The sequence below is a fragment of the Pseudomonas kielensis genome, assembly GCF_030505375.1.
GTDB classification, from domain to species: Bacteria; Pseudomonadota; Gammaproteobacteria; order Pseudomonadales; family Pseudomonadaceae; genus Aquipseudomonas; species Aquipseudomonas kielensis.
Genome location: NZ_CP130043.1, coordinates 4265233 through 4380575, shown reverse-complemented (window position 1 = coordinate 4380575; position 115343 = coordinate 4265233). Strand labels below are relative to the sequence as shown.

The following is a 115343-nucleotide window of genomic DNA, read 5'->3' as shown; positions in this document are numbered from 1 at the left end:
ATCCTCGACTGCATTCGCACCCTCAAGGCACAGGGTCTGCGCAGCATTGAGGTACGCAAGGAAGCCGAAAGCGCCTATACCGAAATGATCCACCAGCAAATGCAGCGCACCGTGTGGAAATCCGGTGGCTGCCACAGCTGGTATCAAAGCAAGAGCGGTCACGTGATCGCCATGTTTCCGGGATTCAGTTTCAGCTACCACCAACTGACGCGCCGGCTGAAACCGGGCGACCACATCCTGTCCTGACATGTACTGGGGAGAACGCGATGGTGATTGTGCTGATCCTTGCCGTGCTGCTGGCCTACTGGACCTGGCGAACCTGGCCGCGCATCGGCCACCTGTTGTACGACGCCAGCACCGCGTTGGAGGCGCGCCTGTATCGCCTGGAAAAAGTCACCATGCCGATAGCGGAAATGGGCATGGTCACCTACCAGGGCGGGCCGGACACACCGGACAGGACCCTGCTGATGCTCCACGGCTACAGCGCCGACAAGGCCATCTGGTTGCGCTTCGCCCGGCATTTTGTCGACGACTGCCGGGTGATCATTCCCGACCAGGCCGGCCACGGTGAAACCGGGTTCAAGGCCGGAGGCGGCTACGACATCCCGACCCAGGCCGAACGAATGATCCAGTTGCTGGACGCCTGTGGCATCGGCAAGGTCCACGTGATCGGCAACTCCATGGGCGGCTACATCGCCGCTTGGCTGGCGGCCGCCCACCCGGGTCGAATCGCCTCACTGACCCTGATTGACCCTGCGGGCCTGAGTTCACCCGAGCCCAGCGACATGGAGCGGCTGCTGGCCGCCGGCACCAATCCGTTCCTGATCCATTCGCAAGACGACTTCAAGCGGCTCTATCGGATGACCATGGCTTCCCCGCCCTGGGTTCCGGGCGTGGTGCTGGCGGCGATTGCCGAACGTTACGAGGACCGGCGCGACGAGCTGGCGGAGATCTTCGAGGACTTTCACGCCAGCCAGCCGATCGGCTCCCGGCTGGCGCAGATCCACGCCCCGACGCTGTTGCTGTGGGGGCGCGAAGACCGCTTGCTGCATGTCAGCAGCGCCCAAGTCTGGGCCAAGGGCATCGCCGGTGCCCGCCTGGAAATCTGGGACGGTATCGGCCATATGCCGATGGTCGAGCGCCCCGCGCAGACGGCAGCCTTGTATCGGCAGTTTCTTGAGCGCCCGCGGCGTTAGCCCGACGCCTGGCGACAGTCGAAAAACTACTGATCCGCAAAGGCAACAGCCAGAGAAGCCATAACGACCTGTGCAGCAGTCGTTTGCAGAATGAAGTTCGGAAGAAACTTCGTTTGCAAGCCCCGCCAGCGCCGAACAGAATCGGCCTACTTCACTGTCACTGCGCCGGGATTCCTATTCATGAGCAACCAGAACGTCGTCAGCCCTGACCTGATCCGCCAACGCTTCTCACGGGCGATGTCGGACATGTACCGCGAAGAAGTGCCGTTGTACGGCGCCTTGATGGCGCTGGTAGCCCAGACCAACGCCCAGGTACTGGAGCAGGATCCGGCCATCGCCCGGCAACTGAGTGCCACGGGCGAAATCGACCGCCTGGACCTGGAACGCCACGGCGCAATCCGCGTGGGCAGCGCCAGCGAACTGGCCACCCTGTGCCGGCTGTTTGCGGTGATGGGCATGGAGCCGGTGGGTTACTACGACCTCACCCCGGCCGGGGTGCCGGTACATTCCACGGCGTTTCGCGCCGTGCATGAAAGCGCGCTGCAGATCAGCCCGTTTCGTGTATTCACCTCGCTGCTGCGCCTGGAACTGATCGCCGACCCCGAGCTGCGCGCCTTTGCCGAATCGGTGCTGGCCCGGCGCTCGATCTTCACCGCCCAGGCCCTGCAACTGATCGACCTGGCCGAACAGCAAGGCGGTCTCGACGAAGCCCAGGCCCAGGCGTTTGTCGAACAGGCACTGGAGACCTTCCGCTGGCACCACCACGCCACGGTCACCGCCGCGCAGTACCAGCAACTGAGCGCCCAGCACCGGCTGGTCGCCGACGTGGTGGCGTTCAAGGGCCCGCACATCAACCACCTGACACCGCGCACCCTGGACATCGACATCGTGCAGGCGCAGATGCCCGCGCATGGCATCACCCCCAAGGCCGTCATCGAGGGGCCGCCCCGTCGCCAGTGCCCGATCCTGCTGCGCCAGACCAGCTTCAAAGCGCTGGATGAAGCCATCGCCTTCACCGACCAGCAGCAGGCCAGCGGCAGTCACAGCGCGCGCTTCGGCGAAATCGAGCAGCGCGGCGCGGCCCTGACGCCCCAAGGCCGGGCGCTCTACGATCGCCTGCTGAATGCCGCCCGCGACGAGCTTCAGGACTTCCCCAACGAAGCCAACGCCGAACGCTACAACCGCCTGATGCACCAGCACTTCGAAGCGTTCCCGGACAGCTACGCCGCCCTGCGTGAGCAAGACCTGGCCTACTTCCGGTATTTCGTCACCGAACAAGGCCGCACCGCCCCTGCCCAAGCGCTCAAGGGCCTGAGCCTGGACGCTTTGCTGCAGGCGGGTTTCCTGCGGTTCGAGCCGCTGGTGTACGAGGACTTCCTGCCGGTCAGCGCCGCCGGGATCTTCCAGTCGAACCTGGGCGATGCCGCACAGACCCACTATGCACAGCACTCCAACCAAGCCGCGTTCGAGCAGGCGTTGGGGCGTTCGACCATCGATGAACTGGGGTTGTATGCACAAACGCAGCAGCGTTCGCTTGAAGAGTGTTACGCGGCGTTAAATCTGCCAGCGCGCAACTGAGGCACGAACATTCATAAATGTTGTACATCTGAATGTTGTTTGTCGAACTGTGTAGAAAGGAGTTCGCCCAGTGTAATGGCCTGGCAATCCTTGCACTGGTAAAGAGCCATGGCACTGGGCGAACGTGGGGAATTTTAATGCAAGTTGGCAGATATGTCCGGTGACAAATTCTGAATAAATGTGCAGTCATATTTCAACAGAATTCATAAGCGAAAAAAAACGAAACCCGGTGGGGGGATCATCCTCACCGGGTTTCGTTTTATTCTGCGACAAGAAATCTTAGTGCGCCGTGGTGACCTTCAGCACGTCGGTGTAGACCACCACCACGCTCTGGTCGACCTTGAGGTCCTTGAGCTTGGCCTGCAGCTCAGGTTTTTCCACGGTCACCGTCTTTTTCACGCCCGCCGGGTTCTGCAGCGTTACCTGGTTTTTCGCCAGGTCAATGGCGGTGATTTTCAGCTGCACCTTGACCTGACGGTAGGCAGTGCCGCCCGGGTTCGGATTGTTCTCGGTGGCGCGCATTTCGCCGACCCGCTCAACCGAGCCCGGCAGGCTCTTGTCGATATCGGTGTCGAGGAACGTGCCGACCGAACGGATCACGTCCAGTTGCACCTTGTCGCCGGCCTTGAGGTTGCCCAGATCCTTGGCTTTTTCGCTCAACTGGATGTGCACCGGCTTGCCTTCGGCGCCTTCGAGTACCACCTCGCGATTGGCCGCATCGACGGAGATCACCTTGGTGATCACCTGATTGGCCTCGACCACTTCCGTCAGGGGAATATCCGCAGCGTAGGCACTGAGACTACCGGTAGAAAGCAGGGTGGCAAGTGTGATGGCTTTGGTCAGCGTATGAAGCTTCATGGCGATACATTCCCTGTGCAATAAATATGGGCAGTGACTTACTACGCAAGCCTAAAGTCTTGTGTGTCGAGTGAGCATAGACATAGATCAGCACTTTTCCTAAAAACTTCCCGCACAGCACCGCGGACTGCAAATCAGCCCTCAATAACCGGTCATTTCCAGGTAGCCGGTGCCCGAGTGAGTGCCACTCAATTGCACCGGACCTTCCCAATAAGGAATGCGCAAGGCCATCCAGGCCCTGGGGTTCAGCGCCGCGACCCGAATGTCCAACCCCTCGCCCGCCACCTTGAGCGACCATTGGGTCGGCAACTGGCGCCCCGCCACTTCGCTACGGGCCAAGGGCGTCAGGCTGATCTCCTGGCGCGACAAGCTTCGGCTGCTGCCGTCGGGGTAGATCCAGGTGCCACTGAGGTAGCCTCGCCCGTCCTTCTCCCGGACCCGGAACAGCATCAGGTGCGCGCCACTGTCCAGGTGCAGGGAAAACCAGTCCCAACCGCTCTGCCCGGCCAGCAACGGCTGGCTGCTCCACTCCCGGTCAAGCCAGGCCGGGCCACTGACCTGGTAATGCACGCCATCGATCTCCAGGGTGCCGCGCGCCTGGAAAAACGGTTGGCTGTAGTAGTACGAGGCCTGGCCCTGCTCGGACTTGCGACTGAAACCCTGCTCGCCCTGCAGCACCAAGGGCCGGCGGGTCGTCAGTTGCAGTTGATAGGCAAAGCCCGCGCCACTGGCCTGCACCTGCATCTCGGCCAACGGCTCCTGGGCCTCAGCCCGGCTGCTCAGGCGCCAGTCATCGATCCACGCCGCAAAGGGCACGCCCTGGACCCCGGCCTGACCCACTCCGCCGCGAGCGTAGCGTTCGCCAGCATGATGCGCGGTGGCCGAAGTTACGGCGGCATGGCCCAGCCAGATCACCTGACTGGCCCAGCCCGGCTGCTCGGGGCCGGGCTTGAGGGCGTTGCGAAACAGCGTCCACTGCACCCCGAACTCACGCCCCTGGGCGTCCTTGAGATTGGCCGTGAGGTACCACCATTCAATGCGATAGCCTTCATGGGCGGCGTGATCGGCGGGGAAGCTGAACGTGCGCCCGGGGGTCACCTGACTGAAGGCCGCCGCATCGCTGCCCAGGCCGGCGAACCCCTGGTCGTCAGGCGGTGGCTTATCGCACCCGGCCAATGCCAGCGCCAGCACCAGCAACGCAGACAGCCGGTTAATCGTCATGGGCAAACCGCCTGAGCAAGTCCGCAGGCTGGCTGCGGTACAGCTTGAACAAGGGCCAGGCCGAGGCCAGCAACGTGGCCACCAGCGCCAGCCCCATCAGTTGTGCCAACTGCAGGGGAAACACCCGCAACGGCAGGCGCCAGCCGAATGCCTGGACATTGATCACCGTGTCCAGGCACCAGGCCAGCGCGATGCCCAGGGGCAACGCCAGCACCAGGGTCAACAGCGCCAGCAACCAGGTCTGCCCGAGGTTGAGCAGCATCAACTGGCGGCGGGTCACCCCCAGCGCCCACAACGGTGCCAGTTGCCCGAGACGACTGTCGCTTTGGGTCAGCAGGCTGATGAACAAGGCCACGCCGGCCACCCCCAGCGTCAGGCTGTTGAGCGCCGCCGTGGCGGCAAAGGTGCGCTCGAAGACCTCGCTCGACCAGCCCTTGAGCCGGGCCTGATCGACAATGCGGCTGTCATCCAGGGCAAAGTCCCTGTGCAAGGCGCTGAGCAGTGCAGGAATCCGTGCCGGCTGCAGCCGCAGGTTGAAACGACTGGGGGCCAGCCCTGGCCAATGTCGCAGCAACTGCTCGGAATTCACTAACAAGTGCCCCTTGGGGTTGCCGTAGTCAGCGTAGATCCCGATCAATTGCACCGACCACGGCCCCTGGGGCGTGGCAATGCTCAGGTGATCGCCCAGGCGCACCTTGAGCCGGCGTGCCAGTTGCTCGCTGAGCATCAGCCTGTCCCCCGTCGCCAACTGGTCCCAGGGTTGGTCCCCCAGGGCTTCGAGCAAGGGCCAGTGCGTACGGTAGCTGGGGTCGTCGATCACCCCGTACAGGTCCGCCGGCCAGCCTTGCAACGACAGTGCGACCTGCCAACTGGGCAACACCGCGTCGAGGTTTTGCCGGGCCAGCCAGTGCTGCAAAGCCGTGGCCTGCGCCGGGTTCTGCGGATTGACGTAGAGCTCGGCGCTGAGGCGTTGCTCCAGCCAGTCATTGAAGGTCAGGCGAAAGCCGGCGGTCATGCTACCCGCCCCGATGTTGGCGGCCAGCGCCAGCAGCAGCGCCATCAGGGCCAGGCTCAGGGCCGGCAATTGCTGGCGGCAATCGGCGAGAAACCACTGCCCGAGTACCGAGCTACGGCGCCGCGCCAACAGATTCAGGAGGCCATCGAGCAGCACCGGCAAACCCAGGGCGGCCGCCAGCAGCAGCGCCGCCATCAACACAAAACCACTGGCCAGGCTGTCGCCCCAGGCCCATGCCAGCAGCCCCATCACCGCGGCACCCAGGGCGACCCAGGCCTGGCGTCGCAACCAGCGGGCGTGGGCCTGGTGCCAGGCCTGCGGATTGGCCACCGCCAGCAGCGGCATGCGCGCCGCACGCAGCAGGCTGTTGCCCCCCGCCAACAAGGCACCCAGCAGGCTCAAGCCCAGGCCACTGAACCACCACCAGGGGCTGAGGCTCAACTGCCCTGCCACCTCGGCGCCATACAACCCGCGCAGGCTGGCGGCGACGTCGGGCAGCAAGGCACTGGCCAGCAAGTAACCGCTGGCCACCCCCAACAGACCACCGAGCAAGGCCAGGCCCGCCAGTTCCAGGCACAGGCAGCCGATCAGCGACCGCGCACTCACGCCACAGGCGCGCAAGGTCCGGAACAGGCCTCGGCGCTGCTCCAGAGCCAGGCCGATGGCGGCGTGGACGATAAACAGGCCGACGACAAACGACAGCACGCCCAAGGCATCCAGGTTCAGGTGAAAGCTCTCGGTGAGCCGCGCCAGATTGTTTTCCTCGTCACTGCGCTTGAGCTGCAAACGCGCGCTCACGGCCTGCGGCAACGGCGGCGCGCTGGCGGCAAAGTCCTTGGGCAACAGCAGGCGCGAAAGCTGCTCGGGCAATTGCAGCACCTGCTGCGCCATGCCGATGTCCACCAACAGCACGCCGGGCGCCATGTCGGCTTGCCCGTGCAGCGCGGGCAAGGTGCGGCCGGTGGTGGTCAACGGCCGGTCGCCTTCGCGCAGTCCCAGGGTTTGCATCGTTGTCGGGGCAATCCAGGTCCGTCCCGGCGGGCTGACAAAATCGACCCTCTGCTCCAGCGTCAGGGCTTGCCCGGCCAGCGCCGAGCCCATGGGCAACGACAGGGGCTCGATGCCCAGCAGTAACAAACGTTGGTCGGGCTGGTCCTTGAGTTGCACCCGGGCCTGCAACACCGGCGACACCGGCCAGCCCGCCTGGCGCAACTCGACGAACAGTTGTTGCCCGAAGGTTGCGCCATCGACAGCCACGAGGCTGGCCTGGGGTTCGCCACCGATCAACTGACTGGCCCGGGCGTAGCTGTCGCGCGCCTGGCTGTTCAGCGCCTGGACCCCGGTCAGCAGGCCGCTGGCCAGCCACAAGCCGATAAGCACGCTGAACAACTGCACCGGATGCCGGCGCCAGTGGCTGAGCAGCGCCCGCAGGGTTTGCCACCAGACGTTCATGACCGCGGGCCAGAGTCGACCAGGCGTCCGCCGTGCAACACCACCCGCTGCGCCAGCCGCGCCGCGATCCGCGGACTGTGGGTGACCATCAGCAAACTGCTGGGGCTGTCGGCGAGCAGTTCGAGCATCAAGTCGAGCACCTCGTCGCTGCTGCTTTCATCGAGGCTGCCGGTGGGCTCATCCGCCAGTAACAAGGGCGGTCGCGAGGCCAGCGCCCGCCCCAGCGCCACACGCTGCTGCTGGCCACCGGACAGTTGTTCCGGGTAGCGCCTGAGCAGATCCCCCAGGCCCAGGCGCTCCACCAGCTGCGCCTGCCAGGCCGGATCCAGGCGCCCGGCCAGACGCGCCTGGAAGGCCAGGTTGTCCTCCACGCGCAAGCTGCCGATCAGGTTGAACTGCTGGAACACCAGGCCGATTTCAGTGCGCCGCCAATGAGCGCGCTGGCGTTCGTTCATCCCCTCCAATGGCTGCTGGTTGATCCGGATGTGGCCGCGATCGACCTGATCCAGCCCGGCCACCAGGTGCAGCAGCGTGCTTTTGCCACTGCCCGACTCGCCCATCAGCGCCAGGCTGCTGCCCTGTTCCAGGCGCAGGTCGACCCCCAACAACACCGGCAAGGGCCCTTGGGCGGTGGCGTAGCTCTTGAACACCCCTTGAACCTCGAGCATGGGCAACGCTCGCTCGGTGACAGAGAGCTCAAGGATAGCGGACGGGGTCATCGGCCCTGCATGGATTTTGTCGTTTGACGATTGTCGGGGGAGACGGCGATCCAGACAGGCCTGGTCAAGGTTCAGGAGTGAAGGGCGGCGAGGACTGCGTCCTCGAACGCAGGCTCGGCAGCTGTTACGGGGAATTGGGGGGCATGTCGAAATCTACGGTGTGGCGCAGATCGCCATCGCGGGCAAGCCCGCTCCCACAGGGGGAGATTGGTACACCAGGAAAAGCAGGCCGGAGGCGATGCCCCCCGGATGGATACCGTAGCGAGGGGCCGTACGTCAGGGGTAAGAGCCCTTGGTTACTTGGGGTCGGACGGCGTTCCGTTTTTCCAAGTGACCCGCCGTAAGGGCGGAGCCATCAGCCGCCGTTACCGCAGCAGTGGCTATGTACACAAACCCCAAAATCACCGCAGTTGCAGCGGATCCACCAACCCCGCCGCAATAGCCATCCCCACCAGATCCGGCAACGTCTGAGCCAGCATCCGCTTCATCACCCGCGAACGATACAGGTCGACCGTCTTGGCACTGACACCCAGTTGCTCAGCGATTTCCCGAGTGGTGTAACCCTGTACCAGCGGCAGCAACACATCGCGCTCTCGTGGCGTCAACGTCTGCAGGCGCGCCTGCAAGGCCTGGTGCCCCTGATTGCCGGAGCGCCCGGCGGCGCCATTGCTCAGCGCCTGTTGCACACTGTCCAGCAGCAACTGCTCGTTGTAGGGTTTCTCGATGAAGTCATGGGCACCGGCCTTGAAGGCGCGCACCACAATCGGCACATCGGCGTGACCGCTGACAAAAATAATCGGCAGGTTCAGTTCGCGCTGGCGCATTTCCTCCTGCACGTTCAAGCCGCCCATGCCGGGCATGCGCACGTCGAGCAAGACGCAGGCGTCGAGGCTGGCATCGCAGGCATTGAGAAACTCGACGCCACTGGTAAACGGCAAGGCCTTGAGCCCCACCGACTCCAGCAGCCAGACCGTTGAGTCGAGCATGCCCTGATCATCGTCGACCACATACACCACGTGTTCTGTCGCACCCGCCATTACATTATTCCTGAGGTTGTCTGGTTGGGCCGGCCAGCGGCAGGCGGCAGCTCATCAGCAAGCCGACGGCCTGGCGCCGGGCCTCAAGCTCGCCACCAAAACCTTCGATGATGCTGCGGCTCATGGACAGGCCGAGGCCCAGCCCGTCGGGCTTGCTGGTGTAGAACGGGGTGAACAGCTGCGCCAGTTGCGACTCGCTGACACCCGGCCCCTGGTCATGCACCGTGATCTCGACGTTACCCGCGCTGCCTTGCTGCGCCGCCATCAGGATCAGCGAAGGCTGGCAGGGATGGCGCTCGCGGTTGGCATCGATGGCATTGCGCAACAGATTGAGCAGCACTTGTTCCAGCAACACCCGGTCGGCATACACGGGCGGCAGATTATCCGGCAGGCGATCCTCGATTGTCACTTGCCAATTGCTCGCCTCCCAGGCGCACAAACGTACGGCACCGCGCGCCACCTCGGCAAAGTCCAAGGCCTGCATGCGCCGTTGACCCTTGCGCAGAAACGCCCGTAGCCGACTGATCACTTGCGAGGCGTGGGTGGCGTGATGGGTGATGCGTTGCAGGCCCTGGGCAACTTTTTCCGCGGCCTGGGGATTGCTCTCCAGGCTTTGCAAATAACGCTGGCTGGCATTGGCATAGTTGACCACGGCCGCCAGCGGTTGATTGATTTCGTGGGCAATGCCCGAGGCCAGTTCGCCCAGGGTCACCACTCGCGCGGTGTGGGCCAGTTCGTCCTGATGCCGGCGCTGCTGGGCTTCGCGCAATTCCCGTTCGGTCATGTCCCGCGCCACCAGCGAGTAGTAGCGCTCGCCACCGGCGGAACGGTGGGCCAGCAGCACCAGCGAGACCGGCACCGAGCTGGCGCCTGCCAAGGGTTGCAGGCGTGCGTCGCCGCTCCACACGCCATCGCGCTCGGCACTGCTCCAGCCGTCACGCTGCAGCCGCGCCAGGTCGTCACCGGCAAACAACGCGGCCAGCTCCGGCAGCGGTTGTGCGTCGGCGATCCCGAGCAGGCGGCGGGCCGCCGGATTGAGGTAAGTCACCTGCCCCTGCGGGTCGATGAACAGCACCGGATCGGTATTGACCTCGACCACCTCGGCCAGGCGCCGCTTGTTCTCCTCGGCCTGCACCCGGGCGGTGATGTCACGGGACACGCTGACCACTTCGACCACCGCCCCGGTGTAGGTTTCGCGGATCGCCCGGCTCGCGGTTTCGAACCACAGGTAATGGCCGTCACAGTGGCGGATGCGGTAAGTCATGGTGTGATAACCGTCCTGCTCCAGCGCATCCCGCGCCCGCTGCACCAGGCTGTGCAGGTCATGCTCATGAAACAGGCTGCGGGCCAGGCGCCCGCGCAATTGCTCCGGCCAGTAGCCCAGCAGGGTCCAGGACGCCGGCGAGGCGTCGAGAAAGCGCCCGTCGGGGGTGTGCCGGGAAATCAGGTCGGTGGTGTTCTCGATGATCAAGCGGTACAGCCGACGGGCCGTGGCCGCTTCGCGCGCGGCCAGCACCTGGGTGGTCGCGTCGCGGCAGCGAGCGAGCACACGCTCATCCTGTGGGTCGGGGATAAAAGTCCAGATCAGGATCTGCGTCTGGCACTGGGCCTCGACCCCGTCGATGGCGCGCTGCTGTTCCAGGCAGGCGCGCACCAGCTCCCGGTGGTTGACCGGCAACAAACCCGGCACCTCGGCCAACGACTTATCGCCGAGCAAGGCCAACAGTGCGGCGTTGCATTCCAGCGTCCGGCCCTGGGCATCGAGCAGCAGGCTCGGCTGCGGATCGTGGCCCAACAGCGGTGACGCGCGCAGCGTGCCATTGGCGCTGTGCAAGAGGGTCGTCAACAGGTCATGGACCCAGCCCAGCCAGTCGAGGCTGACGCCCTCGCACACTTCAATCAGCAACAGCCCCGGCTGCCCCGCGTGCAACGCCAGCTCGAATACCTGGCCATGGCGAATGGCGGCCCGGCGCAGGCGCCCGGCCAGCCAGCAATCGAGGTGCCGCACCTGGGCCAGGTCCAGGCGCCCCACTTGCTGCAGGTGTTCGAACAAGCGCTGATCGCTGGCCAACGCCGGATCGCCCTGCCCCGGCGGAAAATGCCGGGCAGCACCGGCATGGCTGTAGAGCCGTGCCTCGGGTTGCCAGCTCAGGTAGAACGCCCGGCGCACTTCAGGGCAATCCTGCAACACACGGCACAAGGCATCGGCCCGCGCTGCCAGGGGCACACCCTCGCGCTGCAGGCGCAACCAGCTGTGCAATCGAACGGGAACGTGGGTCATTGCAGGTCTACTTCATTCGGGGCGGCCAGCATATACCGGTCATGGCTTGGGAAGAAACAAATATAGTACATATACTATAGTGCTTAGGTTTAACTTCCATATACATCGGCGAATGTTATATAAAGTCTACCGGACCCAAGAGATGACCCAGGCCGCCGCGCCCCAGGGACATCCGTAGAGCTAACAATCAGCCATCGAGAATCCGTCATGTCGATTTATGAACAAGGGCTCAGCCCTGCCCCGGTCAATCACATCGCCTTGTCGCCCCTGAGCTTCATCGAGCGTACTGCCAGCATCTACCCCCACTACCCCGCCGTGATCCACGGCTCGATCCGCCGTACCTGGGCGCAGACTTACGACCGTTGCCGCCGCCTGGCTTCGGCCCTGGCCGGACGCGGGATCGGCCAGGGCGATACCGTGGCGGTGATGCTGCCGAACATTCCCGAGATGCTCGAAGTGCATTTCGGCATACCGATGATCGGCGCCGTGCTCAACCCACTCAACGTGCGCCTGGATGCCGAAGCCATCGCCTTCATGCTCCAGCATGGCGAAGCCCGTGTACTGATCACCGACCGTGAATTCCACGGGGTGATCCACGCGGCACTGGGCATGCTCGATCACCCGCCACTGGTGATCGATGTCAACGATCCGGAGTACGGCGAAGGCGAGGCAGTCAGCGAGCTGGACTATGAAGCGCTGCTGGCCGAAGGCGACCCTGACTTTGCCTGGCAGTGGCCGGCGGACGAGTGGCAGGCCATTTCGCTGAACTACACCTCCGGCACCACGGGCAATCCCAAGGGCGTGGTGTACCACCATCGCGGGGCCTACCTGAACTCCCTGGGCAACCAGATGACCTGGTCCATCGGCAACCACCCGGTGTACCTCTGGACCCTGCCGATGTTCCATTGCAACGGTTGGTGCTACCCCTGGACCATCACCGCGCTGGCCGGCGTGCACGTATTCCTGCGCCGGGTCGATCCGCAGCGCATCCTCAACCTGATCCGCGAGCACCAGGTCACGCACCTGTGCGGCGCGCCCATCGTGCTCAATGCGCTGGTCAACATGCCCGAGTCGGCGAAGGCGGCCATCGATCACCCGGTCAACGCCATGGTCGCCGGTGCCGCACCGCCGGCCAAGGTGATTGGCGCCGTGGAGGAAATGGGCATCAAGGTCACTCACGTCTATGGCCTGACCGAAACCTATGGCCCGGTGACGCTGTGTGCCTGGCACACCGAGTGGGACGAACTGCCCCTGGATGAACGGGCGCAGATCAAATCCCGCCAGGGGGTGCGTTACCCGACGCTGGAAGGGGTGATGGTCGGCGACTCGCGCACCCTGGCGCCCACCCCGCGCGACGGCCAGACCATCGGTGAGGTCTTCATGCGTGGCAACACCGTGATGAAGGGCTACCTGAAAAACCCAACCGCCACCGCCGAGGCGTTTGCCGGCGGCTGGTTCCACACCGGCGACCTGGCGGTGTGTCATGCCGACGGCTACATCGAGATCAAGGACCGGCTCAAGGACATCATCATTTCCGGCGGCGAGAACATTTCCACCATCGAACTGGAAGGCGTGCTGTATCGCCACCCCGGTGTGCTGGAAGCGGCCGTGGTGGCCCGCCCCGATGAGAAGTGGGGAGAAACCCCCTGTGCCTTCATCACCCTGAAGGCCGATCACCAGGACGTCAGCGAGGCCGACATCATTGGCTTCTGCCGCGACCACCTGGCCGGTTTCAAGGTGCCGCGCAGCGTGGTCTTCACCCTGCTGCCGAAGACCTCCACCGGCAAGATCCAGAAGTACCTCCTGCGCGAGCGGGCCCAGGCCCTGTAAACCAGGCGTTTGGTCCAGCCGTCCGGCGGCGGGGTGTAGACCCCGCCGTGTCCACAGTCCCATTGAGGTTCACGAAATGCCCGAATTCAACGCCCCGTTGCGCGACATGCGCTTTGTCCTGCATGAAGTGTTCGACGCCCAGGCCTTGTGGGCGCGCCTGCCGGCTTTGGCCGAGACGGTCGACGCCGCCACCGCCGATGCCATTCTCGAGGAGGCGGCCAAAGTCACCGGCCAACTGATCGCCCCGCTGAATCGCAGTGGCGACGAACAAGGTGCCCAGTGGCACGACGGCCAGGTCAGCACCCCCGAAGGGTTCCAGCAGGCCTACGCCACCTACATCGAAGGCGGCTGGGTCGGCCTGTCCGGCAACCCCGAGTTCGGCGGCATGGGCATGCCCAAGATGCTCGCCGTGCAGTTCGAGGAAATGCTCTACGCCGCCAACTCCAGCTTCGCCCTGTATTCCGCCCTGAGCTCCGGAGCCTGCCTGGCCCTGGATGCCCACGCCAGCGACACCCTCAAACGCCTCTATCTGCCGCCCATGTATGAAGGCCGCTGGGCCGGCTCCATGTGCCTGACCGAAGCCCATGCCGGCACCGACCTGGGGATTGTCCGCAGCCGTGCCGAACCCCAGGCCGATGGCAGTTACCGGATCAGCGGCAGCAAGATCTTCATCACCGGGGGCGACCAGGACCTGACCGAAAACATCATCCACCTGGTCCTGGCCAAGCTGCCGGATGCACCACCCGGCCCCAAGGGGCTCTCGCTGTTTGTGGTGCCCAAGGTGCTGGTCAACCCGGACGGCTCCCTCGGCGCGGCCAACGCGGTGAGCTGTGGTTCGATCGAACACAAGATGGGCATCAAGGCCTCGGCCACCTGCGTGATCAACTTCGACGGCGCCAGCGCCTGGCTGGTAGGCGAAGCCAACAAGGGCCTGGCGGCGATGTTCACCATGATGAACTACGAGCGTCTGTCCGTCGGTATCCAGGGCATCGGCTGCGCCGCAGCCTCGTACCAGAACGCCGTGGCCTACGCCCGTGACCGCCTGCAGGGTCGGGCAGCCAACGGTGCCAGCGCCCCGGACAAGGTTGCCGACCCGATCATCGTCCACCCCGATGTGCGGCGCATGCTGCTGAGCATCAAGGCCATGACCGAAGGCGGCCGGGCATTCGCCAGTTATGTCGGGCAACAGCTGGACCTGGCGAAGTTCTCCCCCGACGCAGCCGAACAGGATCGCGCCCAGGCCCTGGTGGCCCTGCTGACACCCGTGGCCAAGGCGTTCTTCACCGACACCGGCCTGGAAAGCTGTATCCACGGCCAGCAAGTGTTTGGCGGCCATGGCTACATCCGGGAATGGGGCCAGGAGCAACTGGTGCGAGACGTGCGCATCGCGCAGATCTACGAAGGCACCAATGGCATCCAGGCCCTGGACCTGCTCGGGCGCAAGGTGCTGGCCGATGGCGGCGTGACGTTGCGCCTGTTTACCGGCGAAATCCACCAGTTCGCCCAACAGCCCGATGCGCCCTACCGCGCGCAATTGATTGAGGCGGCGCACCGTCTGGAGGACCTCAGCGACTGGCTGGAAGACCAGGCCGCGAACGATCGCAACGAAATCGGCGCAGCCTCGGTGGAGTACCTGCACCTGTTCGGTTATGTCGCCTACGCCTGGCTCTGGGCACGCATGGCCCAGGTGGCCAAACACAAGCTGCAGGACGATCCCGAGTTCTACGGCGCGAAACTGGCCACCGCCAAGTTCTACATGCAGCGCCTGTTGCCCAGGGTGCTGGGCCTGGAGCAAGCGATTCGCGCCGGCAGCCAGCCGCTGTTCGAGCTCAGCGCCGAACAGTTCTGAGGCCCTGCCCTCGCCTTGAGCCGGGCCCGGTCGCGGGGGACAGCTGAGGTGCGGATGCTTTGCTGAAGCGGGTGGCGGTGAACTGGCCGTTGCTCGCTCGCAGGACATGGCCGCTGTCCTGGTACTGCGCCGAAACCAGGTAGTTCACCCCGCCCTCACCATGGGGGCTTGAGTTCCTCAGGCGTGTCGGTGAAGCCCTGAGCCCCTGCGCTGCCGGGAAGTTTGGCTATGCTTGGCTGACACTCACCGGTGACGAGGGATGTATGGACGATCCAGTCGACAACAAGCCCCCCAGCTTCTGGCAGATGCTGCACAGCGTGATGGCGGCGGCCTTTGGCGTACAAAGCGGGAAGAACCGCGCCCGCGACTTTACCCACGGCAAGCCGAGTCATTTTGTGCTGTTGGGGATTGTGTTCACGGCGGTGTTTGCCCTGACGCTGTTTGCCATCGTCAAGCTGGTGGTGTATCTGGCCGGGGTCTAGCAGGCGGTTCAGCGCATCAGGATCTGCAGGCTGAACGGATAGCGGTAGCTGGTTGGACGGCCCTTGGCCGACAGACTGCGGAAATTCACCCCGTAACCCTGGCTGTCGCGCAGCGCCAGCAGGCGCCGGGCCTGATCACGGTTGATCAACTGCAACAGCGGCACTTGCCGGTCGCGCCCGCCGTACTGTTCGACGGCCACGCCCTGGTCATAGTCATGCAACTGCACCAGGGCCCAGCCGCCGAGGCTGAAATGGCCGCCCACCAACACGCTCAAGCGCCCGTCCACCAACGCCTGCAACACCGCCGGCGAGGTATTGACCGCGCTGAACAAGGCGCCCTTGCCCGGTTGTCCACCCAGCTCCTCGTAGGCCTGCATGGCGCCGAAGGCCATTTCGTCATTGGCGGACCAGATCAGCGACACCCTGGGGTAACGCTTGAACAACTGGGTGGCCTGCTCATGGGCGCGCTCGCGGTTCCAGGCGCCATAGACCATCTGTCGCAATTGCACCTCGGGGTGCTCACGCAGCGCACGTTGCATGCCTTTTTCCCGCAACTGCGCGGCCGGGGTGATCTTCAACCCGGAAAACGCCAGCAACTCCAGCTTCTGGCCGGGGGCGACGGGCGGATGTTGGCGGATCAGCTCCTTGAGCATCAGGTAGCCGCCCTCCTCGTCGTTGGGCACCAGGCTGCCGAGCCAGTCAGGGTATTTTTCCCGCGCATCGCCCAGTAACGCCAGTTGGTCGGCGGTCAGGGCATTGTTGACCATGAACAGCTTGACCCCGCTGCCTTGGGACAGACGCAGGATTTGCGGGGCGACATACTGCTCGTTGACGAACACCAGGTAATCCGGGCGGTTGGGGCCCAGTAGCACTTCGCGTGCCTGCTCGATGGTGGTTTGCGCCACGTGCTGGGAATAACGGACCTGCAGGTCCATGCCCAGATCGCGAGCAGCGGCCTGCATGAATTGGGTGTAGCTGACCCAGAACACTTCCGTGGTGGTTCCCGGATTGAGGAATACCACCGACGCCGCTTGCGCACCCGGTCCGAAGACCGCGCAAAGCGTCAGCAAAATCCCCCACACGAACCTGAACATTAAACAACCGAGCCCCGAAAATTAGCCGCGCATTATAGCCGGCCACTGGCTGGTACATCGCGGTCAATTAACGTTTCGTCCGACAATCAGCGAATCAGGGCCCGGTCACGGGGTTTACTGATGGCTGACCCAGTACACGGCAGTACCCACTACCAGGATGATCAGGAACAGAATCGCCCACGCATCGACGCTGCTATCGCTTTTGCCTGCTTTGGTCGGATTGCTCATTGCATCGCCTCTTGTCGGTTTTATCGGTGATTGCATGAAGTCTCGATCACAGTTAAGTCGAGGATTGCCCATACGACAAATAAGGGTAAGACAATAATCAGTCTCATTAGTCGATTTGGTTCTTTACATATACTCAAACATCACTTTTGCGCATAAACGCAAACTGGTATCTTGCCCCGGCTCCGTGGGGAGTGCGCGGCCGTGCGCGCAGAATTGCCAAGGCATTTTCGGAACTCAGCGAGCGAGAAACGCCGCGATTTTCCGAGGGGCCCAAGCCTGAGAACAGGACTTATATGTACGTATACGACGAGTACGATCAGCGGATCATCGAGGACCGCGTCAAGCAGTTCCGTGATCAGACCCGACGCTATCTGGCAGGCGAGCTGAGCGAAGAAGAATTCCGCCCCCTGCGCCTGCAAAATGGCCTTTATATCCAGCGCTTCGCCCCGATGCTGCGGGTTGCCGTGCCTTATGGCCAACTGACTTCGCGGCAGACGCGAATGATGGCCAAGATCGCTCGCGACTACGACAAGGGTTATGCCCACATCAGTACCCGGCAGAACGTGCAGTTCAACTGGCCGGCGCTGGAAGACATTCCGGACATCCTGGCTGAGCTGGCCACCGTGCAGATGCACGCGATCCAGACCAGCGGCAACTGCCTGCGCAACGTCACCACCGACCAGTTTGCCGGTGTGGCGTCCGACGAGTTGATCGATCCGCGCCCATGGTGCGAGATCGTGCGCCAGTGGACCACCTTCCACCCGGAATTCGCCTACCTGCCGCGCAAGTTCAAGATTGCGATCAACGGTTCGACTTCCGACCGCGCCGCCATCGAAGTCCATGACATTGGCCTGGAGCCGGTGCACAACGCCGCAGGCGAACTGGGTTTCCGCGTGCTGGTGGGCGGCGGCCTCGGGCGTACGCCGGTGGTGGGGGCGTTCATCAATGAATTCCTGCCCTGGCAAGACCTGTTGAGCTACCTCGACGCCATCCTGCGTGTGTACAACCGCTATGGCCGTCGCGACAACAAGTACAAGGCGCGGATCAAGATCCTGGTCAAGGCCCTGACGCCGGAAGTGTTCGCTCAGAAAGTCGACGCGGAAATGGAGCACCTGCGCGGTGGCCAGACCACCCTGACCGAAGCAGAAGTGCACCGTGTCGCCAAGCATTTCGTCGATCCGGACTACAAGGCCCTGGACAACCAGAACGCCGAACTGGCCGAACTCGACCAGCAACACCCAGGCTTCGCCCGCTGGCGCACCCGCAACACCCTGGCCCACAAGAAGCCGGGTTATGTTGCTGTGACCCTGTCGCTCAAGCCTACCGGCGTTGCCCCGGGCGACCTGACCGACAAACAGCTGGACGCCGTGGCCGACCTGGCCGATCGCTTCAGCTTTGGTCAACTGCGCACCTCCCACGAGCAGAACATCATTCTCGCCGACGTCGAGCAGAGCCAGTTGTTTACCCTGTGGGGCGAGCTGCGCGAGCAAGGTTTTGCGACGCCGAACATCGGCCTGCTGACCGACATCATCTGCTGCCCGGGCGGTGACTTCTGCTCCCTGGCCAACGCCAAGTCGATCCCGATTGCCGAATCGATCCAGCGTCGCTTCGACGACCTGGACTACCTGTTCGACATCGGTGAACTGGACCTGAACATCTCCGGTTGCATGAACGCCTGCGGTCACCACCACGTCGGCCACATCGGCATCCTCGGGGTGGACAAGAAAGGTGAAGAGTTCTACCAGGTGTCCCTGGGTGGCAGCGCCAGCCGCGACGCCAGCCTGGGCAAGATCCTCGGCCCGTCCTTCGCCCAGGACGCCATGCCGGACGTGATCTCGAAGCTGATCGACGTGTACGTGGAACAACGTACCGAAAACGAGCGCTTCATCGACACCTATCAACGTATCGGCATCGACCTCTTCAAGGAACGCGTCTATGCAGCGAATCATTAAGAACAACGAAGTCATCGACGAAACCTGGCACTTGCTGCCCAAGGATTTCAACATCGATGAAATCAGCAACTGCGACGACTACATCGTGCCGTTGCAACTGTGGCGCGAACACGGGCGCATGCTCCTGGCCCGCGATGGCGGCCTGGGCGTGTGGCTGGACGCCGATGAAGAAGCCGAGGAAATCGGTGACCACGTGGATAAATTCCAGGTCATCGCCCTCAATTTCCCGGCGTTCACCGACGGCCGCAACTACTCCAACGCCCGTCTGCTGCGCGACCGCTACGGCTTCAAAGGTGAGCTGCGGGCGATTGGCGACATCCTGCGCGATCAGTTGTTCTACCTGCGTCGCTGCGGGTTTGACGCCTACGCCTTGCGTGCCGACAAAGACCCGTACGAAGCCCTGGAAAGCCTCAAGGACTTCTCGGTGACCTACCAGGCCGCCACTGACGAACCGCTGCCGCTGTTCCGTCGCCGCTGATCGTCGCGCCTTGGACCCGACCCCGGGTTCAAGGCGCTTCCCCCGCTCGAGGCAGGTCCTGCCCCGCCATCGATATAGGCCGCCCCAACGCCACCCAATCACGGTATAGCCGGGCGCGGTTTTCCAGCACTGCGAACAACCTGAATGGGTTGTGCGCATCGCCCGGCGTCGATTCGAGACGCTGGCATAACCAGCCCCACAACTCTTCACTGGCATCGGCCTCGACCAACAGTTGCCAGACACGCGCCTGTAACGCCAGATAGTCGACCTGGAAGTCCGCGCTCAGGCTCAGCCCATCGATGACCCGTAGCAACGCCGTGCCCGAGGGCCGGGAGGACAGGCGCTGCCAGACCGCCTGACGAGCCTGCTGTAACACCGGGTCACCTTCCGCCAGCCAAGGCTGGGCGCTGCCATACCCCTCGCCCGGCTCGCTCAGCCAGAGATTGATGCCGGTACGTTCGCGGTGCTCGACCAGACGCAGCAGGGTGTCCTCATCCGTCAGCGGGTTGCCCCACAACCCCAGCCGATCACGGGACACCGCCTGGTTGAGGATGGCCTGGGGAACGCGGCTGATCTGGTTGTCCCGCAGGTCCAGTGAAGTCAGGTAGGGTTGCTCGGCGACACCGACCGGGCAACGGCTGATGCCCGTGCCCTGCAGGTTCAGCACCTGCAGTTCGTTCAGCCCCATGACCAGCGGTGGAACGCCCAGGGGGTTGTCACTCAGGTCCAGCTTCTGCAGGTGCTTCAAGCCACCCAACTGGCCGGCGCTGCGCTCATCCAACACCAGGAAGGTGGACCGCAGGTTGAGGCTCTGCAAGCCCTTCATGTCGACGATTGCGCCAGGCAATCGGCCTTGCAGGTCATCCTCGCTGGCCAGCAGGCGCAGGTCCAATCGCTCCAGATTCAGGCTGCGCAAATTCGGCATGCTCTGCAAAAAGACATTCAGACTCTCACGCTCCACCAAGTGCAGATCGCGCATCGACAGTTCGCGCACCCCACTGAACCGTACATCGAGATTCGGCAGGCTGTGGAACTCCTCGAAATCCATGTTGATCGAGAAACCCTGGGTGGCATTGCCGCTGTACAGGTTTCCGGCGACCGGCGCGCGCTGCTGCCAGATCGCAAGCAGGTCTTGGGCCAGTTCCTTGCGCGCTTCACGCTCATGGCCAATGTCGGCGTGCAGCATTTCGAGGTTGCGCGCCTGCACCTGAGCCTCGTTCATCCCGGCCGCCTCGGCATCGCCGACCGCGAGAAAGTCATGCTGTATGTCGCCGATGTCCTGCGCAGTCTGGTCGAGCCAGAGGTTGAGTTGCGCCAACAGTTGATTGAGCTGATTGTGCAGCCCGTCGAGACAGGCCGCGGCTCCCGTGCCTTCGCGTTGCAGCAGCTCATCAGCCTGGGCATCGGTGAAGTCGGGATACAGCTCGCGCACCTGCAGGCGCATGGTTTCATGGGTCAGCGCACTGCCCTGCAGGGTCGAGGGAAAACCGCCGCCTGCCAGCCCTTGCGTGTCGAACGGCAGGCCGAAATCCATCCGGCCCAGGCCGTGCATGAGTTCGGAGCGCGACAACGCCTGGTCCGCAAGGCACCGGCGCAACTGCGCGGCCTGATCCGCCCCGTGCAACCCCAGGGCGGCACGCTGCTCTTCAGAGAGCTGTGCCAGCAATCCGGTATAGAGGTCCATCGCGGCCTCGGCGTTGGGGGCCACGCCGGACGGCAGATACCGGGCGCCGACCCGGATCAAGCGCCGACAATCGGCGCCCTGGGTTGGACCGACTTGATCCAGCACAGGCCCACTGATCGAGCCGTCCAGCACCTCGATCCGCATGCCCTTCGGCCAGCCAGGCAGGCGCCCGAGGGTATGCAGGGCCAGGGTGTCCGACTCCGGGTTGCTCATCGCGCGCAGGTACAGCCCTTCATACGCCCGATTCAGGCGCACGTGCTGCTGATACTGGCGAGCCTTGGCGTCGAGCCGCTTGAGCACTTGGCGGCTGGCGACGGGATCGAGGCCCTGGGCAAGGTCAACCCCCGAGCGGTCGAGCATCTGCTCCACGACGGTTTTCGGCAGGCCGGGGTACTGGCATTGAAACAGGCGCACCCACTCATTCTCCGAATCCTGGAGTGCCCGATAACGGCGGTTGAACAACTCGGCACGGGTGGCCGGATCGGCGACGCTGGCCAGTTCCTGGTCGAGCTGGAAACGGCTGAGGGTATCGGCCAGCAACGGCGTCGGTGGCCGCCCCCCGGCCTGCATCAGGCGCAGCATATCGTCATCGACCGTGCTGACCTTGGCGATCTGTTGCAACGCCTCATCACTCAACGACACGACAGGGGCCCCGAGCCCACGCAGCAAGGTCAGGCGCGTGGCCGCAGCGGGTGACGGGGCCGATGTAGAGCGTTCAGCGGGGGCGAGACTGACGCCTGGGTCCTTTGGGGCCTCGGCAGCGGGTTCTGGGTGTATCGACGGCTCCAACGCGCCACCCTCGCCCCGCAACACCGCACCGGCCCGCAACAATGGCAGGGCATTGAGCAAGCCAAACACCAGCCGTGTCGCACCGTCCGCCTGCGTCTGCGGATCACGGCCATTGACGGCCTGGTCCAGGCCATACCCGGCATCGATGATCCCGGCCAGCGCCAGCAGACCTTCGCCGCCGGGGACAAACAGGGCCAAGGGGGCATAGCGGTTGATCCACTGCACCATGGGTTCGACCACCGCACTGAGGTTATCGCGATTGACCTGTGCGTCATCGCGGATGCTTTCAACGCTGGCACGGGCCGCCTGTTTCATACTCAGGACCCATTGTGCGAACGGGTCAGTCGCCCGAGGGGCTATGTCCAAATGGATGTACTCGGCGGGGTCCCAATAGCCGTCATCATTGAAAAAACCGTGACCCGGCTGCAGATGGTGTTGCCGGGGATAGATCGTCATGCCCTCCAGGGCCGTCAGGACCCCGGCGTGAAAGGTCCCATCGACACGATCATCTTCGGCAAAGTGGGCAGCCAGGGCCGCTTTTTTACCGGCATCCCTGGCCTGTTCCACGATCCAGGCACGGAGCGCATGAGTATCGGCAAACTCATGCAGCGGTGAGGAATTGCCGGGGATGCACAGCACGATCCGGGGGTCGCCGGGATGACCAAAACTCCAGATATCGGTGGCGCTGTAGCGATAGATCACCAGGCGCGCGACTTCGATCTGCCGCGTGCTGCGACTCGGCGCCTGCAACTGCTCGAGCGTCACCTGTGCCCATGGCTGTTGCGGTGCCAGGCCAGCCGCTTGCAGGACGATGGCCAGCCCCTGTTCGCTCAGGCTGCGCTCCTGGCGCTGCAAGTACGCCGCCATGACCAGAGCCGTCTTGACCGAGGTGCGCAGCGGGTAGGCTGGCGCGGCACTGATGACCTCATCGGTGGGCCAGGCCTGGTCCAGATAGTCACGGTAGCGGTCCTTCAGCTCCAGCTCCCAGACCCAGCGCTTGAAGTCCGCAGGGCGGATTTTCAGCTGGGTGGAGGGGCCGTAGGTTGGCGGGTCGACCTGGCGGTAGATCCCTTCATAGGTGTCATGGTTGCCATTGCCGACGTAGGCAAACTCATCGACCTTGGCGACGATTCGCACAGCCGGGCCGATATCGGGTGGCGTATACAAACCGAACGCTGTCTCGCCAAAACGCCCGTCACCGACGGTTTGATAGTTGCCCAGCACTACCTGGCTCAGACTCTGGGTATGCGCCACCCGCCCCTGCTCGACACCCTCCAGCGCAGGGTGACCGTGATAGGCGTAGTTGAGCGTGACCAGTTGCGCGGTCGCCGGATCGATGTCGCGACCCCACCTGGCCTGAATCAGTTGGTTGGCGAACTGCGCGGGCGATAGCGGCAGGGCTGTGTCTACGGTGACCTTGAGGTCTTGGCGCGAAAGCGTCGCGGGCAGAGGGTGTTCAGACTTAATCATCAGGCAGTTCCATTGCACTGGAGTGGGAAACCCCCAGCCTAAGCGATCGAACCGCTGGTACCGTGCCGGAAAAGTCGCCAATGGGCGGTAAAATCCCGACACATAAAGTCAGATATCCGCCATGACGAAAAAGCCCCGAACCGAGGATCACTCCTTGTGTTCAGGGCTTGGGAAAAAGCCTGTCGTCATGTTTAGCCGCAGGGGGCTCATAACTGGACGTGTTGCAAGCCTCTACTACGCAGGGCAGCGACCAGGCCCGATATGTCATCAAACAAGCGGCCATTCAAATCCCCCCAGCGCGAACCTTCAATGAACACCTTGAAGTCCACCTGTCCCGGGTTCTTTCCATAGGACTTGATAAAGCTGTACTCAATTTGATCATCCCGCGAGCGCGAGACCACTTTCAGGTCCCTGGTCAGGACATCATCAATGAGAAACATCCCTTGCTTGGGCAAGGCTTTTTCAAAGAGGGCAAACACATCAGGATCGGTATTGTATGGGTTGCTTTTAGTCATGGCGCAACATCCTTGCTGCTGATTAATGAACATCCAGCATAACTAAATGTTAAACCCAGCCTATCCCGTCACGGCGACAGAACATGTAGGAGTGGCCCCCTACATGACGACAGAGATAGAACCTCGGCTTGAGCGCCTTGTCAGTTACCAGAACCGCTGTTGGGTCAAGCGGCTCCACCACGTCAGCAACAGGCGATCCACCGATCCGCTGGCAGCCAGCCCGACCCGCTCCTGCAAACTCTTGCGCTCGGCATAGTGCAGGTGGAACAACTCGGCGCCCTTGGCGCGTTCGGCCAGGTATTCGTCGCTGGTCTTGAGTTCATCCACCAGCTGTTTGTCCAGCGCGGCGATACCCAGCCAGACTTCCCCGGTGGCCACTTCATCGATGGCCAGTTGCGGGCGATAACGGGCGACAAAGTTCTTGAACAGTTCATGGGTCACATCCAGGTCTTCCTGGAACTTTTCCCGGCCCTTCTCGGTGTTTTCGCCGAACACGGTCAGGGTGCGCTTGTATTCGCCCGCGGTGAGGACTTCAAAGTCGATGTCGTGCTTTTTCAGCAACCGGTTGACGTTGGGCAACTGCGCCACCACACCGATCGAGCCGAGGATGGCAAAGGGGGCGCTGATGATCTTCTCGCCGATGCACGCCATCATGTAGCCACCGCTGGCGGCGACCTTGTCGATGCACACGGTCAGCGGCACGCCGGCCTGGCGAATACGCGCCAGTTGCGAGGACGCCAGCCCGTAGCTGTGCACCATGCCACCGCCGCTCTCCAGGCGCAGGACCACTTCGTCCTTGGGCGTGGCCAGGGACAGCAGCGCGGTGATTTCGTGGCGCAGGCTCTCCGTGGCAGAGGCCTTGATGTCGCCGTCGAAATCGAGGACGAACACCCGCGGCTTGGCCTCAGGCTTTTTCTTCTGTTTCTTCTCGGACTTGGCTTCGGATTTGCGCAGGGCCTTGAGCTGGTCCTTGTCGAGCAAGGTCTGCTCCAGGCGCTCACGCAGCCCCTTGTAGAAATCATTGAGTTTGCTGACCTGCAACTGGCCCGCTGATTTACGCCGGCCCTTGCTGCGCAGTGCGGCAAAACTGGCCAGGACCACCAGGATGGCGATCACCAGGGTAACGGTTTTAGCCAGAAAACTTGCGTACTCGGCAAAAAACTCCACATGGACTCCTTAACGACGGTGCGCCGCTCGACTCGCGGGCGCGGATAGCTCCAGCATACCCATGCGGCCACGTCGCGGCCAGCCGTGAAACCTGATGGGAAGGGCCTCCAACGAGCATTTCAAACAAGCGTATGTTTTTTCATTGACAGCTCACCGGCATCCTCATAACCTCGCAAAACCTTCAACGTACCGGGATGACGCGGACGTGGGCAGCATCTACTTGATTCGACATGGCCAGGCCTCCTTCGGTGCAGACGACTACGACGTGTTGTCGCCGACGGGTGTGCGCCAGGCAGAAATCCTCGGCAGCCACCTGGCTGAGCTGGGGCTGAGCTTCGATCGCTGCCTGGCCGGCGACCTGCGCCGCCAGCAACACACCGCCACCAGCGCCCTGGCGCAATTCGCCGCCGTTGGCCTGCCGGTGCCGACCCTGGAGACCGACTCGGCCTTCAATGAATTCGACGCCGACGCCGTAATCCGTGCGCTGCTCCCGGACCTGCTGCCCGAAGAACCCGAGGCCCTGCACATCCTGCGCAACGCGGCGCACAACCGCGGCGAGTTCCAGCGCATCTTCGCCCTGATCATCGAGCGCTGGCTGACCGGCACCTACGACACACCCGGCCTGGAAAGCTGGCTCGGTTTTGTCGAACGGGTGCAGGCCGGCCTGCAGCGCATACTGGAACAGGCGGACAACACCCAGAAGATCGCCGTGTTCACCTCCGGTGGAACCATTACCGCCCTGCTCCACCTGATTACGCTGATGCCAGCCAAACAGGCTTTCGAACTGAACTGGCAAATCGTCAACACCTCGCTCAACCACTTGAAGTTCCGTGGTCGCGAGGTGGCGCTGGCTTCCTTCAACAGCCATGCCCACTTGCAACTGTTGAAGGCCCCGGAACTCATCACTTTGCGATGAACCCCGGATTACTGTGACCCTTGTTGTAACACCCCATAAAAGGATCGAACCATGACCTCCGTAGCTGACGCCGTACAAGCAATGCAAGCCAAGTTCAACCCAGCCGCCGCTGCCGGTCTGGACCTGGTGTTCGGTTTCCGTATCGACGAAGACAAGAACTTCTCGCTGGTTGTCAAAGACAGCACCTGCGAACTGAAAGAAGGCGAGAACCCGGACGCCCAAGTGACCCTGGTCATGGACGGCGAAACCCTGCAAGGCATCGTCAGCGGCGAAACCGATGGCATGCAGGCTTTCATGGGCGGCAAACTGCGCGCTGAAGGCGACATGATGCTGGCGATGAAACTGTCCGAGCTGTTCCCGGCCTAAGCCTGCGGCCTTCCCGGTGGAGGCCTGGCCAGGCAACACACGAATCCCGCCGTCATGGCGGGATTCGTCGTTTCAGGTCCCCGGTGGGTCTTCAACGCCCGCTTGCTCTACACTGCTGGACCCTTTAGCTCAGCGGCCGCCCCATGGACATCGATCTCGCCCGTACCTTCCTGGAAATCGTTCGTTGCGGCAGCCTGGCCGCGGCCGCGGAAAAACTCCACGTCACCCAGACCGCGATCACCGCACGGGTGCAAAAACTCGAGAGCCAACTGGCCTGCACCCTGTTCGTGCGCAACCGTGCCGGCGCCCGCCTGACGGCCGACGGCGAAGCCTTTGTGGTGTATGCCAATCAACTGGTGCAGACCTGGGAAGCGGCCCGCCGCGACCTGCCCCTGCCGGACGGCTATCGCAATGTGCTGCACATCGGCGGCGAGATCAGCCTGTGCAATCCGTTGATGCTCAGTTGGGCCCGCGACATTCGCGCCAACATTCCGGCCTACGCCCTGCGCACGGAAATCAGCAACGGCGAAACCCTGCTGCGCCAGCTCGAAATGGGCGTACTGGACGCCGCCCTGGTGTTCCAGCCCGAATACTGGCCGCGGTTGCAGGTCGAGCAACTGCTTGAGGAAAAGCTGATCCAGGTGCGACTGCCCGCGCTCCCCGAACCCTATGTGTACATCGACTGGGGCAGCGACTTTCGCCGCCAGCACGACTCCGCGTTGCCGGACAAGGCCAAGGCCGTGCTGAGCTTCAACCTCGGGCCGCTGGCGTTGCAGTACATTCTGCAGAACGGGGGCGCCGGTTACTTCCGGACCCGCGTGGTGCAGTCCTATCTGGACAGCGGGGTGCTGGAGCGGGTGCCCAAGGCGCCGGAGTTCAGCTACCCGACGTTCCTGGTGTATTCGCGCGATCGTGATTCCCAGGTCCTGCAGCAGGCGTTCGAGTTGCTGCGCCAACTGGTCCAGCGCGACAGCGACTGGTCACAACGCTGGGACCCGTTGCTCTGAAGACATTCAGCGCCTGGATCAAGCGCTATTACGCAGATCCATTGGCCGGATAATTTGCCCGCGACTAATCTTCTGTCACTAACAACGACAACAGGTGATCAGGGTGAGGCAAACCACGCAGGCGTTTCGTAACCGTTATCGCGCCGAGATCCACCGCTTCTACAATCCGTGGCTGCACGCAGGGTTTGTGCTGGCGTTCGGGATCACGGCGATCAGCCTGTTCTGGAGCACGCTGGAGCAAGTGCAGCCGCTCGAATGGCTGGCGGTGCCACTGACCTTGCTGCTGTTCAACCTGGTGGTCTATACCGTGCACCGGCACCTGGGCCATCACAAACACGCCTTTGCCCGCCTGTTTTATGCCCGGCACGCCGGCGATCACCACAGTTTTTTCGCCCCTGGCCAAATGGCCTACGACACCGCGCGCGACTGGCGGGTGATCCTGTTCCCGGCCTGGCTGATCGTGCTGCATTGCCTGCTGGTCACCCTGCCCGCCTGGTGGTTGCTGGCGCAGTTCAATGACAACGTCGCCGCACTGTTCGCTGGCTGCATGATCCTCGGCTATTTGACCTACGAAGTGTTTCACGCCTGCGAACACCTGCCGCCGAGCAATCCGCTCACCCGCCTGCCATGGATCCGCCAGATGCGCCACCTGCATCAACTGCATCATCGGCGCGAGCTGATGCAGGCGCGCAACTTCAATATTGTGTTGCCACTGATGGACTACCTGTTTGGCACGCTGTACTGGGAAGACCACCCTGACCACGCCCACCTGCCTAGGAGCAGAACACCCATGACCCGCCTGCAGCACCAGATCGACATTGCCCGCGAGCCGATTGCCGTGCTCGCCTACGCCAGCAGCGTCAGCCGCTGGCCGGAGTGGCACCCCTCCTCGCTGCGGGTCGAGGGGCCGCAGGGACCGCTGCACGCCGGGGCACGTTTTGAAGAGGACATCCACGCCGGTGGTCGCGCCGGGCACTTGAGCTGGGAGGTCAACGAATACTTGCCGGGGCGCCGCTGGAGCGCCCGGGCCCAGGGCGATCATGGCCTGGAGCTGCTGCTGACCTATGAATGCAGCAGCGAGGGCGACGGCTGCCGTTTTGTACGCACTCTGGAGTACCGCTTCAGCGGCCTGTGGATGCGCCTGGCCAATCGGTTGCTGCTCAAGCGACGGATCGACCGCGAGTCAGCGGTGTCGCTGCTGGCCCTGCGCGACCGGGCGCTGGGCACGCTGCTCAAGCCTGCCGGAGCTGTCGCTTGATGAGCCGCGCGCGCCGGCGCGTCAGCCTCAGTGGCTTGCTGTTGGTGGTCGTGGTGCTGGTCGGCCTGTTCCTGCTGCTAGCGCCGACCCAGGTGCAACCCGTGGCCTGGACGCCGCCACCGGCACCGTCCCTGGTCTCGGGGGTGTTTGCCGAGAACCAACGGCTCAGGGACGTCGAGCACATCGGCGCGGCCAACCTCCCGGGTCCCGAAGCGCTGCTGCTGGAAGACGGCTTCCTGATCAGCGGCCTGCATGACGGCCGGGTGATCCGTACCAGCCTGGACGGCAAGGTCCTCAAGGTGCTGACCGACACCGGCGGTCGGCCCCTGGGCCTGGCCCGGCATCCGGATGGCCGGCTGATTATCGCCGATGCCATCAAAGGCCTGCTGGCCCTCGATACCCAAGGCCAGTTGATCGCCCTGAGCACCGAGGCCGGCGGCGTGCCCTTGGGCTTTACCGATGACGTAGTCATCGACCGGACCGGGCACTACGCCTATTTCAGCGATGCTTCCAGTCGGTGGGGCTATGGCCATGATGGCGAGGCGATCATCGAGCACGGGGGTGACGGGCGCTTGTTGCGCTATGACTTCCAGACTGGCAAGACCGAACAGTTGCTGGACCGCCTGGAGTTCGCCAATGGTGTGGCGCTGGGGCCCAATGACAGCTTTGTACTGGTCAACGAAACCGGTGCCTATCGCATAACCCGTTACTGGCTGAGCGGCCCCAAGGCACGCACCCGTGAGGTGTTCGTCGACAACCTGCCGGGCTTGCCGGACAACCTCAGCTTCAACGGCCAGGAGCGTTTCTGGGTGGCGCTGTACGCACCGCGCAACAGCCTGCTCGACGGGCTGGCCGGGTATCCGTTCGTGCGCAAGATGGTCGTCAGGGCCATGATGCTCCTGCCCAAGCCGGTGGAGCGTCGAGCGTTTGCCCTGGGGCTGGATCTGGACGGCAAGGTGATCAGCAACCTGCAGGATGCCAGCAGTGGCAACTACTCACCCATCACCACGGTTCGCGAGTATGGCGACTGGCTGTATTTCGGTTCGCTGAAGTCCAGTCACATGGTGCGACTGCCCTTGGCCAAGGCGTTGTCGGCAGGGCCTTGAGTCAATCACGGGGGCGACGCTGCGCCCCCGCCGAGTGGTCACGCCTTGGAGGCACCGTTCAAGCTTTTGGAGATTTCGTCTTTGATCGTAAGGCGTTTGGCCTTGAGCTTCCTCACCTCGTCGTCGGCCTGGGCGGCGGCTTCCGCCTTCAGTACCTGGGTGTCGATATCCGAGTATTTATCCAGCAGCGCGTGCAGGTGGGGATCATTGGCACGCTTTTTCTGAATCTCTTCCTTTGAATAGCTCAAGTCCTGATACAGGTCATGTTTCACCGGCATGGAACACCTCCGTTTGTTGATCGGTGGCGAGCACTTGTCCTGTGTTCACCAGTTATCAGCATGGCCTTGCCTGAGGGTCGCTGTCGACCGCCAATCGGACCAGCGGTGTCCGTTCGTCGGCACCCTCACCCTCGACCGCCCTCTTCCAGGACATTGCGGATCATGCTTAACAGCGTATCCGGGCTATAGGGCTTGCTCAGCAAGTGGGTGTCGGGGCTGAGCTGATGATTGTCGGAAATGATGTCGCGGGTATGGCCCGAGGTGAACAGCACCGCCACCGCAGGCACCTGGACCTTGGCCCAGGCGGCGAGATCGGAACTCTTGATCAACCCGGGCATCACCACGTCGGTAAAAATCAGGTCCACCGCCACGCCGTCCAGCAGCAGTTGCATGGCACTGTCGCCATTGGCCGCGAGCACCACCTGGTAGCCCGAGGCCTGGAGAAACTCGACGGCGGTATCGCGCACTTCCTCGTTGTCTTCCACCACCAGGATCGTCTCGTTGCCGCCCGTGTGTCGCACGCCGCGCGGTGGCACCTCGCGGCTCTGGGCCCGCTCGCTGCGCGGAAAATACATGTGCACGCACGTACCGCCGCCGACCTCGCTGGTCATCTCGATATGCCCGCCGCTCTGCTTGACGAAACCGAACACCATGCTCAAGCCCAGGCCGGTGCCCTGGCCGTCGGCCTTGGTGGTGAAGAACGGTTCGAAGGCCTGCTTGAGGGTGGCCGCGTCCATGCCCTCGCCGGGATCGATCACTGACAGGCGCACATAGTCGCCAGCGCTGATGCCCTTGCCGGCACACACGAATCGATCGAGCACGACGTTTTTGCCACTGATCACAATCGTGCCTTCGCCATGCATGGCGTCACGGGCATTGATCGCCAGGTTGAGCAAGGCGTTTTCCAACTGGTTGCGGTCGACTGAAATACACCAGGGGTCGTCGGGCAGTTGCACATCGATCTGAATGGTTTCACCCAGCGCCCGTTGCAGCAATTCCCCCAGGCCCTGGTAGATCTGCCGAGTGTTATAGACCGCCGGCGACAAGGGCTGGCGGCGGGCGAAGGCGAGCAGTTGCGAGGACAGCATGGCACCGCGCTCGACGGCCGCCAGTGCGGCACCGACCCGGCGCTGCACGTTGGCGTTGCCGGCTTCATGGCGGGCCAACAGGTGCAGGTTGCCGGCGATCACCTGCAACAGATTATTGAAGTCATGGGCAACGCCGCCGGTCAGTCCACCAATGGCTTCGAGTTTCTGCGACTGGCGCAATTGCTCTTCCGCGGCCAGGCGCCCCTCCACCTCATCGGCGACCCGCTGCTCCAGGTTGCGGGTGAACTTGAGCAAGTTCTCTTCGGCGATCTTGCGCTCGTGGATATCGATCAACACCCCGGGAAAACGCAGGGGTTGTCGTTGTTCATCGAACTCGCAGCAACCACTGGCCAGCACCCAGCAATAGCTATCATCCGCCCGCCGGATACGGTACTGGGCATTGAACGGGCCACCCACTCTCAAGGCCTGCTCCACCAGTCGGGTAACCTCTGGCAAGTCATCGGGATGGATCCTGGTTGCGGCGAACTCGGGTGACAACAGCTCCAGCGACTGCTCGCTCGGATAGGAGAACGTCCGGGCAAAACGCTCATCCCCAGACAGCAGATTGGCCCGTATGTCCCAGACAAACGACCCCAGCAGAGCCCCGGCGTTGAGCGCCAGGCGCACCCGTTCGTTGTCGGCGCGATAGGCCGCTTCGGCCTGTTCGCGCAGGCGCTCGGAGGTCATGTGGGCGGTGGTTTCCACGACAATCGCCAGGACCCCGGCCGGCACGCCGTCATCGTCGGCCACCGGGCTGTAGTAGAGGTCCATGAACACGGCTTCGGGCTGGCCGTTACGCAACAGTTCCAGCTCTTTGTTGCGGTACGAAAGGGTGCCACCGGCCAGGCAGGTGTCGACCACGTTGCGGTTGAACTCAGCGACTTCCGGCCAGCCGAGTTCCACTGGTGAGCCGAGCAGATAGGGATGACGCCCGCCGGCAAACACCGAATAGGCATCGTTGTAGATCATGTAGCCGGGGCGCCCCCAGAGCATCACCAGCGGCACCGGCGAGGCCAGCAGCAACTGCACCGAGCTGCGCAGGCTGCGCGACCAGGTGTCGAAGCTGCCGAGTTCGGTCAGGCTCCAGTCGAACGCGCGGATGCGTTCGGCCATTTCGCCGCTCCACCCGCTACAACCATGGTTCTGCGTTAGAAACTGCATCGATGGACTCTGTGCGCACAGGGCAAAGGTGGAACAACGGACCGACGCAGACGAGCCTGCGCTCAAGCTTTGAGCGCGGCCGACGCTGATGGTTTCATTGTTGTCCAACTCTCGCCGCTTGTCAGCCCGCAGCGTGCGGGTCGAACGAAGCCTGGATCAGCCGTGAGTCGAGCTCAATCGGTGCCGTACTTGGGTGAACGCGGCCCATACAGCAGACCTGCCGGTTGCCCGGCTGACAGCAACCGTACGCTGGTGATGCCGGCAACCGGGTGGCCGGCGTCGGTGGAGCTGTTGAGGATCTGTTTGACCGCCGCGGTAATCAGCATGCCGACCAGGCCGCCGCCGCCACCGCCGCCACTCTCTTCGCTGGAAGCCCGGGCGGTGCCGGTCCACAGGGTAGTGCCGGTTCGCAGGTCCACCAGTTTGGCGCTGGCCGTGACCACCGTGTCGCTGGCGATCAGCATGTAGCTGGTGCCGTACTCGCTTACGGTGATGTAGAGCGCGGCGTCGGCACCGAAGATTTCCTGCAGCTTGTTGGCAGGCGCCTGATGGATGTCTGCCGGCGTGGTCAGGCCGTTCTGTCGAAAGGTCTCGTCAACCAGGGCGATGGGCAAGACGTAGTAACCGGCTTCCGCCAACGGGAAGGTCACCTGGGACAGCATGCTGTAGGTGGCCTTGACGTCTGGCGAGTCGTTTAGCGGCGGTAACACCAGGATGCTTTTCGGACGGCTTTGCTTGTACGCCGAATAGTCCACGGTCTTGGGGCTGACACACCCACCCAGCAGGGCCAGAGCCAGGGCACCGGCCAGCAGTTTTGCTGAGCGCGTGATCATTTGGCATCTCCGGTCTTGGCGTTCTTGAGCAGGAAGTCCATGTACGGCCCGGATTCGGGAAACAGGGCTTTCTCGGTCCGCAACTGCTGCACCATTTGATCGTCCTTGCCCATGCTCAGGTACAACAGCCCCAGGTGGGCGTGGTAACCCGGTGGCGGGGTGTTGCCCTTGGCATTGATCTTCTGCAGGTCGCGTTCCAGCGCTTCGGCCTGGGCTTCCTTGGGCTCTTCGCCCTTGAAGTACTCATAGACCTGGGGCTGGTAGTCTTCCCATTGGTACAAGGTTTTCTGGGTACTGCATCCGGCCAGCAACACACTGCCCGACAAGGCCAGGGCCATCATTGGCCACGCCATATACTTGTTCATGGGTATCGCTCCTGGTGATCGAACCTTGATCAGTTGCCCGGCTTCCAGGCACCGGCGTTCATGCCGTCCACCAGACGATTGATCGCTTCGCGCATGGCCAGGTCCAGGACCTTGCCGTTGAGGGTCGAATCGTAGGAAGCGGTGCCGCCGAAGCCGATCACTTCACGGTTGGACAACGCGTACTCACCCGCGCCCTGGGTCGAATACACCACTTCCGAGGTGCTGATATTGACGATATTCAGGTTGACCTTGGCGTAGGCCACCTGGGTCTTGCCACGACCAAGAATGCCGAACAGTTGGCGATCGCCGGTTTCCTTGCGCCCGAATTCGGTGACATCGCCGGTCACCACAAAATCGGCGCCCTTGAGACGCTGGGCCTGGCCCTTGATCGCCGCTTCCTGCTGGATTTCACCCATGTTGTCGCGATCCAGCACGCTGAAGCGGTTGGTCTGCTGCAAGTGAGTGATCAGGATGGTCTTGGCCTGGCCACCGAGACGGTCTACGCCATCGGAGAAAATGCCGCGCATGTAGCTGGAGCGGTTGTCGAACTTGCCGACTGCCATAGGGACTCGAGCACCGCTCCAGGCCTGGGTGGCGCTTTCGACTTTGGCCACCGGCAAGGCACGGGAGCTTTCGGTCGCACAGCCGCCGATTGTGGCCGCGATGGCTATGGCGGCACCTGACAGCACCATCCGAGAGATCATTCTCACTGCACATTCCTTATTTAATAACTATTTATCCCGGCACGAAGTGGCCTGGTTACCACAGGTTGCAGCAACGAAAGATAATGATGGGATGGAAATCGACAGCTTGGGTTCGAGGTGTCGGCGGCGGCATTATTGCAAAGTGCTATCAACGAAGACAGCACTAACTAAGGCGCGGTGTCGGCCACCCTGGTGGTCAGTGGCAATTGGCAGTTGCCAGCATCGCTGCCACACCACAATCCTCTTCACATGCATCCTGCCGGGAATAAGACCACCACCTGCGTTTCAGCCGTCCCGCTCGCTCCAGATTGGCGACACGACCTGGGCCGACTCAATGAAAATCCCGGCTGTGCACGCTGATGCCATTGAGCAAGGGACTCAGGTCGCTCAGGCGGCCGGCGATCAGGTGGCGCACTTCGCCGACTTTTTCCCAGCGCCCGTCGACCTTGAGTAATTGCGCACCGACCAGAACCTTGCGCTGGCGCTCGGCAAGGTCGCGCCAGACCACCACATTGATGTTGCCGAACTCGTCTTCCAGGGTGACGAAGGTCACGCCACTGGCAGTGCCCGGACGCTGGCGGCCGGTGACCAGGCCGGCGACGCTGACGTTGCGCCCGTGCTCGACCTCCAGCAGCTCCCGTGAGCTGCGGCAACGCCGGGCGCGCAACGGCTCGCGCAAGAGCGCCAGCGGATGGGGCCCCAGGGTGGTGCCGACGCTGTGGTAGTCGGCGTGCAGGTCTTCGCTGACGGTGGGGACCGGCAGGCTCACCGGCGGTTCGTCCTGGCTCGGCAAGCCGGCGAACAGCCCCAGTTGCTGCTGCACCCCCGCCACCTCCCAACGTGCCCGATGACGATTGCCGGCGAGCGGACGCAAGGCGCCAGCGTCGGCCAGCAACGCGTGGGCCCGGGCATCGAGCCCGGCGCGCTGGCCAAGGTCGGCGACATCGGCGAAGGCCCGGCACAGGCGCGCCGCCTCGATACGCCGGGCGTCCTCCTCGCGAAATCCCTTGATCATGCGCAAACCCAGGCGGATCGCCGGCTGCTGCTGGCCAATCGGTTCCAGGCTGCAATCCCAGGTACTGGCGCAGACGTCCACGGGACGGATCTGCAACTGATGCCGACGCGCATCCTGGAGGATCTGGTCCGGGCTGTAGAAACCCATCGGCCAGCTGTTGATCAAGGCACAGGCAAACGCCGCCGGCTCATGGCATTTGAGCCAGCAACTGGCGTAGGTCAGCAGGGCAAAACTGGCGGCGTGGGACTCGGGAAAACCGTAGCTGCCGAACCCCTTGATCTGCTCGAAGATCTGCGCGGCAAACGCCTCTGAGTAGCCGTTTTTCAGCATGCCTTCGCGCAGGCGCACCTGGTGCGAGTCCAGGCCGCCATGACGTTTCCAGGCGGCCATGGCGCGGCGCAGTTGATCCGCCTCGCCGGGGCTGTAGTCGGCCGCCACGATGGCGATCTGCATGACCTGTTCCTGGAACAACGGCACCCCCAAGGTGCGCTGGAGCACCGCTTCAAGCGCCACGCTGGGATAGGTTTCTGGCTCCTCCTTGTTCCGCCGCCGCAGGTAGGGGTGCACCATCCCACCCTGGATCGGCCCGGGGCGGACGATCGCCACTTCGATCACCAGGTCATAGAAGGTGCGAGGCTGCAGCCGGGGCAGCATCGACATCTGCGCCCGGGACTCGATCTGGAACACGCCGATGGTGTCGGCGCGGCAGATCATCTCGTAGGTCGGCGGGTCTTCGGCCGGGATACTCGCCAGGCTCAGGTCCAGCCCGCGATGGTAGCGCAGCAGGTCGAAGCAGCGGCGAATGGCGCTGAGCATGCCCAGGGCCAGGATGTCGACCTTGAGCAGGCCGACCATGTCCAGGTCGTCCTTGTCCCACTGGATGATCGTACGCTCGGCCATCGCCGCGTTTTCCACCGGCACCAGGCTGTCCAGCGGCTGCTCGGAAATCACGAAGCCACCGGGGTGCTGCGACAGGTGCCGGGGGAAGCCGATCAGTTGCCGGGTCAGGCTCAACACCCGGTGCAGCAGCGGGGTGTCCGGGTCAAAGCCGCTTTCACGCAAACGCGCAAGCGGCGGCGCGTCGTCACTCCAGTGGCCACAGCAATCGGCCAGGGCGTTGATCTGGTCGGGCGGCAAGCCGAGGACCTTGGCCACATCGCGGATCGCTCCGGCCGCGTGGTAAGTGCTGACCACCGCCGTCAGCGCGGCCCGGCGCCGGCCATAGCGCTGGAACACGTATTGCAGGACCTCCTCGCGGCGTTCGTGCTCAAAGTCGACGTCGATGTCCGGCGGCTCATTGCGCTCGCGGGACAGGAACCGCTCGAACAGCATGTTCATCCGGCTCGGGTCGATTTCGGTAATGCCCAGGGCAAAGCACACCGCCGAGTTGGCCGCCGAACCTCGACCCTGGCACAGGATGCGCTGACGCCGGGCGAAGCTGACGATGTCCTCGACGGTGAGGAAATAGCTCTCGTAGCCCAGTTCGGCAATCAGTTGCAGTTCCTTGTCGATCAGCGCCAGCACCTTGCTGTCCGGGCCTTGTGGCCAGCGCCGGGACAGGCCCTGCTCGGTCAGATGGCGCAGCCAGGAGGTCGGTGTCTGCCCCTCAGGCACCAGTTCGCGGGGGTATTGATAGCGCAACTGAGCGAGATCGAAGCGGCAGCGTTGGGCAATTTCCAGGGTTTCGTCGAGCAGCGCGCGCGGGTACAGCTCGCCCAGCGCCTCAAGGCTGCGCAGATGCCGCTCGCCATTGGGATGCAAGCGTTGCCCGGCGGCGGCCACCGGCACATGCAGGGCAATCGCGGTCATGCAGTCCTGCAGCGCCCGGCGACCACGGGCATGCATGTGCACATCACCACTGGCCACGGCGCGGATCTGCAGCTGTGCCGCCAGGGCCCGCAGATCGGCCAGGCGCCGGGTGTCGTTCTGCCCGCAATGCAGCTCCACCGCCAGCCACAGCCGCGCGCCAAACAGCCCTTTCAACCAGGCACCCTGGGCCGGCGCGTCGTCCAGGTCCGGGTCCGGCAGCCACAAGACCAACAGCCCGGGCAGGGGCTCGGCAAAGTCTTCACGCAGGACCCGGTACCGGCCTTTTTCTGCGCGCCGCCGGGCCTGGGTGATCAGCCGGCACAGGGCCTGATAACCCTCGATGTTCTCCACCAGCAGTACCAGCTTCGGGCCGTTCTCGATGCGCATTTCGCTGCCGATGATCAGCGGCACCCCCTGCACCCTGGACGCTTGCCAGGCACGAACGATACCGGCCAGGGTGCATTCGTCGGTGATCGCCAGGGCCTGGTAGCCCTGGCGCCTGGCCCGCTCGAACAGCTCCTGGGCACTGGAGGCACCGCGCTGGAAACTGAAGTTCGACAGGCAGTGCAGTTCAGCATACCCGCCGCTCATGCGAACCAGCCCTGCAGCCACAGCGGCCCGCCCTCGCCCACCCTGCGATAGGCCCAGCCCTGCTGCCCGGCACGGGTCTGGATCAGGTAATAGTCGCGGCGCACATCGGCGCCATCCCACCAGCCGGACTCGATGCGTTCCGGCCCCATGAGAATCCGTGCCGCCCCTTCCGATACCGCCTGCGGCTCGGTCAGCAACCAGCCTGGGCGCTGCGCCCGCGACAGCAGCGTGGCAGGCTGGCTCTGGGCATGGGGTTGCCAGGCACACTCGGGGCGGTGGTCGGCCTGGAACCCCAGGCCTTGTACGGCATCGTCGCCCAGGCGGGCGCGCAGGCGCTCGCGCAGTTGCTCCCAGGGCAAGGATTGCTGTGGGCGTTCGTCGAACAGCTCGCGGCGCTGCGGTATAAAGCTCGGCAAGTCCTGCGCCGACAGGCGAAACCCGCGCACCGGGGCCTCGACCTGCACCTGTTCCAGGCGCCCCCGGGCCAGTTCGAACAGCATGCCCGGCTCACGCTCGGCGCTCAGCAGTCCGACCTTGATCAGGGTATCAGGCAGGCCGGCGTGCTCCAGGTGCAGGTCGAACCGCTGCACGCCAGCGTCACGGCCACAGAGAAACGTCGCCAGGTCAGCCGTCAGGCGGCGCAATGGAAACAGCAGGGCCTGGTGCGACTGCACATCAAAATTCAGCTCGATGCGCACATCAAAGCGGTCCGGCGGCAGGTAGAAGGCCAAGGCCAGCGGTCGCTCCCCCAGCAGGGTATCGAGGTGCTTGAGCACCGGGGCCTCGAACCGTCGGGCCAGGGTTTGCCGAGGCAGCGCCTGGACCTGGCCCAAGGTGCGCAGCCCCATGCGTGACAGGGCGCTGGCGACCGTGGGCGCCAGGCCTATGCGCTCGACCGGCATCTGCCCCAGCAGTGGCCCCAGGGCCTGGGCGTCCGGCACCGCCAGGCCGTCGTAGGCATTGGCCAGGATCCGCGCCGCCAGGGGGTTGGGCGCCGCCACCAGGCGATGGCGAAACCCCAGGGCCGTCAGTTCGGCACGCAAGCGGGCCTCGAACTGCGGCCAGGGGCCGAACAGCGCCAGGCTCGACTCGATTTCAAACAGCACCGTACGCGGGAAATGCACGCTGACCTGGGAACTGAAGCGGTAGGCCCAGGCCGCGAGAAACTGCTGCCAGTGTTCCACTCCCGCCTGGTCATAGTCGGCACAGGCAAAAGCCTTGCTCAGGGCCTGGGCGGCCGTCATCGACTGCCCGGCCCGCAAGCCCAGGGCTCGCGCCGGCTCATTCACGGCCTGCAACACCCGGCGTTGTGCCGGGCCGCTCAGCAGCGCCAGCGGTTCATCGGGGTCGCTGCGCTGACGCAAGACCGCGTCCAGCGCCAGTTGCGGGAACAGGATACAGACCCAGCGCATAGCAACCTCAATGCCCCGGGGCGAAGGCGATTGGCGCCGTACGGGCCAGCCCGCCGCGGCACTTGAGTACCCGCAACTGGGCGGGCCGCGCATCGATGGCGATGCGCAGGGCTGCCGGCGAAGGGTTGATCGCGTCCTTGATCGAGCGATAGGCGAAGGCCAGGGTCTGGCCGGTTTCGGCCGCCACCTGCAAACGCCGTAAGGCGCGGTCATCGGCCTGTTTCGGCCAGCACAGTACCGCGCCGCAACTGCCCGAACGCAGGCATTGTTCCGCCGCCCACAGGGCCTCGCGGTCACTGGCCTGGATGATCGACAACTGGCGCAGGTCGACCCCGGCGTTCTGCCACGCCTGGGGGTATGGCACGCAGGGCGGCGCCACCAGCACCACCCGCTCCCCGCCTCTGGTCAGGCGGGCCAGGGCCGGCCACACCAGTTGCAACTCACCCACGCCCTGCCCGGCAATCAGGATTTCGCTCAGTGCCGCCTCCGGCCAGCCGCCGCTGGGCAACGCCGCGTCCAGCGCTGCATGCCCGGTGGGTTGGCGACTGACATCGGCGGGCGCAGGCCGGCCTTTCCAGACCTGGCCACGATGGAACAGGGTGTCCAGCGCAACGACGGCGCCCATCAGCCTTGCCTCACCAGGCCGCAGAACACCCCTTCGATCGCCAGGTCCTGATCGGCGCTGACCACAATGGGGCTGTAGGCCGGGTTGCGCGGCAGCAACCGCACGCTGTCCCCGGCCCGTTCAAAGCGCTTGATGGTGACTTCGCCTTCGAGCCGTGCGACCACAATCTGGCCGTTCTGCACCTGGGCACTGCGGCACACGCCCACCAGGTCGCCGTCGAGGATGCCGTCGCCGATCATCGAGTCACCCTGGACCCGCAGCAGGTAGTCCGGGGTCCGCGAGAACAGTGCCGGGTCCAGCCACAGGCGGCTGTGCACCTCGGCATCGACCCCCATCGGCGCACCAGCGGCTACCCGCCCGAGCACCGGGATATCCAGCAACTCGGGGCGGCGCGGCTGGTTGAGCAGGCGAATGCCCCGGGCCTGATGCGGGTTGACCTCGATGAACCCGCCCTCGGTCAGCGCCAGCACGTGCTTGCGCGCCACGCTGCGCGAGGCAAAACCAAAGGCCTCGCTGATTTCAGCGAGGCTCGGGGATTGGCCCTGTTGCGCGATACGGTCGCGGATGAAGGTCAGGATGGCGGCACGGCGAGGCGTTAAAGTAGTCATGGAGTACACTTGTACTCCTCTCGCAAATTACTTACAAGAGCCAGCCGCCAGGCGGATTACCCATGCCTACAGTGTGGTTTTGGGGGCTCGCAGATTTGGCATACGCCCGCCTACCTTGTGGGAGCTGGCTTGCCAGCGATGGCGGTGGGTCAGGCGCCATCGCTGGTGAATGCCCGTCAGCCGATATGCAATGCGCGCAGGTCGAGGCGACCGTCCTTGAGGGGTGGGCACCAGTAGTAACCACCGGTGATCGGCCGGCTCATGCGGTACAGGCCATCGGCGATCCCGTCTTCCAGGCCACTCATGCGGCGCAGTTGGGCTTCGAAGGCATTGAACGAATGACCGAAGGCCAGGAACATCAGGCCGGCACGCTCGCCTTCGATCCACGGCATCGAGCGACGGACGATGAACGCCTCCGGGGTGAAGCTTTCCTGGGCGGTGCGCTTGACGTGGGCGGAAATCGGCGCGTCGTCGAGTTCTTCGTTATCGCTTTTGCGCCGACCCATGATGTTGTCCTGCTCATGGGACGGCAGCGCATTGAAGCCGCTGAGGTCATGCTGCCACTGCTGGATCGCGGCAAAACTGCCACCCACCTGGCCATCCTCGCCCTCCGCCACCAGCGCGGCCGCGACGGCGGCATCATCGTGGGGATTTTCGGTGCCGTCTTCGTAGCCGGTCAGGTCGTGGCCGGTCATGTGGCGGAAGGTTTCGTTCATCTGCACCAGGCGCAGGGCCGGGGCCAGCGCCGCCTCGATGGCGCGGCTGCGGTTGAGCAGTTCGCCGCGGTCTTCACCGTGCAGCCAGAGCCACAGCGCGTGCTGGGTCGACGGGTTGTCGACGCCCACGCCGATCATCGCCGGGAACGGGCGCAGCCCAGGCACTTTGGCCTCCAGGGCATTGACCAGCGATTTGCCAAACCCGACCACCGCCGACTTCCCGTCCACCCACTGCATCAGTTGGTCGAGCGCCGCCGGCAGTGCTTCAACGGTCTGGAGTGCAAAAAACAGATGCCGCGCCTGAGGCGGGACGGGTGTGGCGAGGATGCCCGGCTGGTAGTAACTCATGAGAACTCCTTTAGAAAGGCGGGAATTCTACCCGGCACGCGGGGGTTTGTGTGAGCAAGGGTTATTGTGCCTGCGCCTCGCCCCGGTACGCACTCGGGCTCTGCCCGGTCCAGCGCTTGAAGGCTCGCCGAAAACTGCGCACATCGCTGTAGCCGACCTCTTCGGTGATGCGTTCGATGGACATCTCGGGGTTGGCCAGCAGGCTCATGGTGCGTGCCTGGCGTACTTGCTCCAGCAGGGCCTCGAAGGTCAGGGCATGTTCGGTCAGGCGTCGGCGCAGGGTGCGGCCGCTCATGTTCAGGTCGCCTGCGATCTTCTCGATGTGGCTGCCCTGGGTCAGGTCGCGGGAGATGGCCCGCTCCACCGCTTGAATCAGGTCGAGCTTCTGGTGCACCTCGGCCCCTTCCAGTTCCAGCAGCTTGACCGCCTGGCGCAGCGCCAGGGAATGGTGGTTGGGCAGGCGCACGTCGAGCCAGCGGGCGTCCAGCACCAGGCGGTTGTGCAGGCAGCCAAAGCGTACATCCGCGCCCAGCAGGCGGTGATACTCCGCCAGGTAGTCGGGGGCCGCGTGAACAAACTCCACCCGCACACAGCTGAAATCGGCTCCCACCAGCGCTCGACCGTAGACCAGCAGGCTGGCAAAAAACTCTTCCACGGCGAACATCTGCACGTCGGCGAACGGCAGGCGACATTCGGCGTCGACAAATACCTGGGTCGCCACTTCGCGGACGCTGGACACCACAATCCCGCCCGAGGTGTGCTGGTGGCGCATGCCCAGCTCGAATGCGTCACGCAGGGTCTTGCACAGCGACAACACATGCCCCAGCAACCCCAGGGTGCCCAGCACGTTCTGGTTGCCCACCCACAACCCCAGCCCCTGGTTGGGGATGACCTTGAGTGCGCGCTGGATCATCGCCACGGCCTGGCGGTAGGAAATACGTTGCGCCGGGTCCTGCAGGTCATCCAGGGAAAACCCCAGGCCACGGCACAGGCTGTGGGGGTCGATACCGTTGGCGCTGGCCACTTCGGCCAGGGTCTGCAGCAGGAAAGGTGACACCAGCGCCAGCTCGTAGTGGGGATCGATGACTTTGATGGGCATGGCGACGGGCTTCCGGTCAGATTCAGTTTTTATTTTTGTAACCGATTATGTCGCAGAACGTTAGCACGCCTGGCCGCCTGACCGCCAACCCGCAACCAACGTCGCCTGCCGGGTGCCATGGCAGGCCACAGGCTGGCCGCAGAAGTCCGCTCTGTGTCCGCCAATACCCTGCCCTGTCGGGCGTTGAGGGCTTATTTCTATGGCGCGGCCAGCGTGCAGGCCAGCGATGTGTCCCCAGACAATAATAAGAGTTAAAAAAATGAATCCGACCCGTGTCTCCTCTCCCCTGCGCCTGGCGATCAGCCTGGTCTTGCTGTCGAGTGTGTGCCTGTCGGCACAGGCCACCGAATCCGGCGTCGACAACATCGGCCCGGGCACCGATGGCTTTTTCATGCTGCCATTGGACGTCAACAGCCTTCCGGACAACATGGTTGCGTTCAACCTCTACTACAACTTCTACAAGGCCAGGAAGCTCGATATCAGCTCCCTGGGTGGCAAGGTGCCGGGTGTCGAGATCACCTCCGAAGCGGTGATTCCGCGCCTGGACTACTTGACCCCACTGCGGCTCGCCGGTGGTCGCCTGGGTTTCTACGCAGCCCAGCCCTGGCTCAAGCAGCGCGTGCAGGCCTATGGCCTGGAGGATGAGCGCGAAAGCATGGGCGACACCACGGTGGCACCGATCATTTTGTGGGACATGGGGAAAAACCTGACCTTGGGTGCGGCGCTGGAGATCACCCTTCCTACCGGTGAATACGACGCCACGCGCCTGGCTAACACCAGCAACAACTTCTACACCTACAAACCGCTGTTTTCCTTCACCTGGCTGCCGACCGAGCGCACTGAGCTGTCGCTCAAGACCACCTACAGCTTCAACGAAGAGAACCACGACACCGATTACCGCTCAGGGCAGATTTTCCACTTCGACTATTCCGCCAGTTACAAGGTGACCGACAACCTCAACCTCGGCCTCAACGGTTACTACCTCAAACAGACCACCGACGATAAACAATACGGCAAGACCGTGCAGTTCAACGGCCAGAACGTCAACGATGGGGTGCGTGGCGAGGTGTTCGCCGTGGGTCCGGCGATGTATTTCACCTTTCTTAAATACGCCAGTGCCGAGTTGCGCTGGGCCAAGGAGTTTGACGTGGAAAACCGTCCAGAAGGCCAGATGCTGTGGGCCAAGGTCACCATTCCCTACGCATTCTGAACACAGTCGCAGCGGTGCTTCTCAGGCCCGGCGGGTCGCCATCAGGGGGACCCAGGGCAAGCTACTTGAGCAGACCTCGGCGCAACAGCGCCCCGCCGTTGCTGGAAAGGCATGACCGGCGGGAGCTGGGTTCAGGGTTTCAACGGCCATTCCTGATCCTGGTCCGACAGGCTTTTACCGTCATCGGGATGTTTCCAGGTTTGCGGTGGCGGGTTCTCTTCAGGGCTGGCTTCGTCCTGATCTTCTTCGTCGTTTTCGCGAGATTGATCGTGTTGCTTGTCAGCGGCCATGGCACTCTCCTCCTGAGATGGGGTTCTCATTTGAGGATAGAACAAAGTCACGGCGGCGCTATATTGAAGGCGCTGCCGGCTTTCACGCCCGTCGTGCCAGGCGAAAAGCAAAAAACCTGCGAAGCGTAAGCCTCGCAGGTTTTTTGTGTATCGCACAAACAAAAAACCCCGGTCTTTCGGCCAGGGTCTTTGCTATCGACTCGAAACAGACATCGGCATGGCCAATGTTTTGCTTCGTAGCACCAAGGCGTTCAGTGGGCCCTGGAGCAGATATGGCGCAGCGGACGGGACTCGAACCCGCGACCCCCGGCGTGACAGGCCGGTATTCTAACCGACTGAACTACCGCTGCGTATCGCTGTGGACTTGCGTCCAGTTAATTCTTCTGACTGTAAAGCTTCGAGGCTTTGCAATCTCAAACCGGGCAAACCCGATTTGGAAAATATGGCGCAGCGGACGGGACTCGAACCCGCGACCCCCGGCGTGACAGGCCGGTATTCTAACCGACTGAACTACCGCTGCGCGTCGGTGGAGGCTTTTCAGCTTCCATCTTGCTTTCGCAAGACTCTCAAGAAGTGGTGGGTGATGACGGGATCGAACCGCCGACATTCTGCTTGTAAGGCAGACGCTCTCCCAGCTGAGCTAATCACCCGTTTGCTTCTCCGAGGCCGCGAAATTTACGCAGATACCGAAGCTAAGTCAATAGCAGGATTGAAGTTTTTTTCAAAAACAACTCAAAGCCACAAGCGGCAAGCTCCAAGTCAAAGCAGTGGTGCGCAGGCAGTGACACTTGCGACCGGCTTTTACTTGCCGCTCGCAGCGTGCCGCTGCCCTTCACTGCTCGTAGATCATCTTCTTGGTCATGCCGCCGTCGACCACGAACTCCTGGCCGGTGACAAACCCGGCATTGCGCGACAGCAGCCACGCCACCATCGCCGCGACATCTTCGACCGTGCCGACCCTGCCCGCCGGATGCTGGGCATGATCGGCATCACTCAATGGCTCGGCACGTCGCGCCGAAGGGTCGCGGGCATCGATCCAGCCGGGACTGACCGCATTGACCCGGACTTCCGGACCAAGGCTGATGGCCAGGGCGTGGGTCAAGGCCAGCAAGCCGCCCTTGCTCGCCGCGTAGGCCTCGGTGTCAGGTTCCGACTGCCCGGCCCGGGTCGAGGCCAGGTTGACGATGGCACCGTTGTGGGCCCGCAGATACGGCGCACAGTGTTTGGCCAGCAACATCGGCCCACTGAGGTTGACCGCCAGCACCCGGTTCCAGTAAGCCAGGTCGAGGCTTTCCAGGGTGATATTGCGTGGGTCGGCGACCGCCGCGTTGCACACCAGGGCGTCCAGGCGACCAAACTGCCCCAGTACTTCGGCAACGCCCTGGGTCACTTGCAGCTCATCGGCTACGTCCATGGTGATGAACCAGGCATGTTCGCCCAACGCCTTGGCAACCTTGGAACCACGCTCACGGTCGAGATCGGTCAGCACCACCTGCCAGCCTTCGCTGATCAACCAGGCGGCAATCCCCAAACCGATGCCGCGGGCAGCACCCGTGACCAGGGCAACCCGGCCATTGCTGCCGCCGGCAGGCGTTGCGATCTCGATCACAAGGCGGCCAGCCCGCGCGCCAGGTCCGCTTGCAGGTCAGCCACGTCTTCGAGGCCAACGGCAATCCGGATCAGGCTGTCACGAATACCCGCCGCCTCGCGTTCCTGTGGCGCCAGGCGTCCGTGGGACGTGGTGCTTGGGTGGGTAATGGTGGTCTTGCTGTCACCCAGGTTGGCGGTGATCGAGATCAGCCGGGTGGCATCGATAAAGCGCCATGCGCCTTCTTTGCCGCCCTTGACCTCGAAGCTGACAACCGCGCCAAAGCCCTTCTGCTGGCGCTGGGCCAACTCGTGCTGCGGGTGGCTCTTGAGGCCTGCGTAATGCACCTTCTCAATGCCCTCCTGCTGCTCCAGCCATTCGGCCAGTTGCTGGGCGTTGGCGCAGTGCGCCTTCATGCGCAGGCTCAAGGTTTCCAGGCCCTTGAGGAAGATCCAGGCGTTGAACGGGCTCAGGGTCGGCCCGGCGGTACGCAGGAAGCCGACGATTTCCTTCATCTGCTCGCTGCGGCCAGCCACCACGCCGCCCATGCACCGGCCCTGGCCGTCGATGAACTTGGTGGCGGAATGCACCACGACGTCCGCGCCGAGCTTGAGCGGTTGCTGCAAGGCAGGCGTGCAGAAGCAGTTGTCGACGACCAGCATCGCGCCCTTGGCGTGCGCCACTTCGGACAATGCGCGGATATCCACCAGTTCGGCCAACGGGTTGGACGGCGACTCGACGAACAGCAACTTGGTGTTGGCCTTGATTGCCGCGTCCCAGCCGGACAGGTCCGCCAGGGGGACGTAGTCGACTTCGATGCCAAACCGCTTGAAGTACTTCTCAAACAGGCTGATGGTCGAACCAAACACACTGCGCGACACCAGCACGTGGTCGCCGGCACTGCACAGGCTCATCACCACCGCAAGAATCGCCGCCATGCCGGTGGCCGTGGCCACCGCCTGCTCAGCACCCTCGAGGGCGGCAATGCGCTCCTCGAAGGACCGAACGGTGGGGTTGGTGTAGCGCGAGTAAACGTTGCCCGGCACTTCGCCAGCAAAGCGTGCCGCAGCATCGGCCGCGGTACGGAACACGTAGCTGGAGGTGAAGAACATCGGATCACCGTGCTCGCCCTCCGGCGTGCGGTGCTGGCCGGCACGTACGGCCAGGGTATCGAACGCTACGCCATCGAGGTCGCTGTCCAGCCGACCGGCATCCCAATCCTGACTCATGCTGTCACTCCTTGCCCTGCTCTTGTCATGAAGAGCCTGTAGTAGATACAAAACCGGCCCCTCAGGGCCGGTAGAAACTCAGTTGTTGTACAGATCGATGATCGCACTGACTGCCTGGGTCTTGACCTTGGAGGCGTCGTTACGCGCCTGCTCGATCTTGTCCAGGTAAGCCTCGTCGACGTCGCCGGTGACGTACTTGCCGTCGAACACTGCGCAATCGAACTTTTCGATTTTGATCTTGCCGCCGCCGACCGCTTCGATCAAGTCAGGCAGGTCCTGATAGATCAGCCAGTCAGCACCGATCAGGTCGGCCACGTCCTGGGTCGAACGATTGTGCGCGATCAGCTCGTGAGCGCTCGGCATGTCGATGCCGTAGACGTTCGGGTAACGCACGGCCGGTGCCGCGGAGCAGAAGTAGACGTTCTTGGCGCCAGCTTCACGGGCCATCTGGATGATCTGCTTGCAGGTGGTACCGCGCACGATCGAGTCGTCCACCAGCATCACGTTCTTGCCGCGGAACTCCAGCTCGATGGCGTTGAGCTTCTGGCGTACGGATTTTTTCCGCGCGGCCTGGCCCGGCATGATGAAGGTCCGGCCGATGTAGCGGTTTTTCACGAAGCCTTCGCGGAACTTCACGCCCAAGTGGTTCGCCAACTCCAGGGCCGCAGTACGGCTGGTGTCCGGAATCGGGATGACCACGTCGATGTCGTGCTCAGGACGCTCGCGCAGGATCTTCTCGGCCAGCTTCTCACCCATGCGCAGGCGAGCCTTGTACACCGACACACCGTCGATGATCGAGTCCGGACGCGCCAGGTACACGTGTTCGAAGATGCACGGGGTCAGGGACGGGTTGGTCGCGCACTGACGGGTGTGCAGCTTGCCCTCTTCAGTGATGTAGACCGCTTCGCCCGGCGCCAGGTCGCGGATCAGGGTAAAGCCCAGCACGTCCAGGGACACGCTCTCGGAGGCGATCATGTACTCGACGCCTTCGTCGGTGTGACGCTGGCCGAAGACGATCGGACGGATGCCGTGCGGGTCGCGGAAACCGACGATACCGTAGCCGGTGATCATCGCCACGACCGCGTAGCCACCTACGCAACGGTTGTGCACGTCAGTGACGGCGGCGAACACGTCTTCTTCGGTGGGCTGCAACTTGCCGCGCTGGGCCAGTTCGTGGGCGAACACGTTGAGCAGCACTTCCGAGTCGGAGCTGGTGTTGACGTGGCGCAAGTCAGATTCGTAGATCTCCTTGGCCAACTGTTCAACGTTGGTCAGGTTGCCGTTATGCGCCAGGGTGATGCCATACGGCGAGTTGACGTAAAACGGTTGAGCTTCGGCCGAAGTCGAGCTACCGGCAGTCGGATAACGCACATGGCCAATGCCCATGTGCCCGACGAGGCGCTGCATGTGACGCTGATGAAACACGTCACGTACCAGGCCATTGTCCTTGCGCAGAAATAACCGGCCATCGTGGCTGGTCACAATCCCGGCAGCGTCCTGGCCGCGGTGCTGGAGGACGGTTAGCGCGTCATACAGCGCCTGATTGACGTTCGACTTACCGACGATACCGACGATGCCACACATGCGACGCAACCCCTACTTAATGAAACTGAACTGAACACGACTCACTGCGGCGTTTTCGCCGTCGGCAAGAGGTGCTCCTTGAACGGTATGTCAGCGGGTACGCTGATACCGCTGGCCAGCCACTGACTGCTCCACCCCAATATGAGGTTTTTGGACCAGTCTGCAACCAATAGAAATTGTGGCACGAGCCGCGACTCCTGCCACCATGAATCCTGCTGTACCGGGCCCAGGCTCAGGAGCCCGACGGCGGTGACCACCAGCAACGCGCCACGCGCAGCGCCGAAGGCCATGCCGAGGAATCGATCGGTCCCGGAGAGGCCGGTGACGCGAATCAATTCGCCGATAAGATAATTGATCATTGCACCCACCACGAGGGTGGCCACAAACAAGATGGCGCAGCCGGCGATCACGCGGGCCGAAGGTGTTTCGATGTATCCGGCGAGGTACTCGGACAATGAGCCACCAAACATCCAGGCAACGGCTCCTGCGATGATCCACGTCACCAGCGATAATGCTTCCTTTACGAAGCCGCGGCTCAGACTGATCAAAGCGGAGATGGCGATGATTGCAACGATCGCCCAGTCAACCCAGGTAAATGGCACAGTACAGCCTACAGACGGATAAGGCGGCGCATTTTAGCAGAGCCCATGGCTATCGGTAAGCTGCGATTTTCATACGAGACGACAGAATCAGCCCGTAGCAGCTGGCGAAGCCTGCGTTCGGCTGCGCAGCGACCGCAAAACGGGTCGCTGCGGTGCTTTGGGGTGGAGGGTTCGGCAGCTGCTACTGGGTGGGTTACTAGCCGCGCTCGGGCTGGAAACGCACCACAAAACCCTTGAGGTTCTGCTTGCGGTTCAGCAGGTCACGCAGACGGTCAGCTTCGGCGCGCTCGATCAGCGGCCCGACGAACACCCGATTCTTGCCGTCCGCCGTGCGGATATAGGCGTTGTAGCCCTGGCTGCGCAGGGTTTTCTGCAGGCTTTCGGCACTTTCACGATTGGCCAGGCTGGCCACTTGTACCGACCAACTGACCGACAGGCCATTGGCATCGACCCGACTCTGGGTGGTGTCAGGCTTGCTGACTGGCGCAACCGGAGCAGGTGCAGGCTTGGGTGCTGGCGGCGCAGTGACGGGCTTGGTCACCACCGGGGCCGCGACGATCGGCGCGCTCGGAGCGACAGTCGGCGCACTGGCCTCTGGCGCCTGTTCCATCGCAATTTCGGCATCGCTGGGCACAGGCTCCTGCGGCAACGCTTGCGGCTCGGGAACCACCACCGGCTCGACCTGCACCTGAGGCATGACCGGCGCCTGTGGTGCGGCCGGAGCCTGGACCACCACCTGACGCTGCTCATCCTCCCGGGAAAACAGCATCGGCAGGAAAATCACCGCCAGGGCCACCAACACCAGTGCGCCGACCATCCGCTGCTTGTACGCGTTATCCAGCAAAGCCATCTGCAGCTTCCTCCGTGGAGTGCCGGGCCAGCCATTCAAGGGCCTCGGCGACACAATAAAATGATCCGAACAGCAGGATCTCGTCGTCTGCCGTTGCCTGCGCGCTCTGCCCTTCCAGGGCCTCGGCCACGCTTGCATAGGAGGTCACGGACGCGCCAAGGTTCTGCAATGCAGCCTGTAAATCCGCAACCGGGCGCGCACGCGCAGAATCCAGCGGGGCGACAGCCCAGTGCTGGACACTAGCACTCAATTCACCGACAACTCCATCAAGATCCTTGTCGGCCAGCAAACCGAAGACCGCCAGGCGTCGCCCCGCCACCGGACGCCGCGCCAGGCGCTGCGCCAGGTACTCGGCCGCGTGCGGGTTGTGCCCGACGTCCAGCATCAGGTTCAGGCGCTTGCCATGCCAGTTGAACTGACGCCGATCCAGGCGCCCGACCACGCGGGTCGCCTGCAATGCCGCGGCGATCTGCTCAGGCACCCAGGGCAAGCCCAGCAAGGCGTAGGCCTGCAGCGCCAGTGCGGCGTTTTCCATCGGCAGGTCGAGCAATGGCAGATCCCGCAGCTCAAGGGCACGCCCCTGGCCGTCGACACCGCGCCATTGCCAGTGCTGGTCGGTCACGCCCAGGTCAAAATCGCGCCCCCGCAGGAAAAAGGGACAGGCCAGTTCGCGCGCCTTATCCAGCAGCGGTTGCGGCGGATTGAGGTCGCCGCACAGCGCCGGGGCGCCCTGACGGAAAATCCCGGCCTTCTCAAAGGCCACCGATTCGCGGGTATTGCCCAGGTAGTCGGCATGATCGACACCGATACTGGTGACCAGCGCGATATCCGCATCCACCAGGTTGACCGTGTCCAGGCGCCCGCCAAGGCCAACTTCCAGGACCACCGCATCCAGGCCTGCGCGCTGGAACAGCCAGAACGCTGCCAGGGTGCCCATTTCGAAGTAAGTCAGGGAGATTTCGCCACGCCCCGCCTCCACCGCAGCGAAGGCCTCGCACAGCTGTTCGTCAGTGGCCAGCACGCCATTGACCTGCACCCGCTCGTTGTAATGCAGCAGGTGCGGAGAATTGTAGACACCGACCTTCAGGCCCTGTGCGCGCAGCAAAGACGCCACGAACGCACAGGTAGAACCCTTGCCGTTGGTGCCGGTGACCGTGATCACCCGAGGCGCCGGCTTGCCCAGCCCCATCCGGGACGCTACCTCTTGCGAGCGCGCAAGCCCCATGTCGATGGCGGAGGGATGCAACTGCTCAAGGTAGGCGAGCCATTCGCCAAGGGTACGTTGGGTCATAGGTTGGCAGGCACCGGCGGAACCACGATTGGCTCGATAGGTGTGGCGACGAACTCGGGCGTCGGCAGGCCCATCAGTTGCGCCAGCAGGTTACCCAGGCGTGGACGCAGCTCGGAACGGGCAATGATCATGTCGATGGCGCCGTGCTCCAGCAGGAACTCGCTGCGCTGGAAGCCTTCTGGCAGTTTTTCCCGTACGGTCTGCTCGATCACGCGCGGACCGGCGAAGCCGATCAGGGCCTTGGGCTCGCCGACGATCACGTCACCCAGCATCGCCAGGCTGGCGGAAACGCCGCCGTAGACCGGGTCGGTCAGTACCGAGATGAACGGAATGCCTTCTTCACGCAGACGCGCCAGGACCGCCGAGGTCTTGGCCATTTGCATCAACGAGATCAGGGCTTCCTGCATCCGCGCGCCACCGGAAGCGGCGAAGCAGATCATCGGGCAACGGTGCTCCAGCGCATAGTTGGCCGCACGCACGAAGCGCTCGCCGACGATCGCGCCCATGGAGCCGCCCATGAAGGAGAACTCGAACGCCGACACCACCACCGGCATGCCCAGCAGGGTGCCGCTCATGGAGATCAGGGCGTCTTTTTCACCAGTCTGCTTCTGGGCCGCGGTCAGGCGATCCTTGTACTTCTTGCCGTCGCGGAATTTCAGACGGTCAACCGGCTCCAGCTCCGCGCCCAGTTCGGCACGGCCTTCAGCGTCGAGGAAGATGTCAATCCGTGCACGGGCGCCAATGCGCATGTGGTGGTTGCACTTGGGGCAAACATCCAGGGTCTTTTCCAGTTCCGGACGGTACAGCACCGCCTCGCAGGATGGGCACTTGTGCCACAGACCTTCAGGCACCGAGCTTTTTTTCACCTCGGAACGCATGATCGAAGGGATCAGTTTGTCTACTAACCAGTTGCTCATGCTTTCTTTCTCCAGTACCGGCGGCCCGAACGCTCTGGTTCGCAGCCCCGTGTATGCCCTTGAGCTAAATTCATGTGTGCGGCGATGATCGGTACGCTACGGCGGTCAGCACTAGGCCGCGACCTGCCTGCAACGCACTCCATCCTCAGCCATCCAGACAACCCGCGCTTGGGGTTGCCACTTCGGTTCCGGCCCGCCCGAAGGCGACGCCTGCCTGCTGTGTGCAGCGCATGTTTTGTACCATGCAGTGGACGGCGGCAGACTGCCAGCCGTCACATCGTCGCGGTGCTGCTGCGTACGGCCTGCATAAATGCGTGAATCCTTGCGTGATCCTTGATGCCCTTGCCCTGCTCTACCCCACCGCTGACGTCCACCGCGTAAGGCCGGACCCGGGCGATGGCCTGTGCCACGTTGTCCGGCGTCAGGCCGCCGGCCAGGATAATCGGCTTGCGCAAACCCGGCGGTATCAATGACCAGTCGAAGGCCTCGCCGGTTCCACCGGGAACCCCTTCGACATAGGTATCGAGCAAGATGCCACTGGCACTGGGGTACGCATCGCAGGCAGCGGCGATATCATCCCCGGCCTTGACCCGCAGGGCCTTGATATAGGGCCGGTGCCAGCCTTCGCAATCGGCCGCGGTTTCATCGCCATGGAACTGCAGCAGGTCCAGCGGCACGGCATCGAGGATCTCGCCGAGCTCGCAGCGACTGGCATTGACGAACAAGCCCACGGTGGTCACGAACGGCGGCAGCGCGGCGATGATCGCCCGCGCCTGCTGCACCGTGACCGCCCGCGGGCTCTTGGCGTAGAACACCAGACCGATGGCATCGGCCCCGGCCGCGACCGCCGCCAGCGCGTCTTCAATGCGGGTAATCCCACAAATTTTGCTGCGAACGGCTGGCATGTCGGGGGAACCTCAGGGCAAATCCGGGAAAGTCCCGGATGGTAGCAAATGCATTCGCAGGCGTCAGCCGTCAAGTTCCGAGAAGCCGGTGAGGAAGTGCGGCCCGATGTAACGCTCTGGCAGCGGGAACTCATCCCGGTACTCGACCTGCACCAGGTACAGCCCGAAAGGATGCGCCGTGACCCCGCCAGTGCGACGAATCCGGCTCTCCAGCACTTCCTTGGCCCACTCCACCGGACGCTCGCCGGTACCAATGGTCATCAGCACCCCGGCGATGTTGCGCACCATGTGATGCAGGAAGGCATTGGCGCGGATGTCCAGCACGATCATTTTGCCGTGCCGGGTCACACGCAGGTGATGGATCTGCTTGACCGGCGACTTGGCCTGGCACTGCCCCGCGCGAAAGGCGCTGAAATCGTGAGTGCCGAGCAAATACTGCGCGGCTTCGGCCATGCGCTGCTCATCCAGCGGCCGGTGATTCCAGGTCACCTCCTCGTTGAGGTGGGCCGGGCGAATCTGGTCGTTGTAGATCACATAACGATAACGCCGGGCAATGGCCTTGAAACGCGCATGGAAATCCGCCGGCATGACCTTGGCCCAACTGACACTGATGTCGTGAGGCAAGTTGATGTTGGCGCCCATGACCCAGGCCTTCAGCGAACGCTCGACCTGGGTGTCGAAATGCACCACCTGGCCACAGGCGTGTACGCCGGCGTCGGTACGTCCCGCGCAATGCAGGGACACTGGCGAATCGGCGACTTTCGACAAGGCCGTTTCGAGGGCTTGTTGCACAGTGGCCACGCCGGAGGCCTGGCGCTGCCAGCCGCGGTAGCGCGAGCCTTTGTATTCAACGCCCAACGCGATCCGGAAAAAGCCGTCGGCCGCCATTTCGGCGGCCGGGTTATCTATATTTGCCAAGGGGTGACAGCCTGCTGATTTACGCTAAGGCGGGCATTATAAGGGTGTGCGCCGGGGATGCCATGTTCGCGCTGTTTTTTGTTTTGCGCTCGCTCACAGTGAGCCTGTGGGACCTGGCCCGGCGGCGCTTCGCTTGTCCGGGATGGCGGTGCGTCAGGTGCCACTGATGTTGGATGGATGACCTCATCGATAGGTATCTACACAACTTTGCAGCGTCCTGTGGGCTTCTGGCGTGTTGGTTTAGGCGGAGTACATATCCATTATTGTGGTAACGGCCACCTATGGTTCCGCCCCGCCCCCACCAATGGATATGCCCACAAAGCCAAGATCAAAGGATCGCAGCCGTCAGCACCTCCCACAGGTTTACCGCTTCCAGAGGTGCTGAATCACACCAGGCGAGCAAGCATCTCCTTGGCTTCGCTCTTCTGTCCGTCGTCACCCTCGCTGAGCACCTCGCCCAGGATATCCCGCGCGCCGTCCTTGTCGCCCATGTCGATGTAGGCCTGGGCCAAGTCCAGCTTGGTGGCGACTTCATCGGTGCCCGACAGGAAGTCGAACTCTGGCTCGTCGCTGTCCATGGCCAGCGCCGCATCTTCGGCGGTGAAGCTCGGCTCGCCGATAGGCGGATGCTCAAGATCCTCGGCAAAACGGTCCAGCTCGGCGTGCACATCATCCAGGTCGGTGATGAAATCATCCGGTTTGGCCGGGGGATCCATTTCATCAGCCAGGGACAGGTCGAAATCCGCCGGCAACTCCAGATCGTCAGGCGTCACCTCGGCTACCGCCGGCTCTTCGCTTGCGGCCAGGTCCTGGGGCTCATCGTCCAGGCTCAGCACCGCGGCGTCTTCAGCCAGGACCGACTCCGGCACATCGCCAGCCAGGTCCAGGTCGAAATCCGCCAGGTCGGCCGGGCTTTGCGGCGCGTCAGTCTGCTGCTGCAACACCGACTCGAAGCTCAGGTCGTCGTCCAGCGGGAAGTCTTCCAGTTCGGCAACCGGCTCGGTCGCGACCACAGCCGGCGACACCGCCTCCAGTTCGTCCAGGCTCAGATCGAAGGCGGCATCGAGGTCGTCATCCAGCGCAGCTTCTGGCGCCGCGGGTGTCGCAGCAGGCTCCTGTGGCTGATCCAGATCGAGATCAAAGGCGCTATCAAAGTCATCTTCCAGCGCAACCTCTGGTGCCGCCGGTGCCGCAGCAGGCTCCTGCGGCTGATCAAGATCGAGATCAAAGGCGCTATCGAAGTCATCTTCCGGCGCAACCTCTGCAGCAGCCGGCTCGACTGGCGAGGCGGCCTGCGGTGCATCCAGGTCGAGGTCGAAGGCGCTGTCGAGATCATCGCCCAGCGCCTGGTCTTCAGCGCTCGGCGCGGGGGCTTGCGGCTCGTCCTGCAGCAGGTCCTTGACGTATTGCGCATCCAGTTCGGCGGCTACCGCCGCGGCAGCGATGCCACCCACCGCCGCGACCGCAGCCATGGCCGGGAAGCGGCTCTTGAGTTCTTCGACTTGCGCAAAGTTCTTGCCATTGGCAACCAACTGGCGCTCCTGCACCACGAACGCATCACGATCGCCCTGCATGCCGTGGACTTCCATCAGCTTGAGGCGCAGCTCGCTGCGTTGCGGCTCTTGCTTGATGCCTTCCTCGAGCAGACTGGCGGCCTGGTTCAGGCGCCCCTCGTCGATATGGGCCTGGGCATGGCCCAGCACGTCGTCCGCCCGCTCGCCGGCCGGTGCCACCAACGGCGCGGCAATCGGGGTGGTCATCACCACCGGGGTAACAACCGCCGCAGCGACCGGCGCAGGCGTCGGCGCGGTGGTCAGCTTGGCGGTCGGAGCCGGTTCTTCGAGGCCTTCAAAACTGCTCTCCGGCAGGTCGAGGTCGTCGTTGAAATCCGATTCCTCGGCCAACGCACGCGCCATGCGTACGTGCTTCTCGGCCTCCTGCTGCGCCTTGCGCCGGCGTGCCAGCAACAACAGCAGCAACGCCAGGACAATCGCACCACCGCCGATCAGCCCCATCAACAGCGGATTGGTCAGCAATTCGTTGTAGGTCTGCTCGGGTGTCGCCTTGGCAGGGGTTTCATCAGGGGTGGCGGCCGGTGCAGCATCCACCGGTGCAGGCGCCGCAGCCGGTACGGACTCGGCAGGCGTGGTCGCGGCCGGGGCCACCAACTCCGCAGGCAGCGCCTCGGGCGAAGCAGCCTCAGGCGTCGCGCCGCCTTCAGCCTGCAACTTGGCCAGTTGATTGTTCTTCAGTTCGATCAAGCGTTGCAGCTTGTCCATCTGGCTCTGCAGGTCGGCCACGCGGCTTTTCAGCTCGGCATTGTCCCGCCGGGTGGTGTCCAGGCTTTCCTGGGTCACCGCCAGCTTGTTACTGATGCCCTTACTATCGCCGACCGCGCCTTTACCGGTTTTCTTGCCCGACTCGGCCGAGACCAGGCTCAAACTGTCGCGGGCCGCGCCCTGCGCCGCAGCCGCGTCAGGTGCACGACCGGTGGCATCCAGTTGCTGGGTCTGGGTCCGTGGCACATAACGACGGCCCTGGCGCCAGGCTTTGTTCTGCGCAGCCACCTCGGCAATGGCCTGGGCCTGGGGCAGTTGGCTGATTTGCGTGGCATCCGGCAGGCGCAGGACCTGGCCGGCCTTCAGGCGGTTGATGTTGCCATCGATGAAGGCATCCGGGTTCAGCGCCTGGATCGCCAGCATGGTCTGCTGGATCGAACCGCCGTTGCGCGCCTTCGCGGCGATGTCCCACAGGGTGTCGCGGGTCACGGTGGTGTGTTGCGCCGTCGCCCCGGTCACCGGCGCATTGATCGCCGGTGCAGCCTGTCCGGCCGCCTCGGCTGTCTGCGGCGAGAACTTGGACGGGTCGAGCAGCACGCTGTAGTCGCGCAGCAGGCGGCCATTGGGCCACATCACCTGGACCAGGAACTTGACCATGGGTTCGGACAGTGGCTGGCTGGAGGTCACCCGCAGAATGCTTTTGCCATTGGCATTGAGCACCGGGGTAAAGGTCAGGTCATTGAGGAACGCCTGGCGGTCCACGCCGGCCTTGGCGAAGTCATCGGCTGAGGCCAGGCTCGGCACCACTTCGGCCACCGTGAGGTCCTTGACATCGAGCAGCTCGATCTCGGCCACCAACGGTTGGTTCAGGGTCGACTTCAGGGTCAGTTCCCCGAGCCCAAGGGCATGCGCCATACCGGAGGACAGCGCCGAGGCGGCCGCTATTGCTAACACCAGTTTGCGAACTTGAACCATAGCCTCATCCTTTGTTTGAACATTCCTCGGCCAGCGAGAAGGTGTTGTTTGTCGCTGCCACAAGGCATTGCGCACAGGCCCCGGATGAGGCTGCACGCGATTATTTCACTGACACGCCAGAGAGCCTGCGCAGACGCTCCGCTTGCAAGCATAGCGCTCAGCTAGAATCATTCTGAAAATTGTTGCCAAGTATCTTTTACACAAGGTCTTTTATCAACAACTCGGCCACTTGCACCGCGTTGAGTGCCGCACCTTTGCGCACGTTATCTGACGTCAGCCACAGATTAAGTTCCGCCGGGTCGTCGACCCCGCTGCGAACCCGACCGACGTAGACCACGTCCTGGCCGACCGCATCGCCGACCGGCGTCGGGTAATCGCCCGCCTCCACCAACTCGATACCCTCGGCGGCCTCCAGCGCGGCGTTGACTGCCGCCAGGTCAACCGGCCTGGCCGACGCCAGGGTCACGCTAAAGCTATCGCCAAAAAACACCGGGGCTTGAACGCAAGTCACGGAAATTTTCAGCGCCGGCTGTCCGAGGACCGCGCGCAGTTCGTGGACCAGGCGTTTTTCCAGCAGGGTGTGGCCTTGCGCATCCGGTGTACCGACCTGGGCCAGCAGGTTGAATGCCATCTGCCGATCAAAAAAGCGCGGCTCCAGCGGACGCACGTTCAACAGCTCGGCCGTCTGCCGGGCCAGTTCGGTCACCGCCTCGCGCCCCTGAGTGGACACCGCCAGGCTGGCGGTCAGGGTCACTCGCTGCAGATCCAGCAGCTCGCGCAACGGCGCCAGCACCACTGCCAGGGTGGTTGCCGAGGCGCTCGGGCTGCTGACCTGGAACGGCTTTTTCAGGCCGGCCAGCACCTGGGCATTGGCTTCCGGCACCACCTGGGGCGCCTGCTCGGCCGGCAAGGCGCCGGACAGATCGATCAGCGAGCAGCCGGCGGCCGTCGCCCGTGGGGCAAAGCTCAAGGTGACCGCCGGGCCTGCGGCGAAGAACACCAGTTGCACCTTACTGAAATCAAACTCATCGACCTCCCGCACCCGCACGTTCTTGCCGCGAAACGGCACCGAATGCCCGGCCGATTCGCTACTGGCCAGCAGGTGCAGGTTGGCAATCGGGAAGTCGCGCTCTTCGAGAATCTGGACGAGGGTTTCGCCGACAGTACCGGTGGCGCCGACAACGGCGATATCAAAGGTCTGGCTCATGGTTCTACCTCAGGCGAAACGGGGGGGAGCGGCACTTTACCGGGTGGGTGGCGCACAGGCAATTATGCAGTGTCTGTATCGACTCCATCGCGGGCAAGCCCGCTCCCACAGGGTTCAACGCAATCCTTGTGGGAGCGGGCTTGCCCGCGATGACGGACTTTCGGTGGGCAAAAAAAACCCGCGCCTCTCGCGAGGCGCGGGTTTTTTCATGACATCAACCGATCAACGTTCCAGCAGGATCCGCAGCATGCGACGCAGCGGTTCGGCCGCGCCCCACAGCAACTGGTCGCCGACGGTGAACGCGCCCAGGTACTGGGTGCCCATGTTGAGCTTGCGCAGACGGCCAACCGGTACATTCAGGGTGCCGGTGACCTTGGTTGGGCTCAGCTCCTGCATGCTGCTTTCGCGGTTGTTCGGTACCAGCTTGACCCATGGGTTGTGCTGGCTGATCAGGCCTTCGATATCGGCGATCGGCACGTCTTTGTTCAGCTTGATGGTCAGCGCCTGGCTGTGGCAGCGCATGGCGCCGATACGCACGCAGATGCCGTCCACCGGGATCGGGCTCTTGAAGCGACCGAGGATCTTGTTGGTCTCAGCCTGAGCCTTCCACTCTTCACGGCTCTGGCCGTTCGGCAGTTCCTTGTCGATCCACGGGATCAGGCTGCCAGCCAGTGGTACGCCAAAGTTCTCGGTCGGGTACGCATCGCTGCGCATGGCTTCGGCCACACGGCGGTCGATGTCGAGGATGGCGCTGGCCGGGTTGGCCAGTTCATCGGCAACCGCGGCGTGGGTCGCGCCCATCTGCTTGATCAACTCACGCATGTTCTGCGCGCCGGCACCGGAGGCCGCCTGGTAGGTCATGGCGCTCATCCACTCCACCAGACCGGCTTCAAACAGGCCACCCAGGCCCATCAGCATCAGGCTGACGGTGCAGTTGCCGCCGATGTAGTTCTTGGTGCCCGCGTCCAGTTGCTGGTCGATGACCTTGCGGTTTACCGGGTCCAGTACGATGACGGCGTCATCCTGCATGCGCAGGCTGGAAGCGGCATCGATCCAGTAGCCCTGCCAGCCGGCTTCACGCAGCTTGGGGAAGACTTCACTGGTGTAGTCGCCACCCTGGCAGGTCAGAATCACGTCGAGGGTCTTGAGCTCTTCAATGCTGTAAGCGTCTTTGAGCGGAGCAATATCCTTGCCCACGGACGGGCCTTGCCCACCGACATTGGAGGTGGTGAAAAACACCGGCTCAATGAGATCAAAATCCTGCTCTTCCAGCATCCGCTGCATGAGCACGGAACCGACCATACCGCGCCAACCGATCAGACCTACACGTTTCATCGCAACTACACCTTTTACAAAAAGTGGGCTCGCTTGCCGGCATCAGCAACAAGCGGGGCCCGAGAGATTACAGATTCCGCAGCGCGGCGACTACTGCGTCGCCCATTTCCTGCGTTCCGACTTTGCGGCAACCGGCCGACCAGATGTCGCCAGTGCGCAAGCCCTGGTCCAGGACCAGGCTCACCGCCTGCTCGATGGCATCGGCCGCCGCCTGCTGGTTGAAGCTGTAGCGCAGCATCATCGACACCGACAAGATGGTCGCCAGCGGGTTGGCAATGCCAAGGCCTGCGATATCCGGCGCCGAGCCGTGGCAAGGCTCGTACATGCCCTTGTTGTGGGTGTCCAGGGACGCCGACGGCAGCATGCCGATGGAGCCGGTGAGCATCGACGCCTGGTCGGACAGGATGTCGCCGAACATGTTGTCGGTGACGATCACGTCGAACTGCTTGGGTGCACGCACCAGTTGCATGGCAGCGTTGTCGACGTACATGTGGCTCAGTTCGACCTCAGGGTAATCCTTGGCCACCTCCTCGACCACTTCGCGCCACAGTTGGCTGGACGCCAGCACGTTGGCCTTGTCCACCGAGCACAGCTTCTTGCCACGAACCATGGCCATGTCAAAACCGACACGGGCAATCCGGCGGATTTCGCTTTCGCTGTACGGCAGGGTGTCGTAGGACTGGCGCTCGCCGTTTTCCAGGATACGGGTGCCGCGTGGCGCGCCGAAGTAGATGCCGCCGGTCAGTTCGCGGACGATCAGGATGTCCAGGCCAGCAACGATTTCCGGCTTCAGGCTGGAAGCCTCGGCCAGTTGCGGGTAAAGGATCGCCGGACGCAGGTTGCCGAACAGGCCCAGTTGCGCACGGATTTTCAGCAGGCCGCGCTCAGGGCGGATGTCACGCTCGATGGTGTCCCATTTCGGGCCGCCCACGGCGCCCAGCATTACAGCGTCGGCCGCGCGCGCGCGCTCCAGGGTTTCGTCCGCCAGCGGTACACCGTGCTTGTCGATGGCCGCGCCGCCGATCACGTCGTGGCTCAATTCCAGGCCCAGGGCGAACTTATCGCTGGCCAGCTCCAGCACCTTGACTGCTTCGGCCATGATTTCCGGACCAATACCGTCGCCTGGGAGAATCAGAATCTGCTTGCTCATGGGTTCCTCATGTCATCAGTCGGCGCGCCATACGAGGCACGCCCGGAAAAATTCTAGCGTTCGGCCATCAACACCAGCACGTCGGTGCTGAACGAACCATCGGCTTCGATCTGGAAATACTCGCGCACTTCGCTGCCCATCGCCTGTTGCAGCTCGCGGATCGCCCCGCGCATCACTTCGGGGGTACGCATGCGCTCGACCCAGGAGCTGTATTCCAGGCGCAGGCGCTGACGGCTGGTGCTGCGGGCAGACAACCCTGCCTCACTGACCTGGCGCAACCACTCGCCGGCGGAATAGTCGCGCACATGGCTGGTGTCGCGCAGCACTTCGACGCTCTGCAGGTAAGTGTCGAACAACGGGCTACCCGGCGACAAGACATCAATGAACGCCGCCACCCCGCCCGGCTTCAATACCCGACGCACTTCGCGCAGGGCCAGGCCGAGATCGCTCCAATGGTGCGCCGAATAACGGCTGAAGACGAAGTCGAATTCACCCTCGGCGAACGGCAACCGCTCGGCGGCACCCAGGACTGTCGAAACGTTGCTCAAGCCACGATCCACCGCAGCGCCGGCGACCACATCGAGCATCTGCTGCGACAGGTCGTAGGCCACCACTTCCTTGACCAGCGCAGCCACGTGAAAGCTCACATGCCCGGCGCCACAGCCCAGGTCCAGCACCCGCGCATCAGCGCGCCCCGCCACCTCGGCCTGGAGCAGCGCGAACTCAGTGCCCTGGGCGTGCACGGCACTGCTCAGGTAGGCCGTGGCCTGCTCACCGAATTGCTTTTGTACGACTTGGGTGTGCTGGGTGGTGCGGGTCATGGGGACTTCCTTTTAGGTGGTTAGCCTTGTGGTGCCTGATCTGACCTGATCGCGGGCAAGCCCGCTCCCACAGGTTTTGTGAACAGCACACATCACTGTGGGAGTGGGCTTGCCCGCGATGAGGGCAGCACTACCTACCTGAATCTCGTATCAATCACGCGTCACGAAACAGCCACGGCTGGCTCGCCCGGTGCTTGGCCTCAAACGTGGCAATCGCCTCGTGGTCCTGCAAGGTCAGGCCGATGTCGTCCAGGCCGTTGAGCAGGCAATGCTTGCGGAAGGCGTCGATCTCGAAGTTCAGCACCTTGCCGTCGGGACGGGTCACGGTCTGGGCCTGCAGGTCGACCTGCAACTGATAGCCCGGCGTGCTTTGCACTTGCTCGAACAGTTCGTCGACTTCAGCGTCGCTCAAGATGATCGGCAGCAAGCCGTTCTTGAAGCTGTTGTTGAAGAAGATGTCGGCGTAGCTCGGCGCGATGATGCTGCGAAACCCGTACTCTTCCAGGGCCCACGGCGCATGCTCGCGGCTCGAGCCGCAACCGAAGTTCTCACGGGCCAGCAATACGCTGGCGCCCTGGTAACGTTCGGCGTTGAGCACGAAGTCCTTGTTCAGCGGACGCTTGGAGTTGTCCTGGTACGGCTGCCCGACATCGAGGTAGCGCCACTCGTCGAACAGGTTCGGACCAAAACCGGTGCGCTTGATCGACTTCAAGAATTGCTTGGGAATGATCTGGTCGGTATCGACGTTGGCACGATCCAGAGGCGCGACAAGACCAGTGTGCTGGGTAAAAGCTTTCATGCTGCGCTCCTTCAGATCAATTCGCGGACGTCAATGAAACGGCCGTTGACAGCGGCTGCGGCGGCCATGGCCGGGCTGACCAGGTGGGTACGACCACCGGCGCCCTGACGGCCTTCGAAGTTGCGGTTGGAGGTGGACGCGCAATGCTCGCCACTTTCCAAGCGGTCCGGGTTCATCGCCAGGCACATCGAGCAACCTGGCTCACGCCATTCGAACCCGGCCTCGAGGAAAATCTTGTCCAGGCCTTCCGACTCCGCCTGGGCCTTCACCAGACCCGAACCCGGGACCACGATGGCTTGCTTGATGGTCGAGGCCACCTTGCGGCCCTTGGCGATCACGGCTGCCGCGCGCAAGTCTTCGATCCGCGAGTTGGTGCAAGAGCCAATGAACACGCGATCCAGCTGAATGTCGGTGATCGCCTGATTGGCGGTCAAACCCATGTACTTCAAGGCACGGACGATGGAATCGCGCTTGACCAGGTCCATTTCCTTGGCCGGGTCCGGCACGTTCTGGTCCACCGCCAAGACCATCTCGGGCGAAGTGCCCCAGCTGACTTGCGGCTTGATCTGGCTCGCGTCGAGTTCGACGACGGTGTCGAATACCGCATCGGCATCGGAAACCAGGTCTTTCCAGGCTTCGACAGCCAAGTCCCACTCTGCGCCTTTCGGGGCGAATGGACGGCCTTTGACGTACGCCACGGTTTTTTCGTCGGCGGCCACCAGGCCTACACGGGCACCGGCTTCGATGGACATGTTGCAGATGGTCATGCGGCCTTCGACCGACAATTCGCGAATTGCGCTACCGGCGAATTCGATGGCATGGCCATTGCCGCCCGCGGTACCGATCTTGCCGATCACGGCGAGCACGATGTCCTTGGCCGTCACGCCGAACGGCAAGGTGCCTTCGACGGACACCAGCATGTTCTTCATTTTCTTGGCGACCAGGCACTGGGTGGCGAGCACGTGCTCGACCTCGGAGGTGCCGATGCCGTGGGCCAGGGCACCAAAGGCGCCGTGGGTCGAGGTATGGGAGTCGCCGCAGACCACGGTCATGCCTGGCAAGGTGGCGCCCTGCTCCGGGCCGATGACGTGAACGATGCCCTGGCGCACGTCGTTCATCTTGAATTCGACGATGCCGTACTCGTCACAGTTGTCGTCGAGGGTCTGAACCTGCAAACGCGAGACCTGGTCGACAATGGCGTCGATGCCGCCCTTGCGCTCCGGGGTGGTCGGTACGTTGTGGTCCGGGGTCGCGATGTTGGCATCGATGCGCCACGGCTTGCGCCCGGCCAGACGCAGGCCTTCAAAGGCTTGCGGCGAGGTCACTTCGTGAATGATGTGACGATCGATATAGATCAGCGCCGAACCATCGTCGCGCTGCTTGACCAAATGCGAATCCCAGAGCTTGTCGTAGAGCGTTTTGCCGGCCATCAGACGTTTTCCTCATCAGCTTGTTTCTATGCCCTGGGCCTTGAGCGACTCAATAACCCCTTGGCTTGTGAGGTCGATCCTATGGGGTTACATTAAATAACTCAAATTCATATTTTTTATGCTTTGGATAACCAACTGGAATACAAACATGGACCTGGCCAACCTCAATGCTTTTATTGCCATCGCCGAGACCGGCAGCTTCTCCGGCGCCGGTGAACGCCTGCACCTGACCCAGCCGGCCATCAGTAAACGCATCGCCGGCCTGGAGCAACAGCTCAAGGTTCGCCTGTTCGATCGCCTGGGTCGTGAAGTGGGCCTGACCGAAGCCGGGCGCGCCCTGCTGCCGCGGGCCTACCAGATCATCAACGTGCTGGATGACACTCGTCGCGCCCTGACCAACCTGACCGGCGAGGTGACCGGTCGCCTGACCCTGGCCACCAGTCACCATATCGGCCTGCATCGCTTGCCCCCCTTATTGAGGGCGTTCACCCGCCAATACCCCGAGGTGGCGCTGGACATCCAGTTCCTCGACTCGGAAGTGGCCTACGAAGAGATCCTTCACGGCCGTGCCGAACTGGCGGTGATTACCCTGGCCCCGGAACCCCACACCCTGGTCAAGGCCACCCCGGTCTGGGACGACCCGCTGGATTTCGTGGTCGCCCCCGAGCATTCGCTGATCAGCAACGGCGCGGTCAGCCTGGTCGACATCGCGCTGCACCCGGCGGTATTCCCCGGCGGCAACACCTTCACTCATCACATCGTCCAGCGCCTGTTCGAGGCCCAGGGACTGACGCCCAACATCGCCATGAGCACCAACTACCTGGAAACCATCAAGATGATGGTGTCCATCGGCCTGGCCTGGAGCGTCCTGCCGCGCACCATGCTCGACGAACAGGTGGCACGCATCCCATTGCCGGGCATACAACTCACTCGCCAGCTAGGCTATATCGTGCACACCGAAAGGACGTTGTCGAATGCCGCGCGGGCCTTCATGGCTTTGCTGGACGCACAGATCGATTTGCCAGGGACTGATGGCTAACTTGTGCTACTCCTATAGAGCCGCAAAACCCGTGCCTAACGCCACATTCAGCCCAAGGCCTGCTACCAATGCCCAATTCTGTTGACCGCCCTCGTTCCCATACGCCATTGATGCCGCGTATCCAGGCGCTTGACCCCCACACGTCGGAGCAAAGCTGGGAAAGCGCTCCGCAGTTGCTGGCCGCCCTTAACGGCGCGCGCCTGGGTGCCTGGTATTGGGACATCGAGCGCGGGCTGATCAGTTGGTCACGAGGCACCCAGGCTTTGTTCGGCTTCGACCCCCGGCACCCCTTGCCGGCAGACCTTGAATACCTCGACCTGCTGCCCCCCGAGGACCGGCCCAAGACCCTGCGTGCATTCAACGCAGTCATCGCCGGCGCGCCCCTGGAACAAGTGATGCACCACCGCATCCGCTGGCCGGATGGCAGCCTGCACTGGCTGGAAATCAGCGGCAGCCTGCTGCCGGACAAACAGGGTCGGCCACGGATGATCGGGGTGATCCGCGAGATCACCCATCAGCGCCAGCGCGAACAGGCCCTGAGCAGCTCGGAAAAACGCTTCGCCACGCTGTTTCACCTGTGCCCCAACATGGTCTTGCTGACCCGCCAGGAAGACGGCCTGATCACCGAGGCCAACCAGTATTTCGAAAGCCTGTTCGGCTGGCCGGTGCAGGACGCCATTGGTCGTACCACCCTGGAGCTGGGGCTGTGGGTGCACCCGGAACAGCGGGCCAAGCTGGTCAAGGCGACCAAGGCCAAGGGCGAGCTGGTCAGCATGGAAGTGCAGTTTCGTGCCAGCAACGGGCAGGTCCATGACGGTATCCTCAGCGCGCAGAAGGTCGAACTCGAAGGCCAGCCCTACCTGCTGAGCACCTTTCTCGACACCACTGAACGCAAAATCGCCGAACACGCACTCAAGGACAGCCAGGAGCGCCTGGACCTGGCCCTGGATTCCGCCCAACTGGGCACCTGGGACTGGCACATCCCCAGCGGCATGCTCTACGGCTCGGCGCGGGCCGCCCAACTGCACGGGCTGGAACCCATCCCCTTTCATGAGTCCTTCGAGGAATTTTTCGAAGGGGTGCCCGGCGAAGAACGCGACAGCATGCGCGACGCCTACCGCAGCCTGCGTGAAGGCCCGGCGGGCAACTACCAGCTGACTTATCGGGTGCAGTTGGCCGATGGCAGTTCGCGCTACCTGGAAAGCCGCGCGCGCCTGTATCGCGACGAAAAGGGCCAGCCCTTGCGCATGGCCGGGACCTTGCTGGACATCACCGACCAGGTGGAGCGCGAACAGCGCCTGGTGGCCTCCGAAGAGAAGTTCGCCACCCTGTTCCAGGTCAGCCCGGACCCGATCTGCGTGACCCGCCAGGACAGCGGCCAGTTCATCGAAATCAACAACAGCTTCACCCAGACCTTCGGCTGGACCGCCGCCGACGTGATCGGCCGCAGCGCCGACGACATCGGCCTGTGGGACGCCTCGGCGCAGAGCCTGCGGCGGATCGAACAGGTGATCCGCGAACAGGGCCTGAACAATGTAGCGATCATGGTCCAGCACAAGGACGGCCAATCCCTGACCTGCGTGATCTCCAGCCGGCAAATCAGCGTCGGCGAGCAACCGTGCATCGTGACCACCCTGCGCGACATTACCCAGCAACAGCGTTCGGAGGCCGCGCTCAAGGCCAGCGAAGAGAAATTCGCCAAGGCGTTTCACTCCAGCCCCGACGCCATCACTATCACCGAGCGCGACACCGGGCGTTACCTGGAGGTCAACGATGGCTTTTGCCGCCTGACCGGCTACCGCGCCGAGGAGGTGATCGGCAAGACCGTGTACCAAGTGGGTATCTGGGCTGAAGAAAAGCAGCGCTCCATGCTGCTGGCGGAGTTGCAACTCAAGGGCCGGGTCCACCACCTGGAAATGCTCGGGCGCAACAAGAGCGGGCAGTTGCTCACCGTCGAAGTCTCGGTGGAGCCGATCACCCTCAACGAAACCGACTGTCTGCTACTGACCGCGCGGGACGTCAGCCTGCTGAAGAACGCCGAAGCGCAGATCCGCCACCTGGCCTACCACGACTCCCTGACCAACCTGCCCAACCGCGCCCTGCTGATGGACCGCCTGAGCCAGCAGATTGCCCTGCTCAAGCGCCACAACCTGCGCGGCGCACTGCTGTTCCTCGACCTCGACCACTTCAAGCACATCAATGACTCCCTGGGCCACCCGGTGGGCGACACGGTGCTGAAGATCATCACCGCGCGCCTGGAAGCCAGCGTGCGCATGGAAGACACCGTGGCCCGCCTGGGCGGTGACGAGTTCGTGGTGCTGCTCAGTGGCCTGGAAGGCTCGCGCAATGAAGTCAGCGATCAGGTGCGGGACCTGGCCGACACCTTGCGCGAACTGCTGTCGGAGCCGATGTTCCTCGACGGCCACCGCCTGCAGGTCACCCCCAGCATCGGCGTGGCCTTGATTCCCGACCATGGCTCGACCCCCACCGACCTGCTCAAGCGCGCGGACATTGCCCTGTATCGGGCCAAGGACTCGGGGCGCAACACGACGCAGATGTACCACAACACCATGCAGAAGGCCGCCAGCGAGCGCTTGCGCATGGAAACCGACCTGCGCCTGGCCCTGTCGCGGGGAGAATTCCGGGTGCACTACCAACCCCAGGTCGATGCCCGCGACAACCGTATCGTCGGCGCCGAAGCTCTGGTGCGCTGGACCCACCCGCAATTGGGCGCACAGTCGCCGAACGAATTCATCAAGGTGCTGGAAGACAGCGGGCTGATCCTCGAAGTCGGCACCTGGATCCTCGATGAAGCCTGCCAGGCCTTCAAGCAACTGATCACCCGGGGCAAGGTCAACCCGCTGAACTTCAGCCTGTGCGTGAACATCAGCCCGCGACAGTTCCGCCAGGTCGATTTCGTCGAGCGCATCGAGCGCAGCCTCAGCAGCCATGGCCTGCCCTGCTCGCTGCTGAAACTGGAAATCACCGAAGGCATCGTGATCCAGAACCTGGAGGACACCATCAGCAAAATGCGTCGCCTGAAAAAACTCGGCGTCAGCTTTGCCATGGACGACTTCGGCACCGGCTACTCGTCACTGACCTACCTCAAGCGCCTGCCGGTGGACACCTTGAAAATCGACCAGTCGTTCATTCGCGACGCCACCAGCGACCCCAACGACGCCGAAATCATCCGCGCCATCGTCGCCATGGCCCGCAGCCTGGCACTGGAAGTCATCGCCGAGGGCGTGGAAACCCCGGAACAGCTTGAGTTTTTGCAGGGCCTGGGCTGCCACTTGTACCAGGGCTACCTGCATAGCCGGCCGTTGCCGGTGGAGGAGTTTCAGTTATTGCTCAAATGAGAGGCGCCAAAAACGACAATAAAAAAGGGCGCCATCGGCGCCCTTCTTCATTGCGGTGACTCAGTGCTGCAGTGCAGGTTTTTGCTCGCCGTTGATCGGGATGCGTTTGGCTTTCGCCTCTTCCGGCACGATGCGCAGCAGGTCAATGCTCAACAGGCCATTGCGCAGGTCCGCGGCCTTGATCTCGATGTGATCGGCCAGGCGGAACGACAGTTTGAACGCGCGCTGGGCGATGCCCTGGTGCAGGAAGGTCACGCTGTCATTGCTGTCGCGTTTGCCGCCACTGATGGTCAACACGCCTTTTTCGACTTGCAGCTCCAGGTCTTCTTCCTGGAAGCCGGCTGCCGCCACGACAATGCGGTACTGGTCATCACCGTGTTTTTCAACGTTGTAGGGTGGGTAGCTGCTGCCGGGCTCGTTGCGCAGCGCAGACTCGAACAGATCGTTGAAACGATCGAAACCTACCGAAGAACGGAACAGTGGAGCCAGGGAAAATGCGGTACTCATGGTTCAAATCTCCTGAAAACAATCAGCAAGGTTTTTTGTCTCCGCGACCCGAATTCGGCATCGCGTAACCCTTAGATAAGGACCGCTGATTGCATTTCAAGAGGTTTTTTGCAGTTTTTTTTCAGGCCGCTTCAGCGACCTGCAAACCCAGCAAACGGGAAACCTGGTCCAGCTCCGTCTCCCGGCGCATGAGGGTAAACAGCTCCACCGCCTCCGGATAATTGCGGGTCAACATCGCCAGCCATTGCTTCAAGCGACCCGGCGATTGACGCGCTGTCATCTGCGCCTTGGCCTGCAGCCAGAACGCCTGGATCAACGGCAACAGCTCGGCCCAGGTCATCTCGACCACCTCTTCACCCGCCCGGGCGGCAGCGATCTGTCGCGCCAGGTCAGGGCGCGACACCAGGCCGCGACCCAGCATGATGTCTTCCACCCCGCTGATCTCGCGGCATCGGCGCCAGTCGTCGACGCTCCAGATATCGCCATTGGCGAACACCGGCACCTTGACCACTTCCTGCACCCGCGGGATCCACTCCCAATGCGCCGGCGGCTTGTAACCGTCCATCTTGGTCCGCGCATGCACCACGATGTGCTCCGCGCCGCCTTCGGCCAGCGCGGTGGCACACACCAGCGAACCGTCCGGGCTATCAAAGCCCAGGCGCATCTTGGCGGTCACCGGGATGTGCGCCGGAACGGCGCGCCGGACATGCTCGACGATCTGGTTGAGCAGCTCGGGCTCCTTGAGCAACACCGCACCGCCACGGGACTTGTTGACGGTCTTGGCCGGGCAGCCGAAGTTCAGGTCGATCACCTGCGAGCCCAGCTCACAGGCCAACGCCGCGTTTTCCGCCAGGCACACCGGATCGGAACCGAGCAATTGCACACGCAGCGGCACGCCGGCAGCGGTCTTGGCACCGTTGAGCAATTCAGGACCGAACTTGTGGAAATAGGCAGGGGTGAGCAGTTGATCGTTGATCCGGATGAACTCGGTCACGCACCAATCGATACCGCCAACCCGGGTCAGCACGTCCCGCAGGATGTTGTCGACCAACCCCTCCATGGGCGCCAAGGCAATTTGCATGGAAAACACTCAACAAAAATCGTGCGGCAGTTTAGCCGGTTTCGCCGATCAGGGCATGCCGTACCGGTGGACGGTTGTTTCAGACAGACGATTACAGAATCAACCTACATCATTCGAAGAAGCGACTGATTTAATCCCCATCATATCCTCATCTAGCGTGCGTCCTCTCGAGCAAACAAGGACGCATCCGCATGAGGCGCTACAACATCACCGTGGGGGCAAAAACCACAGTCAACGGTACGGTACGGACGGGCTACGGATCCTGGACCATCGATGGCCAGGCTATCGCTTGCGAAGGCGAATGCCCGGCATGTGACAGCACCGGCGTCATCGTCTGTGACGGCCCGCACCTGCCGGAACTTATGGGGGGACGCGCGGCTGCCCTGGACGGCGATCTTTGCCACTGCAAATGCGACCCGCAGCCCCGCCTGATTGCCAACCAGACAACGATTATCGCAAGCTGAAGAATGCCCTTGGCATGTCCAGTCGCAGCATCGTTCATCATTGGAAGAAGGCAGGTGTGCCTGGACAACTGCCCGGATACGCCACCCATCTGGGAAAAGTCGCCCGGGCCAGCCGGTACATGAAAGCCGGTGGCTATATAGGTGTATTGATCGGCGGTGTTTCCGGGTACCTGAGCACCCAACAGGTTTGTAGCGACAACCCCGACTCTGTGGCATGTGAGCGTGTCAGGTTTGTTGAAGGCGGCAAGTTTTTGCTCGGGACAGCGGGTGGCTCACTGGGAGCTTACGCGGGTGCCCGCTCGACTTCGTCGATATGCATGGCTCTCGGTATCACTACAGCCATTGGAGGGATCGCATGCGCTGCGGCTCTGATTGGCATTGGTTCTCTAGTGGGGACATCCATAGGTACTGAGGCAGGAGAGAAAGGCGGTGATCTTCTGTATGAAGTAGTACGCCCATGATTGACCTCAACAGTTGGCCACCCCTATACGCACTGATGTACCTCGTCTTGCCGTTCGTTTTTGGAATGATCGGAATGGGTATTGGTCTTTATCTCGCGTACACACGACTGCCCGCCATGTTAGAGGCTTTAAAACATTGCCGGGACGTCATGCTTTGGGCAAACCTCAAAGACGCCGGGCCATTCGGCCGCTTGATCTTGCTTGCCAGAATTAGCGCGACTGTTCTGTTCCCGCGCCTGCTGGTCAAGCGAGGGCTGGCAGATCTGGACGATATCCAGCATTTTCCTTTACGCCTTAGGGAAATTCTGAAAAAGACTTCCTGATTTTGGCAAAATGTCTGGACTTTCCCTTTCGAGCTTCCAGAGAGTTCCGATGGCGCTACCTCTCGCCCACCGTTCCAGTCAAAGGCTCGCCGAGCACAATCGATCACCACCCTTACGCCATCCGGTCCTGTCTCCTGGCCACTAGGAGCCGGCCCAGACAGCCCACTACCAGATCAGCATCACCACAAAGCGAGGCCATCGGTTTTAGCCAGACGCCTTTGCGTGACCATCGGTCATAGTGAACGTACACGCGATGCCAATTGCCATAGAAATCGGGCAGATTACGCCAAGGGGCTCCGGTTCGGGCCACCCAGCACAGCTTCTACAAACAGTCGATTATCACGGGTCGTGGCACCTCGGTCGCTGACTTTTCCAGGCAACAGATCCTTGATCCGTTCCCACCGATCAGCGCGCAGCCGATAGCGGCTCATCCCGCCCTCCAAAATAATTCAAGAGTATCGAGTGGCTAGATTTTCCTCAAATGGGAGTGTTCTGTAGTTTAATTTTGTAAATGCATTTACTATTATATTTCAACAACCAACACAGGATGCGGTCTATGCAATTCGAAGAGTCCATTGAGATTAGATCGAAGCCTGAGCAGGTGTTCCGGCTGTATCAGGACGCCGAATGCTGGGCCGATTGGGACCCGGAAGTGGCCAGTGCAAGCCTGCCCGACGGTCTCATGCTGGGAGCCAAGGGCTGGCTGAAGCCAAGGACTGGTCCTAAGGCCAATATACAGATCGTCGAAGTGACCGAAGGCAAGTCGTTCTCGGTCCAGAGTCGGTTGCCGTTATGCCGCATGTTGTTCGGGCACCGCCTAGCGGAGAGCGGTGGATGGACTGTGGCAACTCATTGGGTCGAATTCTCCGGACCTTTGAGCTTTCTATTTCAGTACTTGGTCGGGAAGTCCATTCAGGCATCGCTGCCCAATACAATGCGCGGCCTCAAACAATTTAGTGAAGCCCATGTAAGCACATCATGAGTGCGAGCAAACCAGCCTTCGACGTGAACTGGAGTGGCTCTACTTACTCGGGACCGAGCGACAGCCCAGGATTCCGGCTATGGCGCGACTTCTTGGACTGGCAACGCCTACTCAATGCCCGCCTGAAACCCCTGGGGCTCACCCAGCCGCAGTTCGCCATCCTAGCGGTATGTGGCTGGCTAACTCGAGAATGCGAACTGGTCACTCAGCATGGCATCGCGGACTTTACCGGTATGGACCGGATGCATATTTCGCAAATCGTATCTCGTCTGGAAAGAGATGGGCTTCTCGAAAAGCGGACGAATCCTGAAGACCAGCGTGCGAATCTGGTGTCCCTCAGCACCGATGGCCACCATCAGTTGCGCATTGCCATGCCAATTGTCGAAGCGTTCGACAGGGAGTTCTTTCTGAAACGCAACGCTTGACTGAGCTAACAACAACGCATTGAAGGCCCATTCTCGACCGTAGTCTTTAATAATGGCTGGCTACAAGCTAAGGGAACCCTCAAAAAGACTCCTTGATTTTGGCAAAATACCCCGACTCCACCCGCCGAGTTTTCCGATGAAGCAAATGACTTTCGCCGATGCCGAGTACGCCGGAAAACGCAAACAGACCCGTAAAGAGTTGTTCCTGATCGAGATGGATCGGGTGGTGCCGTGGAAGGGGCTGATTACACTGATCGAACCGCACTACCCGAAGGGTGATGGTGGTCGTCCGGCCTATCCGCTGATGGCGATGCTACGTGTCCATCTGATGCAAAACTGGTTCGGCTACAGCGATCCAACGATGGAAGAGGCACTGTACGAGACTACTATTCTGCGCCAGTTTGCCGGGCTGAACCTGGAGCGCATTCCCGACGAAACCACCATCCTCAACTTCCGTCGCCTACTGGAAAAGCACGAGCTGGCGGCAGGGATTCTGGGCGTGATCAATGGCTACCTGGGTGATCACGGCCTGTCGCTGCGCCAGGGCACCATCGTCGATGCCACGCTGATTCATGCGCCGAGTTCGACCAAGAACCAGGACGGCAAGCGTGACCCGGAAATGCACCAGGCCAAGAAAGGCAATCAATGGTACTTCGGCATGAAGGCCCATATCGGTGTGGATGACGAGTCGGGCCTGGTGCATAGCGTGGTGGGCACCGCGGCCAATGTGGCAGATGTCACGCAGGTCGATAAGCTGCTGCACGACGGCGAAAACGTGGTCTGTGCCGATGCCGGTTATACCGGAGTGGAGAAACGCCTCGAGCATGAAGGTCGCCAAGTCATCTGGCAGATTGCCGCCCGGCGCAGCACCTACCAGAAACTGGGCAAGCGCAGCGTCCTGTACAAAGCCAAGCGCAAAATCGAAAAAGCCAAGGCGCAGGTAAGGGCGAAGGTCGAGCATCCGTTCCGAGTGATCAAGCGCCAGTTCGGTTATGTGAAGACGCGTTTCCGTGGCCTAGCCAAGAACACGGCACAGCTGGTGACGCTGTTTGCGTTGTCGAATCTGTGGATGGCCCGCCGACATTTACTGGGCATTACAGGAGAGGTGCGCCTGTAATGTGGGGAATGGCCGCAGCGAGGTGCTCGCAGCGGCTAAAAAGACGGGAATGAGTGAGTGATCTGAGTGTTTTGGATCGACCCGCCAACTTCCAAATCGGCGGTGACCGAAGTCAGCCAGAAATACGTGGCTACTTCAGACCATCCTTAGGAAATGGCTCATGGTGATGAATACAATAATCAACATCAGCATCGTCTGGTTGTTGGCCGCCTATGCATTGTGGAACCGTCACTAGATTGCGCCATGTTCCGCAGCCCCTAGACACCCGAGTTATAACTCCAGTACGCATTGAAGGGCCCGTTGACCGCCCCCGCAGTTACTGCGATGTACATCGCATTGGGCATACCAACAGGTGGTGTTTGAGAGTTGGCGTGTAGCGCCGTCGTAGTTGGCGGCGGTTCTTACACAACCGGAAAACTCGGCGATAGGATGGGTGAGGCAATTGGCGAAATCGTCTATGAGAATATCCAGTGAACACTGCTGAACTGGTTGTCGGAAGCCTATGTGGCTTAGTCCTCCTTGGTTTGTCTACTTGTATTGGGATCGCACTGTACCTGGGTTACACCCAAGCTGAAGCAATGGCGGCGTATTTCCAGAACAGTTCCTCGCTAATCACTGTCGCTACGCACAAACACACAGGCCCGTGGGGCAAGTTGCAGTTAGTGGGCGGCATTGCCAGCGCTGTTACATTTCCCTGCTTTTTTCTTAAACACGGCCTCGTCAGCGCTGAAGATATAAGCAACTTCCCCCTTCCACTACGAAGAAAACGTGTAGCTCTGCAATGGAGCATTGTTGGATTGATCGTTACCCAGGCTTTACTTGTCGCATTGTGGGATTTAGGGCTGCTCAAGTAACAATTCACATCATCGGGACACTTGCCTGGCTGCAGGTAAAACTGCGGTTACTGGCACGCAATCGACCTTCGGCAAGCGTTTTGACTTTGTCCCTTAATCAACACCTGAAGGTGCCGCTGCCCCCACAACGAGTGTCGGGCAGCCTGGTCAGGTGCTTGTCCATCACCTGCGCACTCATACCACGCCAGGTCGCTGTCTGGCCGGTAAAGCTGGTGGTTTCAGGGCCGTGGCTAAGCTTGGCCTGCGTCCGGAGAGATGCCTGGCACGGGATTACTTGAGGGGGTAATCCCGGATGGACGCGGCGCAATCGAATGGCGAGTAGCGGGAGGCGTTGTCGGCTGAGCGGTGCCCAGGGTGGCACCTGGAGCAGGATCGACCTGACGCTCATAAGTGGCCGTGAAGACGGAGGGGATCAACTGGGCCTTACAGGGGCAGTTGCTGAAGCTGTCCAGCGTGCCCGCCAGCGGTTTGCCGTGACTGACTATGTGCGCAACGCCCCCTACGATTCGATAGGTCTTGCCGTCCTTCCCACACGTGACTCGGTCCCCTTCGCGGGCATGGGCCAGGCCGTACAGCATAATCCTGATATCACCGTCCAGAACGACGCCACCACAGGTGGTCCTGTCTTTCAAACCGATAAAATGACCTTCATTCATTGAGCTTGCTCTCCATTTCGTCCGGTCGAGTCCAGCCTATTGACCGTCAGTTTCATGAACACTTTGGCGGTGGACCTGGGGCAGACAATCACTGGCCATCGGCACACCTTCACGCCTGACAAACACACCAGAATCACACTCAACCGAGCGAAGAAAATAGTACGGCGGACAATAACCAGATCACGAGCCCGAAAACAGGCCGACCCAGTGGAATAGGAAACTTCACCAATAGAAACAATTGGTTTCCTACAGAAATGTTTTCGGAGGAACCAATGACCGACCGAGGTACACCCGATAACAGGTTAGCCGTTTCCAGGCAGGCGCGGAGGATGGAACGGCTGAAAAAAACGGCACCCAAAGGTGCCGTTGCTCCCCCACCCCCCTCACTTACTTGCGCGCCGCCTCCCACGACTTCAGCAGTTCGGCATAGCTCACGGTCTCGCCCTTGGGTTTCTCGTTGGCCAGTTTCGGTTTCGGCGCGCCCGGTTGGTCAAACCAGTATTGCGCATCGCGCTCCGGGTTCATTTTCGGACCGCAGACCGGTTGGACCTTGGAGCGTTCGAGCCGGGCCATGATGGCGTCCTGGTCCTTGGCCAGACCGTCGAGGGCCTGTTGCGGGGTTTTCTCGCCGCTGGCGGCTTCGGCAATATGGCTCCACCACAGTTGGGCCAGGCGCGGATAGTCCGGCACGTTGGTCCCGGTCGGGGTCCATTGCACACGGGCCGGGCTGCGGTAGAACTCCACCAGGCCACCCAGCTTGGGCGCCAGGTCGGTCATGGCCTGGGAGTTGATGTCCGACTCACGAATCGGCGTCAGGCCGACGATGGTCTTTTTCAGCGACACGGTTTTTGAAGTGACGAACTGGGCATAGAGCCAGGCCGCGAGTTTCTGTTTCTCCGGCGTCGACTTCATGAACGTCCAGGACCCCACGTCCTGATAGCCCAGCTTCATGCCCTCCTCCCAGTAGGGTCCGCGCGGTGATGGCGCCATCCGCCATTTCGGCGTGCCGTCGGCGTTCATCACCGCCAGGCCCGGCTTGGTCATGTCGGCGGTAAAGGCGGTGTACCAGAAGATCTGCTGGGCGATGTTGCCCTGGGAGGGCACCGGCCCGGATTCGGAGAAGGTCATGCCGGCCGCTTCCGGTGGTGCGTAGGCCTTCATCCAGTCGACATATTTCTGTGTCGCGAACACCGCCGCCGGGCCGTTGGTATCGCCACCGCGGGTCACGCTGGAACCGACCGGGTGGCAATCCTCGACGCGAATGCCCCACTCATCCACCGGCAAGCCATTGGGCAGGCCTTTGTCGCCCCCACCGGCCATGGAGAACCACGCATCGGTGAACCGCCAGCCCAGGGACGGGTCCTTCTTGCCGTAGTCCATGTGCCCATAGACCCGCTTGCCGTCGATTTCCTTGACGTCTTCGGTGAAGAACTTGGCGATGTCCTCATAGGCCGACCAGTTCACCGGTACGCCCAGCTCGTAGCCGTACTTCTCCTTGAACTTGGCCTTCAGGTCCGCTCGCTCGAACCAGTCGGCGCGGAACCAGTACAGGTTGGCGAACTGCTGGTCGGGCAACTGGTAGATTTTGCCGTCCGGTGCAGTGGTGAAGGAAAGACCGATGAAGTCCTTGAGGTCGAGGGTCGGCGAGGTGTAGTCCTTGCCTTCATTGGCCATCAGGTCGGTGATCGATTCGGTCTTGCCGTAGCGAAAGTGCGTACCGATCAGGTCCGAGTCGTTGACCCAGCCGTCATAGATGTTCTTGTCCGACTGCATCTGGGTCTGCAGTTTTTCCACCACGTCACCTTCCTGCAGCAGGTCGTGGGTCAGCTTGATCCCGGTAATTTCGCTGAAGGCCTTGGCCAGCACCTTGGACTCGTACTCGTGGGTGGCGATGGTCTCCGAGACCACGTTGATCTTCATGCCGCGAAACGGCTCGGAGGCCTTGATGAACCACTTCAGCTCTTCCAGCTGTTGCTCGGCCGTGAGGGTCGAGGGTTTGAACTCGCTGCCAATCCATTTTTTCGCGGCATCCTCATAGGCATCGGCCCAGGCCGCAACGCTCAACCCGCTGAGTGCCAGCATGGCTGCCACTGAAACGCTATGTCGCAGCTTATTGTTTTTCTCGAACATAGAGACCTCCTGTATTAGGTTTCGGAGCACGATTGCCGATTGTCGGCTAGCCCCAACGCATCACGACCAACAGCCACACCAGGGACAGGCCGGTGGCCACCCAGATGCTCCAGCCGGTAACGCCAATCACCAGCAAATGCAGGTAGGCGCTGCCGAGAAGACCGATAAACAGCCGATCACCACGGGTGGTGCTGATCGGTAGAAAGCCGCGCCGGGCGATGCTCGGCGAACGCAGTTCCCAGGTGGTCATGCCCACCAGCAGCAAGGCGATGGCGCCGAAGAAGAGCGCGGTCGGCAGGGTCCAGTTCATCCACTCCATCATCAGCTCCTCACACTCGGCCCAGGGCAAAGCCCTTGGCCACATGGTTGCGCACGAACCAGATCACCAGCATGCCCGGCAGGATCGTCAGCACCCCGGCCGCCGCCAGCACGCCCCAATCGATCCCCGAGGCCGACACGGTGCGAGTCATCACCGCGGCGATCGGCTTGGCATTGACCGAGGTCAGGGTGCGCGCCAGCAGCAGCTCGACCCAGGAAAACATGAAGCAGAAGAACGCCGTCACACCAATGCCCGAACCGATCAGCGGGATGAAAATCTTGACGAAGAACTTGGGGAAACTGTAGCCGTCGATGTAGGCGGTTTCGTCGATTTCCTTCGGCACTCCGGACATGAACCCTTCCAGGATCCACACCGCCAGCGGCACGTTGAACAGGCAATGGGCCAGGGCCACCGCGATGTGGGTGTCGAACAGGCCGATCGACGAATAGAGCTGGAAGAACGGCAACAGGAACACCGCCGGTGGCGCCATGCGGTTGGTCAGCAGCCAGAAGAACAGGTGCTTGTCGCCGAGAAACCGATAACGGGAGAACGCGTAGGCCGCTGGCAGCGCCACGCTCAGGGAGATCACCGTGTTCAGGCTCACGTAATACAACGAGTTGAGGTAGCCGGTGTACCAGCTCGGGTCGGTGAAGATCACCTTGTAGTTGGCCAGGGTGAAGTCCTGGGGAAACAGGGTCAGGCCACCGAGGATTTCCGTGTTGCTCTTGAACGACATGTTCAGCAACCAATAGATCGGTACCAGCAGGAACAGGATGTAGAGCAACAGAGGCAGCAGCTTGGTCTTGCTCATGTCAGGCCTCAGCGGTTGGCGTCGGAGTGAGTCATGGCGGTATAGAACAGCCAGGACACCAGCAGGATGATCAGGAAGTACACCAGGGAGAAGGCCGCCGCCGGCCCCAGGTCGAACTGGCCGACCGCCATCTGGGTCAGGGTCTGGCTGAGGAAGGTCGTGGCGTTACCCGGCCCGCCACCGGTGAGCACGAACGGCTCGGTGTAGATCATGAAGCTGTCCATGAACCGCAGCATTACCGCGATCAGCAGCACACTCTTGAGCTTGGGCAACTGGATGTGGCGAAACACCGCCCAACTGGATGCCCGGTCGATCCGGGCGGCCTGGTAGTAGACATCCGGAATCGCCCGCAACCCGGAAAAACACAGCAAGGCCACCAGCGAGGTCCAGTGCCAGACATCCATCACCAGCACCGTGACCCAGGCGTCCATGGTGTTGGCCGCGTAGTTGTAGCTGATGCCCATGGCGTTGAGGGTCGAGCCCAGCAGGCCGATGTCGGCGCGGCCGAAAATCTGCCAGATGGTGCCGACCACGTTCCACGGAATCAGCAGCGGGATGGCCAGAATGATCAGCACCAGCGACGACCAGCGGCCTTTGGTTGGCATGGTCAGGGCGATGCCGATGCCCAGGGGGATCTCGATCAGCAGCACGCAGGCGGAATAGATGAACTGGCGCAGCAGCGAGTCATGCAGTCGTGGGTCCAGCAGCACCTGCTTGTACCAGTCGGCCCCGACGAAGTAGCGGCTGGACTGGTCGAAGATGTCCTGCACCGAATAGTTGACCACGGTCATCATCGGGATCACCGCACTGAACGCCACCAGCAGGAACACCGGCAGCACCAGCCACCAGGCCTTGTTGTTCTGCACCTTGTTCATGGCTGCCCCTCGTTGCTGGCGTGCATGGGCAGCAGATAGTCATCGGCGTAGACCATCAGCCACTGGGCCGGAAAGCTGATATAGGCGGTGCCCTGGGGCACCGGCTTGTCTTCGGCCAGGCGCACTTTGAGCGGCACGCCGCCCAGGTTCAGGGTCATGATCTTGTAGGTGCCCAGGTCCTCGACATGCACCACCGTCGCCTGCATCGCCTCATCGAAGGGCTCGTCCCAGACATGCACGAACTCCGGGCGGATGCCGACCTTCAGCGACTTGCCGGCGGCCTCGGCGATGCGCTGCTGCAGGCCTTCGGACAACGGCAAGTCGATGTCCGCGAAACCCACGCCGCCGGGACGTGGGCTGACCTCGATCAGGTTCATCCCCGGGCTGCCGATGAAGTAACCGACGAAGGTATGGCTCGGTCGCTCGAACAGCTCGCGCGGGGTGCCGAACTGGACGATCTGCCCGCCGTACATCACCGCGATCTTGTCGGCGAAGGTCGAGGCCTCGAGTTGATCGTGGGTGACGTAGACCATGGTGATGTTGAACTGCTCGTGGATCTGCTTGAGCTTGCGCCGCAGCTTCCACTTCAGGTGCGGGTCGATCACCGTCAGGGGCTCGTCGAACAGGATCGCCGACACGTCGTCGCGCACCAGCCCGCGGCCCATGGAGACTTTCTGTTTTTCGTCGGCGCTGAGGTTACGCGCCTTTTTCCCCAGCAGCGCCTGCAGGTCGAGGACCTCGGCGATTTCCTGGACCTTGCTGTGTACCCGGGCCTCGGCCATGCCCTGGTTGCGCAGGGGAAAGGCCAGGTTGTCGAACACCGTCATGGTGTCGTAGACCACCGGAAACTGGAAAACCTGGGCAATGTTGCGCTTTTCGGGGGTCAGTTGATTGACCACCTTGTTGTCGAACAGCACCTGGCCTTCGGAGGGGCTGAGCAGGCCGGAAATGATGTTGAGCAGGGTCGACTTGCCGCAGCCGGACGGCCCCAGCAACGCGTAGGCCCCGCCCTGTTCCCAGACATGGTTCATCTCGCGGATCGCGTAGTCCTCAGGCCCCGCCGGGGTGCGGGTGTAGCTGTGGGCGAGGTTGTGCAAGTGAATTTCGGCCATCAGGCAACCCTCGCGACACGTCGCCCGGGCGCCTGCAGCAAGCGCCCCTGGCCGTCGAAGACAAACAGTTTGTGGGTCGGGATGTAGATGCGGATCGGCGCATCGACGTCGTACTCATGCACCCCGGGCAGGTGCAGTACCAGCAGGAAGTGTTCGTTGCGCACATGCAGGAAGGTTTCCGAACCGCTGATTTCCGCCACCTCGACGGTCACCGCCAGTTCCAGGTCGTCGTCGTTGCTCGGCACCAGGGAGATATGGCTGGGGCGCACACCAAAGCGGAAGTCGCCCTCACCCACCGGGCGCAGGTCGACGTTGAGCGGGAAGTGCACAAAATTGGCAAAGCTGACTTCGTTGCCGGCGATGCGCCCCGGCATCAGGTTGATCGGTGGCTCGGAGAACAATTCGGCGGCCAGCACGGTCTGCGGCTGATGATAGACCTCAGCCGTCTTGCCACTCTGGATCACCCGGCCCTCGTGGAGGATGGTGGTGGTGCCGCCCAGGGCCAGCGCCTCGTTGGGTTCGGTGGTGGCGTAGATGGCGATGGTATGGCGGACCTGGAACAGCTCGCGCATTTCCTGGCGCAGCTCTTCGCGCAGCTTGTAGTCGAGGTTGACCAGGGGCTCGTCGAACAGGATCAGTTCGGCATCCTTGACCAGCGCCCGGGCCATGGCGGTGCGCTGCTGCTGGCCGCCAGACAGTTCCAGCGGATAACGCTTGAGGAACTTGTCGATGCGCAGCATCTGCGCGGTTTCGTGCACCTTGCTCTGGATCAGCTCGGCCGACACCCCGGCCTGACGCAAGGGCGAGGCGATGTTCTCGAACACGGTCATGGTCGGGTAGTTGATGAACTGCTGATAGACCATCGACACGTTGCGCAGGCGCACCGGGCGCTGGGTGACATCGACCCCGTTCATCAGGATGCGCCCGCCATCCGGCTTGTCGAGACCGGCCATCAGCCGCATCAGGCTGGTCTTGCCCGACAGGGTGCGGCCCAGCAGGACGTTGAACGACCCGGGTTCGAAGCGCAGGCTGGCATCATCGATCCAGACCTGGCCCTCGACGGTGCGGCTGACATGCTCCAGCGTTAATGACATGGCTCGGCCTTTTTCTTATTGGAGTCAAGCGACCGAGGTGACAGAGCGACATTCGTGCCAGAAATTCCAAGTGTTTGATCCGCCGTGGGTTTCACGAAAAGGATGAATCTGGCGGGTTCACCGCTGAACAGAAATGAACAACATTGGCAGGACAATTGAACAGTTGCCGAGTTGACTTTGAACAATTGTGAACAACACTCAACCATTACCTCACAGCGTACGTAGGTCCCCTGAAACCGCTGGCGCGGCCCGCGTCCGGCGATCGTGTTTGCCCATAACAAGAACAATAAATGCTTGCCCAGAGACTGCCCGCCATGTCCGCGCCTGCCTCGCCCTTGCCCCACGATGCCATCATCCAGGACTCCTGGCGCCGCTGTCGCGCCTTCGGCCTGCAACATCAAAGCCCCCCGGCCTTCGACCAGCTCCCCGCCGCCGGCATCGCGCGCCTGCTGGAAAGCCAGCACGCGCTGGTGCAGACCACCCACCAGGAAGTGCTGCCCTACTACGAGAACATCCTGAGCAACTCCAATTGCCTGATCATGCTCGCCGACAACCAGGGCCAGGTGCTGACCTCCTGGGGTACCCAGCGTTTTATCGAGCCGAGCCTGAGCCGTGGCTTCAACGCCGGCGCCAGTTGGCGTGAGCAATCCAGCGGCACCAACGCCATCGGTACCGCCCTGGCCTGCGAACAGGCCGTGCACATCGCCCACGATGAGCACTTTCTCAAGGCCAACCGCTTCATGACCGGCTCGGCGGCGCCGATTTTCGATGCCGAGCGGCGGCTGATTGCCGTGCTCGATGTGTCCAGCGACAGCTACCTGCCGCCAGACCACACCCTGGGCATGGTCAAGATGATGAGCCAGACCGTGGAAAACCGACTGATCCTCAATCTGTTCAAGGGGGAGCACTTCCAGTTGGTGTTCAACACCGGCCTGAACAACCTCGACAGTCAATGGGCCGGGCTGCTGATTTTTGATGAAAGCGGCCAGGTGCTCTCGGCCAACCGGCGGGCGGACAACCTGCTGGGCATCAGCTTGTCGCGGGTCAGCATCGACAGCCTGTTCAAGGTGTCGTTGCTGGAGTTGCTCAACCAGCCCGACGGCCTGCCCTTCGCCCTGCAGGCCGCCGGGCGCAACCGTTTCCATTGCCTGCTCAAGCGGCCGTTACAGCGCCCGATGCAGGCCCGGGTATTCGCCCAAGCCCCCCTCCCCGCGCCACAGCCCATCAGCCTAGGCACCCTGCACTTTGGCGACAGCCGCGTGGAAAAGGCCGTGCGCCAGGCCGAGCGCTTATTGGAAAAAGACATTCCCCTGTTGATCCACGGCGAAACGGGGGTGGGCAAGGAAGTCTTCGTCAAGGCGCTGCACCAGGCGAGCTCACGCAGCAAACAGGCATTTATCGCCGTCAACTGCGCGGCGATCCCCGCCGAACTGGTGGAGTCCGAACTATTCGGCTATGAAAAGGGCGCCTTCACCGGCGCCAATCAGAAGGGCAGCATCGGCCTGATCCGCAAGGCCGACAAAGGCACCTTGTTTCTCGACGAAATCGGCGACATGCCACTGCCGACCCAGGCCCGGCTACTGCGGGTACTGCAGGAGCGTTGCGTGCAGCCGGTGGGCAGCAGTGAATTGTTCGCGGTGGACCTGCGCATCATCTCGGCCACCAACCGTTCTTTGCGCGAGCAGGTGCAACTGGGGCGCTTTCGCGAAGACCTGTATTACCGTATCGGCGGCCTGACCCTGGAACTGCCGCCGCTGCGCGAGCGCAGCGACAAGCAGGCGCTGTTCAAGCGTCTGTGGGAACAGCACCGCGAGGCGCTCCAGTGGGCCGGCTTGAGCCCGGAAGTACTGGCCCTGTTCGAACGCCATCCATGGCCCGGCAACCTGCGCCAGGTCAGCAGCGTGATCCAGGTGGCCCTGGCCATGGCCGAAGACCAGCCGGTACGGCCCGAGCATTTACCGGATGATTTTTTTGTCGACCTGGAAATGGAGCCCATCGCGGCGGCTGAGCCGTTGGCAGTGGATGTGAATGACGCCGAGGACTTGAATCGACAGTTGCAGGCGGCCGGGGGGAATATTTCGCACTTGGCACGGCGGCTGGGGGTTAGTCGTAACACCCTCTACAAGCGGCTGCGCCAGTGCGAGAGCTGACCGCTGCGCGGTCAATCGCTAGCAGGCTAGCTCCCACAGGGGAAATTCATTCATCAGGAAAAAGGCCGGCCGGCCGGTAGGCGGCCTCGCCCGCCTTTAGCACTCAACAGGCCGAGCGTCTGCCAATAACGCATCGGGCGTAAAACCTTCGATCAGCGCTTCGCCTTGGTCATATCCAGAGCTTTGTCCGGGCGTCAGCAGCAGGCGTACCCACGCGGGGTGGTTATCGAAGTGGATCAGGCTGATGGGCTCTTTCAAGTCGGCAGGAAACGCCGGCGTGAGGTGGTGATAGTCGCCGGAGCCAACGAAGAAAATTTCCGGGCGCGCATTGGTTGGCAGAAGCCATCTTGCCGGCGATGGCTTCTGCGCGATTTAGCAATGAAGCAACCAGGTGATTCTCAACTGTATGCGTTGATAAACCAGGTGATCATCGGGATAGCCACAATGTCGATCAGCACGGCACCGCACAGCGGCACGATGATGAAGGCTTTGTACGAGAACACTTTGTAATGGTCACAAATGGCGCCCATGTTGGCCACTGCATTGGGCGTCGCGCCCAGCCCGTGACCCATGAAGCCCGCGCACAAAACTGCCGCGTCGTAGTTGCGGCCAAACAGGCGGAACAGGACGAACACGCACAGCAAAATCATGATCACCACCTGCACCACCAGAATCACCAGCAGCGGCAAGCCGAGCTTCTCCAGCTCCCAAAACTTCAGACTCATCATTGCCATCGTCAGGAACATGCCCAGGCACACATCGCCGATAGTGCTGACGGCATGGTCGGGCATCTCGATAACCTGAGCACGGTCATTGAGGTTGCGCAGGATGATCGCGACGAACATGGCGCCCACATAGCTCGGCAACACGATACCCAGATGCTGTTGCAAGCTGGAGCCCAGCCAGAACCCAAGCACCATGATCACCACAATGCAGGTCAACAAGCGCAACAAGGTGGCAGCATCCAGCGCGGGCGGCGCGGTGTGGACCACTTCTTCGAACGCCTTGAGGCTGCCAACGGCTTCGGCCTTGACCACGAGTTTGTTGCGCTCGATCAACCAGCGCGCCAGCGGGCTACCTAGCAAGCCGCCTGCCACCATGCCAAAGGTTGCAGCTGCCAGCGCTGCAGTGGTCGCACCGACCGCACCGAGGTTTTCAGCAATCGGCCCGAAAGCTGCCGCCGCACCAAAACCGCCTTCCAGTGACACCGCGCCAGCCATGATCCCCAACAACGGGTCGATGCCCAGCAGCTTGGCGACACTGACACCCACCACGTTTTGCACCAGCGCCAGGCCCCAGCACGCACCCAGGTAGATAAACAGCAATTTGCCGCCCTTGCGCAGCAAACCCAGGCTACCCCCCAAACCGACAGTGGTGAAAAACGCCACCATCAGCGGGGTTTGCAGGCTGGTGTCGAGGGTCAGGTTGAGCAGTTGCTGATCACGTAACAGCCAGATCACCAAGGCAAAACCAAAACCACCAATCACCGGTGCAGGAACACACAGGTGACGCAGCCAGTAGCTACGTTTTTTCAGTTGGGCACCCAGGCCCAGCAGGAGCAGCGCGAGAGCGAGGGTGCTCAGCGCATCCAGTTCGAATGTCAGCATGGCGAATTTCTCTTTTTCTTATGATTCAACAAGCGGTTTCAGGGATTTACGGAAAAACTTAATCGATCAGGCTGGCGAGCAGACGCGCGCCAATGCGGGCGGTTCGATTGTCGATATCCAGGCCGGGGTTGAGTTCGGCGATGTCGGCCATGCGCAATTTGCCGCTGGCCTTGGCATGACGTATCAGGTGCTCGACGATCTGCATGTCCACGCCATGGGCAGACGGCGCACTGACACCGGGCGCCTGGCTGGCGGGCAGGACATCAAGGCAGATGGTCATGTAGAGGTGATCGACGTCTTGCAAGAACTCATCGATCAGCGCTTCGCAGGCGGGTATGTCCCAGCTGTTCATTTGCCGGTCGAGGCGGTAACGCACATTCAGTCGCTGCGCCTGCTCAAACAGCGCCTGGGTGTTGTTCAACTGGCTGACACCCAGGCAGCAATAGGTGAACGGCATCTGTGCACGCTGGCAGTACTCGGCTATCTGGCGAAAAGGGGTTCCCGAACTGCTTTGTTCACCATGGCGCAGATCAAAGTGGGCATCAAAGTTGAGAACGCCGATTCGCGCATGCGGGGTGGCCTGGCGCAGGTGATCGGCCAGGCCGCTAAAGCTGGCAAAGGCGATTTCATGGCCGCCACCCAACCCCAACGGCAAATGCCCCTGGTTGAGCATATAGCTGACGTGATGAGCGTAAATCTGCTGCGCGCCTTCGAGGTTACTGTCGGTACAGCTCACATCGCCCGCGTCATACAGCGGCGTATGGCCGTGCCACGCCAGGTTGGCCAACGCCTTGCGCAGTGCTGACGGGCCAAGACTGGCGCCGGTGCGTCCTTGATTACGTTTGACTCCTTCATCACAGGCCAGTCCAATCAGTGCTGCACCCGCAGACTGACCCTCGCAGAAGGGCTTGACCCATTGATGCCAGCGCAGCGCAGCCTGCCCTTCGCCAGCGTCGATACGACCTGTCCACAGGGGTATGTCAGAAACAGCAGTCATGCTTGAAACTCCAGTCAAATTCAGTCGAGCCGGGCGCTCAGGCGCAGGGCCACGTCCTGGGTCCAGCGGATCAGGCGTTCACGGCGGGTGTGCGCCCGGAAGGCAGGAGCCATGAGGCTGATGGCGCCTTGCAGGCGATTGCGGCTGTCGAGCAACGGCGCGCTGACACCCCAAATGCCGTCGTCGATTTCACTCACACTCACGGCATACCCGGCAGCGCGGATATCGGCAAAACTGCGTTGGTACGTGGCGACTTCCTCGCTTTCGACGCCTTGCGCCAAAAGAGCCGACAGGCTTTGCGCCTCATCCATATAGGCCAACAGCACTCTCGCCGACGCACCGACCAACAGCGGCTGGGCCAGCCCTTTTTGGTAGCAGCAACGCAGCGGTTGCGGGCTGTCGACCAGCTCGATGCAAATCGCCTGGCCATTGCTGGGCACCATTAACGCCACGCTTTCCTGGCTTTGCTCGGCCAGGCGCTTGAGTTCCGGCTTGGCGAGGGTCACCAGCACGGCTTCGCGGTCGAATTTCTTGGCCAGTTGCAAACAAGTTGGCCCCGGCAAATAGCGACCCTGACCGTTCTCTTCGGCAAGCCCCCAGCGCAGCAGGGTCTTGAGATGGCGATAAGTGCTGCTGAGCGGCTGTGCCAGTTGCTCGGACAGTTGTTTGGCGGAGATCGCCTCGCCGGATTGCCCCAGGGTGACGAGGATTTGCAGCAAGCGATCAGTGGGCGTGTTGTAGTTCATATCGGCCTCATGCTCTTGCGGACATGGTGCACCGAGTTTTCCATTAACTGAAACCAGATTCCCACTGAGTGGGAAAAAACCCGCAGATAACGATCAGCGGCCAGCCCTTAGCCTCACGGTTGATCTGCCGAATCAATGGCTTGCGATGCCAGTCAAAACAAAACCCGCACTAGGCGGGTTTTGTTTTGCAGCGATGACACCACTCAGTCAGCCAGACGCCAGGTCGTACCGCCCTTGCCGTCTTCCAGCACCACGCCCATGGCGGTGAGCTGGTCGCGGATGCGGTCGGATTCGGCCCAGTCTTTAGCGGCACGCGCCGCCAGGCGCGCGGCAATCAAGCCATCGACTTCAGCCGCGTCGACCCGCCCTTCGGCGCCAGCCTGCAGGAAGTCGTCGGCTTCGAGCTGCAGCACACCCAGCACGCTGGCCAGCTCTTTCAAGCGCGCCGCCAGACCGGCCGCCGCCGCGAGATCGCTCTCACGCAGGCGGTTGATCTCGCGCACCATCTCAAACAGCACCGCGCAGGCTTCCGGCGTGCCGAAGTCGTCGTTCATCACTTGGGTGAACCGCTCGACAAAGGCTTCGCCACCGGCCGGTGCCACCTTCGGCAGGCCTTTCAACGCGTGGTAGAAACGCTCCAGGGCGCCCTTGGCGTCCTTGAGGTTGTCTTCCGAGTAGTTGATGGCGCTGCGGTAGTGGCTCGATACCAGCAGGTAACGCACGACTTCCGGGTGGTACTTGTCGAGCACGTCGCGGATGGTGAAGAAGTTGTTCAAGGACTTGGACATCTTCTCGCCATTGATCCGGATCATGCCGCAATGCATCCACGCATTGGCGTAGGTCTTGCCGGTGGCCGCTTCGCTCTGGGCGATTTCGTTCTCGTGGTGCGGGAACTCCAGGTCGCTGCCGCCGCCATGGATGTCGAAGGTCTCGCCCAGGCAGCAGGTGGACATCACCGAGCACTCGATGTGCCAGCCCGGACGCCCGGCGCCCCACGGCGACTCCCAGCTCGGCTCGCCCGGTTTGACGCCCTTCCACAGCACGAAGTCCAGAGGATCGTCCTTGGCTTCGTCGACCTCGATCCGCGCACCAATGCGCAGGTCTTCGATCTTTTTGCGCGACAGCTTGCCGTAGCCCATGAACTTGCCGACGCGGTAGTACACGTCGCCATTGCCCGGGGCGTAGGCGTAACCCTTGTCGATCAGGGTCTGGATCATCGCGTGCATGCCCGGAATGTGATCCGTGGCGCGCGGCTCCATGTCCGGCTTCTGGATGTTCAGGCGCGCTTCGTCTTCGTGCATCGCCGCGATCATGCGCTCGGTCAAGGCTTCGAACGACTCGCCGTTCTCATTGGCCCGATTGATGATCTTGTCGTCGATGTCGGTGATGTTGCGCACGTAGGTCAGGTCGTACCCGCTGAACCGCAACCAGCGGGTCACCAGGTCGAACGCGACCATGCTGCGGCCGTGGCCGAGGTGGCAGTAGTCGTACACGGTCATCCCGCACACGTACATGCGCACCTTGTTGCCATCCAGCGGCTTGAAGACTTCTTTGCTCTTGGTGAGCGTGTTGTAGATCGTTAGCACTTTAGTTCCTTGACTGAATCACTGGCCCCAGGAGTCGCGCAGGGTCACGGTACGGTTGAATACCGGAGCGCCCGGTTTCGAGTCCTTGATATCCGCGCAGAAGTAGCCTTCGCGCTCGAACTGGAAACGGTCTTCCGGCTGTGCATTGCCCAACGAAGGCTCGGCACGACAACCGGTGAGGACTTGCAGTGAGTCGGGGTTGATGTTGTCCAGGAAACTGGCGCTGTCTTCGGCCTTCTCAGGGTTGGCCGAACGGAACAGGCGATCGTACAGGCGCACTTCGCACTCGACGCTGGCAGCGGCCGGCACCCAGTGAACCACACCCTTGACCTTGCGGCCTTCAGGGTTCTTGCCCAGGGTGTCCGGGTCGTAGGAGCAACGCAGTTCGACGATGTTGCCATCGGCGTCCTTGATCGCTTCGTCGGCGCGGATCACGTAGCTGCCGCGCAGGCGCACTTCACCGCCCGGTTCCAGGCGCTTGTAGCCTTTTGGCGGCTCTTCCATGAAGTCTTCACGGTCGATGTAGATTTCCCGGGCGAACGGCAGGACGCGCACGCCCATGTCTTCTTTCGGGTGGCACGGCAGTTCGAGGTTCTCGACCTGACCTTCAGGGTAGTTGCTGATCACCACTTTCAGCGGACGCAACACGCACATGGCGCGCGGGGCGCTGTGGTCGAGGTCGTCGCGGATGCTGAATTCCAGCATGCCGAAGTCGACCACGCCGTCGGAGCGGTTGGTGCCGACCATTTCGCAGAAGTTGCGGATCGATTTTGGCGTGTAGCCACGACGACGGAAGCCCGAGAGGGTCGACATGCGCGGGTCGTCCCAGCCGTTGACGTGCTTTTCATCGACCAACTGCTTGAGCTTGCGCTTGCTGGTGATGGTGTAGTTCAGGTTCAGGCGGCTGAACTCGTACTGGCGCGGCTTGGCCGGCACCGGCAGCGCGTCCAGGAACCACTCGTACAGCGGACGATGGCTTTCGAACTCCAGGGTGCAGATCGAGTGGGTGATGCCTTCGATGGCATCCGACTGACCGTGGGTGAAGTCGTAGTTGGGGTAGATGCACCACTTGTCACCGGTCTGGTGGTGGTGGGCGTGGCGGATGCGGTACATGATCGGGTCGCGCAGGTTCATGTTCGGCGAGGCCATGTCGATCTTGGCCCGCAGCACCCGTGCACCGTCCTGGAACTCGCCGGCTTTCATGCGGGCGAACAGGTCGAGGTTTTCTTCCACGCTGCGCTCACGGAACGGGCTGTTCTTGCCCGGTTCGGTCAGGCTGCCGCGGTATTCCTTGGCTTGCTCAGGGGTCAGGTCGTCCACATAGGCCTTGCCCGCCTTGATCAGCTCGACCGCCCAGTCGTGCAGCTGGTCGAAATACTGCGAGGCATAGCGCACTTCACCGGACCACTGGAAACCCAGCCACTTGACGTCGCTTTCGATGGCGTCGATGTATTCCTGGTCTTCCTTGGCCGGGTTGGTGTCGTCGAAACGCAGGTGCGTAACGCCACCGAACTCCTGGGCCAGGCCGAAGTTCACACAGATCGACTTGGCGTGACCGATGTGCAGGTAACCATTGGGCTCAGGCGGGAAACGGGTGACGATCTGCGTGTGCTTACCCGAGTCCAGGTCCGCCTGGATGATCGGGCGCAGGAAATTGACCGGCACGGCTGGGCCGTTCTTGGAATTCGAGGCAGGGTCGACAGTGGGCTTGCTCATAGGATCCTTGGGCGTACAAGTGCGTGGCCTACATGCAGGCCGGACAAAACAAAGCGGCTATCATAGCCGATGCGGTCAAGTGCCTGACAGAGCAGGCCGGAAAACTGCTGCTTTTAATCGAACTCCAATGAAAAAACAGCCTCGAAATTCGCGCCCGGCACGCTAAACTGCGCACCTTGGCCGACGCTGGCCAAACCGGTTGGGGGCCGTGCTGCCCCGAAACCCACGAATTCCTTAAAGAGTAGCGATCATGACTCAAGTCAAACTGACCACCAACCATGGCGACATCGTCCTGGACCTGAACGCCGAGAAAGCCCCGATCACCGTGGCCAACTTCATCGAGTACGTTAAGGCCGGTCACTACACCAACACCGTGTTCCACCGCGTCATCGGCAACTTCATGATCCAGGGCGGCGGTTTCGAGCCAGGCATGAAGGAAAAGAAAGACAAGCGTCCAAGCATCCAGAACGAAGCGGACAACGGTCTTTCCAACGACAAGTACACCGTGGCCATGGCTCGCACCATGGAGCCGCATTCGGCTTCCGCGCAGTTCTTCATCAACGTGGCGGACAACAGCTTCCTCAACCACAGCGGCAAGAACGTGCAGGGCTGGGGCTACGCGGTATTCGCCAAAGTGACTGCCGGCACTGACGTTGTCGACAAGATCAAGGGCGTTTCCACCACCATGAAGTCCGGCCACCAGGATGTTCCAGCAGAAGACGTGATCATCGAGAAAGCCGAGATCATTGAGTGATACTGCTGATTTCAGACTTACATCTGGAAGAGGAGCGCCCGGACATCACCCGGGCGTTTCTGGATTTGCTCGCCACCCGCGCCCGCGCGGCCAGTGCGCTGTACATACTGGGCGACTTTTTCGAGGCCTGGATTGGCGACGACGCCATGAGCCCTTTCCAACGCTCCATCTGCCAGGCCCTGCGCACCTTGAGCGACAGCGGCACGGCCATCTTTCTGATGCACGGCAATCGCGACTTCCTGCTGGGCAAGGCCTTCTGCAAAGCAGCCGGCTGTACCCTGCTGAAAGACCCGAGTGTGGTGCAACTCGCCGGTGAACCGGTGCTGCTGATGCACGGCGACAGCCTGTGTACCCGCGACATCGGCTACATGAAACTGCGACGCTACCTGCGCAATCCGCTGACGCTGTTCATCCTGCGCCACCTGCCCCTGCGCACTCGCCACGCCCTGGCGCGCAAGTTGCGAAGCGAAAGCCGCACCCAAACCCGCATGAAAGCCAACGACATCGTCGACGTGACCCCCGAGGAAATCCCGCGGATCATGCAGCAATACGGGGTAAAAACCCTGATCCACGGCCACACCCACCGCCCCGCCATCCACAAACTCCAGATCGGCGAACTGGCGGCCAAGCGCATTGTGCTCGGTGACTGGGACCGTCAAGGCTGGGCATTGCAGGTGGACGACCAGGGATTCCAACTGGCCGCGTTCGACTTCCCGGTGGCTGCCTTGCCGCAGCTGTAGGAGCGAGCTTGCTCGCGATAGCAGTGGCTCAGGCACCATCGCTGTTGAATGTGCCGGCCCCATCGCAAGCAAGCTCGCTGCCACATCTATGGATAACCCCCTACAAGCAGGTCGCCAAAGCCGCCAACCGACGCGTGGCAACCCAGCTATCTTGCACCACGTAATACTTCAACACCCCTCCCTGCACATCGATAAACGACTCAGCCGACCGGGTATAAACGGTAAACCCACCACCGTCCACCGGCTCCAGATAACCGCTGGCATCCACCCCAAAGACCGCCTCATCCTGCCAGGCAAACTGCACACACTGGGCAACCACCAGGTCAGCCTTGTTCGAAGCGAGCGTCTTGTAGGGGCTCTGGGTACGGGCCTGATTCATCGTCGATCCCGCACACCCGGCCAGTAACAGCCCCGCCAGTGCCACCATACAAATACGCATCATGCTTCCTTAAATGGGAAAAACGCCGACTCTATCACCCCACACCGCCGTCTCGAAGTGCAAAGGCTCTGCTTTACTTCGAGATAAGGCGCGACAGGCCACGGTTATTCACGCACCCTATCGCGCCATTATGGGCGCCGTGCGCCACGTACTCTTTCTGGAAAGCCAATGACCCCCAACGCCGAGCTGTACAAACCATCCACCGACTACGCTGACAAACTGATCAGCCAGATCGGCCAGACCCCCTCCTGGATTGCCAAGCGCATTGGCGTGACCGATAAACGCATTCGCTACATTCTCGACGGCGAACGCACGGTAAAGGGCGAGACCACGCCGATTCAGATGACCTACACCGAACAGTTTGCCCTTGAGTGCCTGGCGGCCGAAGCCAAGGCCAACCGCAAGAAGACTTCCTGACCAGGATCAAGGCCCGGCCAGGGACTGCGCGTATACTTTCACTTTGACCAGGATGATCCATGGCTCCGATCGAATCGCAACACGAACTGGCGCTGCAACGTTTTCTCAATGCCCATCCGGCACTGCGCGAAGAACTGGACCACCTCAATCCGTTGGCCGCCCAGGCCAAAGGCGAGAGCATGGAACACTTTCGCAGCGAGCGTCTGCATGAAGCCTACGAAGCCGAGGCCGAACGCCTAGGCCTGTTTGCCTGGGAACTGACCTTGCAGTTGACCGCCGCTACCCCCGAGGACTTCGCCGCCCAACGGCTGGAGGTGCACAAGGAGGTGGCGCAGATGGCCGGCATGGACTGGCAGGAATACTGCGAACTGCACGGCCTCGAGCGCTAGCCGATGCTGCCTTCCCCTCCCCATCGCGCCCCCACCAGCGGGCTGTTGCACGTGCAGAAATGGCGTGGCCGGATCGGCCTGTGCCTGGTGGCGAGCCTGTCGGTCCTGGCAGGCATGACCGACGCCATCGGCTTCATGGCCACCGGCGACTTTGTTTCCTTCATGAGCGGCAACACCACACGCCTGGCGGTGGCGATCAGCGACAGTGACTGGCAACTGACCCTGCGCCTGCTGGTGCTGGTGTTGATGTTTATCGTCGGCAACGCCCTGGGTGTGATCGTCAGTCGCATCGGCAGGCGCCACGCCCTGCCCCTGATGCTGAGTATCGCGGCCCTGCTGTGCGGCGCCGCAGCCTGGCCATTGGAAACACAATTCCCGGCATTGCTGGCGGCGATCCTGGCCATGGGCATGCTGAATGCCGCCGTGGAGCAGGTCAACGGCCTGCCGATCGGCCTGACCTACGTCACCGGCGCCCTGTCACGCTTCGGCCGTGGCCTAGGACGCTGGATGCTCGGCGAGCGACGCGCGGGCTGGCGCGTGCAGTTGATCCCCTGGACCGGGATGTTTGCCGGTGCGGTGCTGGGGGCGCTCCTGGAGCATCAGTTCGGCCTGCAAGCGCTGTACGCCAGCGGCCTGTTGGCAGCCGTGCTGGGCATTGTCTCGCTGAAGATTCCGCGTCGCTGGCATCTGGGCTACATGCCGCGCTGAATCGCCCTTCGCCGCACCGCCGATAAAGCATTATCATGGCCGCAGATTTATCGTCAGAGTTCGCCATGAAGTTTGCCATCGCGCTGTTTTCGGCCCCTCACGCCCCCTCCTCGCGCCGCGCCCTGCTGTTTGCCCAGGCCGCGCTGGCCGGCGGGCACCAGATCGTGCGGCTGTTTTTCTATCAGGACGGCGTCTACAACGCTTCGAGCAGCGTCGTCACACCACAGGATGAGCAGGACGTCGCCCAGCAGTGGCGCACCTTCGTCAGTGAGCAGCAACTCGACGGTGTGGTGTGCATTGCCGCCGCCCTGAGACGCGGCGTGCTGGACGAGACCGAGGCCAAGCGCTATCAGCGCAGCGCGATCAATGTCGACGCGCCGTGGCAATTGTCCGGCCTCGGTCAACTGCACGACGCGGTGCAGGACGCCGATCGCCTGATTTGCTTTGGAGGGCCATGAGCCGTGCCTAAATCCCTGTTGATTATCAGCCGCCAGGCCCCCTGGTCCGGCCCCGGTGCCCGTGAAGCACTGGACATCGTGCTGGCCGGCGGCGCCTTCGACCTGCCCATCGGCCTGCTGTTTCTCGATGATGGTGTGTTCCAGCTGGCCAGCCAGCAGAATGCCAAGGCCATCCAGCAAAAAGACCTTAGCGCCAACCTGCAAGCCCTTGGCCTGTTCGGCGTCGAGGACCTCTACGTCTGTGCCGACAGTGCCCACGCACGTGGCTTGCTGGCGCAGGACCTGAGCCTTGATGAGCTGCAGCTATTGGCCGCCGGGCAGATCTCGGCCGTTATTGACCGCTATGACCAGGTTATTACCCTCTGATGTCGACTTTGCATGTGTTGTCTCATTCCCCCTTCTCCGACAACCGGCTGGACAGTTGCCTGCGCCTGCTGGGCGTCAACGATGGCCTGCTGCTTACAGGGGACGCGGTCTATGCCCTGCAACCCGGCAGCGCGCCGTTCAGTCAATTGCAGGATCGGGCTGACGGCCTGTCGCTGTATGTCCTGGAAGAAGACGTCCAGGCCCGGGGCCTGCCAGTGCCGCAGTGGATCAAGCGCCTTGACTACCCGGCCTTCGTCGAACTGTCGATAACCTACGACAAGGTCAACAGCTGGTTATGAACACCCTGACTGTGGGTACACGCCAGATCGCCCTGGACAAAGACGGCTACTTGCTGGACCTGGCGGACTGGTCGGCGCAAGTCGCCGAAGCGCTGGCGGCCAGCGAAGCGCTGACGCTGAGCGCCGAACACTGGGAAATCCTTGAGCTGCTGCGCGGCTTCTACCAGGAGTTCCAGCTGTCGCCGGCAACCCGCCCGCTGATCAAGTACACCGCGCTCAAGCTGGGGCCGGACAAGGGCAACAGCCTGCACCTGAACCGCCTGTTCAAAGGCACTCCCGCCAAACTCGCCGCCAAGCTGGCGGGCCTGCCCAAACCGACGAATTGTCTATGACCGATTTCGCCCCACTGCTGACCGAAACGCCCGCCGAACACCCGTTTGCCCCCTTCGTGCGCATCCTCGGCAAAGGCAAGCGCGGCGCGCGCAGCCTGACCCGCGAGGAAGCCCGCGAAGCCATGGGCATGCTGCTGGACGACAAAGTCGAGGACACCCAGCTCGGCGCCTTCCTGATGCTGTTGCGGCACAAGGAAGAGAGCCCGGAAGAACTGGCGGGCTTCACCCAAGCCCTGCGCGAACGCCTGCACGCTCCCCCCTGGCGGTCGACCTGGACTGGCCGACCTACGCCGGCAAGAAGCGTCACCTGCCGTGGTACCTGCTGGCGGCCAAGTGCCTGGCCCAGAACGGCGTGCGCATCTTCATGCATGGCGGTGGCGCGCACACTGCCGGACGCCTGTACAGCGAGCAACTGCTCGGCGAATTGAACATTGCGTTGTGCCGCAACTGGCAGCAAGTCGGTACGGCACTGGACAACGGTGGCCTGGCGTTCATGCCGCTGATGGACTGGGCACCACAACTGCAAAAGATGATCGACCTGCGCAACACACTCGGCCTGCGCTCACCGATTCATTCGCTGGCGCGGATTCTCAACCCGCTGGGCGCGCGCTGCGGCCTGCAAAGCATTTTCCACCCGGGCTATCAGGCTGTGCATCGCGATGCCAGTGGCTTGCTCGGCGACACGGCGATTGTGGTCAAGGGCGATGGCGGTGAAATCGAGATCAATCCGGATGCCGACAGCCATCTGTATGGCACTGCCGGCGGCGAAAGCTGGGACGAAGAATGGCCACAGCTGTCGGCGCAACGTCACGTCAAGCCGGCCTCGCTGGATATCGAGCACCTGAAAGCGGTGTGGCGTGGTGATGTGGTCGACAGCTATCCGCAAATGGCCCTGATTTCGACCATGGCACTGGCCCTGCGCGGTCTTGGCCAGCCCCGTGAGCAGGCGTTTGAAACCGCCGAACAGTACTGGGCTGCTCGCGACAAATCGATTTAACCGATCATTGACGCCCGATCTTTGCGCTTTTAGTTCGAACTCATCGGAATAGACTCGGCTCCAACGATTATTGGTTTGCGGAGTCTTGAGCATGGGTTTACTCGTTGATGGCCACTGGCAGGACAAGTGGTACGAAAGCAGCAAGGACGGCGCGTTCCAGCGCGAACAGGCGAAGCGCCGCAACTGGGTCACGACTGACGGCCAGCCCGGCCCCAACGGCGAAGGCGGTTTTGGCGCTGAAGCCGGGCGTTATCACCTCTACGTTTCGCTCGCCTGTCCGTGGGCGCATCGCACGTTGATCCTGCGCAAACTCAAAGGCCTGGAAGGTCTGATCGACGTTTCGGTGGTCAGTTGGTTGATGCTGGAAAATGGCTGGACCTTCGACACCACTCTCGGATCAACCGGCGACTCACTCGATCACTTCGACTTCATGCACCAGCGCTACACCGCCGACACGCCCGACTACACCGGTCGCGTCACCGTGCCGGTGCTGTGGGACAAAAAGCTCAAACGCATCGTCAGCAATGAATCGGCGGAGATCATCCGCATGTTCAACAGCGCGTTCGATGATTTGACCGGCAATGACCTGGATTTCTACCCGGCACCGCTGCACGGTGAGATCGATGCGCTGAATGAGCGGATCTATCCGGCCGTGAACAATGGTGTGTATCGCGCCGGGTTTGCCACGTCGCAACAGGCTTATGGCGAGGCGTTCGATGAGGTGTTTGCCGAGCTCGATCACCTGGAGCGTGTCTTGGGCGCAAACCGCTATCTGACGGGGGAGTACCTGACTGAAGCAGATGTGCGCTTGTTCACCACGATGATCCGGTTCGATGCGGTGTACCACGGTCACTTCAAGTGCAACCTGCGGCGGATAGCCGATTACCCGAACCTGTCGAACTGGCTACGCGAACTGTATCAATGGCCGGGGATTGCCGAGACAGTGGACTTTACCCACATCAAGAATCACTACTACGTCAGCCACAAGACCATCAATCCGACGGGGGTGGTGCCAAAAGGACCGCAGCAGGATTTCAACGCGCCCCATGATCGGCAGCGCTTGAATGGCCAGGGGGTTTGGCGCAAGGCCTGATGTTGCAGTTTTTTTGAAGGCCCTATCGCGGGCAAGCCCGCTCCCACAGGGGATTTGTGTCCAGCACAAGTCATCTGTGGGAGCGGGCTTGCCCGCGATATTGGCAACGCGGACTTCAGACTTGCGCCTGCGCCCCTTCAAACCACGCCAGTTTCTCACGCAGTTGCACCACTTCGCCCACGATCACCAGGGTCGGCGCATGCACCTCATGCTCCGCCACCAGGCGTGGCAGGTCGGCCAGGGTGCCGGTGAAGACTCGCTGATTGGCGGTGGTACCCTGCTGGATCAACGCCGCTGGCGTGTCCGCGCCACGGCCGTGCTTGATCAACTGCTCGCAGATCATCGGCAAGCCCACCAGGCCCATGTAGAACACCAGGGTCTGGGCCGGTGCCACCAGGTCGCTCCACGGCAGGTCGCTGGTGCCGTCTTTCAGGTGACCGGTGACGAACCGCACGGACTGTGCGTAGTCACGGTGAGTCAACGGAATCCCGGCGTAGGCCGCACAGCCGCTGGCAGCGGTAATGCCCGGCACCACCTGGAACGGGATGCCCTGGGCCGCCAGCTCTTCGATTTCTTCACCGCCGCGCCCAAAGATGAACGGATCGCCCCCCTTGAGTCGCACCACACGCTTGCCTTGTCGAGCCAGATCCACCAGTTGCTGGTTGATCTGGTCCTGGGGCACGGCGTGATCGGCGCGGCGCTTGCCGACGTAGACCCGCTCGGCGTCGCGCCGACACAGTTCGAGAATGGCCGGCGCCACCAGGCGGTCGTACAACACCACGTCCGCCTGCTGCATCAGGCGTAGGGCGCGGAAGGTCAACAGGTCCGGATCGCCCGGCCCCGCGCCCACCAGATACACCTCGCCGGTGGTCACGCTGGCTTTACCGGCCAGCTTGGCTTGCAGCAGTCGCTCGGCTTCAGCGCCCTGCCCGGCCAGTTGCCGGTCGGCTATCGGGCCCTGGAACACGTCTTCCCAGAAGCCACGGCGTTGCTGCACGTCCGGGAACAGGCCTTTGACCTGGTCACGGAAACGCGCCGCCAACCCCGCCAACTGGCCGTAGGTCGACGGAATCCAGGTTTCGATCTTGGCCCGGATCAGCCGCGCCAGTACCGGTGCATCACCGCCGCTGGACACCGCAATGATCAGCGGCGAACGGTCGACGATCGCCGGGAAGATCACGCTGCACAGGGCAGGCGCATCCACCACATTGACCGGCACGCAACGCCGATGGGCATCGGCGGAGACTTGCGCGTTCAAGGTTTCGTCATCGGTAGCGGCAATGATCAGCCCGCAACCGTCCAGGTCAGATTCCTGATAGCCGCGCCCCAGCAGTTCGCCGCCACTGTTTTGCACCAGCTCACGCAACTGGACTTCGATCTCGGGTGCAACGACCCGCAGCAGTGCACCGGCGTCGGCCAGCAGGCGGGACTTGCGCAAGGCAATCTCCCCCCCACCGACCACCAGCACATGGCTGCCGCGCAGGTTGTGAAACAGCGGCAGATATTTCATTTAGCCGATGACCTCAAGGCCACCCATGTAGGGTTTCAGCACGTCCGGCACGCGGATCGAGCCGTCGGCCTGCTGGTAGTTTTCCAGCACCGCCACCAGGGTCCGACCCACCGCCAGGCCAGAGCCGTTCAAGGTGTGCACCAGCTCAGGCTTGCCGGTTTCCGGGTTACGGAAACGCGCTTGCATGCGCCGGGCCTGGAAATCACCGCAGTTGGAGCACGAGGAAATCTCGCGGTATTTGTCCTGGCTCGGGATCCACACTTCCAGATCGTAGGTCTTGACGGCGCTGAAGCCCATGTCGCCGGTGCACAGCGCCAGGGTGCGGTAAGGCAGTTCCAGCAGTTGCAGGACTTTTTCGGCGTTGGCGGTGAGGCCTTCGAGGGCCTCCATCGAGGTCGACGGCTCGACGATCTGGACCATTTCGACCTTGTCGAACTGGTGCTGGCGAATCATCCCGCGGGTATCGCGACCCGAGGCACCGGCTTCACTGCGAAAGCACGGCGTGTGCGCGACGAATTTGATCGGCAGCAGCTTGGCATCGACGATCTCGCCGGCAACGATGTTGGTCAGCGACACTTCGGCAGTCGGGATCAGGTACAGATCGGCCTCGCCTTCGCGGGTGATCTTGAACAGGTCTTCCTCGAACTTCGGCAACTGGCCAGTGCCTTGCAGGGCCGGCGCTTGCACCAGATAAGGGGTGTAGGCCTCTTCGTAGCCGTGTTCGGTGGTGTGCAGGTTGACCATGAACTGCGCCAGGGCGCGGTGCAGACGGGCAATCGGCCCACGCAGCAGGGCAAAACGGGCGCCGGACAGTTTGGCGGCGGTTTCGAAATCGAGCCAGCCGAACTTCTCGCCGAGGGCGACGTGGTCCTTGACCTCGAAATCGAAGGTGGCCGGGGTGCCCCAGCGACGCACTTCGACGTTGCCGTCTTCGTCTGCGCCTACCGGCACCGACTCATGGGGCAGGTTCGGCAGGCCCAGCAGGATAGCATCCAGCTCGGTCTGGATCGCGTCCAGCTCAACCTTGCCGGCCCCCAGTTCGCTGGCCATGCGCTCGACGTCCGCCATCAACGGCGCGATGTCTTCGCCGCGTTGCTTGGCCTGACCGATGGATTTGGAGCGCGCATTACGTTCAGCCTGCAGTGCTTCGGTGCGGGTCTGGACGGTCTTGCGCTGTTCTTCCAGCGCTTCGATGCGCGCAACATCCAGCACAAAACCGCGGGATGCCAGGCGGTCCGCTACGTCCTGAAGGTTGCTACGTAACAGTTTGGAATCGAGCATGTCGGTCTCTCGTTTATCAAAGTTTGGTCAGGGACAGGCCAGCCCAGGTCGCGAGCAGCCCGCCGAATACGCTGATGGCCGCATAGCCCAGGGCCAGCGGTACTTGCCCGCTTTCCAGCAAGCGCACCGTATCCAGTGAAAAGGATGAAAAAGTCGTCAGGCCGCCAAGAAAGCCAACCATCAACCCGGCGCGCACCTCCAGGGGTACTTCCGGGCGAGTCAAAAACAGGCCGTACAAAATGCCGATCAGCAGACAGCCCACGATATTAACGGCCAGCGTCGCGCTATAGAAGTGCCGCGGCCAATTGGCGTTGATCCAGTTGCCGGTGGCAAAGCGCAGCAAGGTGCCGGTTATACCGCCCAACGAGACGGCGGCGATCAGGGCAATCATGTTTTTCTCCGCTGCCGGGGGCTCAGGCGGTCGAGCTGCGCCAGGTGATTGAGCTTCTCGCCGATCTTCAATTCCAGGCCGCGCGGCACCGGCCGGTAGAACGCCTGGGGCTCGAGGGCGTCGGGGAAGTAGTCTTCGCCAGCGGCGTAGGCATCCGGTTCATCGTGGGCGTAACGGTACTCGTCGCCGTAGCCCAGCTGCTTCATCAACTTGGTCGGGGCGTTGCGCAGGTGCAGCGGGACTTCCAGCGAGCCATGCTCGGCGGCACTGCGCATGGCGGCCTTGAAGCCCATGTACACCGCGTTGCTTTTCGGCGCACACGCCAGGTAGGTAATGGCCTGGGCCACCGCCAACTCGCCCTCGGGACTGCCGAGGCGCTCCTGCACATCCCAGGCCGCCAGACACAGGCTCAGCGCCCGCGGATCGGCATTGCCGATGTCTTCGCTGGCCATCCGCACCACGCGCCGGGCCAGGTACAGCGGGTCGCAGCCACCGTCGAGCATGCGGGCGAACCAGTACAAGGCACCATCGGGATTGGAGCCGCGTACCGATTTGTGCAGCGCGGAAATCTGGTCGTAGAAGGCCTCGCCGCCCTTGTCGAAGCGGCGCCGAGTGTCACCCAGCAGGCTTTGCAGCAGGTCGACACCGATCTCGCTGTTATCTTCGGCCAGGTCGGAGGCGTTCTCCAGCAGATTGAGCAAGCGTCGGCCGTCGCCATCCGCTGCCGACAGCAACATCTGGAAGCCCTCGTCGCTGAGGCTCAGTTGACGTTTGCCAAGGCCGCGTTCTTCCGTCAGCGCGCGCTGTACCAGCTTGTTCAGCGCCACCTCGTCGAGGCTCTTGAGCACGTAGACCCGGGCCCGGGACAGCAAGGCGTTGTTCAGCTCGAAGGAGGGGTTCTCGGTGGTCGCACCGATGAAAATCAGCGTGCCATCTTCCACGTACGGCAAGAAGGCGTCCTGCTGCGACTTGTTGAAGCGATGCACTTCGTCGACGAACAGGATGGTGCGGCGGCCGTATTGCCCAGCCTGCTGCTTGGCCACTTCCACCGCCTGGCGGATCTCCTTGACCCCGGCCAGCACCGCCGAAACCGTTTCAAAGTGAGCATCCGAGACTTCCGCGAGCAAGCGCGCCAGGGTGGTCTTGCCCACGCCCGGCGGCCCCCAGAAGATCATCGAATGCAGGGCACCCTGCTCCAACGCCTCGCGCAAGGGCTTGCCGCGGGCCAGCAGGTGTTCCTGGCCGACGTACTCATCCAGGTTCGCCGCGCGCAAGCGAGCGGCCAGTGGCTGAGCGATCGGGGCACTTCGAAACAGATCCATGACTACGTTTGAAACCTCACTGGGGCCTGACGTCGATGTGCTTAACAACACAATCCCTGTAGGAGCGGGCTCGCCCGCGAAAGCGGCGCATCAGTCACATCAATGCTGGATGTGCCGACGCCATCGCGGGCGCTTTGCGGCTGGTTATTCCTGGATCACATCGGCACCCTTGGGGATGTCGAACTTGAACTTGGACGCCGGGATCGGTTCGTTGGCTTTCACGCCAGTGAACAGGATGTTGGTGCGCTGGCCGACGCTGTCGATCAGTTGCATGTCGTTGACCAGGCCGTTACGGAACGACAGGCGCAGATTGTCGAACAGGGTGTCCTTGGTTTTCGGCTTGAGGGTGAAATCGATCACGCCGCCGGCTTCCTTGGCACTGATGTCGAAACTCTGGCTGATCTTCGACACATCACCGGAGAGCAGCAGCGCCGGGGTCTGGGTCAGGCGCTGGTCGAGGGTCTTGATGGTGACCTGCTCCAGGTCCGGGTCCCACAGGGAGACCTTCTTGCCATCGGAGACCATCAACTGCTCCTGCGGCGCATCGGTGTGCCAGTAGAACAGGCCCGGACGCTGCAGCGACATCTGGCCGGTGGTTTCCTGCAACTGGGTACCGCTGCCGTCGAGGGTCAGCTGGGAGAAACGCGCGCTCAGGGTCTGGGACTTTTCCAGCAGTTGAGTCAAACGCGCCACGTCCTTTTCATCGGCATGGGCCGAGAGGGTGGTGAAAGCCAGTACCGGCAACAGCAACATGCGGATAAGACGCATGGGAGTCCTCATAGAGATTCGTTTGAATGACGCGCCGCGTGAGGTCACGCGGCACTGATCAGTCGCGCACCGGGCCAGGGGCCAGGACTTCACGCGAGCCGTTGGTATTCATGGAGGTCACGACCCCGGCCATTTCCATGGCTTCAATCATGCGCGCCGCGCGGTTGTAGCCGATCTTGAGTTTGCGCTGCACCGCCGAGATGGACGCGCGACGGCTTTCGAGCACGAACTGCACGGCTTCGTCGTAGAGCGCATCGGTTTCGGCGTCATCATCACCACCGCCGCCGCCATTTTCAAAGCCGCTGCCGGCTTCTTCGACACCGGCGAGGATGTCGTCGTTGTATTCCGGAGCGCCGCGCAGTTTCCAGGCCTCCACCACCCGGTGAACCTCGTCATCGGAAACGAACGCACCGTGCACCCGGATTGGCAGGCTGGTGCCAGGCGGCATGTAGAGCATGTCACCGTGACCCAACAGTTGCTCGGCGCCGCCCTGGTCGATGATGGTCCGCGAGTCGATCTTGCTCGATACCTGGAACGCCATGCGCGTCGGGATGTTGGCCTTGATCAGACCGGTGATCACATCCACCGACGGACGCTGGGTCGCGAGAATCAGGTGGATACCGGCCGCCCGGGCTTTCTGCGCGATACGGGCGATGAGTTCTTCAACCTTCTTGCCAACGATCATCATCATGTCGGCGAATTCGTCGACCACCACCACGATGGTCGGCAGCTTGGTCAGCAGCGGTGCTTCGTCGTGAATGCTTTCGCGGTTGTACAACGGGTCGGTCAACGGTGTGCCGGCCTCTTGCGCCTCGCGCACCTTCTGGTTGAAGCCGGACAGGTTACGCACCCCCATCTTGGCCATCAGCTTGTAGCGCCGCTCCATCTCGGCCACGCTCCAGCGCAGGGCGTTGGCCGCGTCCTTCATGTCGGTGACCACCGGGCACAGCAGGTGCGGAATGCCTTCGTAGATCGACAACTCGAGCATTTTCGGGTCGATCATGATCAATTTGGCGTCTTCCGGGCCGGACTTGAACAGGATCGACAGGATCATCGCGTTGACCCCCACCGACTTACCGGAACCGGTGGTACCGGCCACCAGCAGGTGAGGCATTTTTGCCAGGTCGGTGATGATCGGCTTGCCGCCGATGTCGTGGCCCAGGGCCAGGGTCACTGGCGACTTGAAGTTGTCGTATTCCGGGGTCGACAGCACTTCGGAGAAGCGCACGATCTGCCGGTCTTCGTTGGGAATCTCGATACCGACCGTGGTCTTGCCCGGAATCACTTCCACCACCCGCACACTGGTCACTGCCAGCGAACGCGCGAGGTCTTTGGCCAGGTTGGAAATACGGCTGACCTTGACCCCCGCCGCGGGCTGGATTTCGTAGCGGGTAATCACCGGGCCCGGGTGAATCGAGTCCACCGAGACCTCGACCCCGAATTCCTTGAGTTTGATTTCCAGCAGATGCCCTACCGCCGCCAGCGATTCAGGCGAATAGTTGAGTTGTTTCTTTTCCGCCGGGTCGAGGATCGAGATCGGCGGCAAGGTGCCTTCCACGGCGCTGTCGACGAACAACGGCGCCTGTTTCTCTTTCTCGACGCGCTTGCTCGGGGCAGCGGGTTTCGGTGGTGCCGGGGCGATGACTGGCGGGACCTGTTTCTCGCGTTCGGACATGTGCTTGCTCAGGGCCTGCTCGCGCTCGATCAAGCGCTCCTTGACCTTGGCCTGCTCGCGTTTGTCGGTCACGGTCGGTGCCACTACGTCATGCACCCGATCATCCACTTCACGCAGTTGTGCAACCAGTTGCTTGCGCTCGGTACGCGCGGCCCACCAGCGATTGGCGGCGCCCTGGAACAGTTCGAACAGGTCGAGGGTGATCTTGCCGGTGAGGTCCATCACCTTGAACCACGACAGGTCGGTAAACACGGTCAGGCCGAACAGGAACAGGGCGATGAACATCAGGGTGCTGCCCTGGATGTTCAGTGCATTCTTGGCCAGGTCGCCCAGGCTTTCACCCAGCGCGCCACCGGCACCGGCCGGCAAGCCGGTGGGGGCATGGAAATGGATGTGGGCCAGGGCCGCGCCCGACAACACCAGGAACACCAGGCCGATCAGGCGCCAGGAGAACAGCCAGCCGCTCCACTCCCACGGATCGTGGCGCTGGCGGAAGATCTGATAGGTCTTGATCGCCAGCAACAGCGGGAAGATATAGGCGAAATACCCCAGCACCATGAACAGGATGTCGGCGCTGTAGGAGCCCGCCGGGCCGCCGAAGTTCTGCACGTCGTCGATCTTGCTGTTGTGGCTCCAGCCCGGATCGTCCTTGCCGTAGGTCAGCAAGGCCATCATTAGGAACAGGCACAGGGCCCCGATGGCAATCAACGCACCTTCCTTGAGTCGGTAGTGCAGGTGTTGACGCCAAAGCGGAACGACTGGTTTAGGTGCTGCGGTGGATTTCTTCAAAACGCTTCTTTTCCTGCGCCAGGGGCGCGTCCATCTGTTGAATGACTATAAAAAACTGCCCAATCCAGGCAGGTAAAAAAGTGTACAGGCGCAACTGGGACTACTTTTAACACTGCGCCCGGGTTTTTATAAACACGGCACGCTGTGCTTTTTTGCGTAAGACATTGTTACAGCGTTGCATTGTACGGGTTTGTACGGCCGATGACATGCTTCAAGTCCATGGCTACAGCATAGCCAGAAGTCTCTGGCGTGCGATTCAATTTGAGCATGCATTGTCTTTTGTGACAAAGGCTTATGAGGTGTTTTTATGAGCGATGCGAAGCATTCACGCCTGATCATTCTGGGTTCCGGTCCTGCCGGTTACAGCGCTGCCGTTTATGCCGCCCGCGCCAACCTCAAACCCGTGGTTATCACCGGTATGCAGGCCGGTGGCCAGCTCACCACCACGGTCGAAGTCGACAACTGGCCCGGTGACGTCGAAGGCCTCACCGGCCCGGCACTCATGGAGCGCATGCAAAAACACGCCGAGCGTTTTGATACACAGATCGTCTACGACCACATCCATACCGCCAAGTTGCAGCAGCGCCCGTTCCAGCTGATTGGCGACAGCGCCACCTATACCTGCGATGCGTTGATCATCGCGACTGGCGCCTCGGCGCAGTACCTTGGCCTGCCGTCGGAAGAGGCCTTTGCCGGCAAGGGGGTCTCGGCGTGCGCGACCTGCGACGGGTTCTTCTACCGCAACCAGGTGGTCGCCGTGGTGGGTGGTGGCAATACGGCGGTTGAAGAGGCGTTGTATCTGTCCAACATTGCAAAGGAAGTGCACCTGATTCACCGCCGCGATAAGTTGCGCTCGGAAAAGATCCTCCAGGACAAACTGTTCGAAAAAGCCGCCAACGGTAATATCCGCCTGCACTGGAACCAGAACCTGGACGAAGTCCTCGGTGATGCCAGCGGCGTGACCGGCGCCCGCCTGCGGGACAGTCTCACCGGGCAAACCCGCGAACTGCCCCTGGCCGGGGTCTTCATTGCCATTGGCCATAAACCCAATACCGAGCTGTTCCAGGGCCAACTGCCGATGCATGATGGCTACTTGAGGGTCGAGGGTGGAAGTGAAGGTAACGCCACCGCCACCGCGATTGCCGGGGTGTTTGCCGCCGGCGATGTGGCCGACCATGTGTACCGCCAGGCGGTGACTTCTGCCGGCGCGGGTTGCATGGCGGCGCTGGACGCTGAAAAATACCTCGACGACAACTGACTCGGATGATGGGCGGCAGCCCGGCGCTGCCGCTGCCCTCCCCTACTGCAAGCTGGATACCATGCTGACCTGGTTACAACGCGACTCCCTGAATTTCCCTCCGCTGGAAAAAGCCATGCGCGAGCCCAACGGCCTGCTCGCCGCCGGGGGCGACCTGTCTGCCGATCGCCTGGTCCAAGCCTACCGTCACGGTTGCTTCCCCTGGTTTTCCGAAGGCCAGCCGATCCTGTGGTGGTCCCCGGATCCGCGCACGGTGTTGTTTCCCGACGAACTGCATATCTCGCGCAGCCTCGGCAAACTGCTGCGACAACAGCGCTACCGGGTGACGTTCGACCAGGACTTCGCCGCGGTGATCAGCGCCTGCGCAGCGCCCCGGGACTATGCCGACGGCACCTGGATCACCGGCGCCATGCAGGACGCCTACCGGGAACTGCATGCCCGTGGCCACGCCCACAGCGTCGAAGTCTGGGACCAGGACATGCTGGTGGGCGGCTTGTACGGCCTAGCCATGGGCCAGCTGTTTTTCGGCGAGTCGATGTTCAGCCGCGCCGACAACGCCTCCAAAGTGGGCTTTGCGAGCCTGGTGCAGCACCTCAGGGAGGCAGGTTTTGTCCTCATCGACTGCCAGATGCCCACCGACCACCTGCACAGCCTGGGAGCCCGCTCGATCCCGCGCCGGGAGTTTGCCGATTATCTGGCCCGCCACCTCGATCAGCCCAACCGCGCCACATGGGTTTATCAGGCGACTTTGACGCCTGTGGCTTACACTTAATTGAACGGCTTACCCCCGAGGGTTGATCCATGACCGAGTTGGCGCGTCTCAAGTTTTATGCCACTCAACCCCATTCCTGCAGTTATCTGCCGCAGGAGCAGGCGACCACGCTGTTCCTCGATCCTAGCCAGCCCATGGATGTGCATGTCTACGCAGACCTGTCGGAAATGGGTTTTCGGCGCAGCGGCGATCACCTGTACCGGCCCCATTGCCAGAACTGCAATGCGTGTGTGCCTGCGCGCATCCCGGTGGCGCAATTTACCCCCAACCGGCAGCAGAAACGCATTTTCAAGCGCAACGCCGATTTGCAGGTACGCCCAGCCAAACCAGGGTTCAGCGAAGAATACTTCGACCTTTACCAGCGCTACATCGAACAGCGGCATGCCGATGGCGACATGTACCCACCCAGTCGCGATCAATTTTCCACCTTCCTGGTGCGCGACCTGCCCTTTTCCCGGTTCTATGAGTTCCGCCTGGAGGGCCGACTGCTGGCCATTGCCGTGACCGACCTGCTGCCCAACGGTTTATCCGCGGTCTACACCTTCTACGAACCTGCAGAAGAGCGCCGCAGCCTGGGGCGCTACGCGATCCTCTGGCAAATCGGCGAAGCCAGCCGCCTGGGGCTGGATGCGGTGTACCTGGGGTACTGGATCAAGAACTGCAAAAAAATGAACTACAAGACCCAATATCGCCCCATAGAGCTGCTGATTAATCAGCGCTGGGTGGTTCTGAACTAGGGTCAACCCTAAAGCCCTTGGCTTAAACCCCATTTTTCGGGCACAATGCACGCCGCTTTTGCCTGGCGCAGTTGCACCGGGCCATTCATTGGACACCGAGGGCTTTACTGCATGTCGAAAGAAGACAGCTTCGAAATGGAAGGCACTGTCGTCGACACCCTGCCCAACACCATGTTTCGTGTGGAGTTGGAAAATGGGCACGTCGTAACCGCGCATATCTCCGGCAAGATGCGCAAGAACTACATTCGTATTCTTACCGGTGACAAAGTGCGCGTCGAGCTGACGCCCTATGACTTGAGCAAAGGGCGCATCACTTACCGCGCTCGCTAATCAAGTCAATACAAAACGCCCGGTTTATGCCGGGCGTTTTTGTTTGCGCCTTGTTTGTCTTTAGCTTTTTGAGCATATCCGTTGCTGCGGTTAAGGCCTCTGGCGGGTTCGCTTCTACAGCGACTCACTTTTCCAGACGCCGAAAAGCAAAAAGGCGCCTCCCGGCGCCTTTTTGCTTTACCACAATCAACCGTCAGGCCATTTCCGCCGTGGTCTCGAAATCGAAGGTCAGCTCGCCGTCCTTGATATCGATATGCACCACCCCACCATGATCGGCCAACTCGCCAAACAGGATTTCCTCCGCTAGCGGACGCTTGATCTTGTCCTGGATCAAGCGAGCCATCGGACGAGCGCCCATTGCCGAGTCGTAGCCACCTGCCGCCAACCAGCTGCGTGCGGCATCGGTCACTTCCAGCTGTACGCGCTTGTCTTCCAACTGCGCTTGAAGCTCGGTAAGGAACTTGTCCACCACACTTTTGATGACCTCATGACTGAGGCGACCAAACTGGATAATGGTGTCCAGACGGTTACGGAACTCCGGCGTGAAGCTCTTCTTGATCACTTCCATCGCATCGGACGAGTGGTCCTGATGGGTGAAGCCGATCGACGCACGGGCTGCAGTTTCGGCGCCGGCGTTGGTCGTCATGATCACGATCACGTTGCGGAAGTCAGCCTTGCGCCCGTTGTTATCGGTGAGCGTACCGTGGTCCATGACCTGCAGCAGCAGGTTGAAGACTTCCGGGTGCGCCTTCTCGATCTCATCGAGCAACAACACGCAATGCGGCTGTTTGGTGATGGCTTCGGTCAACAGACCGCCCTGGTCGAACCCGACGTAACCCGGTGGCGCACCGATCAGACGCGATACGGTGTGACGCTCCATGTACTCGGACATGTCGAACCGCACCAGCTCGATCCCCAGCGCCTTCGCCAGTTGGCGAGCCGCTTCGGTCTTGCCGACACCGGTCGGACCTGCGAACAGGAACGAACCCACTGGCTTGTCCGGCGACTTGAGACCAGCACGGGACAGTTTGATCGCAGTCGACAGCGAGTCGATCGCGGCATCCTGGCCAAATACCGTCAGCTTGAGGTCACGCTCAAGGTTGCGCAGCAGCTCCTTGTCGGAACTGGTGACATGCTTGGGCGGAATCCGCGCGATTTTCGCCACGATGTCCTCAACCTGAGGCACTTCGATGCGTTTTACGCGCTTCTCGACCGGCTGCAGACGCTGGTAGGCGCCCGCCTCGTCGATGACGTCGATGGCCTTGTCCGGCATGTGCCGGTCGTTGATGTAGCGCGAGGCCAGTTCGGCAGCGGCGCGCAAGGCTTCATCACTGTATTCGATGTTGTGGTGCGCCTCGAAACGCCCCTTGAGGCCGCGCAGGATGCCAATGGTGTCCTCCACCGAAGGCTCCGAGACATCGACCTTCTGGAAACGTCGTGCCAGGGCGCGGTCTTTTTCGAAGATCCCGCGAAATTCCTGGAAAGTGGTCGAACCGATGCAGCGGATATCACCCGACGACAGCAGCGGCTTGAGCAGGTTCGAAGCGTCCATGACGCCGCCAGAGGCAGCACCCGCACCAATGATGGTGTGGATTTCGTCGATGAACAGAATGGCCTGTGGACGTTTTTTCAGTTCATTGAGCAGCGCCTTGAAACGCTTCTCGAAATCGCCGCGGTACTTGGTACCGGCCAGCAGTGCACCGAGATCCAGGGAGTAGACCACGGCATTGGCCAACAGATCAGGTACCTGGTTATCGACAATGCGCTTGGCCAGGCCTTCGGCAATCGCGGTTTTACCCACGCCTGCCTCGCCCACCAACAACGGGTTGTTCTTGCGCCGGCGCGCGAGAATCTGCGCCACTCGCTCAACTTCCATTTCACGCCCGACCAGCGGGTCGATACGACCCTGGCGTGCCAGTTCGTTGAGGTTGCTGGCATAAGCGTCCAGCGGATTGCTTGAAGAAGAAGATTCACCACCCTCTTCGTCCTGCATATCTTGCTCACCTTCAGAGTGATCGCCATGCCCTGGCACCTTGGAAATGCCATGGGCGATGTAGTTGACGACATCGATGCGGGCAACGCTCTGCTGTTTCAGCAGGAACACCGCCTGACTCTCTTGCTCACTGAAGATTGCGACCAGCACGTTGGCGCCGGTCACTTCACGCTTGCCCGAGCTCTGCACATGGAAGACAGCACGTTGCAGCACACGCTGGAAGCCCAGGGTTGGCTGGGTTTCACGATCCTCGTCATGAACGGGGATCAAAGGCGTGGTGGAGTCGATGAACTCCTGCAGGTCGTGCTTGAGTTTGTCGAGGTTTGCGCCGCAGGCACGCAAAACGGTGGCGGCTGCCTCATTATCCAATAGAGCCAACAGGAGGTGTTCGACGGTCATGAACTCATGACGTTTCGAACGCGCCTCCTTGAAGGCGAGATTGAGGGTGACTTCGAGCTCGCGGTTTAACATAGCTTCACCTCATACCCAAGTGGTCGGCGTTAACCGTCCTTCTCGATTTCACAGAGTAGCGGATGCTGGCTTTCCCTGGCGTACTGGTTGACCTGCATGGCCTTGGTCTCGGCGATGTCGCGGGTAAACAATCCACATACTGCCCGTCCTTCTGTGTGGACGGCCAGCATTACCTTGGTCGCCAGCTCACGATTCAGGTTAAAAAACACCTCGAGCACTTCGACGACGAAATCCATCGGTGTGTAGTCATCATTGAACAAAACCACCTTGTACATCGGCGGTGCCTGTAAGGCAGGCTTTGCCTCCTGTACAGCAATGCCTGCGGAATCGTCGTCGTGTGAATCCGGGCGATCCTGATTGAATGTTAGTCGAATCTGGCTGATTGCATGCATGGAAAGAAAGGTTCGTCAGTTGAGCTGAATACAGTGGTGGGGGCGGTCCCAGAGCTTTTCAACTCTGACTGTCCGGTCGCCTTGACTATCGGCAAATCAGTGTTACAACCAATAGAGCCCACAGTGGGTAAAAAAGGTCCGTGCCGTCAAACCCTATTTGCAGGATTTGACCAGGATCAACTGGATGATACTCCAGTGATGGAGTCTGTTGCAGAGGGAGTTGGGTATGTCAGGCGTCAAGATCAATGGCAAGGTCAAGTGGTTCAACAATGCCAAGGGTTACGGTTTCATCATCGAAGACGGCAAAACGGAAGATCTGTTCGCCCACTTCTCGGCGATCCAGATGGAGGGCTACAAGACCTTGAAGGCCGGCCAAGCGGTGAGCTTCGAGATCATCCAGGGCCCCAAGGGCCTGCACGCCGTGAATATCGGCGCCGCCACAGAAACCAGCGCAATCGACACCTCCCCGCAGGAACACCCCGTTACCGCCTGAGACCCCTACCGACTGCAGGTTTCCCACAAAAAAACCGCCCGGCTCAATCACTTGAGCCGGGCGGTTTGTGTTTAATGCCGCTCAGCTCACATGTGCGAGATCAGGGCATCACCAAACGCCGAAGAAGACAGCAGCTTGGCGCCTTCCATCAGGCGTTCGAAGTCATAGGTCACGGTCTTGGCCGAGATGGCGCCGTTGGTGCCCTTGATGATCAGGTCGGCCGCTTCGGTCCAGCCCATGTGACGCAGCATCATTTCTGCGGAAAGGATCAGCGAACCCGGGTTGACCTGGTCCTTGCCGGCGTACTTGGGTGCGGTACCGTGGGTGGCTTCGAACATGGCCACGGTGTCGGACAGGTTGGCACCTGGCGCGATACCGATACCGCCGACTTCAGCCGCCAGGGCGTCGGACAGGTAGTCGCCGTTCAGGTTCAGGGTCGCGATCACGTCGTATTCCGCCGGGCGCAGCAGGATCTGCTGGAGCATGGCATCGGCGATGGCATCCTTGACGATGACGTTCTTGCCGGTTTTCGGGTTCTTGAACTGCATCCACGGACCGCCGTCGAGCAGGGTCGCGCCGAACTCTTCGGCCGCCACTTCGTAGGCCCACTCCTTGAAGGCACCTTCGGTGAACTTCATGATGTTGCCTTTGTGGACGATGGTCAGCGAGTCGCGATCATTGTCGACCACATATTGCAGGGCCTTGCGCGCCAGACGCTTGGTGCCTTCCAGGGAAACCGGCTTGACGCCGATGCCGCAGTTTTCGTCGAAACGAATCTTGGTGACACCCATTTCCTCTTTCAGGAACTTGATGACCTTGGTCGCTTCCGGCGAACCGGCTTTCCACTCGATACCGGCGTAGATGTCTTCCGAGTTCTCACGGAAGATGGTCATGTCGACGTCACCTGGCTTCTTCACCGGGCTCGGTACACCTTCGAACCAGCGCACCGGGCGCAGGCACACATACAGGTCCAGCTGCTGACGCAGTGCAACGTTGAGGGAACGGATACCGCCACCGACCGGCGTGGTCAGCGGGCCCTTGATGGAAACCACGTAATCCTTGACTGCGTCCAGGGTTTCCTGAGGCAGCCAGGTGTCCTGATCGTAAACCTGAGTCGCTTTTTCCCCGGCATACACTTCCATCCAGGAAATCTTGCGTTCGCCGCCGTAAGCCTTCTTAACAGCAGCATCGACAACCTTGATCATGACCGGGCTGATATCAACACCAATACCATCACCTTCAATGAAAGGGATGATCGGGTTGTTAGGAACATTGAGAGAATGGTCTGCATTGACGGTGATTTTGTCGCCGACTGCTGGAACCTGAATCTTCTTGTATCCCATGCTGAACTCCGTTGTGTGGATTGAACATCTGGCTGCGTTCGAGCGTACCCCAGTTGAATCTGCACGGGAACCTCATGTTCCACTGATCTGCCGCCAAGCTACCCAGTTCGCGGCCTACAAGCATGAAAGCAAAGGGGAAACTGCCAAACTCAAGCACGTGGAGCGACTCTACGCCGCAGCACCGGGTGCGACCTTTAGACCAATGGACGAGACCAGAGGTGTATGAACCATCGGCGTTTTGCCAGCTACCTATGTATAATGCCGCCGCTGACCACAGAGTCACGACGGCCGAGCCCTCTACTACAAGAGTTTCGGCCCGAAAAGCCGGGTTGTTACCGCAACCCGAGCGCTTGACGCTCGACTGATGCACCCAACATCACCGCGACGAAATCTCGACATTCGGCTCATGGATGACTTTGAACGAACGCGCTTACCCGGCGCCCCTCGAATTTCCGCGCACGCTTTTAGCAAAGAAGAGAGTTAATCCGAATATGCCCACCCGCTCGAAGATCATCTACACCTTCACCGACGAAGCTCCCGCCCTCGCCACCTATTCCCTGCTCCCGATCGTAGAAGCCTTTACCGCTTCCGCCGATATTGCCGTGGAAACCCGCGATATCTCCCTTGCAGGGCGCATCCTGGCAAGCTTCCCCGAGCAACTGGGTGACAAAGCCGTAGCCGACCACCTCGCCGAACTGGGCGCCCTGGCCGTTACGCCTGAAGCCAACATCATCAAGCTGCCGAACATCAGTGCTTCGGTACCGCAACTGCAAGCCGCGATCAAAGAACTGCAAGCCCAGGGCTATGCACTGCCGGACTACCCGGAAACCGTGACCAGCGATGCCGACAAAGACGCCAAGGCTCGTTACGACAAGGTCAAGGGGAGCGCGGTAAACCCGGTTCTGCGCGAAGGCAACTCCGACCGCCGCGCGCCGCTGTCGGTCAAGAACTACGCTCGCAAGCACCCGCACAAGATGGGCGCCTGGGCCAAGGACTCCAAGTCCCACGTTGCGCACATGAGCACCGGCGATTTCTACGGCAGCGAAAAGGCCGCCCTGATCGACGCCGCTGACGCCGTGAAAATCGAACTGATCGCCCAGGACGGCACCTCCACCGTCCTGAAGGCAAAGACCACCGTACAAGCCGGTGAGATCCTCGATTGCGCGGTCATGAGCAAAAACGCCCTGCGCAGCTTCATCGCCGCCGAGATCGAAGACGCCAAGGCCAAGGGCGTGCTGCTGTCGGTCCACCTCAAAGCCACCATGATGAAGGTTTCCGACCCGATCATGTTCGGCCAGATCGTTGCCGAGTTCTATAAAGACGCCCTGGCCAAGCACGCAGACGTGCTGGCACAGATCGGCTTCAACCTGAACAACGGCATCGGCGACCTGTACGCTCGCATCAAGGCCCTGCCGGCCGACCAGCAAGCGCAGATCGAAGCTGACATCCAGGCGGTCTACGCCGCTCGCCCTTCCCTGGCGATGGTCAACTCCGACAAAGGCATCACCAACCTGCACGTGCCAAGCGACGTGATCGTCGACGCATCGATGCCGGCCATGATCCGTGACTCCGGCAAAATGTGGGGCACCGACGGTCAACTGCACGACACCAAGGCCGTGATCCCGGATCGCTGCTACGCCACCATCTACCAGGCAGTGATTGAAGACTGCAAGGTCAATGGCGCCTTCGACCCAACCACCATGGGCAGCGTGCCAAACGTTGGCCTGATGGCGAAGAAAGCCGAAGAGTACGGCTCCCACGACAAGACCTTCCAGATCAAGGCTGACGGTGTGGTTCGTGTTTCCGACAGCGCTGGCCGCACCCTACTGGAGCAACCGGTTGAAGCCGGCGACATCTTCCGCATGTGCCAGACCAAGGACGCGCCGATCCAGGACTGGGTCAAGCTGGCCGTCAACCGTGCCCGCGCCAGCGCCACCCCAGCGATTTTCTGGCTGGACCCAATGCGCGCCCACGATGGCGTGGTGATCGAGAAGGTCCAGGCTTACCTGAAGGACCACGACACCGCCGGCCTGGACATCCAGATCATGGCACCGGTCGACGCCATGAAATTCACCCTGCAGCGCACCCGCGAAGGCAAGGACACCATCTCGGTGACCGGCAACGTGTTGCGCGACTACCTGACCGACCTGTTCCCGATCATGGAACTGGGCACCAGCGCCAAGATGCTGTCGATCGTGCCGCTGATGAACGGTGGCGGCCTGTTCGAAACCGGCGCTGGCGGTTCGGCCCCCAAGCACGTGCAACAACTGCTGGAAGAAAACTTCCTGCGCTGGGATTCGCTGGGCGAGTTCCTGGCCCTGGCCGCGTCCCTGGAACACCTGGGCGTAACCTACAACAACCCTAAAGCGTTGGTGTTGGCCAAGACCCTGGACCAGGCTACCGGCCAGTTCCTCGACAACAACAAGTCGCCATCGCGCAAAGTCGGCAACATCGACAACCGCGGCAGCCACTTCTACCTGGCGCTGTACTGGGCACAAGCACTGGCCGCCCAGAGCGAAGACACGGCCCTGCAAGCGCAGTTCAGCCAACTGGCCAGCACCCTGACCGAGAACGAGGCAACCATCGTTGCCGAGCTCAACGCCGTCCAGGGCAAGCCAGTGGACATCGGCGGTTACTACCACGCCAATGCCGAGCTGATCAGCCAGGCCATGCGCCCGAGCAACACCTTCAACGCGGCGATTGCTGCGCTGGTGTAAGGTTGTAAGGATGCAAAGAAGCCCCGGCCTAGTGCCGGGGTTTCTGTTTGTGGCGATGACACCTATCTATTTGCCAAAACCGAACCAATGTGGGAGCGAGCTTGCTCGCGATAGCGAT

Annotated in this window: 102 protein-coding genes, 3 tRNA genes and 2 pseudogenes (1 of these 107 running past the window's edge); 40 read left to right on the top strand and 67 right to left on the bottom strand. The window is 62.0% G+C overall.

Translation table 11 applies throughout. The annotated features are described in order from the left end of the window. The 3 genes from Q1W70_RS20475 to hglS form a co-directional block, all read left to right on the top strand. A protein-coding gene (locus Q1W70_RS20475) for a flavin-containing monooxygenase (protein ID WP_166589045.1) crosses the window boundary here: on the top strand, positions 1–246 show its end. It extends 1209 nt beyond the left edge of the window; 246 of the gene's 1455 nt are visible here — the last part of the coding sequence; the start codon falls outside the window, past its left edge; it ends in the stop codon at positions 244–246. A 20-nt stretch (positions 247–266) separates the two neighbouring features. Continuing rightward, positions 267–1196, top strand: a complete 930-nt coding sequence (locus tag Q1W70_RS20470) for an alpha/beta fold hydrolase (RefSeq protein ID WP_265537923.1) — start codon at positions 267–269, stop codon at positions 1194–1196. Positions 1197–1376: 180 nt separating this feature from the next. After that, positions 1377–2774: a 2-oxoadipate dioxygenase/decarboxylase HglS gene (gene hglS / locus Q1W70_RS20465; RefSeq protein ID WP_182341018.1), complete on the top strand. Its 1398-nt coding sequence runs from the start codon at positions 1377–1379 to the stop codon at positions 2772–2774. 279 nt (positions 2775–3053) lie between these two features. Here the strand turns inward: hglS and Q1W70_RS20460 are convergent, their stop codons facing one another. The 6 genes from Q1W70_RS20460 to Q1W70_RS20435 form a co-directional block, all read right to left on the bottom strand. Further along, positions 3054–3632, bottom strand: coding sequence for a hypothetical protein (locus Q1W70_RS20460; protein WP_166589048.1), 579 nt, complete (start codon positions 3630–3632; stop codon positions 3054–3056). 141 nt (positions 3633–3773) lie between these two features. Next, the gene (locus tag Q1W70_RS20455; RefSeq protein WP_265537924.1) at positions 3774–4853 is read right to left on the bottom strand and encodes a lipocalin-like domain-containing protein; all 1080 of its coding nucleotides are present in this window, start codon (positions 4851–4853) and stop codon (positions 3774–3776) included. After that, a complete protein-coding gene (locus Q1W70_RS20450) occupies positions 4843–7320 on the bottom strand; it encodes an ABC transporter permease (protein WP_302097822.1) in 2478 nt (825 codons plus the stop codon). Before Q1W70_RS20450 ends, Q1W70_RS20455 begins: the two co-directional genes overlap by 11 nt. After that, positions 7317–7988, bottom strand: coding sequence for an ABC transporter ATP-binding protein (locus Q1W70_RS20445; RefSeq protein WP_166589168.1), 672 nt, complete (start codon positions 7986–7988; stop codon positions 7317–7319). Before Q1W70_RS20445 ends, Q1W70_RS20450 begins: the two co-directional genes overlap by 4 nt. Before the next feature lie 452 nt (positions 7989–8440). Then, positions 8441–9076: a response regulator transcription factor gene (locus tag Q1W70_RS20440; RefSeq protein WP_166589051.1), complete on the bottom strand. Its 636-nt coding sequence runs from the start codon at positions 9074–9076 to the stop codon at positions 8441–8443. Between the two features lie 4 nt (positions 9077–9080). Then, a complete protein-coding gene (locus tag Q1W70_RS20435; protein ID WP_302097821.1) occupies positions 9081–11357 on the bottom strand; it encodes a PAS domain-containing sensor histidine kinase in 2277 nt (758 codons plus the stop codon). Between the two features lie 207 nt (positions 11358–11564). On the opposite strand from Q1W70_RS20435, the gene Q1W70_RS20430 reads away from it, so the two are divergent. The 3 genes from Q1W70_RS20430 (at position 11565) to Q1W70_RS20415 (ending at position 15518) form a co-directional block, all read left to right on the top strand. Then, positions 11565–13187: an acyl-CoA synthetase gene (locus Q1W70_RS20430; protein ID WP_302097820.1), complete on the top strand. Its 1623-nt coding sequence runs from the start codon at positions 11565–11567 to the stop codon at positions 13185–13187. Between the two features lie 76 nt (positions 13188–13263). Continuing rightward, the gene (locus Q1W70_RS20425; RefSeq protein WP_166589054.1) at positions 13264–15036 is read left to right on the top strand and encodes an acyl-CoA dehydrogenase C-terminal domain-containing protein; all 1773 of its coding nucleotides are present in this window, start codon (positions 13264–13266) and stop codon (positions 15034–15036) included. Positions 15037–15299: 263 nt separating this feature from the next. Next, positions 15300–15518, top strand: a complete 219-nt coding sequence (locus Q1W70_RS20415) for a DUF2970 domain-containing protein (protein ID WP_166589055.1) — start codon at positions 15300–15302, stop codon at positions 15516–15518. Positions 15519–15526: 8 nt separating this feature from the next. Here the strand turns inward: Q1W70_RS20415 and Q1W70_RS20410 are convergent, their stop codons facing one another. Further along, positions 15527–16612, bottom strand: a complete 1086-nt coding sequence (locus tag Q1W70_RS20410) for an ABC transporter substrate-binding protein (RefSeq protein WP_302097819.1) — start codon at positions 16610–16612, stop codon at positions 15527–15529. A 521-nt stretch (positions 16613–17133) separates the two neighbouring features. Between Q1W70_RS20410 and Q1W70_RS20405 the strand changes: the two genes are divergently transcribed. Then, positions 17134–18792, top strand: a complete 1659-nt coding sequence (locus tag Q1W70_RS20405; RefSeq protein WP_302097818.1) for a nitrite/sulfite reductase — start codon at positions 17134–17136, stop codon at positions 18790–18792. After that, positions 18776–19270: a DUF934 domain-containing protein gene (locus Q1W70_RS20400; RefSeq protein WP_302097817.1), complete on the top strand. Its 495-nt coding sequence runs from the start codon at positions 18776–18778 to the stop codon at positions 19268–19270. The genes Q1W70_RS20405 and Q1W70_RS20400 overlap by 17 nt, the downstream gene beginning before the upstream one ends. A 28-nt stretch (positions 19271–19298) precedes the next feature. Here the strand turns inward: Q1W70_RS20400 and Q1W70_RS20395 are convergent, their stop codons facing one another. The 3 genes from Q1W70_RS20395 to sohB all read right to left on the bottom strand — a co-directional run bounded on the left by Q1W70_RS20395 (position 19299) and on the right by sohB (position 24895). Continuing rightward, the gene (locus Q1W70_RS20395) at positions 19299–23213 is read right to left on the bottom strand and encodes a dermonecrotic toxin domain-containing protein (protein WP_302097815.1); all 3915 of its coding nucleotides are present in this window, start codon (positions 23211–23213) and stop codon (positions 19299–19301) included. A 206-nt stretch (positions 23214–23419) separates the two neighbouring features. Beyond that, positions 23420–23728, bottom strand: coding sequence for a hypothetical protein (locus Q1W70_RS20390; protein ID WP_166589059.1), 309 nt, complete (start codon positions 23726–23728; stop codon positions 23420–23422). A gap of 144 nt (positions 23729–23872) precedes the next feature. Beyond that, complete coding sequence (gene sohB, locus Q1W70_RS20385) at positions 23873–24895, bottom strand: protease SohB (protein ID WP_166589060.1); 1023 nt, start codon at positions 24893–24895, stop codon at positions 23873–23875. 205 nt (positions 24896–25100) lie between these two features. Between sohB and Q1W70_RS20380 the strand changes: the two genes are divergently transcribed. The 5 genes from Q1W70_RS20380 (at position 25101) to Q1W70_RS20360 (ending at position 29548) form a co-directional block, all read left to right on the top strand. Next, positions 25101–25811 carry a histidine phosphatase family protein gene (locus tag Q1W70_RS20380; RefSeq protein ID WP_166589061.1) on the top strand — a complete coding sequence of 237 codons (711 nt, stop codon included), beginning with the start codon at positions 25101–25103 and terminating at the stop codon, positions 25809–25811. Positions 25812–25862: 51 nt separating this feature from the next. Further along, the gene (locus Q1W70_RS20375; protein ID WP_166589062.1) at positions 25863–26177 is read left to right on the top strand and encodes an SCP2 sterol-binding domain-containing protein; all 315 of its coding nucleotides are present in this window, start codon (positions 25863–25865) and stop codon (positions 26175–26177) included. Between the two features lie 143 nt (positions 26178–26320). Then, on the top strand, positions 26321–27184 hold the full coding sequence (locus tag Q1W70_RS20370) for a LysR family transcriptional regulator (protein ID WP_166589063.1): 864 nt from the start codon (positions 26321–26323) through the stop codon (positions 27182–27184). Between the two features lie 103 nt (positions 27185–27287). Then, positions 27288–28442, top strand: coding sequence for a sterol desaturase/SRPBCC family protein (locus Q1W70_RS20365; protein ID WP_166589064.1), 1155 nt, complete (start codon positions 27288–27290; stop codon positions 28440–28442). Further along, positions 28442–29548: an SMP-30/gluconolactonase/LRE family protein gene (locus tag Q1W70_RS20360; protein ID WP_166589065.1), complete on the top strand. Its 1107-nt coding sequence runs from the start codon at positions 28442–28444 to the stop codon at positions 29546–29548. The genes Q1W70_RS20365 and Q1W70_RS20360 overlap by 1 nt, the downstream gene beginning before the upstream one ends. Before the next feature lie 38 nt (positions 29549–29586). On the opposite strand, the gene Q1W70_RS20355 is transcribed toward Q1W70_RS20360, so the two are convergent. From Q1W70_RS20355 to Q1W70_RS20305, 11 genes are all read right to left on the bottom strand, one after another. Then, positions 29587–29826 (bottom strand): DUF465 domain-containing protein, encoded by a 240-nt coding sequence (locus Q1W70_RS20355; protein ID WP_182341038.1) that lies wholly within the window; start codon positions 29824–29826, stop codon positions 29587–29589. Positions 29827–29951: 125 nt separating this feature from the next. After that, a complete protein-coding gene (locus Q1W70_RS20350) occupies positions 29952–32075 on the bottom strand; it encodes a hybrid sensor histidine kinase/response regulator (RefSeq protein WP_166589067.1) in 2124 nt (707 codons plus the stop codon). A 173-nt stretch (positions 32076–32248) separates the two neighbouring features. After that, entirely contained in the window at positions 32249–32908 is a 660-nt protein-coding gene (locus tag Q1W70_RS20345) for a DUF799 domain-containing protein (protein ID WP_166589068.1), read from the bottom strand. Next, a complete protein-coding gene (locus tag Q1W70_RS20340) occupies positions 32905–33273 on the bottom strand; it encodes a DUF4810 domain-containing protein (RefSeq protein ID WP_166589069.1) in 369 nt (122 codons plus the stop codon). The genes Q1W70_RS20345 and Q1W70_RS20340 overlap by 4 nt, the downstream gene beginning before the upstream one ends. A gap of 29 nt (positions 33274–33302) precedes the next feature. After that, positions 33303–33977 carry a CsgG/HfaB family protein gene (locus Q1W70_RS20335; protein ID WP_166589169.1) on the bottom strand — a complete coding sequence of 225 codons (675 nt, stop codon included), beginning with the start codon at positions 33975–33977 and terminating at the stop codon, positions 33303–33305. 331 nt (positions 33978–34308) lie between these two features. Next, complete coding sequence (locus tag Q1W70_RS20330) at positions 34309–37413, bottom strand: error-prone DNA polymerase (protein WP_302097811.1); 3105 nt, start codon at positions 37411–37413, stop codon at positions 34309–34311. Next, on the bottom strand, positions 37389–38804 hold the full coding sequence (locus Q1W70_RS20325) for a Y-family DNA polymerase (protein ID WP_166589071.1): 1416 nt from the start codon (positions 38802–38804) through the stop codon (positions 37389–37391). Before Q1W70_RS20325 ends, Q1W70_RS20330 begins: the two co-directional genes overlap by 25 nt. Before the next feature lie 7 nt (positions 38805–38811). Further along, positions 38812–39429 carry a translesion DNA synthesis-associated protein ImuA gene (imuA, locus tag Q1W70_RS20320; RefSeq protein WP_166589072.1) on the bottom strand — a complete coding sequence of 206 codons (618 nt, stop codon included), beginning with the start codon at positions 39427–39429 and terminating at the stop codon, positions 38812–38814. Continuing rightward, entirely contained in the window at positions 39429–40046 is a 618-nt protein-coding gene (gene lexA, locus Q1W70_RS20315; protein WP_166589073.1) for a transcriptional repressor LexA, read from the bottom strand. Before lexA ends, imuA begins: the two co-directional genes overlap by 1 nt. 167 nt (positions 40047–40213) lie before the next feature. Beyond that, complete coding sequence (locus Q1W70_RS20310) at positions 40214–41101, bottom strand: Dyp-type peroxidase (RefSeq protein WP_166589074.1); 888 nt, start codon at positions 41099–41101, stop codon at positions 40214–40216. Positions 41102–41162: 61 nt separating this feature from the next. Beyond that, positions 41163–42200, bottom strand: a complete 1038-nt coding sequence (locus Q1W70_RS20305; RefSeq protein ID WP_166589075.1) for an AraC family transcriptional regulator — start codon at positions 42198–42200, stop codon at positions 41163–41165. 259 nt (positions 42201–42459) lie between these two features. Between Q1W70_RS20305 and Q1W70_RS20300 the strand changes: the two genes are divergently transcribed. After that, complete coding sequence (locus Q1W70_RS20300) at positions 42460–43410, top strand: SphA family protein (protein WP_302097807.1); 951 nt, start codon at positions 42460–42462, stop codon at positions 43408–43410. Between the two features lie 131 nt (positions 43411–43541). On the opposite strand, the gene Q1W70_RS20295 is transcribed toward Q1W70_RS20300, so the two are convergent. The 20 genes from Q1W70_RS20295 to leuC all read right to left on the bottom strand — a co-directional run bounded on the left by Q1W70_RS20295 (position 43542) and on the right by leuC (position 63580). After that, positions 43542–43700, bottom strand: a complete 159-nt coding sequence (locus Q1W70_RS20295) for a hypothetical protein (protein WP_166589077.1) — start codon at positions 43698–43700, stop codon at positions 43542–43544. A 273-nt stretch (positions 43701–43973) separates the two neighbouring features. Then, positions 43974–44050: transfer RNA gene (locus tag Q1W70_RS20290), tRNA-Asp, on the bottom strand. 93 nt (positions 44051–44143) lie between these two features. Further along, positions 44144–44220, bottom strand: a tRNA-Asp gene (locus Q1W70_RS20285). Between the two features lie 54 nt (positions 44221–44274). Next, positions 44275–44350, bottom strand: a tRNA-Val gene (locus Q1W70_RS20280). A 182-nt stretch (positions 44351–44532) separates the two neighbouring features. Beyond that, positions 44533–45309: an SDR family oxidoreductase gene (locus tag Q1W70_RS20275; RefSeq protein ID WP_166591467.1), complete on the bottom strand. Its 777-nt coding sequence runs from the start codon at positions 45307–45309 to the stop codon at positions 44533–44535. Further along, the gene (locus Q1W70_RS20270; RefSeq protein ID WP_182341049.1) at positions 45306–46517 is read right to left on the bottom strand and encodes an O-succinylhomoserine sulfhydrylase; all 1212 of its coding nucleotides are present in this window, start codon (positions 46515–46517) and stop codon (positions 45306–45308) included. Before Q1W70_RS20270 ends, Q1W70_RS20275 begins: the two co-directional genes overlap by 4 nt. Before the next feature lie 78 nt (positions 46518–46595). Then, the gene (gene purF / locus Q1W70_RS20265) at positions 46596–48101 is read right to left on the bottom strand and encodes an amidophosphoribosyltransferase (protein ID WP_166591465.1); all 1506 of its coding nucleotides are present in this window, start codon (positions 48099–48101) and stop codon (positions 46596–46598) included. A 41-nt stretch (positions 48102–48142) separates the two neighbouring features. Next, a complete protein-coding gene (locus tag Q1W70_RS20260; protein WP_166591464.1) occupies positions 48143–48703 on the bottom strand; it encodes a CvpA family protein in 561 nt (186 codons plus the stop codon). 196 nt (positions 48704–48899) lie between these two features. Continuing rightward, complete coding sequence (locus Q1W70_RS20255) at positions 48900–49553, bottom strand: SPOR domain-containing protein (RefSeq protein WP_166591463.1); 654 nt, start codon at positions 49551–49553, stop codon at positions 48900–48902. Beyond that, positions 49537–50844: a bifunctional tetrahydrofolate synthase/dihydrofolate synthase gene (gene folC / locus Q1W70_RS20250; protein WP_166591462.1), complete on the bottom strand. Its 1308-nt coding sequence runs from the start codon at positions 50842–50844 to the stop codon at positions 49537–49539. Before folC ends, Q1W70_RS20255 begins: the two co-directional genes overlap by 17 nt. Beyond that, the gene (accD, locus tag Q1W70_RS20245; RefSeq protein ID WP_166591461.1) at positions 50841–51761 is read right to left on the bottom strand and encodes an acetyl-CoA carboxylase, carboxyltransferase subunit beta; all 921 of its coding nucleotides are present in this window, start codon (positions 51759–51761) and stop codon (positions 50841–50843) included. The genes folC and accD overlap by 4 nt, the downstream gene beginning before the upstream one ends. Positions 51762–52033: 272 nt before the next feature. Further along, a complete protein-coding gene (locus Q1W70_RS20240; RefSeq protein WP_166591460.1) occupies positions 52034–52666 on the bottom strand; it encodes a phosphoribosylanthranilate isomerase in 633 nt (210 codons plus the stop codon). 63 nt (positions 52667–52729) lie between these two features. Beyond that, a complete protein-coding gene (gene truA / locus Q1W70_RS20235) occupies positions 52730–53554 on the bottom strand; it encodes a tRNA pseudouridine(38-40) synthase TruA (protein WP_166591469.1) in 825 nt (274 codons plus the stop codon). Positions 53555–53970: 416 nt separating this feature from the next. Then, on the bottom strand, positions 53971–56838 hold the full coding sequence (locus tag Q1W70_RS20230; protein WP_166591459.1) for a motility hub landmark protein FimV: 2868 nt from the start codon (positions 56836–56838) through the stop codon (positions 53971–53973). A 196-nt stretch (positions 56839–57034) separates the two neighbouring features. Further along, positions 57035–58045, bottom strand: a complete 1011-nt coding sequence (locus Q1W70_RS20225; protein WP_166591458.1) for an aspartate-semialdehyde dehydrogenase — start codon at positions 58043–58045, stop codon at positions 57035–57037. A 222-nt stretch (positions 58046–58267) separates the two neighbouring features. Further along, complete coding sequence (gene asd / locus Q1W70_RS20220; RefSeq protein ID WP_166591457.1) at positions 58268–59380, bottom strand: aspartate-semialdehyde dehydrogenase; 1113 nt, start codon at positions 59378–59380, stop codon at positions 58268–58270. A 67-nt stretch (positions 59381–59447) separates the two neighbouring features. Then, positions 59448–60530, bottom strand: a complete 1083-nt coding sequence (gene leuB / locus Q1W70_RS20215) for a 3-isopropylmalate dehydrogenase (protein WP_185818623.1) — start codon at positions 60528–60530, stop codon at positions 59448–59450. 53 nt (positions 60531–60583) lie between these two features. After that, positions 60584–61351 (bottom strand): class I SAM-dependent methyltransferase, encoded by a 768-nt coding sequence (locus Q1W70_RS20210; protein ID WP_166591455.1) that lies wholly within the window; start codon positions 61349–61351, stop codon positions 60584–60586. Between the two features lie 154 nt (positions 61352–61505). After that, positions 61506–62150 carry a 3-isopropylmalate dehydratase small subunit gene (leuD, locus tag Q1W70_RS20205; protein ID WP_166591454.1) on the bottom strand — a complete coding sequence of 215 codons (645 nt, stop codon included), beginning with the start codon at positions 62148–62150 and terminating at the stop codon, positions 61506–61508. Positions 62151–62161: 11 nt separating this feature from the next. Continuing rightward, entirely contained in the window at positions 62162–63580 is a 1419-nt protein-coding gene (gene leuC / locus Q1W70_RS20200) for a 3-isopropylmalate dehydratase large subunit (RefSeq protein WP_166591453.1), read from the bottom strand. Positions 63581–63728: 148 nt separating this feature from the next. On the opposite strand from leuC, the gene Q1W70_RS20195 reads away from it, so the two are divergent. Then, positions 63729–64619: a LysR family transcriptional regulator gene (locus Q1W70_RS20195; protein ID WP_166591452.1), complete on the top strand. Its 891-nt coding sequence runs from the start codon at positions 63729–63731 to the stop codon at positions 64617–64619. A gap of 68 nt (positions 64620–64687) precedes the next feature. Continuing rightward, positions 64688–67978, top strand: coding sequence for a PAS domain S-box protein (locus tag Q1W70_RS20190; RefSeq protein ID WP_166591451.1), 3291 nt, complete (start codon positions 64688–64690; stop codon positions 67976–67978). Positions 67979–68038: 60 nt separating this feature from the next. Here the strand turns inward: Q1W70_RS20190 and Q1W70_RS20185 are convergent, their stop codons facing one another. Both Q1W70_RS20185 and Q1W70_RS20180 read right to left on the bottom strand, forming a co-directional pair. Next, positions 68039–68485 carry an Hsp20 family protein gene (locus tag Q1W70_RS20185; RefSeq protein WP_095171347.1) on the bottom strand — a complete coding sequence of 149 codons (447 nt, stop codon included), beginning with the start codon at positions 68483–68485 and terminating at the stop codon, positions 68039–68041. A gap of 121 nt (positions 68486–68606) precedes the next feature. After that, positions 68607–69566 carry a tRNA dihydrouridine synthase gene (locus tag Q1W70_RS20180; protein ID WP_166591450.1) on the bottom strand — a complete coding sequence of 320 codons (960 nt, stop codon included), beginning with the start codon at positions 69564–69566 and terminating at the stop codon, positions 68607–68609. A 191-nt stretch (positions 69567–69757) separates the two neighbouring features. On the opposite strand from Q1W70_RS20180, the gene Q1W70_RS20175 reads away from it, so the two are divergent. Together Q1W70_RS20175 and Q1W70_RS20170 are read left to right on the top strand one after the other, a co-directional pair. After that, the gene (locus Q1W70_RS20175; RefSeq protein ID WP_166591449.1) at positions 69758–70030 is read left to right on the top strand and encodes a PAAR domain-containing protein; all 273 of its coding nucleotides are present in this window, start codon (positions 69758–69760) and stop codon (positions 70028–70030) included. Between the two features lie 457 nt (positions 70031–70487). Then, positions 70488–70814, top strand: coding sequence for a hypothetical protein (locus Q1W70_RS20170; protein ID WP_166591448.1), 327 nt, complete (start codon positions 70488–70490; stop codon positions 70812–70814). Between the two features lie 112 nt (positions 70815–70926). Here the strand turns inward: Q1W70_RS20170 and Q1W70_RS27155 are convergent, their stop codons facing one another. Beyond that, entirely contained in the window at positions 70927–71124 is a 198-nt protein-coding gene (locus Q1W70_RS27155; protein WP_166591447.1) for a transposase, read from the bottom strand. A 246-nt stretch (positions 71125–71370) separates the two neighbouring features. On the opposite strand from Q1W70_RS27155, the gene Q1W70_RS20165 reads away from it, so the two are divergent. The 4 genes from Q1W70_RS20165 to Q1W70_RS20150 all read left to right on the top strand — a co-directional run bounded on the left by Q1W70_RS20165 (position 71371) and on the right by Q1W70_RS20150 (position 74192). Then, entirely contained in the window at positions 71371–71796 is a 426-nt protein-coding gene (locus Q1W70_RS20165) for an SRPBCC family protein (RefSeq protein ID WP_166591446.1), read from the top strand. Continuing rightward, positions 71793–72221: a MarR family winged helix-turn-helix transcriptional regulator gene (locus Q1W70_RS20160; RefSeq protein WP_166591445.1), complete on the top strand. Its 429-nt coding sequence runs from the start codon at positions 71793–71795 to the stop codon at positions 72219–72221. The genes Q1W70_RS20165 and Q1W70_RS20160 overlap by 4 nt, the downstream gene beginning before the upstream one ends. A gap of 136 nt (positions 72222–72357) precedes the next feature. Continuing rightward, positions 72358–73338 (top strand): IS5 family transposase, encoded by a 981-nt coding sequence (locus Q1W70_RS20155; protein ID WP_166591444.1) that lies wholly within the window; start codon positions 72358–72360, stop codon positions 73336–73338. A 470-nt stretch (positions 73339–73808) separates the two neighbouring features. Next, positions 73809–74192 (top strand): hypothetical protein, encoded by a 384-nt coding sequence (locus tag Q1W70_RS20150; protein ID WP_166591443.1) that lies wholly within the window; start codon positions 73809–73811, stop codon positions 74190–74192. A 230-nt stretch (positions 74193–74422) separates the two neighbouring features. Here Q1W70_RS20150 and Q1W70_RS20145 read toward each other — a convergent pair whose 3' ends face one another. The 7 genes from Q1W70_RS20145 to Q1W70_RS20115 form a co-directional block, all read right to left on the bottom strand. Further along, a complete protein-coding gene (locus tag Q1W70_RS20145) occupies positions 74423–74770 on the bottom strand; it encodes a PAAR domain-containing protein (protein ID WP_244647657.1) in 348 nt (115 codons plus the stop codon). A 465-nt stretch (positions 74771–75235) separates the two neighbouring features. Beyond that, entirely contained in the window at positions 75236–76978 is a 1743-nt protein-coding gene (locus tag Q1W70_RS20140; protein WP_166591441.1) for an ABC transporter substrate-binding protein, read from the bottom strand. Positions 76979–77024: 46 nt separating this feature from the next. Next, positions 77025–77297 (bottom strand): DUF2160 domain-containing protein, encoded by a 273-nt coding sequence (locus Q1W70_RS20135; protein ID WP_166591440.1) that lies wholly within the window; start codon positions 77295–77297, stop codon positions 77025–77027. A 10-nt stretch (positions 77298–77307) separates the two neighbouring features. Next, positions 77308–78108: a carbohydrate ABC transporter permease gene (locus Q1W70_RS20130; RefSeq protein WP_095171355.1), complete on the bottom strand. Its 801-nt coding sequence runs from the start codon at positions 78106–78108 to the stop codon at positions 77308–77310. 8 nt (positions 78109–78116) lie between these two features. Next, positions 78117–78983, bottom strand: coding sequence for a carbohydrate ABC transporter permease (locus tag Q1W70_RS20125; protein WP_166591439.1), 867 nt, complete (start codon positions 78981–78983; stop codon positions 78117–78119). Continuing rightward, positions 78980–80095, bottom strand: a complete 1116-nt coding sequence (locus Q1W70_RS20120) for an ABC transporter ATP-binding protein (protein WP_159996898.1) — start codon at positions 80093–80095, stop codon at positions 78980–78982. The genes Q1W70_RS20125 and Q1W70_RS20120 overlap by 4 nt, the downstream gene beginning before the upstream one ends. Next, on the bottom strand, positions 80095–81189 hold the full coding sequence (locus tag Q1W70_RS20115) for an ABC transporter ATP-binding protein (protein WP_166591438.1): 1095 nt from the start codon (positions 81187–81189) through the stop codon (positions 80095–80097). Before Q1W70_RS20115 ends, Q1W70_RS20120 begins: the two co-directional genes overlap by 1 nt. Before the next feature lie 314 nt (positions 81190–81503). On the opposite strand from Q1W70_RS20115, the gene Q1W70_RS20110 reads away from it, so the two are divergent. Continuing rightward, entirely contained in the window at positions 81504–83339 is a 1836-nt protein-coding gene (locus Q1W70_RS20110; RefSeq protein WP_166591468.1) for a sigma-54-dependent Fis family transcriptional regulator, read from the top strand. A gap of 204 nt (positions 83340–83543) precedes the next feature. Here Q1W70_RS20110 and Q1W70_RS20105 read toward each other — a convergent pair. The 6 genes and pseudogenes from Q1W70_RS20105 to Q1W70_RS20080 all read right to left on the bottom strand — a co-directional run. Beyond that, positions 83544–83672: pseudogene (locus Q1W70_RS20105) on the bottom strand (arginase family protein); the annotation flags it as partial. Positions 83673–83737: 65 nt separating this feature from the next. Beyond that, complete coding sequence (gene gltS, locus Q1W70_RS20100) at positions 83738–84946, bottom strand: sodium/glutamate symporter (RefSeq protein ID WP_166591437.1); 1209 nt, start codon at positions 84944–84946, stop codon at positions 83738–83740. A 58-nt stretch (positions 84947–85004) separates the two neighbouring features. Beyond that, positions 85005–85943: a formimidoylglutamase gene (gene hutG / locus Q1W70_RS20095; protein ID WP_166591436.1), complete on the bottom strand. Its 939-nt coding sequence runs from the start codon at positions 85941–85943 to the stop codon at positions 85005–85007. 20 nt (positions 85944–85963) lie between these two features. After that, positions 85964–86689, bottom strand: a complete 726-nt coding sequence (locus Q1W70_RS20090) for an IclR family transcriptional regulator (RefSeq protein ID WP_166591435.1) — start codon at positions 86687–86689, stop codon at positions 85964–85966. A gap of 203 nt (positions 86690–86892) precedes the next feature. After that, entirely contained in the window at positions 86893–88275 is a 1383-nt protein-coding gene (gene cysS / locus Q1W70_RS20085) for a cysteine--tRNA ligase (RefSeq protein WP_166591434.1), read from the bottom strand. 18 nt (positions 88276–88293) lie between these two features. Next, the gene (locus Q1W70_RS20080; protein ID WP_166591433.1) at positions 88294–89991 is read right to left on the bottom strand and encodes a glutamine--tRNA ligase/YqeY domain fusion protein; all 1698 of its coding nucleotides are present in this window, start codon (positions 89989–89991) and stop codon (positions 88294–88296) included. Between the two features lie 250 nt (positions 89992–90241). Between Q1W70_RS20080 and Q1W70_RS20075 the strand changes: the two genes are divergently transcribed. Together Q1W70_RS20075 and Q1W70_RS20070 are read left to right on the top strand one after the other, a co-directional pair. Beyond that, complete coding sequence (locus Q1W70_RS20075) at positions 90242–90745, top strand: peptidylprolyl isomerase (protein ID WP_095171372.1); 504 nt, start codon at positions 90242–90244, stop codon at positions 90743–90745. Next, on the top strand, positions 90742–91485 hold the full coding sequence (locus Q1W70_RS20070; RefSeq protein WP_166591432.1) for a UDP-2,3-diacylglucosamine diphosphatase: 744 nt from the start codon (positions 90742–90744) through the stop codon (positions 91483–91485). The genes Q1W70_RS20075 and Q1W70_RS20070 overlap by 4 nt, the downstream gene beginning before the upstream one ends. Before the next feature lie 100 nt (positions 91486–91585). Here Q1W70_RS20070 and Q1W70_RS20065 read toward each other — a convergent pair whose 3' ends face one another. Next, a complete protein-coding gene (locus tag Q1W70_RS20065; protein ID WP_166591431.1) occupies positions 91586–91924 on the bottom strand; it encodes a hypothetical protein in 339 nt (112 codons plus the stop codon). Positions 91925–92092: 168 nt separating this feature from the next. Between Q1W70_RS20065 and Q1W70_RS20060 the strand changes: the two genes are divergently transcribed. The 9 genes and pseudogenes from Q1W70_RS20060 (at position 92093) to Q1W70_RS20020 (ending at position 96983) form a co-directional block, all read left to right on the top strand. Beyond that, positions 92093–92341, top strand: coding sequence for a hypothetical protein (locus Q1W70_RS20060; protein WP_095171377.1), 249 nt, complete (start codon positions 92093–92095; stop codon positions 92339–92341). A 59-nt stretch (positions 92342–92400) separates the two neighbouring features. Next, positions 92401–92730, top strand: coding sequence for a DUF6388 family protein (locus Q1W70_RS20055; RefSeq protein ID WP_166591430.1), 330 nt, complete (start codon positions 92401–92403; stop codon positions 92728–92730). 3 nt (positions 92731–92733) lie between these two features. Then, complete coding sequence (locus tag Q1W70_RS20050; RefSeq protein ID WP_166591429.1) at positions 92734–93438, top strand: YoaK family protein; 705 nt, start codon at positions 92734–92736, stop codon at positions 93436–93438. A 65-nt stretch (positions 93439–93503) separates the two neighbouring features. Then, positions 93504–93896 carry a sulfurtransferase complex subunit TusD gene (gene tusD, locus Q1W70_RS20045; protein WP_166591428.1) on the top strand — a complete coding sequence of 131 codons (393 nt, stop codon included), beginning with the start codon at positions 93504–93506 and terminating at the stop codon, positions 93894–93896. A 3-nt stretch (positions 93897–93899) separates the two neighbouring features. Beyond that, entirely contained in the window at positions 93900–94262 is a 363-nt protein-coding gene (gene tusC, locus Q1W70_RS20040) for a sulfurtransferase complex subunit TusC (RefSeq protein ID WP_166591427.1), read from the top strand. Then, positions 94262–94561, top strand: coding sequence for a sulfurtransferase complex subunit TusB (tusB, locus tag Q1W70_RS20035; protein WP_166591426.1), 300 nt, complete (start codon positions 94262–94264; stop codon positions 94559–94561). The genes tusC and tusB overlap by 1 nt, the downstream gene beginning before the upstream one ends. Next, entirely contained in the window at positions 94558–94893 is a 336-nt protein-coding gene (locus Q1W70_RS20030) for a TusE/DsrC/DsvC family sulfur relay protein (RefSeq protein WP_166591425.1), read from the top strand. Before tusB ends, Q1W70_RS20030 begins: the two co-directional genes overlap by 4 nt. Next, positions 94890–95890 (top strand): annotated as a pseudogene (locus Q1W70_RS20025) (glycosyl transferase family protein). The gene Q1W70_RS20030 and the pseudogene Q1W70_RS20025 overlap by 4 nt, the downstream one beginning before the upstream one ends. A 91-nt stretch (positions 95891–95981) precedes the next feature. After that, on the top strand, positions 95982–96983 hold the full coding sequence (locus Q1W70_RS20020; protein WP_166591423.1) for a glutathione S-transferase family protein: 1002 nt from the start codon (positions 95982–95984) through the stop codon (positions 96981–96983). Between the two features lie 115 nt (positions 96984–97098). Here Q1W70_RS20020 and cysG read toward each other — a convergent pair whose 3' ends face one another. The 6 genes from cysG to ftsK all read right to left on the bottom strand — a co-directional run bounded on the left by cysG (position 97099) and on the right by ftsK (position 104719). Next, on the bottom strand, positions 97099–98493 hold the full coding sequence (gene cysG, locus Q1W70_RS20015; protein ID WP_166591422.1) for a siroheme synthase CysG: 1395 nt from the start codon (positions 98491–98493) through the stop codon (positions 97099–97101). Further along, on the bottom strand, positions 98494–99774 hold the full coding sequence (serS, locus tag Q1W70_RS20010; protein WP_166591421.1) for a serine--tRNA ligase: 1281 nt from the start codon (positions 99772–99774) through the stop codon (positions 98494–98496). It abuts the gene before it with no gap. 16 nt (positions 99775–99790) lie between these two features. After that, positions 99791–100165, bottom strand: a complete 375-nt coding sequence (gene crcB, locus Q1W70_RS20005) for a fluoride efflux transporter CrcB (RefSeq protein ID WP_166591420.1) — start codon at positions 100163–100165, stop codon at positions 99791–99793. Then, positions 100162–101487 carry a replication-associated recombination protein A gene (locus Q1W70_RS20000; protein WP_166591419.1) on the bottom strand — a complete coding sequence of 442 codons (1326 nt, stop codon included), beginning with the start codon at positions 101485–101487 and terminating at the stop codon, positions 100162–100164. The genes crcB and Q1W70_RS20000 overlap by 4 nt, the downstream gene beginning before the upstream one ends. 144 nt (positions 101488–101631) lie before the next feature. Next, positions 101632–102255, bottom strand: a complete 624-nt coding sequence (gene lolA / locus Q1W70_RS19995) for an outer membrane lipoprotein periplasmic chaperone LolA (protein ID WP_166591418.1) — start codon at positions 102253–102255, stop codon at positions 101632–101634. A gap of 58 nt (positions 102256–102313) precedes the next feature. Beyond that, a complete protein-coding gene (gene ftsK, locus Q1W70_RS19990) occupies positions 102314–104719 on the bottom strand; it encodes a DNA translocase FtsK (protein WP_185818142.1) in 2406 nt (801 codons plus the stop codon). A gap of 307 nt (positions 104720–105026) precedes the next feature. Between ftsK and trxB the strand changes: the two genes are divergently transcribed. The 4 genes from trxB (at position 105027) to infA (ending at position 107816) form a co-directional block, all read left to right on the top strand. Then, complete coding sequence (trxB, locus tag Q1W70_RS19985; protein ID WP_166589917.1) at positions 105027–105977, top strand: thioredoxin-disulfide reductase; 951 nt, start codon at positions 105027–105029, stop codon at positions 105975–105977. A 61-nt stretch (positions 105978–106038) separates the two neighbouring features. Beyond that, positions 106039–106749 (top strand): leucyl/phenylalanyl-tRNA--protein transferase, encoded by a 711-nt coding sequence (aat, locus tag Q1W70_RS19980; protein WP_166589918.1) that lies wholly within the window; start codon positions 106039–106041, stop codon positions 106747–106749. A gap of 29 nt (positions 106750–106778) precedes the next feature. Continuing rightward, complete coding sequence (locus tag Q1W70_RS19975) at positions 106779–107486, top strand: arginyltransferase (RefSeq protein ID WP_166589919.1); 708 nt, start codon at positions 106779–106781, stop codon at positions 107484–107486. Between the two features lie 111 nt (positions 107487–107597). Then, complete coding sequence (gene infA, locus Q1W70_RS19970) at positions 107598–107816, top strand: translation initiation factor IF-1 (protein WP_002553999.1); 219 nt, start codon at positions 107598–107600, stop codon at positions 107814–107816. Positions 107817–108009: 193 nt separating this feature from the next. On the opposite strand, the gene clpA is transcribed toward infA, so the two are convergent. Then, positions 108010–110280, bottom strand: a complete 2271-nt coding sequence (gene clpA, locus Q1W70_RS19965; protein ID WP_095165219.1) for an ATP-dependent Clp protease ATP-binding subunit ClpA — start codon at positions 110278–110280, stop codon at positions 108010–108012. 29 nt (positions 110281–110309) lie between these two features. Beyond that, positions 110310–110672: an ATP-dependent Clp protease adapter ClpS gene (gene clpS / locus Q1W70_RS19960; RefSeq protein ID WP_093421263.1), complete on the bottom strand. Its 363-nt coding sequence runs from the start codon at positions 110670–110672 to the stop codon at positions 110310–110312. 226 nt (positions 110673–110898) lie between these two features. Between clpS and cspD the strand changes: the two genes are divergently transcribed. Beyond that, complete coding sequence (gene cspD / locus Q1W70_RS19955; protein WP_166589920.1) at positions 110899–111165, top strand: cold shock domain-containing protein CspD; 267 nt, start codon at positions 110899–110901, stop codon at positions 111163–111165. Between the two features lie 86 nt (positions 111166–111251). Here the strand turns inward: cspD and icd are convergent, their stop codons facing one another. Then, complete coding sequence (icd, locus tag Q1W70_RS19950; RefSeq protein ID WP_007905029.1) at positions 111252–112508, bottom strand: NADP-dependent isocitrate dehydrogenase; 1257 nt, start codon at positions 112506–112508, stop codon at positions 111252–111254. Between the two features lie 491 nt (positions 112509–112999). Here icd and Q1W70_RS19945 point away from each other — a divergent pair, with 491 nt between their 5' ends. Beyond that, the gene (locus tag Q1W70_RS19945) at positions 113000–115225 is read left to right on the top strand and encodes an NADP-dependent isocitrate dehydrogenase (protein WP_166589921.1); all 2226 of its coding nucleotides are present in this window, start codon (positions 113000–113002) and stop codon (positions 115223–115225) included. Positions 115226–115343 lie beyond the last annotated feature (118 nt).

Bases quoted from the DNA above. Each gene is read 5' to 3' on its own strand.
- Q1W70_RS20470 (WP_265537923.1), top strand. From the start codon at position 267: ATGGTGATTGTGCTGATCCTTGCCGTGCTGCTGGCCTACTGGACCTGG.
- hglS (WP_182341018.1), top strand. From the start codon at position 1,377: ATGAGCAACCAGAACGTCGTCAGCCCTGACCTGATCCGCCAACGCTTC.
- Q1W70_RS20460 (WP_166589048.1), bottom strand. From the start codon at position 3,632: ATGAAGCTTCATACGCTGACCAAAGCCATCACACTTGCCACCCTGCTT.
- Q1W70_RS20455 (WP_265537924.1), bottom strand. From the start codon at position 4,853: ATGACGATTAACCGGCTGTCTGCGTTGCTGGTGCTGGCGCTGGCATTG.
- Q1W70_RS20450 (WP_302097822.1), bottom strand. From the start codon at position 7,320: ATGAACGTCTGGTGGCAAACCCTGCGGGCGCTGCTCAGCCACTGGCGC.
- Q1W70_RS20445 (WP_166589168.1), bottom strand. From the start codon at position 7,988: ATGCTCGAGGTTCAAGGGGTGTTCAAGAGCTACGCCACCGCCCAAGGG.
- Q1W70_RS20440 (WP_166589051.1), bottom strand. From the start codon at position 9,076: ATGGCGGGTGCGACAGAACACGTGGTGTATGTGGTCGACGATGATCAG.
- Q1W70_RS20435 (WP_302097821.1), bottom strand. From the start codon at position 11,357: ATGACCCACGTTCCCGTTCGATTGCACAGCTGGTTGCGCCTGCAGCGC.
- Q1W70_RS20430 (WP_302097820.1), top strand. From the start codon at position 11,565: ATGTCGATTTATGAACAAGGGCTCAGCCCTGCCCCGGTCAATCACATC.
- Q1W70_RS20425 (WP_166589054.1), top strand. From the start codon at position 13,264: ATGCCCGAATTCAACGCCCCGTTGCGCGACATGCGCTTTGTCCTGCAT.
- Q1W70_RS20415 (WP_166589055.1), top strand. From the start codon at position 15,300: ATGGACGATCCAGTCGACAACAAGCCCCCCAGCTTCTGGCAGATGCTG.
- Q1W70_RS20410 (WP_302097819.1), bottom strand. From the start codon at position 16,612: ATGTTCAGGTTCGTGTGGGGGATTTTGCTGACGCTTTGCGCGGTCTTC.
- Q1W70_RS20405 (WP_302097818.1), top strand. From the start codon at position 17,134: ATGTACGTATACGACGAGTACGATCAGCGGATCATCGAGGACCGCGTC.
- Q1W70_RS20400 (WP_302097817.1), top strand. From the start codon at position 18,776: ATGCAGCGAATCATTAAGAACAACGAAGTCATCGACGAAACCTGGCAC.
- Q1W70_RS20395 (WP_302097815.1), bottom strand. From the start codon at position 23,213: ATGATTAAGTCTGAACACCCTCTGCCCGCGACGCTTTCGCGCCAAGAC.
- Q1W70_RS20390 (WP_166589059.1), bottom strand. From the start codon at position 23,728: ATGACTAAAAGCAACCCATACAATACCGATCCTGATGTGTTTGCCCTC.
- Q1W70_RS20375 (WP_166589062.1), top strand. From the start codon at position 25,863: ATGACCTCCGTAGCTGACGCCGTACAAGCAATGCAAGCCAAGTTCAAC.
- Q1W70_RS20370 (WP_166589063.1), top strand. From the start codon at position 26,321: ATGGACATCGATCTCGCCCGTACCTTCCTGGAAATCGTTCGTTGCGGC.
- Q1W70_RS20360 (WP_166589065.1), top strand. From the start codon at position 28,442: ATGAGCCGCGCGCGCCGGCGCGTCAGCCTCAGTGGCTTGCTGTTGGTG.
- Q1W70_RS20355 (WP_182341038.1), bottom strand. From the start codon at position 29,826: ATGCCGGTGAAACATGACCTGTATCAGGACTTGAGCTATTCAAAGGAA.
- Q1W70_RS20350 (WP_166589067.1), bottom strand. From the start codon at position 32,075: ATGCAGTTTCTAACGCAGAACCATGGTTGTAGCGGGTGGAGCGGCGAA.
- Q1W70_RS20345 (WP_166589068.1), bottom strand. From the start codon at position 32,908: ATGATCACGCGCTCAGCAAAACTGCTGGCCGGTGCCCTGGCTCTGGCC.
- Q1W70_RS20340 (WP_166589069.1), bottom strand. From the start codon at position 33,273: ATGAACAAGTATATGGCGTGGCCAATGATGGCCCTGGCCTTGTCGGGC.
- Q1W70_RS20335 (WP_166589169.1), bottom strand. From the start codon at position 33,977: ATGATCTCTCGGATGGTGCTGTCAGGTGCCGCCATAGCCATCGCGGCC.
- Q1W70_RS20325 (WP_166589071.1), bottom strand. From the start codon at position 38,804: ATGCGCTGGGTCTGTATCCTGTTCCCGCAACTGGCGCTGGACGCGGTC.
- imuA (WP_166589072.1), bottom strand. From the start codon at position 39,429: ATGGGCGCCGTCGTTGCGCTGGACACCCTGTTCCATCGTGGCCAGGTC.
- Q1W70_RS20310 (WP_166589074.1), bottom strand. From the start codon at position 41,101: ATGAGTTACTACCAGCCGGGCATCCTCGCCACACCCGTCCCGCCTCAG.
- Q1W70_RS20305 (WP_166589075.1), bottom strand. From the start codon at position 42,200: ATGCCCATCAAAGTCATCGATCCCCACTACGAGCTGGCGCTGGTGTCA.
- Q1W70_RS20300 (WP_302097807.1), top strand. From the start codon at position 42,460: ATGAATCCGACCCGTGTCTCCTCTCCCCTGCGCCTGGCGATCAGCCTG.
- Q1W70_RS20295 (WP_166589077.1), bottom strand. From the start codon at position 43,700: ATGGCCGCTGACAAGCAACACGATCAATCTCGCGAAAACGACGAAGAA.
- Q1W70_RS20270 (WP_182341049.1), bottom strand. From the start codon at position 46,517: ATGAGTCAGGATTGGGATGCCGGTCGGCTGGACAGCGACCTCGATGGC.
- purF (WP_166591465.1), bottom strand. From the start codon at position 48,101: ATGTGTGGCATCGTCGGTATCGTCGGTAAGTCGAACGTCAATCAGGCG.
- Q1W70_RS20255 (WP_166591463.1), bottom strand. From the start codon at position 49,553: ATGGCTTTGCTGGATAACGCGTACAAGCAGCGGATGGTCGGCGCACTG.
- folC (WP_166591462.1), bottom strand. From the start codon at position 50,844: ATGACCCAACGTACCCTTGGCGAATGGCTCGCCTACCTTGAGCAGTTG.
- accD (WP_166591461.1), bottom strand. From the start codon at position 51,761: ATGAGCAACTGGTTAGTAGACAAACTGATCCCTTCGATCATGCGTTCC.
- Q1W70_RS20240 (WP_166591460.1), bottom strand. From the start codon at position 52,666: ATGCCAGCCGTTCGCAGCAAAATTTGTGGGATTACCCGCATTGAAGAC.
- truA (WP_166591469.1), bottom strand. From the start codon at position 53,554: ATGGCGGCCGACGGCTTTTTCCGGATCGCGTTGGGCGTTGAATACAAA.
- Q1W70_RS20230 (WP_166591459.1), bottom strand. From the start codon at position 56,838: ATGGTTCAAGTTCGCAAACTGGTGTTAGCAATAGCGGCCGCCTCGGCG.
- Q1W70_RS20225 (WP_166591458.1), bottom strand. From the start codon at position 58,045: ATGAGCCAGACCTTTGATATCGCCGTTGTCGGCGCCACCGGTACTGTC.
- asd (WP_166591457.1), bottom strand. From the start codon at position 59,380: ATGAAACGTGTAGGTCTGATCGGTTGGCGCGGTATGGTCGGTTCCGTG.
- leuB (WP_185818623.1), bottom strand. From the start codon at position 60,530: ATGAGCAAGCAGATTCTGATTCTCCCAGGCGACGGTATTGGTCCGGAA.
- Q1W70_RS20210 (WP_166591455.1), bottom strand. From the start codon at position 61,351: ATGACCCGCACCACCCAGCACACCCAAGTCGTACAAAAGCAATTCGGT.
- leuD (WP_166591454.1), bottom strand. From the start codon at position 62,150: ATGAAAGCTTTTACCCAGCACACTGGTCTTGTCGCGCCTCTGGATCGT.
- leuC (WP_166591453.1), bottom strand. From the start codon at position 63,580: ATGGCCGGCAAAACGCTCTACGACAAGCTCTGGGATTCGCATTTGGTC.
- Q1W70_RS20195 (WP_166591452.1), top strand. From the start codon at position 63,729: ATGGACCTGGCCAACCTCAATGCTTTTATTGCCATCGCCGAGACCGGC.
- Q1W70_RS20190 (WP_166591451.1), top strand. From the start codon at position 64,688: ATGCCCAATTCTGTTGACCGCCCTCGTTCCCATACGCCATTGATGCCG.
- Q1W70_RS20185 (WP_095171347.1), bottom strand. From the start codon at position 68,485: ATGAGTACCGCATTTTCCCTGGCTCCACTGTTCCGTTCTTCGGTAGGT.
- Q1W70_RS20180 (WP_166591450.1), bottom strand. From the start codon at position 69,566: ATGCAAATTGCCTTGGCGCCCATGGAGGGGTTGGTCGACAACATCCTG.
- Q1W70_RS20175 (WP_166591449.1), top strand. From the start codon at position 69,758: ATGAGGCGCTACAACATCACCGTGGGGGCAAAAACCACAGTCAACGGT.
- Q1W70_RS20170 (WP_166591448.1), top strand. From the start codon at position 70,488: ATGATTGACCTCAACAGTTGGCCACCCCTATACGCACTGATGTACCTC.
- Q1W70_RS20165 (WP_166591446.1), top strand. From the start codon at position 71,371: ATGCAATTCGAAGAGTCCATTGAGATTAGATCGAAGCCTGAGCAGGTG.
- Q1W70_RS20160 (WP_166591445.1), top strand. From the start codon at position 71,793: ATGAGTGCGAGCAAACCAGCCTTCGACGTGAACTGGAGTGGCTCTACT.
- Q1W70_RS20155 (WP_166591444.1), top strand. From the start codon at position 72,358: ATGAAGCAAATGACTTTCGCCGATGCCGAGTACGCCGGAAAACGCAAA.
- Q1W70_RS20145 (WP_244647657.1), bottom strand. From the start codon at position 74,770: ATGCTGTACGGCCTGGCCCATGCCCGCGAAGGGGACCGAGTCACGTGT.
- Q1W70_RS20140 (WP_166591441.1), bottom strand. From the start codon at position 76,978: ATGTTCGAGAAAAACAATAAGCTGCGACATAGCGTTTCAGTGGCAGCC.
- Q1W70_RS20135 (WP_166591440.1), bottom strand. From the start codon at position 77,297: ATGGAGTGGATGAACTGGACCCTGCCGACCGCGCTCTTCTTCGGCGCC.
- Q1W70_RS20130 (WP_095171355.1), bottom strand. From the start codon at position 78,108: ATGAGCAAGACCAAGCTGCTGCCTCTGTTGCTCTACATCCTGTTCCTG.
- Q1W70_RS20125 (WP_166591439.1), bottom strand. From the start codon at position 78,983: ATGAACAAGGTGCAGAACAACAAGGCCTGGTGGCTGGTGCTGCCGGTG.
- Q1W70_RS20120 (WP_159996898.1), bottom strand. From the start codon at position 80,095: ATGGCCGAAATTCACTTGCACAACCTCGCCCACAGCTACACCCGCACC.
- Q1W70_RS20115 (WP_166591438.1), bottom strand. From the start codon at position 81,189: ATGTCATTAACGCTGGAGCATGTCAGCCGCACCGTCGAGGGCCAGGTC.
- Q1W70_RS20110 (WP_166591468.1), top strand. From the start codon at position 81,504: ATGTCCGCGCCTGCCTCGCCCTTGCCCCACGATGCCATCATCCAGGAC.
- gltS (WP_166591437.1), bottom strand. From the start codon at position 84,946: ATGCTGACATTCGAACTGGATGCGCTGAGCACCCTCGCTCTCGCGCTG.
- hutG (WP_166591436.1), bottom strand. From the start codon at position 85,943: ATGACTGCTGTTTCTGACATACCCCTGTGGACAGGTCGTATCGACGCT.
- Q1W70_RS20090 (WP_166591435.1), bottom strand. From the start codon at position 86,689: ATGAACTACAACACGCCCACTGATCGCTTGCTGCAAATCCTCGTCACC.
- Q1W70_RS20080 (WP_166591433.1), bottom strand. From the start codon at position 89,991: ATGAGCAAGCCCACTGTCGACCCTGCCTCGAATTCCAAGAACGGCCCA.
- Q1W70_RS20075 (WP_095171372.1), top strand. From the start codon at position 90,242: ATGACTCAAGTCAAACTGACCACCAACCATGGCGACATCGTCCTGGAC.
- Q1W70_RS20065 (WP_166591431.1), bottom strand. From the start codon at position 91,924: ATGCGTATTTGTATGGTGGCACTGGCGGGGCTGTTACTGGCCGGGTGT.
- Q1W70_RS20060 (WP_095171377.1), top strand. From the start codon at position 92,093: ATGACCCCCAACGCCGAGCTGTACAAACCATCCACCGACTACGCTGAC.
- Q1W70_RS20055 (WP_166591430.1), top strand. From the start codon at position 92,401: ATGGCTCCGATCGAATCGCAACACGAACTGGCGCTGCAACGTTTTCTC.
- Q1W70_RS20050 (WP_166591429.1), top strand. From the start codon at position 92,734: ATGCTGCCTTCCCCTCCCCATCGCGCCCCCACCAGCGGGCTGTTGCAC.
- tusD (WP_166591428.1), top strand. From the start codon at position 93,504: ATGAAGTTTGCCATCGCGCTGTTTTCGGCCCCTCACGCCCCCTCCTCG.
- tusB (WP_166591426.1), top strand. From the start codon at position 94,262: ATGTCGACTTTGCATGTGTTGTCTCATTCCCCCTTCTCCGACAACCGG.
- Q1W70_RS20030 (WP_166591425.1), top strand. From the start codon at position 94,558: ATGAACACCCTGACTGTGGGTACACGCCAGATCGCCCTGGACAAAGAC.
- Q1W70_RS20020 (WP_166591423.1), top strand. From the start codon at position 95,982: ATGGGTTTACTCGTTGATGGCCACTGGCAGGACAAGTGGTACGAAAGC.
- cysG (WP_166591422.1), bottom strand. From the start codon at position 98,493: ATGAAATATCTGCCGCTGTTTCACAACCTGCGCGGCAGCCATGTGCTG.
- serS (WP_166591421.1), bottom strand. From the start codon at position 99,774: ATGCTCGATTCCAAACTGTTACGTAGCAACCTTCAGGACGTAGCGGAC.
- crcB (WP_166591420.1), bottom strand. From the start codon at position 100,165: ATGATTGCCCTGATCGCCGCCGTCTCGTTGGGCGGTATAACCGGCACC.
- Q1W70_RS20000 (WP_166591419.1), bottom strand. From the start codon at position 101,487: ATGGATCTGTTTCGAAGTGCCCCGATCGCTCAGCCACTGGCCGCTCGC.
- lolA (WP_166591418.1), bottom strand. From the start codon at position 102,255: ATGCGTCTTATCCGCATGTTGCTGTTGCCGGTACTGGCTTTCACCACC.
- trxB (WP_166589917.1), top strand. From the start codon at position 105,027: ATGAGCGATGCGAAGCATTCACGCCTGATCATTCTGGGTTCCGGTCCT.
- aat (WP_166589918.1), top strand. From the start codon at position 106,039: ATGCTGACCTGGTTACAACGCGACTCCCTGAATTTCCCTCCGCTGGAA.
- Q1W70_RS19975 (WP_166589919.1), top strand. From the start codon at position 106,779: ATGACCGAGTTGGCGCGTCTCAAGTTTTATGCCACTCAACCCCATTCC.
- infA (WP_002553999.1), top strand. From the start codon at position 107,598: ATGTCGAAAGAAGACAGCTTCGAAATGGAAGGCACTGTCGTCGACACC.
- clpA (WP_095165219.1), bottom strand. From the start codon at position 110,280: ATGTTAAACCGCGAGCTCGAAGTCACCCTCAATCTCGCCTTCAAGGAG.
- clpS (WP_093421263.1), bottom strand. From the start codon at position 110,672: ATGCATGCAATCAGCCAGATTCGACTAACATTCAATCAGGATCGCCCG.
- cspD (WP_166589920.1), top strand. From the start codon at position 110,899: ATGTCAGGCGTCAAGATCAATGGCAAGGTCAAGTGGTTCAACAATGCC.
- icd (WP_007905029.1), bottom strand. From the start codon at position 112,508: ATGGGATACAAGAAGATTCAGGTTCCAGCAGTCGGCGACAAAATCACC.
- Q1W70_RS19945 (WP_166589921.1), top strand. From the start codon at position 113,000: ATGCCCACCCGCTCGAAGATCATCTACACCTTCACCGACGAAGCTCCC.